This window comes from Cellulosimicrobium sp. 22598, from assembly GCF_052044445.1.
In the GTDB taxonomy this organism is placed as follows: Bacteria; Actinomycetota; Actinomycetes; order Actinomycetales; family Cellulomonadaceae; genus Cellulosimicrobium; species Cellulosimicrobium cellulans_G.
Window position 1 is genome coordinate 1 of record NZ_JBQEMZ010000015.1, and the last position, 115343, is coordinate 115343.

At 73.6% G+C, this 115343-nt stretch carries 73 protein-coding genes (1 of these 73 running past the window's edge); 26 read left to right on the top strand and 47 right to left on the bottom strand.

Translation table 11 applies throughout. The annotated features are described in order from the left end of the window. Positions 1–473: 473 nt before the first annotated feature. Both ACTJIY_RS15680 and ACTJIY_RS15685 read right to left on the bottom strand, forming a co-directional pair. Entirely contained in the window at positions 474–2129 is a 1656-nt protein-coding gene (locus tag ACTJIY_RS15680; RefSeq protein ID WP_440674609.1) for a 5-oxoprolinase/urea amidolyase family protein, read from the bottom strand. After that, positions 2126–2920 carry a LamB/YcsF family protein gene (locus tag ACTJIY_RS15685; RefSeq protein ID WP_353708815.1) on the bottom strand — a complete coding sequence of 265 codons (795 nt, stop codon included), beginning with the start codon at positions 2918–2920 and terminating at the stop codon, positions 2126–2128. Before ACTJIY_RS15685 ends, ACTJIY_RS15680 begins: the two co-directional genes overlap by 4 nt. 81 nt (positions 2921–3001) lie before the next feature. Between ACTJIY_RS15685 and ACTJIY_RS15690 the strand changes: the two genes are divergently transcribed. Next, positions 3002–3607, top strand: a complete 606-nt coding sequence (locus ACTJIY_RS15690; RefSeq protein ID WP_440674610.1) for a GNAT family N-acetyltransferase — start codon at positions 3002–3004, stop codon at positions 3605–3607. Positions 3608–3688: 81 nt separating this feature from the next. Here the strand turns inward: ACTJIY_RS15690 and ACTJIY_RS15695 are convergent, their stop codons facing one another. From ACTJIY_RS15695 to ACTJIY_RS15770, 16 genes are all read right to left on the bottom strand, one after another. Next, a complete protein-coding gene (locus tag ACTJIY_RS15695) occupies positions 3689–8680 on the bottom strand; it encodes a ThuA domain-containing protein (RefSeq protein ID WP_440674611.1) in 4992 nt (1663 codons plus the stop codon). Between the two features lie 201 nt (positions 8681–8881). After that, complete coding sequence (locus tag ACTJIY_RS15700; RefSeq protein ID WP_440674612.1) at positions 8882–9772, bottom strand: hypothetical protein; 891 nt, start codon at positions 9770–9772, stop codon at positions 8882–8884. A gap of 111 nt (positions 9773–9883) precedes the next feature. Further along, entirely contained in the window at positions 9884–15466 is a 5583-nt protein-coding gene (locus ACTJIY_RS15705) for a ThuA domain-containing protein (RefSeq protein ID WP_440674613.1), read from the bottom strand. A gap of 105 nt (positions 15467–15571) precedes the next feature. Next, complete coding sequence (locus ACTJIY_RS15710) at positions 15572–16471, bottom strand: sugar phosphate isomerase/epimerase family protein (protein WP_253053583.1); 900 nt, start codon at positions 16469–16471, stop codon at positions 15572–15574. Between the two features lie 223 nt (positions 16472–16694). Continuing rightward, entirely contained in the window at positions 16695–17924 is a 1230-nt protein-coding gene (locus tag ACTJIY_RS15715) for a substrate-binding domain-containing protein (protein WP_440674614.1), read from the bottom strand. Between the two features lie 127 nt (positions 17925–18051). Continuing rightward, positions 18052–19134, bottom strand: a complete 1083-nt coding sequence (locus ACTJIY_RS15720; RefSeq protein ID WP_440674615.1) for an ABC transporter permease — start codon at positions 19132–19134, stop codon at positions 18052–18054. Next, positions 19131–20177 (bottom strand): ABC transporter permease, encoded by a 1047-nt coding sequence (locus tag ACTJIY_RS15725; protein WP_253053568.1) that lies wholly within the window; start codon positions 20175–20177, stop codon positions 19131–19133. Before ACTJIY_RS15725 ends, ACTJIY_RS15720 begins: the two co-directional genes overlap by 4 nt. Next, positions 20174–21847 (bottom strand): sugar ABC transporter ATP-binding protein, encoded by a 1674-nt coding sequence (locus tag ACTJIY_RS15730; RefSeq protein WP_253053557.1) that lies wholly within the window; start codon positions 21845–21847, stop codon positions 20174–20176. The genes ACTJIY_RS15725 and ACTJIY_RS15730 overlap by 4 nt, the downstream gene beginning before the upstream one ends. Then, positions 21844–23091, bottom strand: a complete 1248-nt coding sequence (locus tag ACTJIY_RS15735) for a Gfo/Idh/MocA family protein (RefSeq protein WP_253053555.1) — start codon at positions 23089–23091, stop codon at positions 21844–21846. The genes ACTJIY_RS15730 and ACTJIY_RS15735 overlap by 4 nt, the downstream gene beginning before the upstream one ends. Before the next feature lie 274 nt (positions 23092–23365). Further along, positions 23366–24367 (bottom strand): sugar phosphate isomerase/epimerase family protein, encoded by a 1002-nt coding sequence (locus ACTJIY_RS15740; protein ID WP_253053553.1) that lies wholly within the window; start codon positions 24365–24367, stop codon positions 23366–23368. A gap of 41 nt (positions 24368–24408) precedes the next feature. After that, entirely contained in the window at positions 24409–25137 is a 729-nt protein-coding gene (locus tag ACTJIY_RS15745) for a hypothetical protein (RefSeq protein WP_253053551.1), read from the bottom strand. 256 nt (positions 25138–25393) lie between these two features. Then, positions 25394–30376 carry a ThuA domain-containing protein gene (locus ACTJIY_RS15750; RefSeq protein ID WP_353708808.1) on the bottom strand — a complete coding sequence of 1661 codons (4983 nt, stop codon included), beginning with the start codon at positions 30374–30376 and terminating at the stop codon, positions 25394–25396. A 278-nt stretch (positions 30377–30654) separates the two neighbouring features. Beyond that, entirely contained in the window at positions 30655–31827 is a 1173-nt protein-coding gene (locus tag ACTJIY_RS15755; protein ID WP_253053547.1) for a Gfo/Idh/MocA family protein, read from the bottom strand. A gap of 135 nt (positions 31828–31962) precedes the next feature. Then, on the bottom strand, positions 31963–33030 hold the full coding sequence (locus tag ACTJIY_RS15760; protein WP_440674616.1) for a substrate-binding domain-containing protein: 1068 nt from the start codon (positions 33028–33030) through the stop codon (positions 31963–31965). A gap of 101 nt (positions 33031–33131) precedes the next feature. After that, positions 33132–34172 (bottom strand): ABC transporter permease, encoded by a 1041-nt coding sequence (locus tag ACTJIY_RS15765; protein ID WP_374615076.1) that lies wholly within the window; start codon positions 34170–34172, stop codon positions 33132–33134. Then, positions 34169–35689 (bottom strand): sugar ABC transporter ATP-binding protein, encoded by a 1521-nt coding sequence (locus ACTJIY_RS15770; RefSeq protein WP_253053543.1) that lies wholly within the window; start codon positions 35687–35689, stop codon positions 34169–34171. The genes ACTJIY_RS15765 and ACTJIY_RS15770 overlap by 4 nt, the downstream gene beginning before the upstream one ends. Positions 35690–36099: 410 nt before the next feature. Between ACTJIY_RS15770 and ACTJIY_RS15775 the strand changes: the two genes are divergently transcribed. From ACTJIY_RS15775 to ACTJIY_RS15785, 3 genes are all read left to right on the top strand, one after another. After that, the gene (locus tag ACTJIY_RS15775) at positions 36100–37281 is read left to right on the top strand and encodes an ROK family transcriptional regulator (RefSeq protein ID WP_253053541.1); all 1182 of its coding nucleotides are present in this window, start codon (positions 36100–36102) and stop codon (positions 37279–37281) included. Positions 37282–37351: 70 nt separating this feature from the next. Continuing rightward, positions 37352–38017 (top strand): ThuA domain-containing protein, encoded by a 666-nt coding sequence (locus ACTJIY_RS15780; protein ID WP_253053539.1) that lies wholly within the window; start codon positions 37352–37354, stop codon positions 38015–38017. Positions 38018–38052: 35 nt separating this feature from the next. Next, entirely contained in the window at positions 38053–38958 is a 906-nt protein-coding gene (locus ACTJIY_RS15785) for a dihydrodipicolinate synthase family protein (protein ID WP_440674617.1), read from the top strand. 34 nt (positions 38959–38992) lie between these two features. Here the strand turns inward: ACTJIY_RS15785 and ligA are convergent, their stop codons facing one another. After that, positions 38993–41458, bottom strand: coding sequence for an NAD-dependent DNA ligase LigA (ligA, locus tag ACTJIY_RS15790; protein WP_374615073.1), 2466 nt, complete (start codon positions 41456–41458; stop codon positions 38993–38995). Between the two features lie 149 nt (positions 41459–41607). Here ligA and ACTJIY_RS15795 point away from each other — a divergent pair, with 149 nt between their 5' ends. After that, positions 41608–41757 (top strand): alpha/beta fold hydrolase, encoded by a 150-nt coding sequence (locus ACTJIY_RS15795; protein WP_440674618.1) that lies wholly within the window; start codon positions 41608–41610, stop codon positions 41755–41757. A 17-nt stretch (positions 41758–41774) separates the two neighbouring features. On the opposite strand, the gene ACTJIY_RS15800 is transcribed toward ACTJIY_RS15795, so the two are convergent. Further along, positions 41775–42359, bottom strand: a complete 585-nt coding sequence (locus tag ACTJIY_RS15800) for a M15 family metallopeptidase (RefSeq protein WP_440674619.1) — start codon at positions 42357–42359, stop codon at positions 41775–41777. A 196-nt stretch (positions 42360–42555) separates the two neighbouring features. Between ACTJIY_RS15800 and ACTJIY_RS15805 the strand changes: the two genes are divergently transcribed. After that, entirely contained in the window at positions 42556–43779 is a 1224-nt protein-coding gene (locus ACTJIY_RS15805; protein ID WP_440674620.1) for a sensor histidine kinase, read from the top strand. Next, entirely contained in the window at positions 43776–44555 is a 780-nt protein-coding gene (locus ACTJIY_RS15810) for a response regulator (protein ID WP_440674621.1), read from the top strand. The genes ACTJIY_RS15805 and ACTJIY_RS15810 overlap by 4 nt, the downstream gene beginning before the upstream one ends. On the opposite strand, the gene ACTJIY_RS15815 is transcribed toward ACTJIY_RS15810, so the two are convergent. Both ACTJIY_RS15815 and adhE read right to left on the bottom strand, forming a co-directional pair. Continuing rightward, positions 44534–46762 carry a hypothetical protein gene (locus ACTJIY_RS15815; protein WP_440674622.1) on the bottom strand — a complete coding sequence of 743 codons (2229 nt, stop codon included), beginning with the start codon at positions 46760–46762 and terminating at the stop codon, positions 44534–44536. The two genes, ACTJIY_RS15810 and ACTJIY_RS15815, sit on opposite strands and share 22 nt — an antisense overlap. Before the next feature lie 207 nt (positions 46763–46969). Further along, complete coding sequence (gene adhE, locus ACTJIY_RS15820; RefSeq protein ID WP_440674623.1) at positions 46970–49714, bottom strand: bifunctional acetaldehyde-CoA/alcohol dehydrogenase; 2745 nt, start codon at positions 49712–49714, stop codon at positions 46970–46972. 209 nt (positions 49715–49923) lie between these two features. On the opposite strand from adhE, the gene ACTJIY_RS15825 reads away from it, so the two are divergent. Continuing rightward, positions 49924–52143, top strand: a complete 2220-nt coding sequence (locus ACTJIY_RS15825) for a prolyl oligopeptidase family serine peptidase (protein ID WP_253053527.1) — start codon at positions 49924–49926, stop codon at positions 52141–52143. Positions 52144–52150: 7 nt separating this feature from the next. On the opposite strand, the gene ACTJIY_RS15830 is transcribed toward ACTJIY_RS15825, so the two are convergent. The 4 genes from ACTJIY_RS15830 to ACTJIY_RS15845 all read right to left on the bottom strand — a co-directional run bounded on the left by ACTJIY_RS15830 (position 52151) and on the right by ACTJIY_RS15845 (position 57375). Continuing rightward, entirely contained in the window at positions 52151–52477 is a 327-nt protein-coding gene (locus tag ACTJIY_RS15830; protein WP_253053525.1) for a hypothetical protein, read from the bottom strand. A 425-nt stretch (positions 52478–52902) separates the two neighbouring features. After that, positions 52903–55380: a glycoside hydrolase family 65 protein gene (locus ACTJIY_RS15835; RefSeq protein WP_253053523.1), complete on the bottom strand. Its 2478-nt coding sequence runs from the start codon at positions 55378–55380 to the stop codon at positions 52903–52905. Continuing rightward, positions 55377–56156 carry an HAD family hydrolase gene (locus tag ACTJIY_RS15840; RefSeq protein ID WP_253053521.1) on the bottom strand — a complete coding sequence of 260 codons (780 nt, stop codon included), beginning with the start codon at positions 56154–56156 and terminating at the stop codon, positions 55377–55379. Before ACTJIY_RS15840 ends, ACTJIY_RS15835 begins: the two co-directional genes overlap by 4 nt. Before the next feature lie 169 nt (positions 56157–56325). After that, the gene (locus ACTJIY_RS15845; RefSeq protein WP_253053519.1) at positions 56326–57375 is read right to left on the bottom strand and encodes a hypothetical protein; all 1050 of its coding nucleotides are present in this window, start codon (positions 57373–57375) and stop codon (positions 56326–56328) included. 173 nt (positions 57376–57548) lie between these two features. Here ACTJIY_RS15845 and ACTJIY_RS15850 point away from each other — a divergent pair, with 173 nt between their 5' ends. Continuing rightward, a complete protein-coding gene (locus ACTJIY_RS15850) occupies positions 57549–57977 on the top strand; it encodes an ester cyclase (protein ID WP_253053517.1) in 429 nt (142 codons plus the stop codon). Here the strand turns inward: ACTJIY_RS15850 and mnmA are convergent. Further along, positions 57950–59128 (bottom strand): tRNA 2-thiouridine(34) synthase MnmA, encoded by a 1179-nt coding sequence (gene mnmA, locus ACTJIY_RS15855; protein WP_253053515.1) that lies wholly within the window; start codon positions 59126–59128, stop codon positions 57950–57952. The two genes, ACTJIY_RS15850 and mnmA, sit on opposite strands and share 28 nt — an antisense overlap. Then, positions 59125–60408, bottom strand: coding sequence for a cysteine desulfurase family protein (locus ACTJIY_RS15860; RefSeq protein ID WP_440674624.1), 1284 nt, complete (start codon positions 60406–60408; stop codon positions 59125–59127). The genes mnmA and ACTJIY_RS15860 overlap by 4 nt, the downstream gene beginning before the upstream one ends. A 220-nt stretch (positions 60409–60628) precedes the next feature. Between ACTJIY_RS15860 and ACTJIY_RS15865 the strand changes: the two genes are divergently transcribed. Beyond that, a complete protein-coding gene (locus ACTJIY_RS15865) occupies positions 60629–61675 on the top strand; it encodes a phosphotransferase family protein (RefSeq protein WP_439157766.1) in 1047 nt (348 codons plus the stop codon). Positions 61676–61771: 96 nt separating this feature from the next. Here the strand turns inward: ACTJIY_RS15865 and ACTJIY_RS15870 are convergent, their stop codons facing one another. The 3 genes from ACTJIY_RS15870 to ACTJIY_RS15880 form a co-directional block, all read right to left on the bottom strand. Then, positions 61772–63907: a PhoX family protein gene (locus tag ACTJIY_RS15870; RefSeq protein ID WP_439157765.1), complete on the bottom strand. Its 2136-nt coding sequence runs from the start codon at positions 63905–63907 to the stop codon at positions 61772–61774. A 144-nt stretch (positions 63908–64051) separates the two neighbouring features. Continuing rightward, a complete protein-coding gene (locus ACTJIY_RS15875; RefSeq protein ID WP_353708789.1) occupies positions 64052–65059 on the bottom strand; it encodes an electron transfer flavoprotein subunit alpha/FixB family protein in 1008 nt (335 codons plus the stop codon). A 13-nt stretch (positions 65060–65072) separates the two neighbouring features. After that, positions 65073–65888, bottom strand: a complete 816-nt coding sequence (locus ACTJIY_RS15880; protein WP_253053505.1) for an electron transfer flavoprotein subunit beta/FixA family protein — start codon at positions 65886–65888, stop codon at positions 65073–65075. 204 nt (positions 65889–66092) lie between these two features. Between ACTJIY_RS15880 and glgX the strand changes: the two genes are divergently transcribed. The 5 genes from glgX to ACTJIY_RS15905 all read left to right on the top strand — a co-directional run bounded on the left by glgX (position 66093) and on the right by ACTJIY_RS15905 (position 73837). After that, positions 66093–68363: a glycogen debranching protein GlgX gene (glgX, locus tag ACTJIY_RS15885; RefSeq protein WP_440674646.1), complete on the top strand. Its 2271-nt coding sequence runs from the start codon at positions 66093–66095 to the stop codon at positions 68361–68363. An 84-nt stretch (positions 68364–68447) separates the two neighbouring features. Continuing rightward, the gene (locus ACTJIY_RS15890) at positions 68448–70202 is read left to right on the top strand and encodes an FAD-binding dehydrogenase (RefSeq protein ID WP_440674626.1); all 1755 of its coding nucleotides are present in this window, start codon (positions 68448–68450) and stop codon (positions 70200–70202) included. A gap of 58 nt (positions 70203–70260) precedes the next feature. After that, positions 70261–71430: a hypothetical protein gene (locus tag ACTJIY_RS15895; protein WP_253053493.1), complete on the top strand. Its 1170-nt coding sequence runs from the start codon at positions 70261–70263 to the stop codon at positions 71428–71430. A 152-nt stretch (positions 71431–71582) separates the two neighbouring features. Further along, positions 71583–72461 carry an HAD-IIA family hydrolase gene (locus tag ACTJIY_RS15900; RefSeq protein ID WP_253053491.1) on the top strand — a complete coding sequence of 293 codons (879 nt, stop codon included), beginning with the start codon at positions 71583–71585 and terminating at the stop codon, positions 72459–72461. After that, on the top strand, positions 72458–73837 hold the full coding sequence (locus tag ACTJIY_RS15905) for an iron-containing alcohol dehydrogenase (RefSeq protein ID WP_253053481.1): 1380 nt from the start codon (positions 72458–72460) through the stop codon (positions 73835–73837). The genes ACTJIY_RS15900 and ACTJIY_RS15905 overlap by 4 nt, the downstream gene beginning before the upstream one ends. A 163-nt stretch (positions 73838–74000) precedes the next feature. Here the strand turns inward: ACTJIY_RS15905 and ACTJIY_RS15910 are convergent, their stop codons facing one another. Both ACTJIY_RS15910 and ACTJIY_RS15915 read right to left on the bottom strand, forming a co-directional pair. Then, positions 74001–75425 (bottom strand): dihydrolipoamide acetyltransferase family protein, encoded by a 1425-nt coding sequence (locus tag ACTJIY_RS15910; protein ID WP_440674627.1) that lies wholly within the window; start codon positions 75423–75425, stop codon positions 74001–74003. A 20-nt stretch (positions 75426–75445) separates the two neighbouring features. Then, positions 75446–77617 (bottom strand): alpha-ketoacid dehydrogenase subunit alpha/beta, encoded by a 2172-nt coding sequence (locus ACTJIY_RS15915; protein WP_353708785.1) that lies wholly within the window; start codon positions 77615–77617, stop codon positions 75446–75448. A gap of 318 nt (positions 77618–77935) precedes the next feature. On the opposite strand from ACTJIY_RS15915, the gene ACTJIY_RS15920 reads away from it, so the two are divergent. Beyond that, a complete protein-coding gene (locus tag ACTJIY_RS15920; protein WP_253053475.1) occupies positions 77936–78670 on the top strand; it encodes a GntR family transcriptional regulator in 735 nt (244 codons plus the stop codon). A 65-nt stretch (positions 78671–78735) separates the two neighbouring features. On the opposite strand, the gene ACTJIY_RS15925 is transcribed toward ACTJIY_RS15920, so the two are convergent. The 3 genes from ACTJIY_RS15925 to ACTJIY_RS15935 all read right to left on the bottom strand — a co-directional run bounded on the left by ACTJIY_RS15925 (position 78736) and on the right by ACTJIY_RS15935 (position 81271). Then, positions 78736–79494 carry an HAD-IA family hydrolase gene (locus tag ACTJIY_RS15925; RefSeq protein WP_440674628.1) on the bottom strand — a complete coding sequence of 253 codons (759 nt, stop codon included), beginning with the start codon at positions 79492–79494 and terminating at the stop codon, positions 78736–78738. Beyond that, on the bottom strand, positions 79491–80363 hold the full coding sequence (locus ACTJIY_RS15930; protein WP_115942919.1) for a class II fructose-bisphosphate aldolase: 873 nt from the start codon (positions 80361–80363) through the stop codon (positions 79491–79493). Before ACTJIY_RS15930 ends, ACTJIY_RS15925 begins: the two co-directional genes overlap by 4 nt. 134 nt (positions 80364–80497) lie before the next feature. Then, a complete protein-coding gene (locus tag ACTJIY_RS15935) occupies positions 80498–81271 on the bottom strand; it encodes a triose-phosphate isomerase family protein (protein ID WP_440674629.1) in 774 nt (257 codons plus the stop codon). Positions 81272–81472: 201 nt separating this feature from the next. On the opposite strand from ACTJIY_RS15935, the gene ACTJIY_RS15940 reads away from it, so the two are divergent. After that, on the top strand, positions 81473–83149 hold the full coding sequence (locus ACTJIY_RS15940; RefSeq protein WP_253053469.1) for a glycerol-3-phosphate dehydrogenase/oxidase: 1677 nt from the start codon (positions 81473–81475) through the stop codon (positions 83147–83149). A 62-nt stretch (positions 83150–83211) separates the two neighbouring features. Here the strand turns inward: ACTJIY_RS15940 and ACTJIY_RS15945 are convergent, their stop codons facing one another. Then, positions 83212–84717: an FGGY family carbohydrate kinase gene (locus ACTJIY_RS15945; protein ID WP_253053467.1), complete on the bottom strand. Its 1506-nt coding sequence runs from the start codon at positions 84715–84717 to the stop codon at positions 83212–83214. 246 nt (positions 84718–84963) lie between these two features. On the opposite strand from ACTJIY_RS15945, the gene ACTJIY_RS15950 reads away from it, so the two are divergent. From ACTJIY_RS15950 to ACTJIY_RS15960, 3 genes are all read left to right on the top strand, one after another. Further along, entirely contained in the window at positions 84964–85896 is a 933-nt protein-coding gene (locus ACTJIY_RS15950; RefSeq protein WP_253053465.1) for a hypothetical protein, read from the top strand. A gap of 79 nt (positions 85897–85975) precedes the next feature. After that, on the top strand, positions 85976–86827 hold the full coding sequence (locus ACTJIY_RS15955; RefSeq protein ID WP_440674630.1) for an HAD family hydrolase: 852 nt from the start codon (positions 85976–85978) through the stop codon (positions 86825–86827). Continuing rightward, entirely contained in the window at positions 86824–88098 is a 1275-nt protein-coding gene (locus ACTJIY_RS15960; protein WP_253053460.1) for a RuBisCO large subunit C-terminal-like domain-containing protein, read from the top strand. The genes ACTJIY_RS15955 and ACTJIY_RS15960 overlap by 4 nt, the downstream gene beginning before the upstream one ends. Before the next feature lie 63 nt (positions 88099–88161). Here the strand turns inward: ACTJIY_RS15960 and ACTJIY_RS15965 are convergent, their stop codons facing one another. Further along, positions 88162–89721, bottom strand: coding sequence for an FGGY-family carbohydrate kinase (locus tag ACTJIY_RS15965; protein WP_353708779.1), 1560 nt, complete (start codon positions 89719–89721; stop codon positions 88162–88164). 112 nt (positions 89722–89833) lie between these two features. On the opposite strand from ACTJIY_RS15965, the gene ACTJIY_RS15970 reads away from it, so the two are divergent. Next, entirely contained in the window at positions 89834–90886 is a 1053-nt protein-coding gene (locus tag ACTJIY_RS15970; protein ID WP_440674631.1) for a zinc-binding dehydrogenase, read from the top strand. 54 nt (positions 90887–90940) lie between these two features. On the opposite strand, the gene glgP is transcribed toward ACTJIY_RS15970, so the two are convergent. Continuing rightward, positions 90941–93538: an alpha-glucan family phosphorylase gene (gene glgP, locus ACTJIY_RS15975; RefSeq protein ID WP_253053453.1), complete on the bottom strand. Its 2598-nt coding sequence runs from the start codon at positions 93536–93538 to the stop codon at positions 90941–90943. A gap of 170 nt (positions 93539–93708) precedes the next feature. Here glgP and ACTJIY_RS15980 point away from each other — a divergent pair, with 170 nt between their 5' ends. The 3 genes from ACTJIY_RS15980 (at position 93709) to ACTJIY_RS15990 (ending at position 99251) form a co-directional block, all read left to right on the top strand. Further along, positions 93709–95814 (top strand): alpha-1,4-glucan--maltose-1-phosphate maltosyltransferase, encoded by a 2106-nt coding sequence (locus ACTJIY_RS15980; protein ID WP_374615064.1) that lies wholly within the window; start codon positions 93709–93711, stop codon positions 95812–95814. After that, entirely contained in the window at positions 95811–97604 is a 1794-nt protein-coding gene (gene treS / locus ACTJIY_RS15985) for a maltose alpha-D-glucosyltransferase (protein ID WP_440674632.1), read from the top strand. The genes ACTJIY_RS15980 and treS overlap by 4 nt, the downstream gene beginning before the upstream one ends. Positions 97605–97685: 81 nt before the next feature. Further along, a complete protein-coding gene (locus tag ACTJIY_RS15990) occupies positions 97686–99251 on the top strand; it encodes an aminoglycoside phosphotransferase (protein ID WP_440674633.1) in 1566 nt (521 codons plus the stop codon). Positions 99252–99308: 57 nt separating this feature from the next. On the opposite strand, the gene ACTJIY_RS15995 is transcribed toward ACTJIY_RS15990, so the two are convergent. The 5 genes from ACTJIY_RS15995 to ACTJIY_RS16015 form a co-directional block, all read right to left on the bottom strand. Next, positions 99309–101957: a glycosyl hydrolase 2 galactose-binding domain-containing protein gene (locus tag ACTJIY_RS15995; protein ID WP_440674634.1), complete on the bottom strand. Its 2649-nt coding sequence runs from the start codon at positions 101955–101957 to the stop codon at positions 99309–99311. Continuing rightward, positions 101954–102958 (bottom strand): carbohydrate ABC transporter permease, encoded by a 1005-nt coding sequence (locus ACTJIY_RS16000; protein ID WP_440674635.1) that lies wholly within the window; start codon positions 102956–102958, stop codon positions 101954–101956. The genes ACTJIY_RS15995 and ACTJIY_RS16000 overlap by 4 nt, the downstream gene beginning before the upstream one ends. Continuing rightward, positions 102955–103914 (bottom strand): carbohydrate ABC transporter permease, encoded by a 960-nt coding sequence (locus ACTJIY_RS16005; protein WP_440674636.1) that lies wholly within the window; start codon positions 103912–103914, stop codon positions 102955–102957. Before ACTJIY_RS16005 ends, ACTJIY_RS16000 begins: the two co-directional genes overlap by 4 nt. Before the next feature lie 127 nt (positions 103915–104041). Further along, the gene (locus ACTJIY_RS16010) at positions 104042–105352 is read right to left on the bottom strand and encodes an ABC transporter substrate-binding protein (RefSeq protein WP_440674637.1); all 1311 of its coding nucleotides are present in this window, start codon (positions 105350–105352) and stop codon (positions 104042–104044) included. 247 nt (positions 105353–105599) lie between these two features. Continuing rightward, the gene (locus ACTJIY_RS16015) at positions 105600–106619 is read right to left on the bottom strand and encodes a LacI family DNA-binding transcriptional regulator (protein WP_440674638.1); all 1020 of its coding nucleotides are present in this window, start codon (positions 106617–106619) and stop codon (positions 105600–105602) included. 165 nt (positions 106620–106784) lie between these two features. Between ACTJIY_RS16015 and ACTJIY_RS16020 the strand changes: the two genes are divergently transcribed. Together ACTJIY_RS16020 and ACTJIY_RS16025 are read left to right on the top strand one after the other, a co-directional pair. Beyond that, positions 106785–107801: a LacI family DNA-binding transcriptional regulator gene (locus ACTJIY_RS16020; RefSeq protein ID WP_440674639.1), complete on the top strand. Its 1017-nt coding sequence runs from the start codon at positions 106785–106787 to the stop codon at positions 107799–107801. Positions 107802–108080: 279 nt separating this feature from the next. Further along, on the top strand, positions 108081–111629 hold the full coding sequence (locus tag ACTJIY_RS16025) for a glycosyl hydrolase (RefSeq protein ID WP_440674640.1): 3549 nt from the start codon (positions 108081–108083) through the stop codon (positions 111627–111629). A gap of 212 nt (positions 111630–111841) precedes the next feature. On the opposite strand, the gene ACTJIY_RS16030 is transcribed toward ACTJIY_RS16025, so the two are convergent. From ACTJIY_RS16030 to ACTJIY_RS16040, 3 genes are all read right to left on the bottom strand, one after another. Further along, positions 111842–112471 (bottom strand): hypothetical protein, encoded by a 630-nt coding sequence (locus ACTJIY_RS16030; protein ID WP_440674641.1) that lies wholly within the window; start codon positions 112469–112471, stop codon positions 111842–111844. Between the two features lie 155 nt (positions 112472–112626). Beyond that, positions 112627–113250: a LysE family transporter gene (locus ACTJIY_RS16035; RefSeq protein ID WP_440674642.1), complete on the bottom strand. Its 624-nt coding sequence runs from the start codon at positions 113248–113250 to the stop codon at positions 112627–112629. 163 nt (positions 113251–113413) lie between these two features. Continuing rightward, positions 113414–115343, bottom strand: partial view of a cellulase family glycosylhydrolase gene (locus ACTJIY_RS16040; protein WP_440674643.1) — the 3' portion only. The gene runs 1514 nt beyond the window's last position; only the last 1930 of its 3444 coding nucleotides appear in the window; its start codon lies off the right edge, out of view; its stop codon occupies positions 113414–113416.

Genomic DNA, 115343 nt, shown 5'->3' on the forward strand with positions numbered 1-115343 from the left:
ACACTGTTGAGTTCTCAAACAACCGACACACACCAACTCAGCACCACCCGACCGGGCAGAACCTCGCTTGGGGCAACCCTTCAACCTTACCAGGTCCTCCCCGACTCCTCAACCCCGGCTGTTCGCCGTGGTCCAGTCGTCCTGGGACTTCCTCGCTGCGGGCAGGAGAACATCCTACGCCATGCGGTGGAAGGGTTTCGACCCCGGGACCAGCCACCCTCGATCGTTCGAGGCGGTGTCTGTTCCTCCCTGTCGGGCCGACATCCAGAACATTACGCGGCCCGTCGCGCCAGGGTCAAGCCGGGTCCGGGTGACCCGGCACACACGCCGCGCACCCGTTCGTCGGTCCTGGTCCAGGTCAGCGCCTCGGCCCTCGCCCGCGCGCCGCCGGCACCTCCGTTCGCGCGCCGCCCACCCGGCGCTGCGCACCAGGTCGTGCGCACCCGTCGTGCGCGCGTGGGCGTGCGTCCTCGTCAGTACCCCCGTGTCCCCCGGAGCACGACCCGGTCGCCCGGACGGAGCTGCGCCGCGCGGTCGACGTCCTCCTCGCGCAGCACCCCGATGACGGGGTACCCGCCGGTGACGGGACGGTCCGCCAGGAACACGACCGGCCGGCCGTCGGGCGGGATCTGCACCGCCCCGCGGACGAGGCCTTCGGACGGGAGCTCGCCCGCCCGCCGCGGGACCGCCTGCCCGCCGAGGCGGATCGCGACGCGGTCGCTGTCCGCGCTTACGGTCCGCAGCGCCCGCAGCGCCTGCCACGCCCCGGGGAGGAACCAGTCGCCTCGCGGGCCGGGGAGCACCTCGAGCACGGCGCCCACCCGCTCCCCCGGGCGCAGGACGCCCGGGGCGTGCCGCACCGGCGCTACGTCGACCGGCAGCCACGAGCCCGGGGGCGGTGCTCCGACTCGCAGCACGTCCCCCGGGGCGAGCGGGTCCGGTCCGAGCCCGGACAGGACGTCGCGGGACCGCGAGCCGAGCACCGCGTCCGCGACGATCCCGCCCCGGACCGCGACGTAGGTCCGTAGCCCTCGCGCGGCCTGGCCGAGCCGCAGCACCGCCCCGTCGTTCACCCGCACGGGCGCGTTCATGCCCACGGGAACCCCGGCGACCGTGGCCGGGACCGCCGCCCCGGAGAGCGCGACGACCGCGCGGCCCCGGAACCGGAGCGCGAGCCCGCCGAGCGTGACCTCGAGGGCCGCGGCGCCCTGAGGGTTGCCGACGAGGCGGTTGGCGAGCCCGTGGGAGGTCCGGTCCGCCGCCCCCGACGGTCCGACGCCGACCGCGGCGAGGCCGGGCCGGCCGTCGTCCTCGACCAGGACGAGGGGACCCGTCGCGAGCACCTCGACGCCCGCCCCCGCTCGGCTCGCTCCGTGCGGCGCGACCACCCGGTCCTCCCCCGCGGCCGCGGTCGCCGGCTCACCCCGCGTCTCGACCGGTGGCGCCGTGGGGACGGCGGGCGGCGGCTCGCCGTTCGGCCCTGGGCGTCGGGGCGTGGCGCCTCCCCGCACGGGCACGAACCGGACGCGCGCTCCGGGTGCGACGAGCGCGGGCGGGTCACGGTCGACGTCGAACATCCGTGCGGCGGTGCGGCCGAGCAGGCGCCACCCGCCCGGGGACTCGCCGGGATAGACGGCCGTGAGGTCGCCGGCGAGCGCGACGGAACCCGCGGGGACGCGCGTGCGCGGCGTCGCGAGGCGCGGCGCCGCGATGACGGGATCGACGCCCACGAGGTACGTGAAGCCTGGCGCGAAGCCGCCGAACGCGGCCTCGTACTCGCGCCCGGAGTGCCGGGCGACGACCTCCTCGGCGCTCACCCCCGCCCAGCGGGCGACGTCGTCCAGGTCGGGGCCGTCGTAGCGCACCGGGATCTCCACCACGGGACCGGCGGCCGGAGGCTCGTCGTCCGACGACGCGCGGAGCAGCGCCTCCAAGACCCAGGCGCGGGCACGGGCGACGTCACCGCGCGCCGCGCACCGGACCAGGACGGTCCGCGCGGCCGGGACCACGTCCACGACCCCGGGCGGCACGTCGGCCGCGAGCGCCCGGTGCAGCGACCGCACGGCCGCCAGGTCGGGCAGGTCGACGAGCAGCGCGGCCTCACCGAACCCGTGGACGGTGCCCGTCACGGCGCGGTGCCCTCGCCCGCACCCGGCCGGGCGTCGGCGAAGGGCCGCAGCTCGACGCCCGCACCCTGGAGGGCGGCGCGGACGGCGCCCAGGAGCCCGACGGCGCCCGGCGTGTCGGAGTGGACGCACACCGAGTCGGCCTCCACGCGCAGGGGCGAGCCGTCCGCGGCGAGCACCGTGCCCGACGTGGCGAGCTCGACGACGCGCCGGGCGACCTGCTCGGCGTCGTGCACGACGGCGCCCGGCAGGCCGCGCGGGACCAGCTCGCCCGTGGGGAGGTAGGCCCGGTCGGCGAACGCCTCGCGCACCGTGGGGAGCCCGGCCGCGTCGGCGAGGCGCAGCACCGCGGAGCCGGGGAGGCCGACCACGGGGAGGGCGGGGTCGTAGGCGCGGACGGCGTCGACGACCGCGCGCGCCTGCGCCTCGTGGTGGACGATCGCGTTGTAGAGCGCCCCGTGCGGCTTGACGTAGCGCACCCGGTCCCCCGCGAGCCGCGCGAAGCCGTCGAGCGCGGCGAGCTGGTAGAGGACGTCGTCGGCGAGCTCGGCCGGGCCGACCTCCATGAAGCGCCGCCCGAAGCCCGCGAGGTCGCGGTAGCTCACGTGCGCGCCGACGCGCACGCCGCGCGCGACGGCGTCCCGCGTCACGCTCCGCATCGTCGCCGGGTCGCCCGCGTGGAACCCGCAGGCGACGTTCGCGCTGGTCACGAGGCCGAGCAGGGCCTGGTCGTCGGCGAGGGTCCAGCGGCCGAAGCCCTCGCCGAGGTCGGCGTTGAGGTCGATGCGCGTCACGCGTCCATCATGCCCGGAGGCGCCGCCGCGCGGGCGGGTGCGGGACCCGCCCGCCCGGCTCGCGGGCGTAGATTCGCAGGCATGCCCGACGACCTGACCACCGCCCCGGCCGCCGTCCGCGTGCGCCGCGCGACGACCGCCGACGCACCCGCGCTCGCCGGGCTCGCCGCCCTGACCTTCCCGCTCGCGTGCCCGCCCGGTACGTCGCCCGAGGCGATCGCCGAGCACGTCGCGACCCAGCTCTCGCCCGAGCGGTTCCGCGGGTGGGCCGCGAGCGCCGCGCACGCGCTCCTCCTCGTCGAGCCGGTGCCCGACGACGTCACGGACGACGTCCCCGACGCGCACGACGACCCGGGCCTCCTCGGGTACGCGCTCCTCGTCCGCGGCGAGCCGGACGACCCGGACGTCGCGGCGGCCGTCGGGCCCGGCGAGGCGGTCGAGCTGTCGAAGATCTACGTGCACCCCGGCGCCCAGGGCACGGGCGTGGCGAGCGTGCTCATGACCGCGGCGACCGACGCGGCCGCTCGGCTCGGTCCCGGCCTGCGCGTCTGGCTCGGCACGAACGGTCTCAACGCCCGGGCGCAGGCGTTCTACCGCAAGCACCGCTTCGACGTCGTCGGCGGGCGCACCTATGTGGTCGGCGGCGAGACGCACACCGACGTGGTCATGGCGCTCCCCCGCGCCTGACGCGGCGCGACGTCCCGCGCGACCGAGGGCCGGTCGGGGACGTCCCCGACCGGCCCTCGGCCTGCTGCGCGAGCTGCCGCGTCAGCCGCAGCTCGTGGCGTCGTACGCGACGTCGGCCGCGAACGTGCGGCCGTCGCCCGTCGCCGCGACGCCCACGACGCCCGCCTCGACGGACGTCGCCCGGGCGGCGAACGACTGGTACGCCGAGGCGCCCGGCCGGACGGCGGTGAACGCCTTGGTGCCGAACGGCGTCGTCAGCGTGACGTCGATCGGGACGCCGTCGGCGTTCGTCGCGCGCACCGCGACGTACGCCTTGCCGGCGAGGCACCGGACCTGGACCTCGGTCGTGACGTCGAGCGGCTGCTCGACCACCTCGCCCACGAGGACGAAGTCCTCGAACGCGACGACCGTGGGCTGGGTCTGGTTCTTGCCGAGCGCGAACGGCCCGACCCCGATCCCGTCGAGCTGGTCGTTCGTCACGGCCGCGAGCTCGGTCCACTGCTCGCCGTCGAGCGACCACGAGCCGACGAACGTGTCGCCGGACCGGGCAAGACGCACGTGGTACGTCCCGTCCGCCTCGCGCGGCAGCGAGCCGACGCCGGGCTGCGGCTGCAGCACGACGTCGCCCTTCTCGCTGCGGACCTCGAAGCCGACCGTCCCGGCGGTGCCGCCGTTGTGGATCACGCCGACCTTCACGTAGTTGGCCTGGTCCTTGTAGACCATGAGGCCGCCCTGGTGGTAGTTCTGCGTGAGGTCGGCGCGCACCGTCGTCTCGACGGTCCACTCGTCGCCCGTCACGACCTTCGAGCGGACGATGTTGGGCACGGTGGAGTTCGTCGCGCCGTACACGTCGTCGTCGGTCGTGGTGAGCTGCAGCGCGCCGTCCGCGACGGCGAGCCGCGACGGGTCGGCGTCGACGACGTACCAGCGGCACGGGTCGAGGCCGAGGCCGGACCCGCTGCCGTCGAACGTGTCGCTCGCGGTGACGTCCTCGCACACGGGGACGCCGCTGCCGTCGACCTCGCGCACGTGGTCGAACGCGACGTCGATCTGGTTCGCGCCCGCGCTCTTGCCGAGCGCGAACACGCCGACGCCCGCGTCGCCGAGCCCCGCGTGCGTGACCGCGCGCGTGGTCGGGACCCAGGTCTGCCCGTTGTCGAGCGAGAACGACCCGGTGAACGAGTCGCCGTCGCGCGACAGGCGCAGCAGGTACTCGCCGTAGACGGGCTTCGCGACGTCGAGGACGTCGCCGTTCGTGGACTGCACGACGTCGCCGATCTCGCTGCGGAGCTCGACGCGCAGGCCACCGGGGTGCTGGACCACGGCGAGCTTGACGTAGTCGGACTCCGACGCGCGGACGATGAGGCCGCCCTGCTGGTACTGGTTCGCGAACGCGGCCGTCATCTTCGTCTCGACCGTCCAGGAGTCGCCCGGCTGGTCGGTCGTGATGATGTTCGGCACGCGCTGGTTCCCGGTGCCGGCGAAGTCGGCGTCGGTCGTGCGCACGACCCACTTCCCGTCGCGCACCTGGGCGAGGTCCGGGCGGAGGTCCACGACGTCCCAGCGGCAGCCGTCGAGCGCCTCGCCCTCGAACTCGTCCGCGGGCCCGCGCTGCGGGTCCGGCTCGGTGCACTCGAGCGTGCCGTACACGGAGACCGCGACGGTCCCGGTCGCGCGTGCGCCCGACGGGTCGCTCACGGTGACCGTGGCCGTGTAGCTCCCGGCCTCGGCGTAGGTGTGCTGCGCCGTCGCGCCCGTCGCCGTGCCGCCGTCGCCGAACTCCCACGCGTACGTGAGCGCGTCGCCGTCGGCGTCGGTGGCCTGCGCGGCGAACGCGACGTCGAGCGGCGCGTCGCCCGTGGCGGGCGTCGCCGTCACGGAGCCGACCACCGGGGCCACGTTGTTCGCCGCGCCCCGGCCCGTGAAGGTGACGGAGTCGACGTCGAACATGTCGCCCGTCGCCCCCGTCGTCGAGCGCGCGACGAAGTAGAGCGTGCGCGTGCCGCCCGGGTCGGTGACCGGGACCGCCTGCGTGCGCGCCGGCGTCTCCCAGCTCCCGGTCGGCGACAGCGTGAGCGTCGCGAGGAGCGGGCCGTCCACGGCACCGTCCCGCACGTCGAGCACGCCGCCGGAGCCGCCCGAGCTGTACCGCGCGGAGATCGCGTCGATGCCCGCGAGGTTCATCCGGTCGAACGCGAACCAGTCGCCGGCCGCGATGTAGCCGAGCTGCTTGCCGCCCTCGGAGACGTCCTTCGCGACGACCTGGACGCCCTGGCTGTCGGTGAAGTACTCGGCCTGCTTGGTGCGCGTGTGCAGGACGGCCTCGTCGTCGGACGCGAGCGCGGGCACGCCGTCGGCGCCCCCGCCGTCGGTGTACGTCGCGTTGACGACGCCGAAGATGTTCGCGTCGAGGCCGTGCCCCTCGTCCTTGGCGGTCGTGAGGACGCCCTCGCAGCCCGTGGCGCTGGACAGCGGGTGGCCGTGGTTGTCGTGGCCGAGGATGTACTCGACGACGACCCGGCTGCAGTCGACCTGCGCGCCGTCCTCGGCGTCGGTGACCGTGACCCGGAACGGGACCTGGTCGCCGAAGTCGAAGAACTGGCCGTCGGCCGGGAGCTCGAGCGTCACCTCGGGCGCGGTGTTGCCCACGGTGATGGTCGTGGTCGCCACGCCCTGCTTGCCGTCGGCGTCGGTGACGGTGAGCCGCACCTCGTGCTGGCCGTTCTCCGTGAGCGTCCGCGAGACCTGGGCGTCGGTGGCGTCGGTCTCGCCGTCACCGTCGAGGTCCCAGGCGTACGTGAACTCCTTGCCGTCCGGGTGCGAGGACCCGGTGCCGTCGAACGACACGACGAGCGGCGCCTGGCCGTTCGTCGGCGTCGCGTCGATCTGCGCGACCGGCGAGCGGCCGCCGCGCACGTAGTCGATCCGGTAGACGGCCGAGAGGGCGTCGCCCCCGAAGTAGCCGCCGCCGTAGTCGAGCACGTAGAGCGAGCCGTCCGGGCCGAACTCGAGGTTCATCGGCCGGCGCAGGTCCATGAACTCCAGCGCCGGCACGAAGCCCGCGGGGCTGCCGTCGTCGTTCCGGATCGCCTCCTTGATCCACGCGCGGTCCCACTCGTAGAGCAGCGGCTTGCCGTCGTAGTACGCGGGGAACTTGGTCTCGGACTCGAGCGCGGGGTCGTAGTCGTAGACGACGGCGCCCATCGGGGACTCGCCGCCCGTCCCGAACGCGGGCACGGACCCGCCGTCGTACGGCTGCCACGCCGGCACGGCGGGCGGGAGGTCGACGAGGCCCGTGTTGTGCGGGCTCGTGTTCTTGGGTGCCGCGCAGTCGAACTTCGGCCCGGAGACCTTCGTCTCGAAGTCGTAGTCGTTGTACGCGAGGTTGTCGCCGATGCAGTACGGCCAGCCGTAGTTGCCCGCCTCGGAGATGACGTTGAACTCGACCGTCCCGCCAGGGCCGCGGTTCGCGTTCGCGCCGCCCGCGTCGGGGCCGTAGTCGCCGAGGTGGACCTCGCCGGTCGCCTTGTCGACCGCGAAGCGGAACGGGTTGCGGAAGCCCATCGCGTAGATCTCCGGCCGGGTCTTGCCGGCCTCGTACTCGCCCTCGGGGAAGAGGTTGCCCTCGGGGACCGTGTACGACCCGTCCTCGGCGACGGTGATGCGCAGGAGCTTGCCCCGCAGGTCGTTCGTGTTGCCCGAGCTGCGGCGGGCGTCGAACGCCGGGTTGCGGGTCGCCCGCTCGTCGATCGGCGCGTAGCCGTCCGACGCGAACGGGTTCGTGTCGTCACCGGTCGACAGGTAGAGGTTGCCCTCGGCGTCGAAGTCGATCTCGCCGCCCGCGTGGCAGCACAGCCCGCGGTCGGCCGGGACCTCGAGGATCTTCTGCTCGCTCGCGAGGTCCAGCAGGTTCTGCTCCGTGAGCCGGAACCGCGAGAGCTGGTTGTACCCCTCGAACGCCTCGAACGCGGCCGGGTCGGCCGACGTCTCGGGCGCGTCGCCCGGCGGCGTGTCGAGCTTGGGCGCGTAGTAGAGGTAGACCCAGCGGTTCTCGGCGAAGCCCGGGTCGATCGCGACGCCCTGGAGGCCGTCCTCGTCGTGCGTGTACACGGGGACGGTGCCCGCGAGCGCCGTCGTCGCGTCCGCCGTCGTGTACCAGACGCGCCCGTCGCGCGAGGTGTGCAGGACGTCGCCGTCCGGCAGGACGGCCATGGCGATCGGCTCGCCCGTCTTGGCCGCGCCCTTGGCGAGCGTCACCTGCTCGAACGAGGCGTCGACCGTCGCGCCGCAGTCGGCGTCGACGGCCCCCGCGGCGGTCTGGATGCCGCCGAGCAGGTGCTGGACGAACGCCGGGTCGGTGTACGACTCGTCGGTGTGGCCGCCGCCCGTGTACCAGGACCGGCCGCCGCCGTACTCCTGGCACCACGCGATCGGGTGGTCGGCGCCCATGGCGCCCGACCCCGGCGAGTACGAGGACTCGTCGAGGCTCGCGAGCACGTGGACCTGGCCGCGCGGGTTCTCGCGGTAGTTGTACCACTCGTCGTACCGGTCCCAGGCCGCCGGGAGGTGGGCGGTCGAGGGGTGCTCGTCGTCGGCGACGACGACCGTCGCGTCCTGGTTCTGGGGGTGGCTGTTGAAGTACGCCCCGACGAGCTCGCCGTACCAGGGCCAGTCGTACTCGGTGTCGGACGCCGCGTGGACGCCGGCGTACCCGCCGCCGGCGGCGATGTACCGCTCGAACGCGCCCTGCTGCTCGTCGTTCAGGACGTCGCCCGTGGTGGACAGCCAGACGACGGCGTCGTACTGGGCGAGGTTCGCGTCCGTGAAGGCTCCCGCGTCCTCGGTCGGGGTCACGGCGAAGTGGTGCTCGGTGCCGAGCTGCTGGATCGCCGCGATGCCCGCGGGGATCGAGCCGTGCCGGAACGCTGCGGTCTTGCTGAAGACCATGACGGAGAACTCGTCGTGCGCGGCGGCGGGGGCCGCCGTCGCGAGGGTGAGCGCCGGCGCGACGAGGGCCGCGGCGGTGACCGCCGCGACCCCCTGGCGCCGACCCCTCGAAGGTCGTGCTGTCACTTCTCCTCCTTGAGAACTGATCGGTGCGGCTCGGCGACGTCGCCGTGCCGCTGGTCGTGCTCCCCTTCCTCGTGGTGCGTCGTGCTCCGCGCGTCGTCGTGCGGAGCGCTGGGGTCAGGTCCCGGTCGGGCTCGGCCTGCACCCCGGAGGGCGCCCGACCGGGAGGTCGGTGGGGCGGCCCGTCCGTGGGGCCGCCGTGGGTCAGTGGTCGTGGTCCTCGTGCGCGTCCTCGTCCGCGGAACCGCCCTCGTGCCCGAGGTCCATGCCGCCGTCGAGCGAGTCGTCCGGGTGCACGGGCAGGAACACGTGGACGTGCCCCTGTCCCCCGGCGGTCGAGCGGAGGTCGAGCTGGATCGCGGCGAGGCCCCACGCGTCGACGGCGCGGGTGCGCAGCTCGCCGGCGAGGGTGTAGAGGTCCGCGGCGGTGGTCGGGTCGCTCGCGTCCGCGGCGGCCGCGAGGCCGACCGCGTCGAGCGTGTCGCCGACGAGCCGGAGCGAGGTGAGCATCCCGTTGCGGACGATGTTGTGCTCGGAGGAGCCGCTCTGGAGCGACTCGGTCTCGGCCACGAGGCCGTCGACGGTCGCTCGCCAGTCCGCGATCTCGGCGGGGTCCGCGGGGACGGCGGTCGAGCCGTCGACGGGGAGCACTGCGTGCAGCCCGTGCAGGACGGGGACGAGCTCGGTCTGCACGTGCTCGGCGTGCTCGATCGACGCGACGAGGTTCTCGGCGTCGCGCTCCTCCTCGGCGGCCTCGAGCTCGGCGACGCGCGCGGGGTCGACGGCGAAGCCCTCGTCGGTCGCGGCCGGCGCCTGACGAGTCAGCACCACGACGAGTGCGATCACCACCGCGACGACGGCGAGCGCGGCGAGCACCAGGAGCACCCGGCGCCAGGGGTCGAGACCCGCGAACCACCGGCGCGCGCGGACGCGCGCCGGCGGCCGGGGCTCGGGGCGGCCGGCACCGCCCCGGTCGGCGGGACGGGAGCGGGCGGGCGTCGTCGTCGGGCCACCCGTGCGGCCGGAGCCCGTGCGGGCGTCCCTCGCCGCCGGCGTCCGGGTCGCGGACGTCCGTCCTGCGGTGCGCTGTGCCACCTGTCGCTCCTGTCCCTGGGTCGTCCCGCTCGGTGTGCGCCGACCCGGCCGCGGGGCCGGGCCGGCGCGGTGGCCGGTGACGGGAGCGGGTCGCCCGTCACCGGCCCGCCGTCAGCCGCAGCTCACGGCGTCGTACGGCACCTCGATCTCGGTCGTGACGTCGCCGAGCGTCGCCGTGACCGTGGCCGTGCCCGCGTCGAACGACGTCGCACGCGACGCGAACGACTGGTAGGCGTTGCCGCCCACCTCGACCGCGCCGAACTCCTTGGAGCCGAACGGCGTGGTCAGGGTGATCGCGACGGGCGCCTCGTCGACGTTCGTCGCCCGGATCGCGAGGTACGCCTTGCCCGCGAGGCAGCGGGCCGAGGCGGTGACCTCGACGTCGACCGTGGGCTCGGGCTCGGAGTCCGTCGTGAGACGGAACCAGTCGAAGGCCACCGTGACCGGCGTCTCCTGCTCCGGGCCGATCGCCATGAGACCGACCTTCGTCAGCGCCGCGTCGTTGGTGACCGGGGCGCCCAGCGGCGTCCACGTCACCCCGCCGTCGCTGACCCAGCCCTGGTAGGTGCTGCCCACCTTCTCGAGCCGCAGGTACCAGTAGCCCGACTCGGTCGAGTCGGCGAGCTCGAGCTGGCGGTTGCCGCCGTTGCCGAACTGGCCGCCCTTCTCCGAGACGAGCTCGGCGCCGAGGTTGAGCGCCGCACCCGGTGCGTTCTTCGCGAGCACGTCGGCCTTGACGTAGTTGTCGTCGTCGCCGTACGCGATGAGGCCCGCGAGCTGCCACCGGTGCACGAGCGGCGCCTTGAACCGCGTCTCGACGACCCAGTCACCCTCCGGAGCGGTCTGGAGGACGAAGTTGCGCGGGTCGCCGTTGTTCCCGGCGTTGATGTCGCCCGGCTGGGTCGTGATGCGCAGCTCGCCGTCGGCGACGGCGACCTTCGACCCGTCGTAGCGCACGATCGCGTCCCAGCGGCAGCCGTCGAGGGCGTCGCCCTCGAACTCGTCGCTCGGCTCGCGCACGCCGTCGTCCGGCTCGGCGCCGGTGACGTGGACGTAGTCGACCTTCGCGACCGTGTCGGCGGTCGCCGTGTCGCCGCCCGCCATGACGCCGAACGTGGCGCCGGGCTTGACGGGCGCGGAGCCCGCGAGCGCCGTCCACGCCTGGCCGTCCGCCGAGTACGCCGCCGTGATCGCGGACCCGTCCGAGACGAGGCGCAGGTGGATCGACGACGGGAAGTCCGTCGCCACGTCCGTCTGGCCGTGCCACGTCCGGGCACCACCGGTCTCGGTCTGGAACTCGAGGAAGCGGGCGCCGCTCTGGTTCTTGGTGAACGCGAGCTTGGTGTACTCGTCGTCGTTCACGTGGACCAGGAGGCCGGCGTGCTGCCAGTGCCGGGCGAGCGGGACGTCGAGCTTGGTCTCGAGCGTCCACGCCCCGGCGGGCGCGGGCTGACCGAGATAGCTGATCGGCCCGGTCTGCGCCTCGTTGATGTCGCCCTGCACGACCGGCAGGACGGCGTGGCCGTCGGCGACGGTGATCGGCTTGCCGTCGGCCTGGCGGACGACCGTCCACCGCGGGTCGAGCGCGTCGCCGTCGAACTCGTCGGACGAGTCCGCGAGGCACTGCGGCGGGTTCCCGCCGCCGGGCTCCTCGGTCTGCGGGTCGTCGTCGAACACGAAGTCCTGGAACTCGACCGCGCTCGTCGCCGTCGTGCTGTGCGCCGTGACGAAGAGACCCACGTCCTGGACGGACGCCGCACCCGGCAGGGCCTGCGGCTCGCCGATCTGCGTGAAGTTCTCGCCGTCCTTGCTCCAGGAGGCCGTGTACAGGTCGCCGTCGCGCACGATCCGCACCCACGCGGGGTAGCTCGTCGTGCTCGCGCCGGTCGACGCCGTGAGCTGCCCGCTGGAGTTGCCGCGCAGCCACTCGAAGCCCCCGCTCGGGCGCATGCCCAGGGCCGCGTAGCCCTGCGAGTTCGCCGTCTGCGTGACGTCGTTGCGGACGATGATCCCGGCCTTGGCGGACCCGTTCGAGTTGCCCTGGCTGTTGATCTTCACCGTCGCCGACCAGTTCTCGTCGGCGCCCTGCTCGCGGTAGATGGTCGAGTACTCGTTGGTGCCCTGCCACATGTTCGCGCCGCCCGACGTGATGAGGTACTTGCCCTCGGCGAGCTGCTCGAACGTCCCGTTCGCGTTGGTGAAGGTCTTCATCCCCGCGAAGAGGTCGCCGACCTGGGCGAGCACCACGCGCGAGCGCGTGTACAGACCCTTGTCGTTCGTGGCGACGGCGGTCAGCTCGTAGTAGTTGTCCGCCGTCGGGTTCCACGTGGCCTCGTACGGAGCCGTGTCGTCGACGCCGATCGACTCGCCGTCGACGAAGAACTCGACCTGGGTCACCGTGTTCTCGGTGTCGTCCGCCTCCGCGGTGACCGCCATCTCGCCCTGCTCGAGGCGGACGCCCGCCTCGGGGGACGTGATGCGGACCTTGGGACGGGTGGTGTCCGAGACGCCCTTGCCGTCGGCCTCGATGAAGTTGAGACGACGCTCGCCCTCACCGGGGAAGACCACGTAGAGCGTGAACGGCTCCATGGGGTCGGTGACCTCGACGGTCACGTCCGTGAACGTGCCGAGCCCGGTCTGCGGGATCTCGGCCGTGCCGAGGAGCTCGCCGTCGGCCGCGTCGCGACGCAGCTCGATCGTGCCCTCGGCCGCCGCCGCGACGCGCAGGTTCAGCGCCTGCACGCCGTAGAGGCTCACGGGGTCGTACGACGCCCAGGAACCGTTCGACCCGGTGATGACGGAGCCGCCGGCCTCGACGTCCCGGCTCGGGATCGTCGTGGTGCCGTCGGAGGCCGTGTGGAACTCCGCCTCGCGCTTCTTCGGGAAGATCAGCGTCGTGTCCGACCCGGTCAGCGCGGGCACGTCGCCCTCGCCGCCGCGGTCGGTGTAGCGCGCGTCGATCACGTAGAAGACGTTCATGTCCTCGCCGTGGCCGCCGCCGAGGCTCGTCGCCACGGTGCCCGTGCGGCCGTGCAGCGGCTCGGCGGGGTGCGCGTGCGCGTCGTGCCCGAGCGCGGGCTGGATGATGACCTGCTCGTCGTCGATCTCGTCGCCCTCGGGCGAGTCCTCCGCGTCGGTCACCGACACGTCCCACGTGATGTCGTCGCCGAAGGTGAAGAAGGACCCGGTGGGCGGGAGGCCGAAGTCGACCTCGGGCCGCGTGTTGCCCACCGTGATCGGCACGGTCGCCGTGCCCACCTTGCCGGCGGGGTCGGTCACCGTGAGGCGGGCGTCGTAGACGCCGTTCTCGGTGTAGGTGTGGCTGGGCGCGGCGGACGTCGAGTCCGTCGTGCCGTCACCGTCGAAGTCCCACGCGTAGGTGAGCTCCTCGCCCTCGGGGTCGGTGCTCCCCGTGCCGTCGAACGTCACCTCGAGCGGCGCGATGCCGGAGTCCGGCGTCGCGACCGGCTTCGACACCGGCGAGCGCGAGCCCGACAGGTAGTCGATGCGATGCAGACCCGAGTTCGGGTTGTCGCGGCCGAAGCCGCCACCCCAGTCGAGCACGTACATCGCGCCGTCGGGGCCGAACTTGGAGTCGATCGGCGCGAGGAACTGCTCCTGCGGGAGGAACGGGTTGACCTTCTCGACGTCGGTCGCGCCGGGCGCGGCCTCGGGGTCCTTGAGGTCGATCGTGTACATCTTGTTGCGGGCCCACTCGTAGAAGAAGGCCTTGCCGTCGTACGACGCCGGGAACTTCGTGTCGGAGTCGAGCTCCGGGTCGAACTGGTAGAACGGGCCGCCCATGGGCGCGAGACCGCCGCCGGCGTTGATCACGCCGGGGACGGACGAGCGCTGGTAGCCGTACCAGAGGTCCGCCGGCTGCGCGGGGGGCAGCTCGGTGAGGCCCGTGTTCTTCACGGAGTCGTTGACGGGGTTGTCGCAGTCGAAGAAGTCGCCCACGGTGACGGGGTTCGTCCGGTAGTCGACGTCGCGGAACGGCTCGTTGTTGCCCATGCACAGGGGCCAGCCGTAGAAGCCGGGCTCCTTGATGAGGTTCCACTCGGCGATGCCGGCCGGGCCGCGGTTGGCGAGGTTGTCCGACCCGTTGTCGGGCGAGTAGTCGGCGACGCCGAGGTTGCCCGTCTTCGCGTCGATCGTGAACCGGAACGGGTTGCGGAAGCCCATCGCGTAGATCTCGGGCAGCGTCTTCTCGGTGCCCGGGGCGAACAGGTTCCCCTCGGGGATCGAGTAGGTGCCGTCGGCCTCGGGGTGGATGCGCAGGACCTTGCCGCGCAGGTCGTTCGTGTTCGCGGACGTCGCGCGCGCGTCGTGGAACGTGCCGTCACGCTCCGAGATCGGCGCGTAGCCGCCCGACGGCTCGGAGTGCGGGTTCACGTCGTCGCCGACGCCGATGTACAGGTCACCGGTCTCGTGGTCGACGAGGAGGCCGCCGCCCGTGTGACCCGGCTCGTCGGGCAGGCGCCCGGCCGGGATCTCGATGAGCACCTTCTCGGACGCCGGGTCGATCACCGTGGAGCCGGGCCCCTCGGAGGAGACCGTGAACCGCGAGACGCGGCTGAAGAAGTTCGCCGGGTCGGAGTCGTTCGAGCTCGCCGGCGCGTAGTACTGGTACAGGTACCCGTTCTCCGCGAAGTCCTTGTCGAGCGCGATGCCGAGCAGGCCGTCCTCGCCGCCGGAGTACACCGGGATGGTGATGGCGGTCGTGGTGTTCTGCGTCCGGGGGTCGTACACGCGGATCTGCCCGCGCACGAGCTCGGTGTAGAACACGCGGCCGTCGGGCGCGACGTCCATGCCGAAGGGCGCGCTCGTGTTGGTGTCGAGCGCGATCTTCTCGAACGAGCCCCAGTCGGTGCCGCCGCAGTCGCCCTCGACGAGGCCCGCGGCCCACTGGACGCCGCCGACGATGTGCTGCACGAGGTCGGGCTCGTCGGTGTAGTGCGCCCCGAAGTGGCCCATGCCGGTCATCCAGGCGCGACCGCCGTCGTAGGGCTTGCACCACGAGATCGGGTGGTCGTAGCCCATCTTGTTGCTGCCCGCGTCGTACGTGGACTCGTCCATCGTGGCGAGCACGTGCGCGCTGCCGCGGACGTTGGCCGAGTAGTTGTACCACTCGTCCGCGCGCGTCCAGCGCTGGGACAGGTGCTCGGTGGACGGGTGCGTGCGGTCCTCCACGCGGACCGTGCCCGGCAGGCCGGGGCTGGTGCCGGTGGCGGCGTGACCGGGCATGAGCGCCCCGATCATGTCGTCCCACCAGCCGTAGCTGCCGCGCATGTCCGTGGCGTTGTGGATCGCGACGATGCCGCCGCCCGCCTGCTGGTAGCGCTCGAGCGCCGCCTTCTCGTCGGCGTTCCACGGGTCGCCCGACGTCTGGAACATGACCAGGGCGTCGTACTGCGCGAGGGTCTCGTCGTTGAAGACGGTCGAGTCCTCCGTGTGGTCGGACGCGATGCCGACCTCGGCGAACGCCGCCTCGAGCACCGGGGTGCCCTGCGTGATCGCCTCGCTGTGCCGGAACTGGGTCGTCTTGGTGAAGATGAGCACCTTGTGCTCTTCGTCCGCGGGGACGGGGTCGTCGGCGGCGCTGGCCATCGTGACGGGCGCGAGCGTGAACGCGAGCGCTCCGATGGTCAGTGCCGCGACGGACCTCGCCCTGCGTGGGCGTCGTGCGGTCATCGTGCTGCCTCCAGGGGCATGACGTGCGGACCCGGACGTCGTCGTCCGGGAAGGGTGGTCGTCATCCCGCGGCGTGCCGGCGCTGCGGTCGTGGATCGACTACGGCTACGGGTGCTCCGGCGTGGGCATCAGTCCCTTCAGGTGGGCCAGGCCATCGACGGCGATGGCGTCCTGGGTCGGCGCCAGCGGCCGCCAGATGGAGGCGGCCGTGGCGATCGTCGCGTTGTCGGCCGTGAAGGACTCGATGACGAGGGGTCCGTCGTAGCCGGTCGCGTCGAGCGCGGCGAGGAGGGCGCGCCAGTCCAGGTGGTCGTTGCCGGGTGCGCCCCGGTCGTTGCCGCACACCTGGACGTGCGCGATGCGCTCGCCCGCGCGCGCCACCGCGGCGGGCAGGTCCGTCTCCTCGATGTTCATGTGGTAGACGTCGAGCATGAGGCCGATGCCGGCCGCGGGCAGCCGCCGCACGACCTCCAGCCCCTGGTCGACGGTGTTGACGAGGCTCGTCTCGTAGCGGTTCAGCGGCTCGAGCCCGACGACGACGCCGGCCGCGATCGCGTGCTCGACGACGGGTGCCAGGTTCTCGGCGAGCTCGGAGTACGCCGCCTCGCGCTCCGCGGGGGTCAGGCGCCACGTGCGCCCGACCGACGCGTACGCGGGTCCGCCGATCACAGGGGCGCCGACCGTGCGCGCGACGTCGACGACGTGCCGCAGGTAGTCCTGCGTGGCGCGCACCGTCGCGGCGTCCGCGGCGACGAGCTCGCGGCCCTCGCCCATGACGAGCGAGACGCTCGCGCCGAGGCCGTGGTCGGCGAGGACCGTCGCGGCGGTCGCCGGGTCCCAGTCGCCGGGGTTCTCCACGGGCAGCTCGAGCACGTCGAAACCCCACCCCGCGACGCGGGGCGCGAGGTCGCGCAGCGCGTCGTCGGTGAGCGGGGAGGTCCAGACCCACGTGTTGACGCCGAGCGCACGGCGGCGCAGCGGCAGGGCCGGGGTAGGAAGAGCCACGTCGCTCTCTCTCGTCGGGTCCGAGCTCTCGGCCGTCCCGCCCGCGTGCCCGACGCCGCGGGGCACCTCCGCACGGGAGGTGCGCCGCGTCGTCGGGCGGGCGGGGCGCCCGGCCGGTCGGACGGCGACCGGGCGGCCCCTGGGTGGTCCGACCGCGAGGGTCGGACCGGGTGGTTCTGCGGGACCTGTCAGGTCCCGTGCGGACGACCGGTCAGCGGTCCGGTCAGCGGTCGGTCCATGCCTGGGGGAAGCCCGGCAGGTCCTCTCCGCCGAACTTCGCGTAGTGCAGCGACGGCATGTCCTTGTTCGCCTCGAGGTACGCGTCCAGCTCCTCGGCCTCGATCGGCGCCTGCGGCAGGACCCACTCCGACGGGACCTGCTCGCCGGCCCAGATCATCTGCGCCGCGAGGATCGGGGTGCGCCACTGGAAGTTCGAGTACACGGCGCCGAGGGCGGTCATGTCCGTGTCCTTCCACTTGCGCAGGAAGCTCATCTCGTCCTCGCCCATGAAGACCGGGTAGGGCTTGCCGGCGTCCTCGAACGCCTCGACCGCCGCGACGGCGCCGTCGCCCGCGTCCATCCAGATGCCGTCCACGTCCCCGCGCTGCAGGTACTGCGTGACGATGTCCTTGATCTTCGCGCCGTCACCGCCGGTGAACTCCGCGCCCACGACCTCGAGCTCGGACTCCGAGAAGATCTTGTCGGCCGCGGCCCAGCGGTTCTCCAGCACGTCCACGCCGGGCAGGATGCGCAGCGCGAGCACCTTCGAGCCCGGCTCCAGGTTCTCGACGAGGAACTCGGCGCCGTCGGCACCGTAGGCGTAGCCGCCGATCGGGTGGATGAACGTGACCATGCAGTCGGTGTTCACGCCACGGTCGAACACGATGACGGGCTTGCCCGACTCGCACGCGGCCTCGACCGCGGGCGTGAGGGTCGCCGTCGTGGACGGGGAGATGACGATCGCGTCGCAGTCGCCCGCCTCGACGAACGCCTGGATGTCGGAGATCTGCTTGTTGTCGTCGTCCGCCGCGTCCGAGACGCGGAACTCGCCGATGACGCCCTCGGACTTCAGCACGTCGACCTGCTGCTGCATCGTGATCCAGCCGGTCACGCGCCACGGGTTGGACACCGAGGCGTTCGAGAAGCACAGCGTCTTGCCGCCACCCTCGCTCGCGTACTCGGCCGTGTCCACGTACTCGGGCTCGATCGCCTGCAGCCACGGCTGGTCGGCCGGGCCCTCGGGCACGACCTCGCGCTGGGCGAGCTGACGGTCGTAGTCCGCCTGGACGAACCACTCGGAGTCGGCGCCGCCGGACTCCTCGCTCGCGGGGCTCTCCTCGGCCGAGGTCTCGCCACCCTCGCCGGTGTCGGTGGGGGTGTCGGTCGTGCAGGCGGCCGTGAGGAACAGCGTGGCCACCGCCGCGCCGGCCAGGAGTGCTCGTGTACGTCGCATGTCCTTCTCTCCTTGGGGGTGAGACGTCGTCGTCCCGCAGCGTGCGGGGGAAGGGGTACAGCTCGGAAGGGGGTCTTTCGGGCGTGGTCGGGGTCGCGCGGGCGGGAGTCCGCCGGGGCGCCGGTGCTCAGGCGTTCGCGGGGGCGGGCTCCTTCGGTGCGGGGGTCGGGCCCGCGGCAGGCGGGGCGTCGGGGGTGGACGAGCGGCGCCGCGACCGGCGCGGCAGCGCGGCGTAGGCGACGGCCGCGATGATGATCACGCCCTGCACGGCGGGCCGGATCGTCGACGGGAGGCTGAGCTGGTTGAACAGCGTGAACAGCGCCTCGAGGGTGAGCGCGCCGGCCATCGCGGCGATCACGGTGCCCCGCCCGCCGCCGAGCACGACGCCCCCGAGCACGACGGCCGTGATGGCCATGAACTCCAGGCCCTGCCCGACCTGCGCGGTGACGCCCGCGTAGCCACCGATGAGGATGGCGGCGACCGTGGCCATGAAGCCCGAGAGGAGGAAGGCGCGCGTGCGCACCCACCACACGGAGCCCCCGGCGTAGCCGGCCGCGACGTCGTTGTCGCCGGTGGCGACGAGCGTGCGGCCGAACGGGCGGCGCATGAGCAGGGCGGCGAGGACGCCGAGCACCACGACGACCAGGAGCGCGTACGGCACCTGGAACTGGCCGGGCGTGTCGGGGATGCCCCCGCGTCCCCACTGCCGGAAGCCGTCGGTCAGCGCGCCCGTGGGGGCGCCGCCCGTCCAGAGCCGGATCGCGCCGTAGAGCACGAGCATCATGCCGAGCGTCGTGATGAACGACGGCACCTTGAGCAGCGTCGTCACGAGGCCGTTGACGAGGCCGACCGCGAGACCGAAGACGATCATGAGGGCCATGACGGGCCACGTCATCGAGTCCTCGCCGTCCATGAGCTTCGCCGCGATGACGACCTGGGCTCCGACGAGCGACCCGACCGAGAGGTCGAACTCGCCCGAGACGATGACGAAGTACTGTCCGATCGCGAGGATGACCAGCGGCGCCGCCTTCTTGACGAAGGCCATGAGCGACATGGGCTCGCCGAACGACGGGTTCATCACGAGGATGACCGCGAAGACGAGCACGAGCAGCGCGAACACGGTCCAGCTCCCGCCCGCGGTGAGGCGCTCGAGCCAGCCGGCCCGCGGCGCGCGCGCGGGGATCGTCCGGCGCGTGGTGTCGGTGGTCATGCGGACGCACCTCCGGTGCGGGTCGGGCGGAAGCGGGCCCGGCTGCTCGCCGGGTCGATCTGGCGCCGGGCGTACAGCGCGACGGCGGCGATGATGATGACGCCGCGCAGGACGTCCTTGAAGAACGGGTCGACGTCGAGGACGTTGAACACCGTGTCGAGCACCGCGAGGATGAGGACGCCGCCCACGGTCCCGACGATCGAGCCGCGCCCGCCCATGAGGAGCGTGCCGCCCAGCACGACGGCCGCGATCGAGTCGAGGTCGAGCCCGTAGGAGTACACGAGCGCGTTGCCGGTGCCGAAGCGCGCGGCGATCAGGAGCCCCGCGACGCCCGCGCAGACCGAGCACAGCACGTGCGCGAGGACCAGCGTCCGGTCGGTCCGGATGCCCGAGAGCCGCGCGACGTCGGTGTTCCCGCCGACCGCGAACATGTGGTAACCCGGCCGGGTGCGCGTGAGGAGCACGACGCCGACGGCCGCGACGAGCAGCATGACGATCGTCGAGATCGGCACCGGGCCGACGCGCGTGTACCCGAACATCTGGAACGAGGCCGGCACCTCGCCCGCCGGGCCCTTGAACTGCGTGTCGAGGTAGCCCTTGATGATGAGGCCCACGCCGAGCGTCGCGATGAACGCGTTGACGCGGAGCTTCGCGATGACGAGCCCGTTGACCAGGCCGACGACCGCCGCGACGCCCACCGCCGCGAGGACGCCGAGCCAGACGCGCGAGGGGTCGCCCGCCATGGTCGTCGCGCCGACGATCGAGCTGAGCGCCACGACGTAGCCGACCGACAGGTCGAGCGACTTGCAGAGTATCGCGAACGTCTGCCCGATCGCGACGAAACCGAGGAGGCTCGTCTGCGTGAGCATGTACGCCGTGTTCGCGGTGCTGAACAGGTTGCCGCCGCCGACGGCGACGAGGACGCCGGCGATCACGAGGATCCCGACGAGGGCGAGGTAGACGATCTCCGTCGACCCCAGGCGGCGCCGACGCGCGGGGGCGCGGCGCGCGGTGGGGGCGGCGGTCGCGACCGCGGTGCTCATCGGTCCTCCTGCGGGCCGTCGGTGGGGTGCTGGGCGGACGCGGGCGGTCCGTCCGGCGCGGTGGCGGGCTCGGCGCCCGGAAGGTCGTCGGCGCCGGCGAGAGCGTCGAGGTCGACCTGGACGTGCTCGCCGGAGGTGTCCTCCCCCGCGCCCGTGGCGAGTGCCATGACGGTCTCCTCGTCGCTGCCGGCGGGGAGCTCGCCCGCGAGGCGGCCGTCGCGCATGACGAGCACGCGGTCCGCCATCGCGACGACCTCGGGGAGCTCGGAGGAGATGAACAGGACGGCGACTCCGCTCGCGGTGAGCTCGCGCATGAGGTCGTAGACCGCGCGCTTGGCGCCGACGTCGATGCCGCGGGTCGGCTCGTCGAGCACGATGACCTGCGGGTCGGTGACCAGCCACTTCGCGAGGACGACCTTCTGCTGGTTGCCGCCCGACAGGTACTGGACCTCGGCCTCCTGCGAGCTCGCGACGAGCTCCAGGGAGGAGAGGATGCCGGGGATGCGCTTCGCGCGCCGGTCCGCCTGGCCGGGCACGACGGCGTCGAGCACGAGCCGCGCGTTCGCGAGGATCGACTGGCCGAGCGCGAGGCCCTCCGCCTTGCGGTCCTCGGTCACGAGCGCGAGCCCGGCCCGCACCGCCTGGCGCGGCGAGCGCACGTCGACCGGCGTGCCGCCGACGAGCACGCGCCCGCGGGTGAAGCCCGCGATCCCGAAGATGCCGTGCGCGATCTCCGTGCGTCCCGAGCCCTGGAGGCCGGCGAGCGCGACGATCTCCCCCGCGCGCACCTCGAGCGAGACGTCGTCGACCTGCGTGTTGCCCACGCCCTCGAGCGCGAGGCGCACCTCGCCCGGGACCGTCGAGGGGTCCTTGTCCGGGAAGTACCCGGCGAAGTCGCGGCCGACCATGGTGCGCACGAGACGGTCGGGGTCGATGTCGGCCGTCGGCGTCGTCAGGACGTGGTTGCCGTCCTTGAGCACCGTGATGGTGTCGCAGAGGTCGAAGATCTCCTTGAGGCGGTGCGACACGTAGAGGATCGCGACGCCGCGCTCCTTGAGCCGGTGGACGAGCTCGTAGAGCAGCTCGACCTCCTGGTCGGCCAGCGCTGCCGTCGGCTCGTCCATCGAGATGATGCGCGCGTCGTAGGACACGGCCTTGACGATCTCGACGATCTGCTGCTGCGCGACCGAGAGCGAGCCGACGCGCGTCCACGAGGCGAGGCCGGTGAGGCCGAGGTCGGCGAGGAGCGCCGTGGTGTCGGCGTGCATGCGGCGGCGGTCGACGAGACCCGCGCGGCGCGGCTCGCGACCGAGGTAGACGTTCTCGGCGACGGACCGCTCGGGCAGGAGGTTGAACTCCTGGAACACCGTCGACACGCCCGCGTGCTGCGCGGCGAGCGGCGACGCGAAGGTGGTGTCCGCGCCGTCGAGCTCGATCGTGCCCGCGTCAGGGCGGTGCACGCCCGCGATGATCTTCATGAGCGTCGACTTGCCGGCGCCGTTCTCGCCGACGAGCGCGTGCACCTCGCCCGGCCGCACGTCGAGGTCGATGCCGCGCAGCACGGAGTTGCCGAAGAACTCCTTGCCGATGCCGCGCAGCCGCAGGATCGGCCCGTCGCCGCCCTCCCCCGCCGTCGGCGGCCGAGGCTCGCGCGTGGTCGTCGCGGTCATGCCGGCACCTCCACCCAGCCGCCCGAGCGCACCGACTCGCCCACGGCGGCGGCGAGGCGGGCGGCGCGCAGACCGTCGTCGAACGTGGGCAGCCCGTCCGGGACCTCGCCGCGGATCGCCGCCGCCGTGTCGCCGACGAGCGCGTCGAAGCAGTCCTGGTAGCCCTGGGGGTGCCCGGCGGGCAGGCGCGAGTAGCGCGCGGCGGCCGGGGAGAGCGCCTCGGGGTCGCGGACGAGGAGGCGCGAGACGTCGCGGCGGCCCTCCCACAGCGTCTCGGGCTGCTCCTGGTCGAACGACAGCGTCGACTCCGAGCCGGAGATCTCGAGGTAGAGACGGTTCTTGCGGCCCGCCGACACCTGGGAGATGACCGCGGTCCCGAGCGCCCCGCCGTCCGTCGCGTACTGGAGCGTGACGGCGTCCTCGGTCGCCACCTCGTGCACGACGCCGTCCGCGCCCCGGCGGTGCGGGTTGACGGTGGCCGACTGCGCGACGAGCCGGACGATGCGCTGCCCGGTGGTGAACTCGAGCAGGTCGCAGAAGTGGGAGCCGATGTCCCCGAAGGCCCGGCTCGCGCCGCCGAGCGCGGGGTCGACGCGCCAGTTGTCGTCCGACTCCCGCAGGAGCCAGTCCTGCAGGTACGAGCCGTGCACGAGCGAGATGGTGCCGACCTCGCCGCGGCGCACGCGCTCGCGCGCCTCGCGCACCATCGCGTGGAACCGGTACGTGAACGGCACGACGGCGACCCGGCCGTCCGCCGCGCGGGCCTCGGCGGCCAGGCCGGCGAGCTCGACCGCGCCCTCGACGTCGGTCGCGAGCGGCTTCTCGCACACCACGTGCTTGCCCGCCGCGAGCGCGGCGCGGGCGAGGGGCACGTGCAGGTGGTTGGGCGTGCACACGTGCACGACGTCGACCTCGGGGTCGGCGAGCAGCTCCTCCGCGGTGGCGACGGCGCGCTCCGCCCCGAGCCCCGGCGCGGCCGCGCGGGCGATGTCGAGGTCGGCGGCCGCGACGCTGACGACCCGGCCGCCGCCGGTGCGCACGGCCCGCGCGTGGACGCCCCCCATGAACCCGGCGCCGAGGATCCCCGCGCGATAGCCGGAGGCCGGCAGACCGCCCGCGTCGGGGGCGCTGGCGGGGAAGGTCGTACGGGCGGCAGGGGCCCCTGTCGTGGTCGCTCCGGGGAGGTGGGCACCCGGGTCCAGCACCGGGGTACGCACGTCCTGCGCGACGTCGTCGGCTCGCATGGATGACAACGTAGAGCCACTTCTGTCGAGCGTCAAGCAAAAGCCGAACATTGATCGTCACGGTTAGATAACCCAAGCCACGAAACAAATGTGAAGGATCACATGGCCGCAGCCAGCGACGACGCGGAGGGCGACGCGCGACGGGACGACGGACGAGACCCGGACGCGGGCACGCCACCGCCCCCGGCCGTCGAGGGGCCGGGGGCGGTGGCGTGTCGGACTGTTCTCCCCCACCCGCCGGCCGGCAGAGCCGGCCGGCGGGAGACTGTGCGTGCTACTTGGTCGAGAACGCGGCGTCGAAGGCCGCGTCCGGAGCGTCGAAGGCGTACTTCTTGACGAACGCGAGCGCCTCGGGCGCGCCGACCAGGCGGTCCATGCCGGCGTCCTCCCACTCGACGGAGATCGGGCCCTCGTAGCCGATCGTGTTGAGCATGCGGAACGCGTCCTCCCACGGCACGTCGCCGTGGCCCGTCGAGATGAAGTCCCAGCCGCGGCGCGGGTCCGCCCAGGCGAGGTGCGAGCCCATCCGGCCGTTGCGGCCGTTGTGCATCCGCTTCTTCGTGTCCTTGCAGTCCACGTGGTAGATGCGGTCCTTGAAGTCCCACAGGAAGCTCACCGGGTCGAGGTCCTGCCACACCATGTGGCTCGGGTCCCAGTTGAGGCCGAACGCCTCGCGGTGCCCGATCGCCTCGAGCGTGCGGACGGTCGTCCAGTAGTCGTACGCGATCTCGCTCGGGTGCACCTCGTGGGCGAACTTCACGCCGACCTCGTCGAAGACGTCGAGGATCGGGTTCCAGCGGTCGGCGAAGTCCTGGTAGCCGGCGTCGATCGCCTCCTGCGAGACGGGCGGGAACATCGCGACGTACTTCCAGATCGCCGAGCCCGTGAAGCCCACGACGGTCTTCACGCCCAGCTTCGCCGCGAGGCGCGCGGTGTGCTTCATCTCCTCGGCGGCACGCTGGCGCACGCCCTCGGGGTCGCCGTCGCCCCACACGACGTCGGGGAGGATGTCGCGGTGGCGCTGGTCGATCGGGTCGTCGCAGACGGCCTGGCCCTTGAGGTGGTTCGAGATCGCGTAGACCTTGAGGTCGTACTTGGCCAGCAGGTCGAGCTTGCCCTGGACGTACTCGTCGTCGTCCCAGCGCCACGGGTCGAGGTGGTCTCCCCAGCAGGCGATCTCCAGGCCGTCGTAGCCCCAGCCGGACGCGAGCCGCGCCACCTCCTCGAACGGCAGGTCGGCCCACTGCCCGGTGAAGAGGGTGATCGGTCGTGCCATGGTCGTGTCTCCTTCGGTCGTTCTCGGTATCGCGCCCGGGGTCACCGGGCGGACGTGCTGGACAGGGATCGGGGCTTGCCGTCCGACGCCTCGGCGGCGGCAGCGCGCGCACGGCGGCGGACGACGACGTACCCGCCGACGAGGAGGAGCGCGGCGACCACGGCGACGGCGATCCACACGCCCGCGCCGCTCCCGCTCGACTCGTCGTCCGCGGTACCGGACGCGTCCGCCGCGGCGTCGGCGTCCTCGTCGGCCCCGTCCGCGGCGCCGCCCTCGGCGTCGGCCGCGGCCTCGTCGGCCGCATCCGGAGCGAGCTCGGGCAGCGGCACGACGTCGACCTGCGCGGTGGCGGTCGCCTCGGCCGGGTGGGTGATCGTGGCGGTGAGGGTCCAGTTGCCCTCGGCGAGGACGCCGGGCTCGGACGTGTACCAGCCGACGCCCTCCGACGCCGAGGAGAGCGTGAGCGGTCCGACGGTCTCGCCGTCGGCGGACTCCGCGGTCACGGAGACGTCGGCAGACTCCTCGACCGGGTGCCCGTCGATCTTGTAGGTGAGGTTGGCGGAGATGCCGCCCTCCCCGTCGGTGCCGAGGGAGATCACGACGTCGCCGCCGTGCGCGGCCGCGGGGGCCGCGACGCCCAGCAGCGCGACGACGGCGCCGAGCAGCACGCCGAGCGCCGCGGTGAGAAGAGCGCGCACCCCGACGCGGGGTCGGGTGCGGGTGCTGGTGCCGCTGCGGGTGCCGCTGGGCTGCGCAGACGTTCGGGACATCGGGTCATCACCTCGTCGTGGTCTGTGGGTGGCTCCGGGGCCGACGGCGGTCGTCGGACCCCGGGGGTGCCCCGGCGCCGGGTCGGAGCGCCCGTTCCCGGGCGCCGGGGCCGGAGACCCGGAGGTCCCCGTCGTGCTCGTCGTGCGGGCAGCGTACGGTCGGCCCGGCCGATGGGCCGCCCGTCCGCCGAGCGCCCGCACGCCGAGCGCGGTGCCCGGCGGGCCGGTGCTCAGAGCACCGGCCCGCCGGAACCTGTCAGGAGCAGGCCCGGGCGGCGTAGTCCGCCGTCCCGGAGAACGTCCTCCCCTCGGCGTCGGTCGCGGTCACCGTCACGGTGCCGGCGTCGATCCCCGTGGCACGCGACGCGAACGACTGGTAGGCGTTCGCACCCGGCGCCACGTCCGCGAACTCCTTCGACCCGTACGGGGTCTCGAGAGTGATCGCGACCGGGACCGCGTCGTCGTTCGTCGCGCGGACCGCGACGAACACCTTGCCGGCCATGCAGCGCGTCTCCGCGGTGATGGTCACCGCGATCGGCTCGACCTCGTCGCCGACCACCCGGAAGTAGTCGAACGACGCCGCCGCACCGGTGTCGGCCGACGCACCGAGCGCGAAGAGACCGACCTGGGCGTCCGCCGCGGCCGTGTTCGCCACGGTCTGGTCGAACGTGGTCCAGGTCTCGCCGTCCGCGCTGTACGCACCGGTGAACGTGTCACCGGAGCGGGTCAGGCGCAGGTGCCAGACCGACTCGGCGAGGCTCGCCGTCTGCGGCTGCGGGTTCTGGACCACGCCGCCGACCTCGCTGCGCAGCTCGATCCGGGCGTTCTTGGCCTGACCCGCCTGGTTGTCGACCACGTAGTCGAGCTTGACGTAGTTGTCGTCGTCGGCGTAGGCGATCAGACCACCCTGCTGGTACTGGCGGTCGAACGCCGAGCCGTCGACGACGGTCTCGATCGTCCACTCGTCACCCGGCTGCTCCTGGAGCATGATGTTCGGCACGTCCGTGTTGCCCGTCCCGTAGATGTCGGTCGGGGTCGTGTCGATCTGGAGCGAGCCGTCCGCCACGCGGTAGCCGGTCGGGTCCTCGCGGACGATCGACCAGCGGCACGCGTCGAGGGCGGTGCCGTCGAACTCGTCGTCCGGCCCGGGGGCGGACGCCGTGTCGTCGGGCGTGATCGAGAACCAGTCGAACTCGGCGTCGATCACCGGGGACGTGGTGTTGTTCCCCTTGAGCGACACGAGGCCGATCTTCGCGTTCTCCAGGTCGGCGATCGACTTGGTCTCCGACATCGTCGTGAAGTCGACGCCGTCGGCCGAGTACGCCGCCTGGAGGTTCTCGCCGTTGCTGACGAACCGGACGTAGACCGTGTCCGGGTAGTCCGCGCCGAGGTTCGCCGTGTTGGACGCGCTGACCTCGTTCGGCTGGGCGTTCTCCTCACGGATGAACTGGAAGATCCGGGTCGCCGGGTCCGCGGACTGCGAACGACCCTGGAGAACCATCTTGGCGTAGTTGTCCTGGTCCTCCCAGATCACCAGACCGGCCTGCTGGTACTGCTGGCGAGCCGGCAGCGTGAGCTTGGCCGTGGCCGTGAACGGCCCGTCCGGCAGGTCCTGGAGCACGACGTTCGGCACCGTCGTGTTGCCCGTGCTGTAGAAGTCGGTCGCCGTCGTCGGGATGACGAGCTTGCCGTCCCGGACGACCAGGTTCTGGTCACGGTTGAGCACCGACCAGCGGTTCTCGTCCAGGTCCGTCCCGAGGAAGTCGTCCGAGCGGCCCGAGAAGCACATCCCCGGCCCGGTCTGCGGCGCCTTCACCGTCACGGTCGTGTACTCCACCGAGTACGCGCCGCGCTCGTCGGAGGCACGCACCTGGAGCCGGTACGTGCCCGGCTGGTCGTACGTGACCTCGAACGAGTCGGTCCCGTCGGCGAAGCCGTCACCGAGACCCGCGTCCCACGCGAAGGTGATCGCGTCGTCCTCGGGGTCGGAGGCGGTCGCCGTCGCGGTCACCGTCAGCGGGGCGGTGCCCGTCGTCGGGGTGACCTCGAACGAGTCGATGGTCGGGCGCTCGTTGTCCGTGACGCCGCGGCCGTCGAACTCGAGCCAGTTGACGTTGGCCTGGCCGGACGTCAGGACGAAGTAGAGCGTCCCCGTGCCCGCGGGCACGTCGGTCAGGGTGCCGGAGACGTTCTGGTAGACCTGCCAGTCCCCGGTGCCGGGCACCTGCACGGTCCCGATCTCGGGCCCGTCGGCAGCGTTCCAGCGGATGGAGATCGTGGCGTTGCTCGGCGACGCCGCGCGCAGCGCGATCGAGTCGACGCCGTAGAGCGAGATCGGGTCGTAGGCCCACCAGTCGCCCGGCTCGATGTAGCCGATGTTCTGGCCACCGCCGGCCGTGTCGCCCGTCGTCTCGCGCTGCACGCCCGGGTCACCCGTGCTCGTGGAGCTCGCGAGGCGACCGGTGGAGGTGAAGAACTCCGCCTGGAGCAGCTTGGGCTGGAGCACCTGGAGGTCGTTCGCGGTGAGCGGGGCACCGGCGGCGCCACCGTCGTCCGTGTACGACGCCTCGATCACCCAGAAGATGTTCGACTCGATGCCGTGGCCCTCGTCGCGCGCCGTCTGGAAGACGCCCTCGCAGCCGCCGAGCACGTCCATCGGGTGGGCGTGCGAGTCGTGACCGAGCGACGTCGAGAGCTCGACCTGGCTGCAGTCGACCTCACCGTCGGGGTCGTCGACCGCGATCTCGTACCGGACCTGGTCGCCCCACTGGAAGAACCCGCCGTTGTCGGGGAACGTGATGGAGATCGTCGGCGCGTCGTTGCCGACGACGACCGACACGTTCGCGACCCCCGTCTGGCCCTGGGAGTCCGTCGCCACGAGCTGAGCCGTGTACGAGCCGTTCTCCGTGTAGGTGTGGACCGGGTTGGCCTCGGTCGACGGCTCCGAGCCGTCGCCGAACGTCCACTGGAGTGCCAGCGCGTCTCCGGACGGGTGGCGCGTGCCCTCCGAGGAGAACTGCACCGTCAGCGGCGCGTGACCGCTCGTCACGTCGGCGCTCGCCCGCGCGATCGGCGACGGGTTGCCCTTGACGTAGTTGACCTTGTAGATCCCGCTCGAGTCGTTGTCGCCGCCGAAGCCCGAGCCCCAGTCGACGACGTAGAGCGCGCCGTCGGGACCGAAGTCGAAGTCCATCGCACGGTCGAACCCGGCGCTCGGGTCGAAGATCTTGGGCAGGACGCGGTTGACGTCGACGATGTCGTCGCGGTTCTCCCCGTCGAGCTGGACCGAGTACAGCTTGCCCTGGTTCCACTCGCCCAGGAACGCCTTGCCGTCCCAGTACTCGGGCCACTGGACGTCGGAGTCGAGCTCGGGGTCGAACTGGTAGACGGGGCCGCCCATGGGCGCACCGCCGCCGCCGATCTCCGGGAAGTCCGGGTTGCCGGCGTAGTTGTACCAGATCTCGGCCTCGATGGCCGGGGGCAGCTGGGTCAGGCCCGTGTTGTTCGGGGACTGGTTGACCGGGCCGGCGTCGCAGTTGAACGCCGCGCCGGACTGGCCGGTCGCGAAGTTGTACTTGAGGTAGTCCGCGTTCGCGCCCGTGCAGTACGGCCAGCCGTAGAAGCCGGGCTCGCTGACGACGTTCCACTCCACCGTGTTGCCCGGGCCACGCGTCGGGCTCGCGCTACCGGCGTCGGGGCCGTAGTCACCCACGAGGATGTTGCCCGAGTAGGGGTCCACCCCGATGCGGAACGGGTTGCGGAAGCCCATGGCGAAGATCTCGGGACGCGTCTTCTCGGTGCCGGGGGCGAAGAGGTTGCCCTCGGGGATCGTGTACGTCCCGTCGGCCTCCGGGTGGATGCGCAGGACCTTGCCGCGCAGGTCGTTGGTGTTGGCCGACGACCGCTGGGCGTCGTAGTCCTGACGACCGGCGCGCTCGTCGTGGGGCGAGTAGCCGCCCGACTCGAACGGGTTGGTGTTGTCGCCCGTCGCGAGGATCAGGTTGCCGTCCTCGTCGAAGACCATGTCACCGCCGGCGTGGCAGCACGTGTTGCGCTGCGTCGTGACGGTGAGGACCTTCTTCTCCGTGGCCTGGTCGATCGTGCCCGTGGCCGGGTCGAAGTCGAACCGCGAGATCCGGTTGTGCGGGCCGTCGGAGCCGACGTTCGACGGAGCCCAGTAGGTGTAGACCCACCCGTTCTCCGAGAAGGCCGGGTCGAGCACGAGCCCGAGCAGACCGTCCTCGTTGGCGGTGGTCACCGGGAGGGTGGTCGCGGTGTGCGTCGTGTTGGTCGACGGGTCGATGACCTGCACACGGCCGTCGCGCTCGGCGTAGAACACCGTGCCGTCGTCCGCGACGTCCAGGACCATCGGGTTGCGCGTCTCCTCGTCGAGCGCGATCTGCTCGTAGCTCGCGGACTGCGTCGCCGCGCAGTCCGACGCCACGGCGCCCGCGGCCGTCTGGATGCCGCCCAGCAGGTGCTGGAGGAAGGCCGGGTCGGCGTACGACTCGTCGGTGTGGCCACCGCCGGTGTACCAGGAGCGGCCGCCGTCGTAGACCTGGCACCACGCCGTCGGGTGCTCGGCGCCCATCGCGCCGCTGCCCGCGTTGTACGTGGTCTCGTCGAGGCTCGCGAGCACGTGCACCGTGTCACGCGGGTTCGTGCGGAAGTTGTACCACTCGTCGAACCGCTCCCACCGCGAGGGCAGGTGCGCCGTCGACTCGTGGACGTGGTCCTCGACCTTGACGGTCGCGGTCTGGTTCTGGGGGTGAGCGCTGAAGTACGCGCCGACCAGCCCGCCGTACCAGGGCCAGTCGTACTCGGTGTCGGACGCCGCGTGGATGCCCGCGTACCCGCCCCCGTTCTGGATGTACCGCTCGAACGCGGCCTGCTGGTCGTCGTTGAGCACGTCACCGGTCGTGGACAGCCACACGACGGCGTCGTACTGCGCGAGGTTCGCGTCCGTGAACGCGCCCGCGTCCTCGGTCGCGGTGACCTCGAAGTTGTTCTCGGTACCGAGCTTCTGGATCGCTGCGATACCCGCCGGGATCGACCCGTGGCGGAAGCCACCGGTCTTGCTGAAGACGAGCACGTCGAACGGTTCGGTGTCCGCGGCCGTGACGACGGGCGCCGCCGCGACGCCCGTGGGCACCGGTGCGGCCGTCGCCGACGTCGCCGCCGCCATGGTCAGAGGGAGAGCGACCGCTGCCGCGGCGGCTGCCGCGACCGTCCGCCTCATGGCGAGCGATCCTCCTAGCACGTTTCTCACAAGGTCTCCTCGTCGAGATGGGGAATCAGTGCTGCGCTCCGCCGGGTGCCGCCATCGGCCGGCCGCCGTCCCGGGATATTCGACCGACAATTTTGATTGCCCGTCGTACTAAATGCGCGCCGTCGCGGCGCGTCCAGCCTCCTTTCTCCAAGCCGGTTCCGGCCGGCCGTGCTGCGCTGCAACGGCCGGCACCGTCGGGCCGGTGTCCGGGTCGACCCTCCGCCCCGCGGGCCGACCCGGACTCGATACTACGGTTGGACCCAGCCGCCCGACGCCGCGCTCCGCTCGACCGCGTCGAGCACGCGCTGCACCACGAGGCCGTCCGCGAAGGTCGGCGCCGGGTGCGTCCCGGAGGCGATCCCCTCGACGAGGTCGACCGCCTGGTGCGTGAAGGCGTGCTCGTACCCGAGCCCGTGACCCGCGGGCCACCAGTGCGCGACGTACGCGTGCTCCGGCTCCGTGACGACGATGCGCCGGAAGCCGGCGACGACCGCGTCGTCCGCGGCGTCGAAGAAGTGCAGGACGTTCATGTCCTCGAAGTCGAACGCGACCGACCCCTTCGAGCCGTTGATCTCGAGGCGGATCGCGTTCTTGCGGCCGTACGCGAAGCGCGTGGCCTCGAAGGTCCCGATGCCCCCGCCGGACAGCCGGGCGAGGAACACCGCCGCGTCGTCCACGGTGACGGGCCCGCGCTCGGTGCCGCCCTGGCCGGACAGCCCCGCGAACTCCGTCGCGACCGGACGCTCCGTCACGAAGGTCTCGAGCAGTCCCGAGACGCTCGTGATCTTCTCGCCGGTGATGAACTGCGCGAGGTCGATCACGTGGGCGCCGATGTCGCCGAGCGCCCCGCTGCCGGCCTTCGACTTGTCGAGCCGCCACGACAGCGGCGCGTTCTCGTCCGCGATCCAGTCCTGGAGGTACTGCGCGCGGACGTGGCGCACGGTCCCGATCCGCCCGTCGACGACGAGCTGGCGCGCGAGCTGGATGGCCGGCACGCGGCGGTAGGTGAAGCCCACCATCGCGACCTGGCCGCGCGCGGCCGCGGCCTCGGCCACCTCGACCATCTTCTCCGCCTCGGCGACCGTGTTGGCGAGCGGCTTCTCGCACAGCACGTGCTTGCCGGCCTCGAGCGCCGCGATCGCGATCTCGGCGTGCGTGTCGCCGGGCGTGCACACGTCGACGAGGTCGACGTCGTCCCGCGCGACGAGCGCCTGCCAGCTCGTCTCGGTGGACTCCCAGCCGAGCCGCTGGGCGGCGGCGGCCAGCGCCTCCGGGTTGCGGCCGCCGAGCACCCGCATGCGCGGGTCGAGAGGGAGGTCGAAGAACCGGGGGGCAGTCCGCCAGGCCTGCGAGTGCGCTGCCCCCATGAACGAGTACCCGACCATGCCGACGCCGAGCTGCGCGCCGTCGTTTCCTGCCATGACGTTCCTTCCGTGCGCATGTTCCTGCGCGTGACGTGAGCACGCCCACGGTCCGGCCGGGGTCGTCCCGGGCGGACCGTGGGCGTGGTCCGCGTGCTTTCGTGCTGCGTGCTGACGACGGGCGTCAGCGGCCCGTCAGGACTGGAACGCCGTGGGCAGGTACTGGTCGACGTTGTCCTTCGTCACGACCGGCGCGAAGAGCTGGATCGTGCGCGGGACGCCGGACGACGCGAGGTCGCTCATGCTGCGCTCGTGCGCGACGAGGCGGGCGAGCTTGATGCCGTCCGCGGCCTGGGTCGACGGGTAGACGACGGTCGCCTGGAGGACGGAGTCGCCGGCCTTGATGTGCTCCATGACCTGCTTCGAGCCGGCGCCGCCGACCATGAAGAACTCGTCGCGGCCCGCGTTCTCGATCGCGGAGAGCACGCCGACGCCCTGGTCGTCGTCGTGGTTCCAGATGGCGTCGATCTGCGGCGCGGCCTGGAGCAGGTTCGCCGTCGCGGCCTCGCCGCCCTGGACGGTGAAGTCGGCCGCGACGCGGTTGTCGACGTCGAGGCCGCAGTCGGACAGCGCGTCCTCGAAGCCCTGGCTGCGGTCCTGCGTGAGCGGGAGCGAGTCGATGCCCGCGATCTCCGCGACGACCGCGTCGGGGTTGTCCCCGAGCTGCTCGCAGATGTACTGGCCGGCGCTCACGCCCATGCCGTAGTTGTCGCCGAGGACGGTGGCCCGGGCCGCGAACGGGCTCGAGAACTCGCGGTCGACGTTGATGACCGGGATCCCGGCGTTCATCGCCTTGGTCGCGACCTCGGTGAGCGCGGCGCCGTCGAACGGCAGGAGCACGATCGCGTCCACGCCGTCGTTGATGAAGCCCTCGATCTGGCTGATCTGGACGTTGACGTCGTTCGTCCCGTCCGCGACGCGGAGCTCGACGTCCTCGTACTCCGCGGCCTCGGCCTCGGCCGCGGTCGTGATGGCGCCCATCCAGCCGTGGTCGGCAGCGGGGGCCGAGAAGCCGATGACGATCGGGTCGCCCGGGGCGTCGTTGTCGGAGACGGCCTCGTTGCTGCTGCCGCCTCCGTCGCCGTCCGCGGTGTCCTCGGTGGTCGGGGTGTTGGACGTGCAGGCCGTGGCGATCAGCGCGATCGAGGCGGCCGAGACCGTCGCGATCATGAAGCGGCGGCGCAGGGTGGTGCGTGCGGACATGGGATCTCCTTCGATGCTGTCCTGCGGGAGGAACTCTGCGGAACTTGTGGGGGTGAGTGGTGTCGTGGGTCGTACGAGGAATGGCTGGGGAGTGCGACGGGCTAGGTGGTCCGCCGGGCGATGCGCTGCTGGAGCAGGACCGCGCCGACGATGATCGCGCCCTTGGCGATCTGCTGGACCGAGCTGTCGACGTTGTTGATGATGAAGACGTTGGTGAGCGTCGTGAAGATGAGCACGCCCAGGACGGTGCCGACGATCGATCCGCGTCCGCCTGCCAGGAGCGTGCCGCCGACGACGACCGCGGCGATCACGTCGAGCTCGAGGAGCAGACCGTTGGTCGAGGAGCCGGCGCTCGTGCGAGCGAGGATCATGACCCCGGCGATGCCGGCGGTGAGGCCCGAGAGCGCGTACACGTACATGAGGTGCCGCTTGACCTTGATGCCCGCGAGGCGCGCGGCCTCGGGGTTGCCGCCGACCGCGACCGTCCGGCGTCCGAACGTCGTGCGGTTGAACAGGAACCAGCCGAGCACGGCGACGATCGCGAAGATCCAGACGATCTTCGGGACCCCGAGGAGGTTGCCCCGGAAGATGTCGTTGAACTCCTGGACGCTGACGATCTGCGTGCGCTTCTGGGCGATGAGCTCGGCGAGGCCGCGCGCCGCGACGAGCATCGCGAGCGTCGCGATGAACGCCACGACGCGCCCGTAGGCGATGATCAGGCCGTTGAGGAACCCGGCGCCGAGGCCGACCGCGAGCGCACAGATGACCATGACGACCCAGCCGTACGACTGGGTGGCGAGCGTCGTCGCCCACACGGAGGAGAGCCCGAGCACGGAGCCGACCGACAGGTCGATGCCGCCCGTCGTGATGACGAACGTCATGCCGATGGCCAGGACGCCGGTGACCGAGCCGAGGCTGAGGATGGTCATCAGGTTGCTGACGCTCGCGAACCGCTCACCCGCCGTCGCGAAGCCCAGGACGCACAGGAGGATCAGCGCGAGGACCAGGCCGATGTTCCGACCTGCCGCCCCGGACATGAATCCTGCCCGGCGGCGCTCGCTCGCGGCCTTCTCGACCCGGGCCGACTCGTCGGCGTCCGGCTTGTCCGTCGGCATCGAGGCCGACACCTGCTGCTCGCTCACGCGACACTTCCTTCCATGACCATGTCGAGCACCTGGTGCTCGTCGATGGAGCTCGAGGGCCCCTCGTGGACGACGCGACCCTCGGAGACGACGAGTACGCGGTCGGCGAGGCCGAGGACTTCGGGGATCTCGCTGGACACGACGACGACGGCGGCACCCTCGTCGGCGAGCCTGCGGATGAGGGCGTAGATCTCGGCGCGCGCCCCGACGTCGACACCGCGCGTCGGCTCGTCGAGGAGCAGCACGCGGCAGCCGTGGACCAGCCAGCGGGCGAGCATCGCCTTCTGCTGGTTGCCACCCGAGAGCGTGCGGATCGCGCGGTCGACGCCGGCGGGCCGCAGCTCGAGCGAGTCGGCCTGCTCCTTGGCCGCCTTGCGCTCCGCGCCCTCGTCGAGGAAGCCGCCGCGCGCGAAGCGGGCGAACGTCGAGAGGGTGACGTTGCGGTAGACGGGCTCGTCGAGGAGCAGACCCTGGCTCTTGCGCTCCTCCGGCGCGAGCCCGATCCCGGCGTCCACGGCGGAGGCCACGGAGCCGGCGCGAAGCCGCTTCGAGTCCACCCGGACCGTGCCCGCCGTCGCGCGCCGAGCCCCGTAGATCGTCTCGATGATCTCCGAGCGCCCGGCGCCCACCAGGCCCGCCAGGCCGACGATCTCCCCGGCGCGCACCTGGAGCGACACGTCCTCGAACGTGCCCCGCAGGGACAGGCCCTCGACGTCGAGCACGACGGGTGCGTCGGCGGCGAGCTCCTGGGAGTCGGGGAAGACGTACTCGACCGAGCGCCCGGTCATGAGGGTGATGAGCTTCGCCGTCGGGGTCTCGGAGACCGGGAGGTTCTGCGCGACGGTCCGGCCGTCCTTGAGCACCGTGATGCGGTCGCCGATCTCGCGGATCTCCTCGAGACGGTGCGAGATGTAGACGACGGCGACCCCGGCCTTGGTCAGCTCCTTGACCACGCGGAAGAGGTTGCCGACCTCCTCGGAGTCGAGCACCGCGGACGGCTCGTCCATGATGATGACGCGCGCGTCGTGCGACAGCGCCCGCGCCATGGAGACGATCTGCTTGCCCGCGGCCGACAGCCGCTCGACCTCCTGGTTCGGGGAGATCTCGCTGTGGCCGAGCCGCTTGAGGATGGCCCGCGTCTGGCGCACGGCCTCGCGGCGCTGGGAGAACCCGAGCGTCGCGAGCTCGTGCCCGAGGTACACGTTCTCCGCGACGGTCAGGCCGTCGACGACGTCGAGCTCCTGGTACATGGTCGCGACGCCGTGCTTCAGCGCGGCGACGGGGTCGGAGATGGTGATGGGCTCGCCGTCGAGGAGGATCTGACCCTCGGTGGGCTGGTGGGCACCGGCGAGCACCTTGATGAGGGTGGACTTGCCGGCGCCGTTCTGCCCGAGGAGGCAGTGGACCTCTCCGGGGAGGATCTCGAGATCGACGCCGTCGAGCGCTCGAGCCCCGGGGAAGACCTTGACGATGCCCTGCATCTGCAGGAGCGGCTGGGGAGGGTCTGCGGTGACCATGCGGTGAACCTAGCCGACCTTTTGACGACGGTCAATCATAAGATCGCAGCCTTTTGCTGCCGTTACAACTTCGTTACCAGCAAAAGTGGACAAGCGCTGTCAGGGCGAGGGAACGCTCCCATGCTGCGGGCGGACGGTGCTCGACGCGTCAGGTCGACGGGTGGCACGACGGCCGGCTGACGAGCCGAACCACCGAGAAAGTCGGCTGGGGGTCGGGGTCTGCACGAGCAGGTGGAGCGGGGGTTCGCCCGGACGGGAGACCCTTCCTCGGGTCTCCACAACTTCCGACGACGTCCGTGTCGCCTTGGGAGGGGACAGTAGGGTACCTTTTGGCGATCGTCAAGCAAAAGCCGATGACTCGTCCGGCACGTACGGACGACCGACGAGAGGCTCCGTGATTCACTGTGCCCATGGAGGAACTGCTGAAGTTCGCGCCGCGCCCGACCGGCGCCGGCGACATGTTCCAGCTGCTCCGGGACGGTCAGCCGCGCACGCGCGCGGACCTCGCAGCGATCACGGGGCAGGCGCGATCCACCATCGCCGCCCGGATCGACCTCCTGATGTCGGCGGGCCTCATCGCCCCCGCGGGAGAGGCGAGCTCGACCGGCGGGCGACCGCCCGTGACCTTCGCCTTCAGCCCTGAGGCGCGCATCGTGCTCGCCGTCGACCTCGGTGCGACGCACGCCCGCCTGGCCGTGACGGACCTCGCGTCCAACGTGCTCGCCGAGACCGACGCCGCGCTCGCGATCGCGGACGGCCCCGACGTGGTGCTGTCGTGGGTCGCGGACACGGGCGAGAAGCTCGTCGCGACGACCGGGCGGAGCCTCGACGACCTCGTGAGCGTCGGCGTCGGCCTGCCCGGGCCCGTCGAGCACTCGTCCGGTCGGCCTATCAACCCGCCGATCATGCCCGCGTGGGACGACGTCGACGTCGCCGGCATCCTGCAGAAGCGGTTCAACGCGTCGGTCCTCGTGGACAACGACGTGAACATCATGGCGCTCGGCGAGCACCGCACCGCCTGGCCCGCCGTGACCGACATGCTGTTCGTCAAGGTCGCCACCGGCATCGGGTCCGGCATCATCGCCGACGGCGAGCTGCGGCGCGGCGCGCAGGGCGCCGCCGGGGACATCGGCCACGTCGCCGTCCCGAGCGCGGCCGACGTCCCGTGCCGCTGCGGGAACGTCGGGTGCCTCGAGGCCGTCGCGAGCGGACAGGCGGTCGCCGCCGCGCTCGCCGCCGCGGGCCTCGACGCGACGAACAGCGCCGACGTCGTCACCCTCGTCCGTGGCGGGGACCTCACCGCGAGCCAGGCCGTCCGCCAGGCGGGACGCGACATCGGCTCGGTGCTCGCGGCGTGCGTGAGCCTCCTCAACCCGTCGCTCATCGTCATCGGCGGCATCGTCGCCGAGGCCGGCGAGCACCTGATCGCGGGCATCCGCGAGATCGTGTACCAGCGGTCGCTCCCCCTCGCGACGCAGCACCTGCGTATCGTCACGTCGCAGGCGCGTGGCCAGGCCGGCGTGCTCGGTGCGAGCGCCATGGCCGTGGATCACGTACTCTCGCCCGCAGCGATCGACGCGCTCATCGCCTGAGCGCGGTCGCCGGGGGCCGCTGCCCGCGACATGCGGGCGCGACGAGTGTGACGAGGCACGAGGAGGAGTCATGACCGAGCGGGACCGTCGAGCGCTCGTGGTCCGGGGCGGTTGGCCCGGGCACGCACCCGAGGAGGCGGCGGAGCTGTTCGTCCCGTTCCTGGAGGCGTCCGGGTACGACGTGACGCTCGAGGGATCGTTGGAGTCGTACGCCGACGAGGAGTTCATGGCGAGCCTGGACCTCGTCGTGCAGTGCTGGACGATGGGCGAGATCCTGCCCGACGAGATGCGCGGGCTGCGCACCGCGATCGCGAACGGTACCGGGTTCGCCGGCTGGCACGGCGGGATCGTGGACTCGTTCCGCCTCGCGACCGACTACCTGCAGATGGTGGGCGGGCAGTTCGCCGCGCACGCGCACGACCTCATCGACCACACGATCGACATCGCGCCGGAGCACGCGGACCACCCGATCGTCGCGGGCATCGACTCGATCTCGCTGCACTCCGAGCAGTACTGGGTGCTCGCCGACTCGTACAACGAGGTCCTCGCGACGACGACCATCGTCCCGCGCGACGGCGACCCGTGGCACGAGCCGGTCGTCTCCCCCGCCGTGTGGACGCGCCGCTGGGGTGCCGGCCGCATCTTCGTGTGCGCAGCCGGCCACCAGCTCGCCGACCTCGAGGTCCCGCCCGTCCGCACCATCGTGGAGCGCGGCATCCTCTGGGCGAGCCGCTGACGCTCGACGCGCGCCCCGGTCCCCCCACCCAGCACGTGACCTCGTTCTGCGGGCTCCTCGCCTACCCGATCACCCCGCTCACCCCCTCGGACGCGCCCGACCCCCACGCGCTCGCCGCCCTCGTGGACGGTGCGGCGCGGGCAGGGGTCGACGGCGTCGTCGTCCTCGCATCGTCGGGCGCGGGCGTGACCTTCACGCCCGACGAGCGCGACGCCGTCGTGCGCGCCGCCGTCGCGGCGGGCTCGGCGCCCGGCGCGCCGCGCGTCCCCGTGCACGTCGCCGTGAGCGGCGCGTCCACGCGCGAGGTCCTGGAGCGTGCCCGCGCGGCGCGTGACTGCGGGGCGGACGGGCTCGTGCTCGCGCCGTTCTCCTACCTGCCGCTCGACGAGCACGAGGTCGTGGCGGTGTTCGAGGCCGTGGCGGGGACCGTCGACCTGCCGGTCTGCTACTACAACCGGAGCGTCCAGACGGCGTACGACCTCACGCCCGAGGCGCTCGCCCACCTCGCGCGCACCACGACCGTCGCGGCCGTCAAGGACCCGGCGTCCACGCCGGCGCGGCCGAGCGGCCGGGTCGCGGCGCTGCGCGCGGCGACGGCGGGGCTCGGCCTGAGCGTCGGGCTCAGCGGCGACCCCGCGATCGTCGGCGGCGCCGAGGCGGCCGACGCCTGGCACACGGGTCTCGCCGCGCTCGTGCCCGCCGAGTACGTCGCGCTGCGGCGCGCCCGGGCCGGGGGCACCGCGCCCGACGCCCAGGTCGTGGACTGGCTGCGCGACCTCACGGACGTCCTGGCCTCGCTGCGCCCGGTGAGCGGGTTCCACGCGCTCGCGACCCTGCTCGGCGTGCCGACCGCTCCCCCGCGCGGCCCGTCGCTGCCCGTCCCGCCCGACGGCGTCGCGCGGCTGCAGGAGGTCGTGGCCCGACGCCCGTCGACGCCCTGATCCACCCCCATGACATCGTGGCGCGTCGGACTCCTCAGCCGTCCGCGCCGGAACCTGCCTCGTCGCCCGCGCCGGACGCGTCGCCTCCGACGCGGTCGGCGACGGCGTCCGGCCCGCCGGCGAGCAGCGCGACGAAGCCCTCCTCGTCGAGGATCGGCAGGCCGAGGTCGCGGGCCTTGGTCTCCTTCGAGCCCGCGTTCGCACCGACGACGACGTAGTCGGTCTTCTTCGAGACCGACCCTGACGACTTGCCGCCCGCCGCGATCACCGCCTCCTTGGCGCCGTCGCGGCTGAAGCCCTCGAGCGACCCCGTGACGACGACGGTGAGTCCCGCGAGCGGTCCGGTGGGTGCCTGCCGGGCGCCCGGACCGGGATGCCCCGGGATGGAGAACCGCACCCCGTCCCGCTTCCACTGGTCGACGATCTCCTGGTGCCAACCGACCTCGAGCCACGCGATCACCTCGTCGGCGATGACGGGCCCCACGCCCTCGACCGCCGCGAGCGCCTCGCGGCCCCCGTCGCGGATCGCCTCCTCGATGGCGTCCAGGGACCCGAACCAGTCCGCGAGAGCGCGCGCCGCGACGGGGCCGACGTGCCGGATGTTGAGGCTCACGAGGATGCGCCACAGGTCCTTGGTCCTCGCGAGCCGCAGCTCGTCGACGAGGGTCTGCGCCGTGCTCGACGGCCCGTACACCGGGTAGTCCTTGCGGACGCCCGCAGCCCGGCGCTCGGCGGGCGTCGCGTCCTCGAACCCCGGCGGGTAGGTGCGCGCGGCGACCTTCTGGAAGGGTCGGACGACCTTGGCGAGCAGCACCGAGCCGTCGGACATCGGGACCTCTCCCGACTCCCCCACGCCCTCGTACGGCCGGGGCAGGCCGGTCTCCGGGTCGCGCACGACGACCTTGATCGGCGCGAGCTGCTCGACCGTGAGGCCGAAGAGGTTCTTCTCGGTGCGCAGCGGGGGCTCGGCCGGCTCGTAGGGCTGGGTGAGCGCGGCGGCGGTGACCTCGCCGAGCGCCTCGACGTCGAGGCCGCCGCGCGAGCCGATGTGCTCGACGCGGCCTCGCACCTGGGCAGGGCACGACTCGGCGTTGGGGCAGCGCAGGTCGACGTCGCCCTCCTTCATGGGGCGCAGCGGCGTGCCGCACTCCGGGCAGTCGGCGGGCATGACGAAGTCCTCGCGCGGGTAGCCGTCGTCCGCGAGCGCCGCGACGGGACCGAGGATCTCCGGGATGACGTCGCCGGCCTTGCGCAGCACGACCATGTCGCCGATGCGCACGCCCTTGGCCCGGACGACGTCCTGGTTGTGGAGGGTCGCCTGGCGCACGGTGCTGCCGGCGACCTTCACCGGCTCCATGACCGCGTAGGGGGTCGCACGGCCCGTGCGGCCTACGCCGACCTGGATCGCGAGCAGGCGCGTGTTGACCTCCTCGGGCGGGTACTTGTAGGCGATGGCCCACCGGGGCGCGCGGCTCGTGGCGCCGAGCCGGCGCTGGAGGGCGAGCTCGTCGACCTTGACGACGATCCCGTCGAGCTCGTGCTCGATGTCGTGGCGGTGCTCCCCGAAGTACGCGATGCGCTCCATCACCTCGTCGAGCCCGTGCACCACCCGGTTGTGCGGCGAGACGGGCACGCCCCACTGCGCGAACAGCGCGTACGCGTCGGACTGGCGCGCGAGCTCGGCGTGCTCGCCCGCCTCCCACTGCAGGGCGCCCACCCCGTGCGCGTACATCCGCAGGTTGCGGCTCGCCGTGACGGCAGGGTCCTTCTGCCGCAGCGACCCGGCCGCGGTGTTGCGCGGGTTGGCGTACGGGTCCTGCCCGGCGGCGACGAGCTTCTCGTTGAGCGCGGCGAAGTCCGCGACGCCCATGAAGACCTCGCCGCGGATCTCGATGACGTCGGGGTGGGTCGCCGGGTCGCCGCCGAGGCGCTGCGGGATGCTCTCGATCGTCCGCACGTTGGCGGACACGTCCTCGCCCGTGCGCCCGTCCCCGCGCGTGGCCGCCCGGACGAGCCGGCCCTTCTCGTAGAGCAGCGCGATGGCGAGGCCGTCGATCTTCACCTCGCACAGGTAGTCGACCGCCGCGTCCTCCGCGACGCCGAGGTCGCGGTGCACGCGCGCCGCCCACGCGGCGAGGTCCTCCTCGCTGAACGCGTTGTCGAGCGACAGCATCGGCTCGAGGTGCTGGACCGTCGCGAAGCCCGCCGCGGCGCGGCCCCCGACGCGCTGGGTGGGCGACTCGGGCGACTGGAGGGCGGGGTGCGCGGCCTCGAGCGCCTGGAGCTCGTGCATCCGGGCGTCGTACTCGGCGTCCGAGGAGACGGGCTGGTCCTCCTCGTAGTACGCGCGCTGGTCGGCCTCGACCTGCGCGACGAGCTCGGCCCAGCGTCGCTGCGCGGCGGCCTCGTCGAGCTCGGCGGCGGACGTGGCCGTGGGGACCTCCTCGTCCGTCACGGTCGGGGTGGTCGGGGCGGACGTCGCGGGGGTGCTCTCGCTCACCCGCACATCATCGCGCGGACCGCCGACATCCGCCGCCCTCGTCGGCGGTGCGGGTCCGCTCCCGCGAGGTCGTCGCGCGCTCAGCGTGGGTGCGAGGGGACGAGGTGGGCGGCGAGGCGGTCGACGGCGCGGGCGCACGGGACACGGTCATGAGTGCGCCGAACCTCGAGGCGTTCGTCCCGCACGTCGAGGTCGTGGAGCTGGACTGCGGCCACCGGATCCAGCAGGAGCTCCCGGAGGAGACCACCCGCCTGATCGTGGCGTGGCTCCAGCGGCAGGAGGCCGCGCTCGGGTCGTGACCCCGGGTGGCGGGCGGTCACCCCCAACCGTGGGACGCGTCGTCGTGCATCGGCGGGCACGTGCCGCCGGGCTCGGTCGCGGCCTCGAAGTGCCACAGCTCGTTCGCGTACGTGCGGCACAGCCCGAACTCGGCCCCGTGCTGCTCGAGCCACAGCGCGCCGTCCGTCGGCCCGACGTCGATCGCGAGCCCCGCGACGTGCTCGGACGACTCGGGCGGCAGCACCCAGCGGTGCGCCTCCTCGGCCGAGCCGTAGCGCTCCAGCGCCGCGTCCACGAGCTCCTGCTGCTCGGCCGCCGTGCGCCACCCGGACGTCAGGGTGAGCTCGACGCCGTCGGCGTCCGCGGCGGCGCGTGCCGCGTCGAAGCGGCGCTCCAGCTCCGGGTCGAGCCCGGTCGCGGCCTGCGGGCGCAGCGACGGCGAGGGGTCGGCCACGGCGGCGCCACCGCCGTCGCACGTCACGGTGAGGTACGTGAGCGCCCCCGCCGCACCGAGCGCCCCGACGGCGAGGACGCCGGCCACGGTGCGGGCGACGCGACGGGGACCGGGACGGACGGGGACGTGGCGGGCGGGACGGGCGGGGCGAAGCGGTGTCGTGGTCATGCCTCGAGGCTCGCCCGCGGCGGTCCCTCGCCACATCGACCCGTCGGCGGCACCTCGACCCCCGCCGTCCGGCGCACCCGCGCGTCCCGGGTCCGCCCCCGGCCCGACGCGGCTCCGCCCTGGGGCTGAGCCCAGGTCGCCCGACCTCGGTCCCCGGGCGGTGCCGTCCGTACGGGCACCCGGCTACCGTGGACGGGTGCACCGGCTCACCCGTCTGCCCGTGTGGGCGCAGGACCTCGGGACCGCGCTCGCCGCGGGCCTCGTGTGGTTCGGTGTCATCACCGTGATGGAGAACGGGGACTACTGGTACCCCCGCCACCCCGAGTCGTACCGCGTGGCGGGGCTGTGGATCGTCCTGACCCTCGCCCTGCGCCGGGTCGTGCCGGGGCCGCTCTTCTGGGCGACGGCGATGCTCTATCCCCTCGCCCTGCCGTGGCCGATGCAGACGCCGTTCGAGCTCCTCCCGCTCCTCGTCGCGGGGTTCGCCGCGACCCGCTCGGGCGCCGTCCCGTGGGCGCTCGCCGGCCTCGCGGGCGGGCTCTCCGCCTACGCGACGCAGCTCTGGGATCGCCCCCACCTGACCTTCCCCCCGGTGCCCTTCTCCCCACGATGGATCGGGCTCGCCCAGTCGCCGTCGGACGTGCTGCTCGCCCTCGCGCTCGTCCTGGGCGCGGTCGCGGCCGGCTACTTCTTCCGTCGTCTCGCGCTGACGTCCGAGCGGCTGCGCGAGCGCAACGCCGAGCTCCAGGCTCTCCAGGCGGAGCTCGCCGAGCGCGCCGTGCTCGCCGAGCGCACGCGCATCGCGCGCGAGCTGCACGACGTCGTCGCGCACCACATGTCCGCGATCGTGGTCCGGGCGCAGGCCGCCGACCGCGTCGCGGCCAACAGACCCGAGGCCCCGGCCGAGGCGGTGCGCTGGATCAGCGACGAGGGCAAGCAGGCGCTGACCGCGATGCGCTCGGTCGTGCAGGTGCTGCGCCGCGGCACCGAGACCGACGGCGGGACGGCGGCCCTCGCACCGACGCCGGACGGCGCCCGCGCGCCCGACGAGCTCCGCGCGGCCGCCAGACGGCTGCGCGACGCGGGCCGCGACGTCGACCTCACGCTCCCCCGCCCGTGGCCGACGACGAGCGCCGAGTCCGGGCTCGCCGTCGTCCGCATCGTCCAGGAGGCCCTGACCAACGTGCTGCTCCACTCGCTCGCCCCCGAGGTCGCCGTGGCCGTGACCGGCGACGGCGCCGACCTGCGCCTGCGCGTCCACGACCCGGGTCCGCCCCTCCCGAGCACCGCGGGACGCCAGGGGCACGGCCTGACCTCCATGCGCGAGCGCGCGCTCGCGGCCGGGGGCGCGCTGGCCGCCGGCCCGGACGGGCGCGGCGGCTGGACCGTCGAGGCACGCATCCCCCGGGAGCCGGCGTGACCGCCCCGGTGCCGGGCGCCGACGGGAGCGGGGCCGCCACGCTCCCGCCGGTCCGCGTCGTCGTCGTCGACGACCAGTCCACGATCCGCCTGGGCCTGCGCATGATCCTCGACAACGAGCCCGACGTGACCGTCGTCGGCGAGGCCGGGGACGGCGAGACCGGGGTGACGATGGCACGCGCGCTGCGACCCGACGTCGTGCTCATGGACGTGCGCATGCCGCGGCTCGACGGCATCGAGGCGACCGCGCGGATCGTCGCCGACCCCGACCTCGCCGACGTGCGCACGCTCGTCCTGACGACCTTCGACGACGACGAGTACGTGTACGGCGCGCTGCGCGCCGGGGCGTCCGGGTTCCTCCTGAAGGATGCGGACCCGCAGACGCTCGTCGACGCCGTGCACCGCGTCCGCGCGGGCGACTCGCTGCTCGACCCGGCCGTCACCGGACGCATCATCTCGACGTACGTCGAGCTCGCGCGGCTCGCGCCGCTCGGGCACGACGCCGACGGGAACGGCGCCGACGGGAACGGCGAGCCCGGCACCGGGCTGGGCGCGGCCACCCCGCGCGAGCGCGAGGTGCTGCTCGCCGTCGCGCGCGGGCTGTCGAACCGCGAGATCGGCGCCGAGCTGCACCTCACCGAGGCGACGGTGAAGAGCCACGTGCGCTCGCTGCTCACGAAGGTCGGCCTGACCAACCGCGTGCAGCTCGTCATCCTCGCCTACGAGGCAGGCATCGTCCGTCCGGGACGCGACGGTCATCCCGCGTCGACGAGCTGAGCGACGTCGCCCACGCGCCAGGCCCGGACGCCGCCCTCTCCGGCGAGCGTCACGACGGCGTCCGACCCGTCCGGGTGGACCGTCCCCTCACCTCCCGGCTCGGGCGTCGGCAGCACGAGCTGCTGCCACTCCTCCGCGTCGGCGGACAACCACAGGACCGACCGTTCCACGCCCGACGCGACGACCGTGCCGACCGCGGCATACCCCTCGGCGACCCGGACGACGCGACCGAACGTCTCGCCTCGACCCGTCGCGCCGACGAGCTCGAAGCTCCTGCCGTCCGTGGTCCCGCGCAGCTCGGAGCGCCCGTCGACCTGCACCTGGAGCAGGGGACGAGCGTCGCCGTCACCCTCGACGCACCCCTCGACCTCGAACGCCTCCTCCGCGTCGATCACCGCGCGCTCCCAGCCGGTGCTCTCGCCGACCCAGGACGCGTCGACCTCCCGGTCGCCGTCGACGACCGTGCCCAGCACCCACGGACGACCGTCGGCGAGGAGGCACACGTGCCGCGCGGAGGACCGACCGTCACCGCCCTCGAACCCCTCGTCGAGGGTCCAGACGAGGCCGTCCTCGGACCGCCAGGCCGCGGCGTGCCGCACGCTCGCGCCCTCCGGGCTGTCGGCTCGCACCCCGACCGCGACCCACCCCCCGTCGACCGCACGGACGCCGTGGATCTCCGCGTGCCCGGAGGACGGCCAGCCGGAGCCCTCCGTCCACCCACCGCCCGCGGGACGGAACCACGACCGCACCGTGACGGCGTTCTCGCCCTCCTCCCAGCCGAACGTGACCGTCACCTCGCTCCCGTCCGTGGCCACGGACCGGACCAGGGCGAGGTCCTCCCCGGTCCAGGGGACGTCCGCCGACGTCTCGACCAGGGCACGACCATCGACGGTGTACACCGCCGACGAGACCCACCTCCGCCAGCCGTCGCCCGCGGTCGAGACCTCCGCGCGACGCGCCACGAGCGCCCCGTCGCCCGCGTCGACCTCCGTCGGCCGGAACCAGCGCCGAGGCATCGCGAGGGTCGCGAGGCGACGCCACCGTCCGTCGCGGAGCTCGGTCACGTACGCGCCGCCGTCCCCGGCGAGGACGGCCCGCACCGCACGCTCGTCCGGGTCCCAGGCGGACGGACCGCCGAAGCCGATCCCTCCGTTGTCGTCGGACATGCCCTGGGACGCGATGTGTCCCGGCTCCACCTCGACCACCAGACTGCTCGCGCTGAGCTCGTCGCCCCAGTAGACGGCCGCGAGATCGTCGCCGCCCACGGCAGGCGCCGACAGCCCGGTCGACTGGTCGTCGGTGCCGGCGTCGTCGCGGCGGAAGTCCAGGTACTCCCAGGCGTCACCGTCGCCCGGTTCCCAGAACCACGCCGCCGCGTCCGTGACGGGACCGCCGAGCCCTGCCTCCCGGACCGAGCCCGTCAGGACGAACCCGGTCGCGGTCGTCGCCGCACCCGCGACGCGCGGCGCGTCACCGGGCAGGTCGGACGTCGTCCAGGTGGTCCCCGAGTCCGCGGAGCGATAGGTGACGACCACGTCGTCCCCCACCTCGTCGTCCCAGGAGACCACGGCGACCCACGTCTCTCCGCGTCCTGCCACTCCCTCGACCGTCGGCTCTCCCGCACCGTCCGGCAGGACCAGCGGAACGGGGTCGCCGGACGTCGGGACGAGCACTCCTCGGACGGCCCGCGCGTCCGCGTCGACGCCGAGGGCGACGACCGTCCCGCCCGTCTCGGCGACGTGCGTCAACGGGACGTCCACGATCTCCGGAGGAAGCCGGACCGGTTCCCACGCCACGCGGTCCGCCGAGGTCAGCAGGAAGCCGGCCGTCCGCCCGTCCTCCCCCGTGCTCCCCGCGAGGACGGTGCGCGCCGCCCCGCCCGCGGCCGCGAGGTCGCGCACCACGCCCGGAAGGTCCAGGACCGCCGGCTCCCCGGCGACCGCGCCGCTCTCACCGAGGGTCCAGACCACGCCCTCCGGCACACCGCCCGGCGCCGTCCGCACACCGCTCACGATCCACGGCAGCCCGGACGCGGCGGGCACGATCCCGACCTGGTCGACGACGGCCTCCTGCGGGGCGAGCTCGGGTGGCACGTCGATCTCGGCGAACACCGCGGGGTCGCGCCGCTCCGGCTCCGCGTCCGGCGTGCACGCCGCGAGCGTCACCCCGAGCGCTCCCGCCAGCACCGCGGCGAAGACCCTCGCCACGCGTCGTCCTCGTCCGTGCACCATGCGGCCCCCTGCCGTCGTCATGACCCGCGCCGTCGCGCGCCGCGGGACCGACGTCCCGCGAGCGGAGAACCTACCGAGGCTCCGACGCCCCTCGAGGGTTTTCCACAGGCCACGCACGACGGAGCCCGACGGCGGAAGGGGACTCGCGCCGTCGGGCTCCGGGTTTCGTGGGGCCGGGAAGGGTCAGCCGGCCGCCACGGTCTCGGCAGGCGGGGTCGCCGCCTGCCCGTCCTCGGTGCTCGCGCCCTCGTGGGCCGCGAGACGCTCTGCCCGCACGACCTCGCGGCTGCTGCCGCGGTAGGCCGCGACGAGGATGTCGCGCATGTCCTCCAGGACCGGCATCCGCGGGTTCGCCGGGGCGCACTGGTCCTCGAACGACCGGAGGGCGAGGTCGTCGAGGCGACTGAGGAACGCCGCCTCGTCGACGCCCTGCGCCGCGAACGTCGGCTCGATGCCGACCTTGGCGCGCAGCTCCTCGACCGCCTTCGCGTACGACTCGACGCCCTCCTCCGGGGTGGAGGCCGGCAGCCCGAGGTGCTTCGCGATCTCCTGGAACCGCTCCGGGGCCACGTAGCGCTCGTACTTGGGCCAGCTCGTGAGCTTGGTGGGCACCTGGCCGTTGTAGCGGATCACGTGCGGCAGGAGCACCGCGTTGGTGCGCCCGTGCACGAGGTGGAAGGTCGAGCCCACGGTGTGCGCCATGGCGTGCACGATGCCGAGCATCGCCGAGCCGAACGCCATGCCCGCGATGGTCGCCGCGTTGTGCATCTTCTCGCGCGCCTTCGGGGCCGCCGCACCCTGCGTGACCGAGTCCTCGATGTGCTCGAAGACCATCTTGATCGCCTGGAGGCACAGCCCGTCGGTGAAGTCGTTCGCGTAGACGGAGACGAACGCCTCGGTCGCGTGCGTGAGGGCGTCGAAGCCCGAGTCGGCCGCGAGCTTGGCGGGCATGGTGTCCGTGAGCACGGGGTCGACGATCGCGACGGTCGGGGTGAGCGCGTAGTCCGCGAGCGGGTACTTGAAGCCCGTCTCCGGGTCGGTGATGACCGCGAACGGCGTCACCTCCGCGCCGGTGCCCGACGACGTCGGGATGCACACGAGCTTCGCCTTGCCCCCGAGCTCGGGGAACTTGTACGCGCGCTTGCGCACGTCGAAGAACTTCTCGCGCATGTCGGAGAACTCGATCTCCGGGTGCTCGTACCGCAGCCACATGACCTTGGCCGCGTCCATGGGCGAGCCGCCGCCGATCGCGATGATCGTGTCCGGCTCGAAGTCGCGCATGGACTCGGCGCCGCGGTTCACGGTGCCGACGCTCGGCTCCGGCTCGACCGCGTCGATGATCTGGATCGCGACCTTCTCCTCGCGGCGTGCGAGGACGTCGAGCACGCGGTCGACGACGCCGATGCGGCTCATGACCTTGTCGGTGACGATCGTGACGCGGTGCACGTCGCGCATCTGCGCGAGGTACTGGATCGAGTTCGGCTCGAAGTACGTCTTCGCGGGCACCTTGAACCACTGCATGTTGTTGTTGCGCCGCCCGATCCGCTTGACGTTGATGAGGTTGACCGCCGACACGTTGTTCGACACCGAGTTCGCGCCGTAGCTGCCGCAGCCGAGCGTGAGCGACGGGAGCAGCGCGTTGTAGATGTCGCCGATGCCGCCGAGCGACGTCGGGCTGTTCCACAGCACGCGCACGGCCTTGACCCGCGCGCCGTAGCGCTCGACGAGCTCCTGGTCCGCCGTGTGGATCGCCGCCGAGTGGCCCAGGCCGTCGAGCTCGACCATGCGCTCCGCGAGGCGGACGCCGTGCTCGGTGTCGCGCGCACGCAGCACCGCGAGGACCGGGGTGAGCTTCTCGCGGCTCAACGGCTCCTGCGGGCCCACGTCGTCGATCTCCGCGAGGATGATCGACGTGTCGTCGGGGACCTCGAAGCCGGCCTCGCGCGCGATCCACACGGGCGACTTGCCCACGACCTTCGGGTTGAGCTTCGCGCCGGCGCAGTTGGTGCCGCTCGCCTCGACGCCGAAGATGAGGCGCTCGAGCATCGCCTTCTCGGCGGGCGTCGTGCGGTAGGCGTGCAGCCGGGCCAGCTCGCGCATCGCGTCGTCGTAGACGACGTTGTCGAGGATGAGCGCCTGCTCCGACGCGCAGACCATGCCGTTGTCGAACGCCTTCGACATGACCACGTCGTTGATCGCGCGGCCGAGGTCGGCGCTCTTCTCGACGTACGCGGGGACGTTGCCCGCGCCGACGCCGAGCGCCGGCTTGCCGGCCGAGTAGGCCGCGCGGACCATGCCGTTGCCGCCCGTCGCGAGGATGAGCGCGACGCCCGGGTGGTGCATGAGGGTGTTGGTCGCCTCGATCGAGGGGTGCTCGACCCACTGGATGCAGTCGTCGGGCGCACCGGCGGCCACGGCGGCGTCCCGCACGATGCGGGCCGCCTCGACCGACGAGCGCTGCGCGCTCGGGTGGAAGGCGAACACGACGGGGTTGCGCGTCTTGAGCGCGATGAGCGACTTGAAGATGGTGGTCGACGTCGGGTTGGTCACCGGCGTCACGGCGCACACCACGCCGACCGGCTCGGCGATCTCGACGACGCCCGTCAGCTCGTCGCGGCCGATGATGCCGACCGTCTTGAGGTTCGCCATCGAGTTGGGCACGTGCTCGCACGCGAAGATGTTCTTCGTCGCCTTGTCCTCGAACACGCCGCGCCCGGTCTCGGCGACGGCCAGCTGCGCGAGGTGACCGTGCTGGTGCAGGCCCGCGACCGAGGCCTTGAGGACGATCCGGTCGACGTCCTCCTGCGTGAGGCTCATGTACTGGTCGAGCGCCTTGCGGGCTCGCTCGACGAGGACGTCGATCTCGTGCGCGGTGCGCGTGTCCTCGGTGCGGGTCTCGACCTTCGTGCCGGCGCTCTTCGCGCTCATGCGTCCCCTCCGGTGCCCGGCCGGGCCGGGCGTCGGGCCGCGGGTGCTGCCGGGGCCGGATTGCCCCGGCTCCTTCAGCGGTCTCTCTACTTGTGAATGTTTTCACAAGCCCCTGGGCGCGGCAAGGCCCCGCGGCCGTTCGGGGCCCAAGGTCCCGGCACCCTCGTGACCTCCGCACCACCGCCCCCGCCGCCGTAGGGTGGGGGACCATGACCGCCGAGCAGACGACGAGCCCCTCGCTCTCGCCCGAGAGCCCCACCGAGACCCCGCTCCCCGACGACGGCGCGCCCCACGACCCGTACCTGTGGCTCGAGGACGTCGAGGGGGACGAGGCCCTGACCTGGGTCCGTGCACGCAACGCCGAGGTCGCCGACACGCTCGAGACCGCCGACGAGTTCGCCACGACCGAGCGCGCGATCCGCGAGGTGCTCGACTCGGACGCGAAGATCCCCGAGGTCTCGAAGATCGGCGACCGGTACTACAACTTCTGGCGCGACGCGCAGCACGAGCGCGGGCTCTGGCGCCGCACGACGCTCGAGTCCTACCGCACCGACGACCCGGAGTGGGAGACCGTGCTCGACCTCGACGCGCTCGCCGCGGCCGAGGGCGAGTCGTGGGTCTGGCACGGCGCGAGCGTCCTGCGCCCGACGCCGGAGCAGCTTGCCGCAGGCGAGCCGTGGCGGCACGCGCTCGTCGAGCTCTCCCCCGGCGGCTCCGACGCCGACGTCACGCGCGAGTTCGACCTCGTCGAGAAGCGGTTCGTCGCGCCCGAGGACGGCGGCTTCCACCGCGCCGAGGCCAAGGGCTCGCTCGGCTGGATCGACGCCGACACCGTGTACGTCTTCACCGACTTCGGCGAGGGCACGCTCACGCCGTCGGGGTACCCGCGCGTGGTCAAGCGCTGGACGCGCGGCACCCCGCTCGACGAGGCCGTGACGGTCTACGAGGGCACCGACGAGGACATGTACATCTCCGCCTGGCGGTCGCACACGCCCGGGTTCGAGCGCGACTTCGTGCACCGCTCCAAGGCGTTCTACGCCGACGAGCTCTACCTCGCCGAGCGCACCGGCACGCCCGAGCAGCGCCTGACGAAGATCGACGTGCCCGACTCCGCCGAGGTCGGCGTCCGGCGCGAGTGGATGCTCGTGGAGCTCCGCGACGACTGGGCCGTCGGAGGCGCGACGCACCGCGCGGGCTCGCTCCTCGTCGCGCGGTTCGACGACTTCCTCGCGGGCGACCGCGGCTTCACCGTGCTCTTCGAGCCCACGGCGACGACGTCGCTCGCCGGCGCCACGTGGACGCGCCACCACCTCGTCGTCAACGTGCTCGACGACGTGAAGAACCGCCTGCACGTGCTGACGCCGCCGGACGCCGCCGGCCCCGGGGGCGCCGTCGGGCAGGAGGCCGCGGACGCGCCGTGGGTGCGGTCGGAGATCCCCGGCCTGCCGGAGCTCGGCACGGTCGCCGTCGGAGCCGTCGACCCCGTCGACTCCGACGACCTGTGGCTCGTCACGACCGACTACCTCACGCCCACGACGCTCTCGCTCCTGTCGCTCGGCGAGCGGCCGGGCGACGCGGGTGCACCGGAGGTCGTCAAGTCCAACCCCGCGTTCTTCGACGCCGACGGCATGACCGTCGCCCAGCACTTCGCCACGTCCGACGACGGCACGCGCGTGCCGTACTTCGTCGTCGGCCGCGCGGACCTCGTCGCGGGCGCGGGCGACGGCGGCACGGGAGCCGCGCCGACGCTGCTGTACGGGTACGGCGGCTTCGAGATCTCGCTCACGCCCGCGTACTCGGGCGCGCTCGGCCGCGCCTGGCTCGCGCGGGGCGGCGTCTACGTCGTCGCGAACATCCGCGGCGGCGGCGAGTACGGGCCCGCCTGGCACCAGGCCGCGCTCAAGGCGAACCGCCACCGCGCCTACGAGGACTTCGCCGCCGTCGCGCGCGACCTCGTGGCCCGCGGGATCACGACGCACGAGCACCTCGGCATGGAGGGCCGCTCCAACGGCGGCCTGCTCGCGGGCAACATGCTCACGCAGTACCCCGAGCTCTTCGGCGCCGTGATCGTCGGCGTCCCGCTGCTCGACATGCGCCGGTACACGAAGCTGCTCGCCGGGGCGTCGTGGGCGGCGGAGTACGGCGACCCGGACGACCCCGAGCAGTGGGAGTTCATCCGCACGTTCTCGCCGTACCACCTGTTCGACGCCGAGCGCGAGTACCCGCCCGTGCTGTTCACGACGTCGACCAAGGACGACCGCGTCCACCCGGGCCACGCGCGCAAGCTCGCCGCGAAGATGCTCGGCGAGGGCAAGGACGTCACCTACTACGAGAACATCGAGGGCGGCCACGGCGGCGCCGCCAACAACGCCCAGGCCGCCCACATGGCCGCGGTCCACTACCGCTTCCTCGCCGAGCGTCTCGGCTGACGCCTCGTCAGGAGTCGTCCGCGGCGACGGGGACCAGCACCACCTCGTCGTCGCGGACCACGATCTTCTCGTCCGGGCACACCGGCCCGTCGACGACCTCCTCGGCGCCCGACGCCCGCACGACCGTCACGTCACCCGGCGTGCAGCCGTAGTCGAGGAGCACGACGCCGCCGTCGGCGGTCACCTCGGCCTCCTCGTCCCCCGTACGGACGACCACGTCACCCCGGCTGTCGTTGGCGACCTCCAGGTCCCCACCGCCGTCGCACGCCGACAGCACCGCCCCCACGACGACCGCGACTGCAACGGTCCACGCGCGCACGTACCGACGACCCATCTCTTCCCCCCGCGCCCGACCCACTCTCGTCGGCAACCTACCGCCGTCGGCGCATCGCGACCTGGGACGACACGAGGAGGTTCCGGGCAGTTTCCCGCGAGCGTACCCGGCGCGTTGCCAGGTCCGGTGCCGGCGTGATCGGGCCGCGGCGTGCGCTCGCTCGCAGCCCGCAGACCGGGTCCGCGGCGAGCGTGGTCCCGGGGCGAGACCGACACCGCGGGCGGTCGCCCGGGTGTGCGACGACCAGGGCAAGACGGAGCAGGGCGGGGTGGGTGGTGGTGCCGCGTCGTGGCGGGCCTGGCGGGAGCCGCGAGGAACGAGCGGCGGATGGTAGGCGCGGCACCACCACCCACCCCGACCACCCCACCCGACCACACGCCGTCGAACACAAGAACCACGGCTCTACCTCGGCGAGACGCGAGTGCTCAGGAGTGCGGAACCGTCGCGGTGATGAGGGTGCCGTCGTCGCGGCGGTTGCCCGAGAGCGCGCGCAGGCTCGGGCGGCCGGGACGTACCGGGCCCTGGCCGTCGAGCGCGACGCGCGTGACCTCGCCCGGGACGACCTTGACGCGCTCGCCGCGCACGCTGACCTGGGCGCCGTCGCCGGTCTCGGCGTCGAGCTCGATCGCGTCGGGGAGCACGGTGACGCGCAGGCGCGAGCCGTGCCACTGGACGCGGAACGTCAGGGACTCCCACTCCTGCGGCAGCCGCGGGTCGAAGGTCAGGTCGCCGTCGGAGTCGCGCATGCCGCCGAACCCGCACGCGAGCGCGGACCAGGTGCCGCCCGCGGAGGCGACGTGCACGCCGTCGGCCGCGTTGGCGTGGAGGTTCGCGAGGTCGACGAACAGCGACGACACGAAGTACTCGAGCGCGAGCTCGTGGTACCCGACCTCGGCCGCGACGATCGACTGCACGACGCCGGACAGCGTCGAGTCGCCCGTGGTCAACGGGTCGTAGTACTCGAAGTCGGCGAGCTTCTCCTCCGCCGTGAAGTGCTGGCCCTGCAGGAACAGGGCGAGCACGACGTCGGCCTGCTTGAGCACCTGGTAGCGGTAGATGACGAGCGGGTGGTAGTGCAGCAGCAGCGGTCGCTTGTCCGCGGGCGTGTGCGCGAGGTCCCAGATCTCGCGCTCGAGGAAGTGCGAGTCCTGCGGGTGGATCCCGATGCTCTCGGCGTACGGGATCGACATGTGGTCCGCCGCGCGGACCCACTCCGCCGCCTCGTAGGCGCCGAGCCCGAGCCGGTCCACGAGGAGCGCGTAGTCCTCGGGGTGCTCGGCCTTCATGCGCTCGACGACGATCGCGGCCGCGCGCAGGTTGAACCGTGCCATGACGTTGGTGAAGAGGTTGTCGTTGACGACGGTCGTGTACTCGTCGGGGCCGGTCACGCCGTGGATGTGGAAGTTGTCGTCGCCGTTGGCGCGCCAGAAGCCCAGGTCCTCCCACATGCGGGCGGTCTCGACGAGGATGTCGACGCCCTCGCGGCGCAGGAAGTCGACGTCCCCCGTGGCGCGCACGTACTGCACGAGGGCATAGCTGACGTCGGCGTCGATGTGGTACTGCGCGGTACCGGCGGCGTAGTAGGCGGACGCCTCCTCGCCGTTGATGGTGCGCCAGGGGAAGAGAGCGCCCTTCTGCGACAGCTCGCCGGCACGACGGCGGGCGGCGTCGAGCATCTGGTAGCGGAACCGCAGCGCGTTGCGCGCGTACCGGGGGCTCGTGTACGTGAGGAACGGCAGGACGTAGATCTCGGTGTCCCAGAAGTAGTGCCCGCTGTACCCGGAGCCCGTGAGGCCCTTGGCGGGGACGCCGTTGCCCTCGGCCCGCGCCGTGGCCTGGGCGAGCTGGAACAGGTTCCAGCGCACGGCCTGCTGGATGCCGGGCTGGCCGGGGACCTCGACGTCGGAGCGTGCCCAGAAGTCGTCGAGCCATTCGCGCTGGAGCGAGAGCTGGCCGTCGACGCCGGTCTCCCGCGCGCGGTCGAGCGTGCGGCGGCAGCGGTCGACGAGCTCGCGCGACGGCACGCCGCGCGACGTGTGGTACGCGACGAGCTTGGTGAGCCGGATGGGGCGGCCGGGCTCGGCGTGGACGCGGAACACGTGCTTGGCGAGGTCCTCGTCGACCTGCGTGCGGACGTCCCACTCGTTCTCGGTCTCGAGCAGGTCGTCCGCCGCGACGGCGAGCGTCATGCCCGAGTTCGTGGCGCGGTAGGAGAGGACGAGCCGCTCGTCGTCGCCCCACTGGGACTGCGGCTGGAGCACCCGACCGGAGAACTGGTCGGTCTTGCGCGGGTCGAACCCCTCGCCGAGCGAGGCGGAGCGCACGTGGTACTCGTCCTGCCCGTCCTGGCGGTTGAGGATCTGCGACGAGATCGCGACGGGCGCCGCGGCGTCGAGCAGCGTGACCTCGAACGTCATGATCGCCAGGTGCCGCTCGACGAACGACACCATGCGCTCCGAGCGGACCTGCACGCGCTTGCCCGACGGCGTCCGCCACAGCAGCTCGCGGCGCAGGACGCCGTCGCGCAGGTCGAGCGACCGCTCGTAGTCGACCAGGTCGGCGACGGGCAGCAGGAGCGGCTCGTCGTCCACGTAGAGCCGGATGACCTTCGCGTCGGGGACGTTGACGATGGTCTGCCCGACGCGCGCGAACCCGTACGCCTCCTCGGCGTGCCGGATCGACCAGGTCTCGTGGAAGCCGTTGACGAACGTGCCGTGCGAGTGGGACTCCCGCCCCTCCTCGACGTTGCCGCGCATGCCGAGGTAGCCGTTCGCGACGGCGAAGAGGGTCTCGGTCACGCCGAGGTCCTCGGCCGAGAACTGCGACTCGACGAGCCGCCACGGCTCGGCCGGGAAGCGCAGGCGGTCGACGGTGCTCTGCTCGTCGGCGGTCTTGCGGATCACGCGCCCGCCTCCTCGCCGGCCGGTGCGGCGTCGGCCTGCGCGGCCACGGCGGCGCGCGGGCGGTCGAGGACCGTCGCGTCCAGCTCGCCCAGGTCGCTCACGACGACGTCGGCCCCGTGCGCGCGCAGCGCGTCGGTGCCCACGCCGCGGTCGACGCCGAGCACGAGCCCGAAGTCCCCGGCGGCACCGGCCTGGACGCCCGAGAGCGCGTCCTCCACGACGACCGCCTCCGCGGCCGGGACGCCGAGCAGCTCGGCCGCGCGCAGGTAGGTGTCCGGAGCGGGCTTGCCCGCGATGTGCTCGCGCGCGGCGACGTTCCCGTCGACGACGACGTCGAACCGGTCCGCCAGCCCCGCGGCGGCGAGGACCGCGGGCGTGTTCCGCGACGACGACACGACCGCGACGGCGGCGCCCGCCCCGGTCACGGCGTCGAGGAAGCGCACGGAGCCCGGGTAGGGCGTGATGCCCTCGTCCGCGAACATGCGGTTGACGATCTCGTCCTTGCGGTTGCCCAGCGCGCTCACCGTGCCCTCGCCGGGCGCGTCCGTGACCTCGCCGCGCGGCAGCTCGACGCCGCGCGACGCGAGGAACGTCGCGACGCCGTCGTACCGGGGCTTGCCGTCGATCGACGCGAAGTAGTCCGCGGCGGTGTACGGGGCGAGGCCGTGCGCGGCGCAGTACGGCGCGAACAGCCGTTCCCAGGCGCGCATGTGGAGCTCGGCGGTCGGCGTGAGCACGCCGTCGAGGTCGAACAGCACGGCTCGCAGGACGGGCATGGGGGTCCTTCGCGGTGGGGGGACGGGTCGGCGCGGAGGACACGTCCGTGCCGTCCGGAGAGCCGGGGCACGGCCGTCCGCACGTCGCCGTCGTGACCGCCGCGCGGGGTCAAGCGTACGCACGACGGGCGGTGTGCGGGAAGCCGCCGAGCCGACGCCCAGGCGGCGCTCAGGCGTGGGCGCGCTCCGCCAGCACGTCGGCGACGCGGCCCAGGTTCGCGAGCAGGGCGCGGTGCTCGTCGGGGGTGCCCGCGACGCCGCGACCGGGCCCTCCCCCGGCACCCCGGGGGGCGCCCAGGAGCGTGACGTCGTCGAGCGCGGGCAGCGGGAGCCCGATCCGGCGCCACGGCACGCTCACCAGGTCGGCGAGCTCGCCCAGCGCGGGGCCGGCGCACTGCGACACCTGTGCGGGCGGGAGCGCGGCCCACAGGCCGACGCCCCGCTCGACCGCGCGCGCGACGGTCTCCCACGTCTTCTCGTCCCACGGCCCGAGCGCGAGACCGACGGCGTCGGCGCCTGCGAGCACGACGGGCGCCACGCCCACCCAGGCGCCTCCCACGTGGACGACCGTCGACGCCGACGCGGCGCGTGCGGCGTCGAGCACGGGCCGCAGCCCGTCCACGATGTCCGGGCCGGGCACCGCGCGCAGGCGCGAGTAGCCCGAGAACGACGGGAGCACGCCCGCCCCGACCTGGGCGAGCAGCGGCTCGTCGACCTGCACGACGACGTCCGCCCCGGGGACCTGCCGGCGCACCTGCGCGACGTGGTCGCCCACGGCCACCGCGAGCGCCTCGACGACCTCGCGCACGGCGCCCCGGTCGGACAGCACGCGGTCGCCCCGGGCGAGGTAGACGTCCGCGGCGAGCGTCCACGGCCCGGTGACGGTCACGGCGAGCCTGCCCGAGTACCCCGCCCCCGCGATGGCGAGCGCCTCCAGGTCCTCGCGCAGGAACGCCTCGGCCCGCCGCCGGTCCGCGCCGCCGTGGTCGGCGAGCTTCCAGCCGTGCGGACCCAGCTCGACGGGCAGCTCCGGCAGCAGCGCGGCGGTGCGCCCGGTCGCGTCCGCGCCGGGTCCGCGCCCCGGGAGCTGGACGAGGAACGGCACCCCGCGCACGCCCGTCGGGACCTCGGCGAGGTCGCCGAGCACCGTGAGCTGCGCCTCCAGCACGTCCGCTCCCTCGCCGCCGGGCCACGGGCCGAGCCCGCTCACCGCGGTCATGCCGCACCCCCGTGCGAGCGCTCGCCCCGGGCGTCGCCCGGCCTCTCGTCACGAACCACGTGCCGTCCACCTCTCTCCAGGAGCACACTGGGAAACCGAGCCGTGCCGCGACCCCGCCGGGGTCCGGGGGCCGCGCGGCCACCGAGCACGAGGGTGTGCGGAAGGGCTCCGACATGGGCACGCACGAGAACAAGGCCACGGCGGTCGCCGTGCACACGCGGGCGATCCCCGGCAACCACGGCGACGCGCTCGCGACGCTGCTCGGGCCCGGGTTCCGCAACCACGACACCTCGCCGGGCTGCGAGGGCGGCGTCGACGCCCTCCTCGCGATGATGCACTGGTACGACGAGGCGTTCGAGGACCAGCGCGTCGAGGTCCTGCACGCCGTCGCGGAGGGCGACCTCGTCGCGCTGCACGTCGAGCTCAGCGCGCGTCACACCGGGTTCTTCCGCGGCGTCGCGCCGACGGGGCGGCGCTTCCGGGTGCGCGAGATGCATGTGCTGCGCTTCGCCGAGGGCCAGGAGGTCGAGCACTGGTGCGTGCGCGACGAGTCGGCTCTCGTGCGCGCGCTCGCTCACCCCGCGCCCGTCGGCGTCGGCTGACCGGCCGACCGGTCTGCCGACCGTGCCGCCGCGCGGTAGGCACGGTCCACCGTGGCCTGGCCGAGCACGCGCGGCCCGTCGTAGACGACGAGCGACTGCCCGGCCGCGACCCCGCGGAGCGTCGTGCCCGTGAGCTCGACCTCCATCGCGTCGCCGGCGGCCCGGACCCGGGCCGCGACCGGCGCACCGTGCGCGCGGACCTGCACCTCGACGTCGGCGCGCTCCCCCGGCGCCGGGCGCGCGCCGTCGAACCAGACCGCCGCGCCGGCCTCGATGCGGTCGACGCTCAGCAGCTCGGCCGGGCCGACGACCACACGGTTGCTCGCGGGCTGCACGTCGAGCACGTACCGCGGGCGACCGTCCGGCGCGGGGCGGTCGATGCCGAGGCCCTTGCGCTGGCCGACGGTGTACGCGTAGGCGCCGTCGTGCTCGCCGAGCACCGTCCCCTCCGCGTCGACGATCTCGCCCGGGCGCGCGCCCAGGCGGTCGCGGAGGAAGCCCTGCGTGTCGCCGTCGGCGACGAAGCAGATGTCGTACGAGTCGGGCTTCGCGGACACCGACAGCCCGCGCCGCGCCGCCTCGGCGCGCACCTCGTCCTTCGACGCGAAGTCCCCGAGCGGGAACATCGCGCGCGCGAGGCGCTCCGGCCCCATGACGGCGAGCACGTAGGACTGGTCCTTCGCCTCGTTCGGGGAGCGGTGCAGCTCCCGCACGCTGCGCACCCCGCCCGAGGCGGACGCGTCGGGCACGTCGCGCGTCACGACGCGCGCGTAGTGGCCCGTCGCGACGGCGTCGAAGCCGAGCGCCGTCGCCTTGTCGAGCAGCGCCTCGAACTTGATGTGCTCGTTGCACCGCACGCACGGGTTGGGCGTGCGCCCGGCCTCGTACTCGGCGAGGAAGTCGGCGACGACCGTGTCCTCGAACCGCTCCGAGAGGTCCCACACGTAGTACGGGATGCCGAGCACGTCGGCTGCGCGCCGCGCGTCCCCCGCGTCCTCGATCGAGCAGCACCCGCGCGACCCGGTGCGGAACTGGTCGCGGTTGCGCGACAGCGCCATGTGGACGCCCACGACCTCGTGCCCCGCCTCGACCGCGAGCGCCGCGGCGACGGCCGAGTCGACGCCGCCCGACATGGCGGCGAGGACCCTCACGCGGCACCGCCCGCGCGGGTCGGGACCGCGGTGCGGGTCGGAGCAGCGGCACGCGTCGGGCCGGACGCGAGACCCGCCGCCCGCGCTCGCTCGACGGCGGCGGGCAGCGCGTCGAGGAGGCGCGCGACGTCGTCGGGCGTGGACGTGACGCCGAGCGAGAACCGCAGCGCGCCGCGCGCGTCCTGCTCCGGCACGCCCATCGCGAGGAGCACGTGCGACGGCTGCGGCACGCCGGCCTGGCAGGCCGAGCCGGTCGACGCCTGCACGCCCGCGGAGTCGAGCAGGTAGAGGAGCGAGTCGCCCTCGGCCCCGGGGAACGTGAAGTGCGCGTTGCCCGGCAGGCGGGCGGCGTCGCGTCCGCCGGCCCCCGGCTCGGGGCCGCTGAGGACGGCGTCCGGGACCCGCCCGCGGACCCCCGCCACGAGCGCGTCGCGCAGCGCCGCGAGGTGCGCCGCGCGCTCGTCGCGGTGCGCGACGGCCTCGGCGACGGCGACGCCGAACGCGCGGATCGCGGGCGCGTCGAGCGTGCCGGAGCGCACGCCGCGCTCCTGGCCTCCGCCGTGCAGGACCGGGGTGAGGGGCGCGTCGCGCCGCGTGACGAGCGCGCCGACGCCGACGGGCCCGCCGAGCTTGTGGCCGGACACGGTCATCGCGTCCAGACCGCTCGCCGCGAAGTCGACCGGGACCTGACCGACGGCCTGGACCGCGTCGGAGTGCACCGGGATGCCGTGCGGACGCGCGAGCTGGACGACCTCCTGGACGGGCTGCAGCGTCCCGACCTCGTTGTTGGCCCACATGACGGAGATCAGCGCGATCTCCTCGGCGTGCTCGGCGACCTCGGCACGCAGCGCGGCGAGGTCCACGCGGCCCGCGCCGTCGACGGGCAGCAGGACGATCTCGGCGCCCGCGTGCTCGGCCATCCAGAACGCGGGGTCGAGCACCGCGTGGTGCTCGACCGCCGAGACGACGATCCGCCGACGGCGCGGGTCGGTCGTGCGGCGGCCCCAGAACAGGCCCTTGATCGCGAGGTTGTCCGCCTCGGTGCCCCCCGCGGTGAACACGACCTCGCTCGGGCGCGCGCCGAGCGCCGCGGCGATCGACTCGCGCGCCTCCTCGACCGTGCGGCGGGCGGCGCGCCCCGCGGCGTGCAGCGACGACGGGTTGCCGGTGCGCGACAGCTCGTCGACGAGGGCCTCGCGCGCCGCCACGGACAGCGGCGTCGTGGCGGCGTGGTCGAGGTAGGCCGCCGGCGCGGGGACGGGGCCGGAAGGGTGGGTCACGATCACCCAGTCTACGGAGCACCCGGGCACGTCCGGTCCGAGGAGTGAGCGGCGCTGGACATCGCGGCGAGAAGCGCTAGGTTGTCAGAGGTCTGCGCCCGGCCGTCGCCGGGCGCTCGTCCCGGTCGCAGGACCGCCGTCGCGCGCCACACGTCGCCGCGGGACGGGAGCGCGCCGACGACGAGACCGTCCAGCCACCGACAGGGGAAGTGGCATCTCGATGCCCGACGACGCCGCACCGCCCGCCGTCGAGGCCGCCGGAGACGTCCCGGTCGCCTCGGGCGGTGGCCGCCTGCTCTGGAGAGACCTGCCGCTCGGGCTGCGCGACGAGCTCGAGGCGGTCGCCGGCGGCCGGGTCGTGCAGGAGCGCTCCGTCTCGGCCGGGTTCAGCCCCGGGCTCGCGTCCGTCCTCACGTTCGACGACGGCTCCCGCCTCTTCGTCAAGGCGGCGCGGACCGCGGACGAGCCCGTGGCGGCCAACCTCCACCGCGCCGAGGCGAAGGTCGCGACACGGCTGCCGCGCGAGGTCCCCGCCCCGCGCTTCGCGTGGGGCCACGGTGACGGCGACTGGATCGCGCTGGCGTTCGCCGTCGTCGACGGGCACGTGCCCGCCACGCCCTGGGACCCCGACGAGCTCGACCGGGTCCTGGCCACCCTCGTCCGCCTCGCGTCGGTCCCGGGGGCCCGCGCGATGCGGCTGCCGCCGACCGGGCCCGACTTCGCCGACATGGCGACCGGGTGGCGTGCGCTGCGCGACGACCCCGACCCGCGACTGGCCGCCGTCGCGCCGTGGGCGGCCGCGCACCTCGACGCGCTCGCGGAGGCCGAGCGCGGGGCGCTCGTGGCGTGCGAGGGCGAGTCGTTCGTGCACGGCGACCTGCGCGCCGACAACGTCCTCCTCACGCCGGAGAGGGTCTACGTCGTCGACTGGCCGCACGCGTCGCGCGGCGCGGCGTGGCTCGACCTCGCGATGTTCCTGCCGAGCGTCGTGATGCAGGGCGTGGTGGACGTCTGCGAACCGGTCACGGTGAGCGCCGACCCGGCGCGCCGCGCGCGCGGCGGCGCGTGGGCGGCGTCGACCTTCGCGGCGCACCCGCTCGGGGGCGACGTGCACCCCGCCGACCTGCGGTCGGTCGTCGCCGGGATCGCCGGGTACTTCCTGCACTCCGCGCGCAAGCCCGCCGTCCCGACGATCCCCCGCCTGCGCGCGTTCCAGCGCGCCCAGGGCGTCGCCGCCCTCGCGTGGCTGGAGCACCTGGGCCTCTGAGGCTCCCGGACGGGACGGGTCTCCCGGAGGTGCGGCGGACGACGAGGGGTCCGGCGCCGCCGCGACGCCGGACCCCTCGGCCGTGCGGGAGGCGCGTCAGTCGCGCCACACCTGGACGACGGAGGGCCGCGGGCCGGCGAACGCGCCCGTCGGGACCGGGGTGCCCGGCGTCAGGTAGTCGGGGAAGTACGACGCCTGCGCGTCGAACGACCCGTCCTCGCCCGGGTGCTGGACCGCCACGTAGACCATGCGGTCCGCCGAGTCGACGAGCGGCCCGCACGTCTCGGCGCCGCGCGGCACCGAGAGGAACTGCTCGACGCGACCGCGCTCGCGGCCGTCGAGCGTGACCTTGAACAGGCCGTCGCACTTCTGGATCGTGCTGGGCTGCCCGTCGGTGGAGATCCACAGGTTGCCCTCGGCGTCGAACGCGAGGTTGTCCGGGCAGGAGATCGGGGAGACCTTCTCCTTCGGGTAGCCCGAGAAGTAGGTCGAGGCGTTCGTCGCCGGGTCGCCCGCGACGAGCAGCAGGTTCCACCGGAACGTCAGGGCGGCGGCGTCGTCGCCGTCCTCGACGATCTCCACGACGTGGCCGTCGCGGTTGGTGTTGCGGGGGTTCGGCTCGGTCGCGGCCTCGACCGCCGCGGGCCCGCGCGAGGTGTTGTTGGTGCACGCGACGTAGACGCGGCCCGTGACCGGGTTGGGCTCGACGTCCTCGGGGCGATCCATCTTCGTGGCCCCGACCTGGTCCGCCGCGACGCGCGTGTAGACGAGCACCTCCTCGAGGCTCATGCCGGGGACCTGGCTCCGCCCGTCCAGGACGAGCGGGACCCACTCGCCCCGGCCGTCGAACGCGCCGTCGGACGGCACCGCGCCCGACCCGTCGATCTCGGACGCGGGCGAGTCGCCGCGGAACCTCGCGACGTACAGCGAGCCCTCGGTGAGCAGCGTCTTGTTGTGGCGACGGGCGCCGTCGCTGTTGCCGGGACGCATGGTGCGCGAGGAGACGAACTTGTAGACGTAGTCGAAGCGCTCGTCGTCGCCCATGTACGCGACCGCGTTCCCGCGGCGCGAGAGGATCACGTTGGCGCCCTCGTGCTTGAACCGGCCCAGCGCGGTGTGCTTCACCGGCGGCTCGTCCGGCGCGTACGGGTCGATCTCGACGATCCAGCCGAAGCGGTTCGGCTCGTTCTCGTAGCCGGGGTTGCGGGCGTCGAACCGCGGTTCGTCGAGCTCCCAGCCGTACCCCGTCGCGGCGTCGCGCAGGCCGTAGCGCGCGTCGTGGCCCGTGCCCGACGTCCGGAAGTAGCCGTTGTAGTTCTCCTCGCCCGACAGCACGGTGCCCCACGGGGTCGTGCCGCCCGCGCAGTTGTTGAGCGTGCCCAGCACGCGCGTCCCCGACGGGTCCGCGACGGTCTTGACGAGGTCCGAGCCGGCCGCCGGACCGGTCAGGCGGAACTCGGTCGCCAGGTGCACGCGGCGGTTGTACCGGCTGTCCGCGACGTAGTCCCACGGGGTTCCCGTGCGGCGGCGGCTCACCTCGACGACGGACATGCCGTGCGCGGCGCGCTCGATGGCCCGCCGCGTCGGGGCGTCGTACGAGGCGTCGAACATGATCGCCGGGTTGGTGTACTCGTGGTTCGCGACCAGCAGGCCGCGCGTGCCCCGGCCGGGGCCCTTGCCCTTGCCCTGGGCGCCCGCGAGGGCGTGCTGGCGCTCGAACGGCAGGATGTCGAGGTAGTCGTTGTTGTAGCCGAACTGTCCCGCCTGGGCCTCGGGCGTCTGGCGAGCGACGTCGAACGGCTGGGCGCCGCGCAGGATCGGGTCGCCCCAGCGGATCACGGGCCGCCACCGGTAGCCCTCGGGGACGACGAACGCGTCGCGCGCCGCGGGCTGGGGCGAGATCGCGCCGAAGGCGAGCCCCTTCTGCGGGCGCCCACCGCCGTGGCCGCCACCGTGGCCGGGCAGCCCCTGGGCGGCGGCGGGCGCGGCGCCGACGGTCTGCGCGCCGAGCACGACGGCGGCGGCACCGACCGCGAGGCCGCCGAGCAGCGCACGGCGCGACATCGCGCCGGCGACGACGTCGCGGAACGTCTCGTTGGCGCTCTCGTTGGGGACCGGGTGCGAGCACGCGTCCGCGCACTTCAGCCGGCAGGTGACGGGGCTGCGCTTGCCGCGCGCGTGCGGCGCGACGGAGAGCAGGGGGCGATGCTCAGGGGCAGGCGTGATCGTCATCGGTCGTCTCCACGGGTCGGGGGGCCTCCCCGTCACCGGGGAGTCGGCCCGACGCTAGGAACGATCGGTGACCAGCGGGCCACCGCCCGGAGGACGCCGGGTGAACTCTCGGCACCGGCTGGTCGCCCGCTGGGCGGCGACCGGCTACCCCTGCGACGCGCGGTGCTCGCGCAGCACCTCGGCCGCCTGGGGCAGCACGTCCGCGAGGTCGCCCACGACCGCGAAGTCCGAGATCTCGAACAGCGGGCACTCCGGGTCGTTGTTCACCGCGACGATCACCTGCGAGGCCTGCATGCCGCCGCGGTGGTGAGGGGCGCCGGAGATGCCCGCGCCGATGTACAGGCGCGGGGCGACGGTGACGCCCGTCTGGCCGACGAACTGGTCGTGCCAGCCCTCGTAGACGGCGTCGCGCGTCGCGCCCACGGCCGCGCCGAGCGCGTCGGCGAGCTCGGTGACGGGGCCGAAGTCGCCGTTGGTGCCACGACCCCCGGCGACGACGATCGCCGCCTCGCCGAGCGCCGGGCGACCTGCGCCGGCCGACTCGTCGACCGTGCGGGACACGACGCGCGCCGCGGTCGCAGCGGGCGAGAGCTCGACGCGCAGCGCCTCGACGTCGGTCGCGACGGCCGCGTCCGCGGGCTGCGGGACGACGGAGTTGGCGCGCAGCGTGAGCACCGCGGGGTCGGTGAGGATCTCGCTGCGCACGTCCCACGACCCCGCGAAGACGCGCTTGTCCGCGACGAGGTGCGTGCCGCCGTCGGTCAGCGCGGACGCGTCGACGACAAGGCCGGCCTCGGTGAGGAACGCGAGGCGCGCCGCCGCCTCCTTGTTCGGGAAGGACGACGTGAGCAGGACGGCGTCGGCGTGGGACGCGCGCGCCGCGGCGGCGAGGACCTCGGCCACGACGGGCGTCAGGTGCAGCGCGTCACCGGTCACGACCTCCCCGCCCGACGACGGCTCGGCCTGGCGCACGAGCGCGACGCCGTGGGCGCCGAGCTGGGCGAGGACGTCGACGCTCGGCGCCTCCAGCGCGACGGCCTCGACGCGCCCGAGCGAGCGGCCGACGGTGATCAGCTCCAGCACGGGCGAGCGCAGCTCGGTGCCGGCGGAGTCGAGGAGGACGAGGACGGTACGGGTCCCGGGGGTGCTCATGGGCGGACGCCTCTCAGACCAGGTCGTTGCGGATGAGGAACTCGGCCAGGGCGCGTCCGCCCTCGCCCTTGTCGACGACGATCTCGGCGTCGGGACGCGGTGGGCGGGGCGACGCGTCGGTCACGCGCGTGCGCGCGCCGGCGTCGCCGACGAGCGCCGGGTCGACGCCGAGGTCGGCGAGGGTCCACGCCTCCACCGGGCGCGTGCGCGCCGCCATGATGAGCTTGAAGTTGGGCATGCGCGGGTCGTTCGCGTGGTCGGTCACGGACACCACGGCGGGGAGCGGCGCCTCGAGGACCTCCTCGACGCCGTCGAGCTCGCGCGTCACGCGCGCGCTGCGTGCGCCCGGCTCCCCCTCGACCTCGAGCTTCCCGGCGAGCGTGAGCTGCGGCAGCCCGAGCTCCGCCGACAGGAGCGCCGGGACGACCGAGCCGAGCCCGTCGAGCGCCGCCATGCCGGTCACGACGACGTCCACCGGCGCCTCGTCCGCGAGGCGGCGCACCGCGGCGGCGAGCACGCGCGCGGTGCCGAAGTAGTCGGAGCCCGCGATCGCGTCGTCGCTCACGCGCACGCCGCGGTCCGCGCCGAGCTGGTAGGAGCGGCGCACGGCGCCGTCGGCGTCCGGCCCGGCCACCGTGAGGACGATCACCTCGCTGGTCTCGCGCTCGGCCTCGGGCAGCGCCTCCTTGAGGCGCAGCGCGGCCTCGACCGCGTTCTCGTCGAGCTCGTTGAGCGTCCCCTCGTCGGCCCGGCGCACGACGCGCCCGCCCTCGAAGCCCCGGTCGGCGTGGATGTCCGGGACGTACTTCACGGCGACGACGATCCGCATCGGCTGCTCTCCCTGTGCGCTGGGCGGTCGGCCGGAGAGGTTCCCGGCCCGCTCGGGGAAGCCTACCGGCGGGCGGCGGGAGGAGCCGGTGACACCCGCCACAATGGACGGGTGCACGTGCCCCCCGACCCGAGCCCCCTCCCCCCGGCCACCGGCGAGCCCGCGCTCCCGGCCGCGCCGGGACGCGTCGACCGGCACGCCCTCGTGCCGCCGCTCGGCGTCCGCGTGGTGGGCGACGGCGTCGACGTCGCCGTCCTCGCGTCGCACGCGACCGCCGTCGAGCTGTGCCTCGTCGACGTCGTCGACGACGCGCTGCCCGCGCACGACCCCGCCCGCTACCGCGAGCGCCGCGTCCCGCTCGCCGGGCCGGCGTACGGCGTCTGGCACGCCCACGTCCCGGGCGTCCGCGCCGGGCAGCGCTACGGGTTCCGCGTCCACGGGCCCTGGGACCCCGCCGCCGGGCTGCGGCACAACCCCGCGAAGCTGCTCGTCGACCCGTACGCGCGAGGCCTCGTGGGAGAGCTCGTCGACGACCCCGCGATCCACGGGCAGGTCGGCGACGACCCGTACGGCCCGGCCGACGCGCGCGACTCGCTGCCGTTCGTCCCGCACGCGGTGGTCGTGGCCGAGCCCGCGGGCGCGCTGGCGCCCCGACCGCGCGTCCCCTGGCGCGACACCGTGGTCTACGAGGCGCACGTGCGCGGCCTCACGCAGCGGCTCGAGGCCCTGCCCGAGCACCTGCGCGGCACGTACGCGGGCGTCGCGCACCCGGCGACGATCGAGCACCTGCGGTCGCTCGGCGTGACGACGGTCGAGCTGCTCCCGGTGCACGCGAACGTGCCCGAGCCGCACCTGCTCGCGAGCGGGCGCACCAACTACTGGGGCTACTCGACCCTCGGGTTCTTCGCGCCCCACGCCGCGTACGCGACGCGCGCCGCCCAGGAGGCCGGGCCGGGCGCCGTCCTCGACGAGGTGCGCGGCATGGTCCACCTGCTGCACGAGGCGGGGATCGAGGTGCTGCTCGACGTCGTGCACAACCACACGTGCGAGGGCGGCGCGGACGGCTACCACCTGTCGTGGCGCGGGCTGGACAACGCCGGGTACTACCTGCACGACGGCGGCTCGCCCGCACGCCTCGCCGACGTCACCGGGACGGGCAACTCGCTCGACTTCCGGCGACCCGCCGTGGTGCGGGCCGCCCTGGACTCGCTGCGGTACTGGGCCGAGGTCGTGGGGGTCGACGGGTTCCGGTTCGACCTCGCGGTCACGCTCGGGCGCGGAGCATCCGGGTTCGACCCCGACCACCCGTTCCTCGTCGCCCTCCAGACGGACCCGGTGCTGTGCGGGCTCAAGCTCGTCGCGGAGCCGTGGGACGTGGGACCGGGCGGCTGGCGGACCGGGCAGTTCCCGCCGCCGCTCGCCGAGTGGAACGACCGGTTCCGCGACGCGGCGCGCCAGTTCTGGCTCGCCGACGCGCGCGAGGCGTCCCACGGGCGTCCCGGCCACGGCGTGCGCGACCTCGCGACCCGGCTCGCGGGCTCGGCCGACCTGTTCGGCCACTCCGACCCGCCGCTGCTGCGCGGACCCGTCGCGTCGGTGAGCTACGTGACCGCGCACGACGGGTTCACGCTCGCCGACCTGGTCGCGTACGACCACAAGCACAACCTCGCGAACGGCGAGGACAACCGCGACGGGACGGACGACAACCGGTCGTGGAACCACGGCCTCGAGGGCCCGGTCGTGGCCACGGACGCACGGGCGGGCGGTGGCGCCGGGCTCGACGCGCTCGGGCTCGGCGTGGAGATCGCGCCCCTGCGCCGCCGGTCGATCCGCAACCTCCTCGCGACGCTCGTCCTCGCCGCGGGCACCCCCATGCTCACCGCGGGCGACGAGATGGGCCGGACGCAGCGCGGCAACAACAACGCCTACGTGCAGGACGACGAGACGTCCTGGGTCTCGTGGGACCTCTCGCCGTGGCGCGAGGACCTGCTCGCGACGGCGCGGTACCTCCTCGCCCTGCGGCGCGCGCACCCCGCGCTGCGGCCCGACACGTTCTTCACCGGACGGCCCCGTGCCACGGGGGCCACGACGGACGCCGCGACGCGGCACGGGGCGGACGGCGTCGGCGTGCCCGACCTCGTGTGGTTCGACGCCGACGGCGAGCTCCTGGACCACGCGGCGTGGCACGACCCCGCCGTCCGGACGCTCCAGATGCTGCGGACCGCGCCCGAGCCCGGCGACGCCGACGTGCTGGTCGTCCTCGCCGGCGCCCTCGACCCCGTGGACGTCACGCTCCCGGGCGTGCGCGCGGCGGCCGGCGCCGACCCCGAGCGCTGGGACCTCGCGTGGGACTCCGACTGGGAGCACCCCGACGACCGGGACCGCGCGAACGGCGACGGCAGCGCCCGCGCGGGCGACGTCGTCGGGCTCGAGGCCCTGAGCCTGCGCGTCTACGTCTCCACCCCGCCGAGGTAGAGGCGTGGTCGCGCGAGGTAGAGGCGTGGTCGCACGCGCCCACCGGGCCCGCCCAGGTCTGGACACGTGCTCTACTCTTCCCGCATGAGTGACAGCGCGGTCGACTCCCCCGTCAGCTCCCCCAGGATCGAGGACCCCGAGGTCGTCGTCGTGGGGGCCGGCCTCGCCGGCCTCGTCGCGGCGGCCGAGCTCACCGCGGCGGGGCGCCGCGTCGTCCTGCTCGACCAGGAGCCGGCCGCGAGCCTCGGCGGCCAGGCGTGGTGGTCGTTCGGCGGCCTGTTCCTCGTCGGCTCGCCCGAGCAGCGGCGCATGGGCGTCACGGACTCCGCCGAGCTCGCGTTCGACGACTGGCTCGGGTCCGCGCGGTTCGCGCCCGGCGCGGACCGCGGCGAGGGCCCCGACCGCCACGGGTACGCCTGGGCGCGCGGGTTCGTCGACTTCGCGGCCGGGAAGATGCGCGGCTGGCTGCACGACAAGGGCGTGCGGTGGTTCCCGCTCGTGCAGTGGGCCGAGCGCGGCGGGTACCCGGTGCGCTCGGGCGCCGAGGGGTCCGCGGCCGGCGCCCACGGCAACTCCGTCCCCCGGTTCCACGTCACCTGGGGCACCGGGCCGGGCATCCTCGAGCCGTTCGTCCGCGCCGCGCTCGACGCCCGGGCCGCGGGCCTGCTCGACCTGCGGTTCCGGCACCGGGTCACGTCGCTCGTCGTGACCGACGGCGCGGTGACGGGCGTGCGCGCGGAGGTCCTCGCGCCGTCGGACGTCGAGCGCGGCGCGCCGTCGTCGCGCGAGGTCGTCGGCGAGGTCGAGATCGCGGCGAGCGCCGTCGTCGTGACGTCGGGCGGCATCGGCGCGAACCACGAGCTCGTGCGTTCCCGCTGGCCGCAGGCGGCGGGCCGGCTGCCCGCCCGCATGCTGTCCGGCGTCCCCGACTCGACCGACGGGCTCATGATCGGCGTCGCCGCCGACGCGGGCGCGGCCCTGGTGCACGAGGACCGCATGTGGCACTACCCGGAGGGGATCGCGAACCACTCGCCGGTGTGGACGGACCACGGGATCCGCATCCTGCCGGGGCCGAGCTCGCTGTGGCTCGACGCCGACGGCAACCGGCTGCCCGCCCCGCTGTTCCCCGGGTTCGACGCGCTCGGCGCGCTCCAGCACGTCACCGAGCGCGGCGACGACCACTCCTGGTTCGTGCTCAACAAGGCGATCATGGAGACCGAGTTCGCGCTGTCGGGCTCCGAGCAGAACCCCGACCTCACCGGCAAGGACGTCCGGCTGCTCGCGCAGCGCGTGCTGCCGGGCGCCGTGGGGCCGGTGGCACGCTTCGCGGAACAGTCGCCCGAGTTCGTGTGGGCCGACACGCCCGAGGAGCTCGCGGCCGGGATGAACGCGCTCGTGGACGCGACCCCGGGCTCGCGCGGCCACGTCGACGCCGACGCCCTCGCGCGCATCGTCCATCTGCGCGACGAGCAGGTCCGCACCGGCCTCGGCAAGGATCCGCAGGTCGTCGCGACGGCGATGGCGCGCCGCTACCGCGTCGACCGGCTCATCCGCGTCTCGCCCCCGCGCCCGCTCACGACGCCGAAGGACGGCCCGCTGCTCGCCGTGCGCCTGTCCGTGCTCACGCGCAAGACGCTCGGCGGGCTGTGGACCGACACGTCCGCGCGCGTGCTGCGCGCCGACGGCTCCGTGCTGCCCGGCCTGTGGGCCGCGGGCGAGGCGGCGGGCTTCGGCGGCGGCGGGGTGCACGGGCACCGCGCGCTGGAGGGCACGTTCCTCGGCGGGTGCCTGTACTCCGGCCGCGTCGCCGGCCGCAGCCTCGCGGCCGAGCTCGGCTGAGGCGAGGCGCGGCGGGCCTGCGCCGGGCGCGGGTGCCCGGCCGCTAGGGTCGGCGACCATGACCGTGCCCGACGACGCGTCCCCCACTGCGGCACCCGGCGCACCCGCCGCGGTCGACCACCTCGACGCCCGTGCGTGCGAGCGCGTCTTCCGCCGCAACGGGCTCCCGCTCCTCGTGGAGGGCCACTCGCTCGACCGCGACGTGTTCGGGCGCTCGGCGCCGTTCCTGCTCGTCGTGCTGCTCGCCGAGCTGAGCGGCGCGATCCGGTCCGGCTGGCCCGCCTGGGCGAACGCGCTCGCGCTCGTCGGCGGCGCCGCGATCCTCGCCGCGGCGTACGCGGGCCTCAACGTGCTGCGCGGGCGCCCGTGGTCGACCCTGCCGCAGTCCGTCGGGGTCCCCGAGCTCGCGTTCTTCGTGCTCGTGCCCGCGCTGCTGCCGGTCGTCTTCGGGGGCCAGTGGGGCGACGCGCTGCTCACGGCCGTCGGGAACCTCGTGCTGCTGGGCGTGGTGCGCGTCGTCGTCGGGTACGGCGTGCTGTCGTCGCTGTGGTGGGGGCTCGCGCGCGTGACCGACGAGCTCGGCGCCGCGCTCCTGCGGCTCGTGCGGCTCCTGCCCCTGCTGCTCGTGTTCTCGCTCGTGCTGTTCTACAACGCCGAGGTCTGGCAGGTGTTCGACCGCACGCACGGCGTCGCCGACGTCGCCCTCGGCGCGTTCTTCGCGCTGCTCGTCGTGCTGTTCGTCGGCCTGCGTTCCCCGGCCGAGGCCCGCGCGGCGCTCGCCGGGTCGGCGGGGGACGTGCCCGGGCGCGAGCGGGCGGCCCGGTTCAGCCGCGGGCAGACGGCGAACCTCGCGACGATGATCGCCACGAGCCAGCTCCTGCAGGTCCTCGTGGTGAGCCTCGGCATGGGCGTGTTCTTCATGGCCCTCGGGACGCTCACCGTCACGCCCGAGGTCATGGCCCTGTGGGACGTCGACGGCGGCACGTGGCGGCGGACGCTCTCGCTCGCCGGCGGGGGCGGTGTCGGGGGCGCGGACCTCGTGGTCACGCAGACGCTCGTGCGCGTCTCGGTCGCGATCGCGACGTTCACCGGCCTGTACTACGCCATCTCCGTCCAGGTCGACGCCGTGTACCGCGAGGAGTTCGTGGACGGCATCGAGACGCAGCTGCGTGACGTGCTCGCGGTCCGGGCCCGCTACCTCGACCTGCTCGCGGCCGACCGCCGCTGACCCGCACCGCACCCGCGACGGACCCGCGACGACCCCGGCTGCTTGACAGGGGGCATCCCTCGGGCGAAGGTTGTACAGACACGTCTGTACACACCCTACGCGGTATGGAGCGGTGCAGTGCTGCCCGCCCGACCGGCTCGACGAGGAGCACCATGCCTCTGACCTCCACGACACGCGAGGCGCCAGGACGCGCGGCGCACCGGCACTTCGACACCTACCTGTTCGACCTCGACGGCACGATCTACCTCGGCACCGACCTCCTGCCCGGCGCCGCGGAGCTCGTCTCGACCCTCCGCGCGCAGGGCGCGCGCGTGCTCTTCGTGAGCAACAACCCCACGCGCAGCCCGCAGGACTACGCCGACAAGCTCACGCGACTCGGCATCCCCACGGGCCACGAGGACGTCTACACGAGCCTCGTCGCGACCGTGGCGTGGGTGCGCGCGCACGCCCCCGGCGCCACGGTCTTCCCGATCTCCGAGCAGCCGCTCGTCGACGCGCTCCTCGCCGAGGGCTGCACGATCAGCGACGACCCCGAGAAGATCGACCTCGTCGTCGCGTCGTACGACCGCTCGTTCGACTACCGCAAGCTCCAGGTCGCGTTCGACACGCTGTTCGTCCACGGCCGCGCGCGCTTCGTCGCGACGAACCCCGACCGGTTCTGCCCGTTCCCGGGCGGCCGCGGCGAGCCCGACTGCGCGTCGGTCGTCGCCGCGATCACCGCCGCGACCGGCGTCGCGTGCGAGGCGGTCTTCGGCAAGCCCGACCCGGCGTTCCTGGAGATCATCGCGGCCGAGACCGGGCTGGACCCCGCGACGACCGTCATGGTGGGCGACCGCCTCAGCACGGACGTCGCGTTCGCCCACGCGACGGGCATGACGTCCGCGCTCGTCCTGACCGGCGAGACCGACCGTGCGACCGCGCTGCGCACGCCCGCGGCGCAGGCACCGACGCTCCTGCTCGAGCGCGTCGACGACCTGCTCCAGCCCGCGGGCCACCTGTGGGACGTGGCCCGGCGGGAGGTGCGGGCATGACGACGACGCCGAGCGAGGCCACCGCGCTGCCGGCCGCCTTCCGCGCGCTCCCCCTGCAGGACGTCGTCTCCGCGCCCGGCGCGCTCGACGCGCTGCCCGACGTCCTGCGCCGGCTCGACGCGCGCCGCGTCACGGTGCTCCACGACGGCGCGCGGATCGTGCACGACGGGAGGGACGTGGTCGCGACCGTGCTCCGGCTCGCGTCGTCCCCGCGGGCCGGGACGACGTTCGTCGACGACACCCTTGTCCGCCGCACGGCGCACGGCGTCGTGCTCGACGAGGACACCGTCGACGCCGCGACGATCGGCTGCCAGGGCTACGACGTCGTCGTCGCGACGGGCGGCGGCACGGTCACCGACCTCGCGAAGGCGGTCGTCGCCGCGACCGGGGCGCGCCTCGTGGTCGTCCAGTGCGCGGCGTCCGTCAACGGCTACTCCGACGCGCTGTCCGTGCTCGTGCGCAACGGCGCCAAGCGGACCGCCCCGACGGCCTGGCCCGCCGCGCTGCTCGTCGACCACGACGTGCTCGCCGCCGCGCCCCCGCACCTCACGCGCTCCGGCGTCGGCGACGCGGCCGCGACCTGGACCGCGCCCGCCGACTGGTACCTGGCCGGCGCGTTCGGCATGGACGCCGGGTACGACCCCGAGGTGTTCCGGCCCGTGCAGGAGGCGGTCGCCCGGCTGCGCGCCCACCCGGCCGGGTCCGCCGAGGCGCTCTCCGCGCTCGTCGACGCGCTCACCGTGGGTGGCCTGTCGATCGGGATCTGCGGCACGACCGCGCCCCTCTCGGGCTCCGAGCACCTCATGAGCCACCTCCTCGACATGGCGGCCATGGCGCGCGACGAGCCGCACGATCTCCACGGCGCCCAGGTCGGCGTCGCGACGGTCGTCGCGGCGAGCCTGTGGCAGCTGGCGCTCGACCGGCTCGACCGCGCCGCGCTGGAGACCGCGGTGCTCTCCCCGCCGACCGACCTGCGCGGGCGCGTCGCGGCCACGTGGGCCGTCGTCGACCCGAGCGGACGCGTGGGCGCCGAGTGCTGGACCGCCGTGGAGCGCAAGCTCGCGCTCTGGGCCGAGCGGCAGGACGCGGCGCGGGCCGCCGTCGACGCCTGGGACGAGCACCGCGCGACCCTGCGCGGGCTCACGGCCGACCCGGCCGTCCCGGCGGACGTGCTGCGGGCCTGGGGCGCGCCGACGCGGTTCTCCGAGCTCACGCCCACCGTGGGCGAGGACGAGGTGCGCTGGGTCCTGCGCTCGCTGCCCCTGATGCGGGACCGCTTCACGCTCCCCGACCTGCTCCTGCTCGCCGGCCTGTGGGACGACGCCCTGCTCGACGAGGTGCTGGCGCTCGCCGCACGCCACGGCGGCGGCCTCTGAGAGTCCCCTCCTCCACGGCGAAGGGCCGCACCCGGCGGGTGCGGCCCTTCGTCGTCCCGCGGCGACCGGGTGCGCGGCCCCCGGCGCGCGTCGTGCGACGCCGCGGGAGACGACGACGGCCCGCACCCCGGTCGGGGTGCGGGCCGTCGCGGCACGGTCGCCGTCAGACGAGCGCCTGCAACGGGTTCTCCACGATCTCCGTGAGACGGGCGAGGAAGCGGGCCGCCACCACGCCGTCGACCGGGCGGTGGTCGACCGACAGCGTCAGGTGCGCGACCGTCGCGACCTGGACCTCGCCGTCCACGACGACCGGCTCCGCGACCGCCGCCCCCACCGCGAGGATGCCCACCTGCGGAGGGTTGATGATCGCGTCGAACTCCCGGACGCCGTACATGCCGAGGTTCGTCACGGTCAGCGCACCGCCCTCGAGCTCGTCCTGCTGCAGACGGCCCTCACCGGCGCGCGCGACGAGGTCCTTGACGGCCGTCGAGAGCGCACCGAGCGAGAGCGAGTCCGCCCCGCGCACCACCGGCGTCACGAGCCCGCGCTCGGAGGCCACCGCCACCGAGACGTCGGCGCGCTCGAAGCGCAGCACGGCGTCGGGCGTCCACACGACGTTCATCTCGGGCACGTCGACGAGGGCGCGCGCCGCCGCCCGGACGAAGAAGTCGTTGACCGAGACGCGCACGGGCGACGAGGCGTTGACGGTCGCGCGCAGCGCGAGCAACTCGTCGACCCGGACCCGCGCGCGCAGGTAGAAGTGCGGCGCCTCCTGCTTGCTCGCCTGCAGCCGCGAGGCCACGAGACGACGCAGCTTCGAGTGCGGGACCTCCTCGTACGGCCCGTACGCCGACGTCCGCACGGCGGGTGCGCCCGTCGCCGCGGTCGCCGCCACGGGCGGCTCGGCGGGGGCGCTCGCGACCCGGGTCGCGCACGTCGTCGCAGGTCGCGGCGCCTCGGGCGCCTCTGCCGGGGCCGCGGTCGCCGCCGCCGGCGACTGCGCGGCGGCGATCGCGCGCAGGACGTCGTCGCGCACGATGCGACCGCCGGGGCCGGTGCCGTCGAGCTGGTCGAGCCCGAGCCCCGCGTCGCGAGCCATCCGGCGCGCGAGCGGGCTCGCGAAGATCCGCCCGCCGTTCGCGCCCGGCCCGGCCGGTGCGGCCGGTGCGGCCGGGGCGTCGGCCGCGGGCGCCGCCGGCGCGGGCTCCGTCGGGGCGGGTGCGACCGGAGCAGGCTCCTGCGCAGCCGGGACAGCGGGCGGCGCCGGCTCCGGCGCGGGCTCCGCCGCGTCGGACGCCGGGCCGAGGCCGAGCTCCGCGAGGAGCGCGTCGCCGGCGGCCGGGTCCTCGTCCGGCGCGAGGAGCACCGCGATGGGGTCGCCCACGGGGACGAGCGTCCCCGCCTCGACGACGAGGGCGTGCACGACGCCGTCCTGGTCGCACTCGATGTCGACGACCGCCTTCTCGGTCTCGACGGTCGCCACGACGTCGCCCGCGGCGATCTTCTGCCCGGCCTCCACGGACCAGCCCTCGAGCGCCGCCTCGTCGGAGTCGGCGGACACGCCGGGCAGTCTCAGGTAGGTTGCCATCTCTCGTCCTCCAGGTCGGGTCAGAGCGCGCGCAGCGCAGCGGCGACGTCGGCGGTGCTCGCGAGCGCCGCCTGCTCCAGCACCTTGGAGATGCTGGGCGACGACTCGGAGCCGTGCACGCGGGTCACCGGGGCGTCGAGCCAGTCGAAGTACCTCCGCTGGATCTCGTCCGCGAGCCACCCGCCGTACGACGTGCCGGCCGAGCCCTGCTCGACGACGAGCACCTTGTTGGTCTTGCGGATCGACTCGCCGAGCGTGTCCCAGTCGACGCTCGCGCGGTCGAGCCAGCGCAGGTCCACGACCTCCGCGTCGACGCCCGCCTCGTCCGCGGCGTCGACGCAGCGCTGGACCATCGACAGGTAGGAGACGACGGTCGCGGCGCTGCCGGACCGGCGGATCGCGGCCTTGCCGACGGGCAGGCAGAAGTCGAGGTCCTTCGGCGCGTCCATGACGGCCTTGTACAGGTCGGCGTCGTGCTCGAGCACCGCGACGGGGTCCTTGAGCCGCATCGCCGCGTTGACCAGCCCGACGTAGTCGAGCGGGGTGGACGGGGCGACGATGCGCCACCCGACGGAGGTCGCGAGGATGCCCGCGGGGTCCATCGAGTGCTGCGAGCCGTAGCCGGTGCCCGTGCCGATCTTGATGCGCAGCAGCAGCGGCATGTCGTGGTCGCCGCCGAACATGTGCCGTGCCTTGCCGATCTGGTTGAAGAGCTGGTCGGCGGCGACCCAGATGAAGTCGGCGTACATGAGCTCGACGACCGGGTAGTAGCGCCCGTCGAGCGCGAGGCCGCCCCCCAGGCCGCTGAACGCGGCCTCGGCGATGGGCGTGCCGAGCGTGCGGTCGGGGAAGTCCGTCCCGAGCCCCTTGGTCGCGCCGCGCGACCCGCCGTTGAGCTTGTGGACGTCCTCGCCCATGACGACGACCCGCTCGTCCGCCGACATGCGGCGGTGCATCACGTCGGCGACGACGTCGACGAACTTGCGCTGCTCGAGCTCCTCGGAACCGAAGTCCGCGACGTCGCGGACGTCCGCGCCGTCGAGCCCGGACAGGTCGCCGCGGATGCCGACGTCGATGAAGTCGGTGTCGGGCCACAGCGCGGGACGGATCTGCTGCTGGCCAGGCTTGCCGCCGGGCACCGGCTCGAGCAGCGAGGCGGAGATCTCCTTCATCGCGGCCTTGGCCCGCGCGCGCACCTGCGCGCACTCGTCCGGGGTGAGGAGCCCGCGCTCCACGACGCGTGCCTCGACGGTCCGGATCGGCTCACGGTCGCGCCACGCCTGCTCCTCCTCCTTGGCGCGGTAGCCGAACGCGCTGCCGGGGAACGGCCCGTTCTGGTGGAAGTAGCGGTACGTGTCCGCCTCGACGATCGTCGGGCCGCCGCCCGCGCGCATGTGCTCGACGGCCTGCTGCATGGCGAGGTAGACGGCGAGCGTGTCCTGCCCGTCGACGCGCCAGCTCTTGATGCCGAAGCCGAGCCCGCGCGCGGACAGGCGCGGGTCGCCGGTCGCCTCCTCGACCGTCGTCGAGACGGCGTACTGGTTGTTCTCGATGAAGAAGCAGACCGGCAGGTCCCAGGCGGCGGCGAGGTTGAAGCTCTCCAGCACCGAGCCGATGTTCACCGCACCGTCCCCGAAGTAGGTGACGGCGACGTTGTCGGTGCCGGAGTGCTTGTCCGCCCAGGCGAAGCCGGTCGCGAAGGGGACGGCGCCGCCCACGATCGCGTTCGTGCCCATGGCCCCGGCCTCCTTCCACTGCAGGTGCATCGACCCGCCGCGGCCGCGGCAGTAGCCGTCGGCGAGGCCCGCGATCTCGGACAGGGACCGGTAGAGGACGGTGCGCACGTCGTCGCCGAGCTCGGCGCGCGCGTCGAAGCCGTCCGGCTGGACGTAGCCGAGCGCCTTGGCGAGGAACTGGTGGTGGCCGCGGTGGGAGCCGTTGATCTGGTCCGCCGCGACGAGAGGCAGGACCGAGCCCACGGCGCCGCCCTCCTGGCCGATCGAGGAGTGGGCCGGACCGTTGATGAGCTTCTGCCCGGCGAGCTCGAGGACCTCCTCCTCGAACGCGCGCACGAGGTGGAGCTGGACGAGCATGGTCTCGAGGAGCCGCGGGTCGGCGGCCTTCCAGTCCGCGGTCGTGGTGCTGAGCTCGACCCATGTGGCGGCCGGCTTGAGTGCCTTGGTCTTCGGCATAGGATCGCCTTCCTCGGGCGTGTCGTCCGTCGCGTGACGGGGTGCTGTCCGGCCGAGCCGGCACGAACGGCCCGGACGAGGCGACCCGTGGGCACCGGTGCCCACGCCGTCTCCTCGTCGAGGTCGCTCGTCGCGGGCGTCACCGCCGGCTCGGAGCATGTCGCTGCGCCCGACCATACAGCTACATACATGTATAGTCCAGCCTGGACGTGAATACGGGGGACCTGGCATGACATGTCCGGTTCCGCTAGCGTGGATCGTCTACGGCGCGCCTGACGACGGACGCGACCTTTCGGACCTCGACCCCGACGGAACACGATGCCCCAGACACTCGACCGCGACGGTTCGACACCGCTGTACATCCAACTCGCGAACATCCTGCGCGAGAAGATCGAGGGCGGCGAGTGGGCGGTGAACCACAAGATCCCGTCCGAGAACGAGCTCAACCAGACCTACGGGATCAGCCGCATGACGGCGCGCCAGGTCCTCGCGCAGCTCGCGAACGAAGGACTCATCTTCCGCGTCCAGGGCAAGGGCACGTTCGTGGCCCCGCGCAAGATCAGCACGCGCTCCCCCGCGTACAAGGGCATCCGCGAGCAGCTCGAGCAGATGGGGTACGCCACCTCGACGCAGCTGCTCGGCATGGAGCTCGGCACGCCGCCGAGCAACGTCGCGCGCACGCTCGGGCTGCCGTCGGGAGCCCATGCCTACACCGTGCGCCGCCTGCGCCTCGTCGAGGACGAGCCGATCAGCCTCCACACGTCCTACATCCCGCAGGCGCTCGCCGAGGACCTCGACCGCCACGACCCCGCCGAGCGTCAGCTGTGCGCGATCCTCGAGGACGCGTACGGCCTGCGCATGGACCACGTCGTCGAGACGCTCGAGACGACGACCCCCTCGGCCGCCGACGCGCGCGTCCTGGGCGTCGGCCGCACCGCGCCGCTCCTGCTGCTCACGCAGCAGATCTCCACCGCGACGGGCACGCCCTTCGAGCACTCGCGCATCCTCTTCCGGGGCGACAAGATCCGCCTCGAGTTCCACTACGACCTCTGACCGGCGCGCACCGCACGGGGCCCGGGGACCGACGGTCCCCGGGCCCCGCCGCGTCGGGTGCGTCGTCAGCGCAGGAGCGCCTCCAGCGCGGCCACGTCGACGAGCTTGTCGCTCAGCACGTCCGGACCGGCCAGCACCGTCGCCGGCAGGTCCGGCTCGCCGAGGTGGTCGACCACGAGCGAGGCGTCCGGGAACTCGTCCTCGGTCGTGAACGTGCTCACGGTCACGAGGTGCCGCAGCCCGGCGCGGCTCGCGGCCGTCGCGCCCGCGGCGGAGTCCTCGACCACGACGACCTCCTCGGGCGACCGGCCGAGCCGGTCGATCGCGAGCAGGTAGATGTCCGGGGCGGGCTTCTTGGCAGGCACGACGTCCCCCGCGAACACCCCGGCGACGCGCGCGTAGTCCTCCTCGCCGACGACGGACCGCAGGACGGCCTCGACGCTGCGCTGCGCGGACGTCGACGCCACGGCGACCTGCCACCCGGCGTCGAGCACCTCGTGCACGAGTCGGCGCACGCCGGGGCGCCCCGGCAGCGCGCCCTGCTCGACGAGCTCGACGTAGATCTCGCTCTTGCGCAGGTGCGCCGCTCGCACGGCCTCGTCGAGGTCGCCGCCGCGCGCGAGGTCGACCTCGGGGTGCTCGGCCAGGTACGCCTTGAGGCGCTCCTTGCCGCCGCCGACGCGCAGGAGCGCGGCGTACTCCGTCGCCGACCACTCGATCGGGTGCCCGAGCTCCGCGAACGCCCGGTTGAACGCGACGAGGTGGCCGTCGCGCTCGGTGTCCGCGAGGACGCCGTCGCAGTCCAGGACCAGTGCGCGCGTCATGCGGCCGCCCCCGCCGCGTCCCGGGACGACCCGAAGACCTCGATGTGCGTCGCGATCTCGTCGCGGACGGCGACCAGCACGGCGTCGAACATCTTCACGGGCTCCCACCGGCCGGTGCGCTCGCACTCGTCGAGGTGCTGCTTTGCGGTCCGCATGTAGGCGAGCTTCAGGGCGGTGGAGATGTTGATCTTGGACACGCCGGCCGCGATGAACGCCCGGAAGTCCTCGTCGCGCAGACCCGTGCCGCCGTGCAGCACGACGGGCAGGTCGCTCAGCGCGCGCAGGCTCTCCACGCGGTCGACCCGCAGCACGGGATCGGCCGTGTAGAGGCCGTGCGCGGTGCCGAGGGCGGGAGCGAGCAGGTCCGTGCCGGTGTCGCGCGCGACCTCGACGAGCTGTTCGACGCTGTAGGAGTGCAGGGCCTCGTCGGACCCGACGCCGTCCTCGACCCCCACGATGTTCTCGATCTCCGACTCGACGGCGGCCCCCGCGGCGTGCGCCTCGCGCACGACCTCGGCGGTCTCGCGCCACGCGACGTCGAGGGGTCGGTCGGACGCGTCGAAGAGGACGGACGACCACCCTTCGGCGAGCACCTCGGTGATGACGGCCCGGTCGGGGCAGTGGTCGAGGTGCAGGGCGACCGGGACGGTCGCCTCCTCGGCCGCGGAGTGCACGAGGCGCGACAGGTGCCGGGCGCCGATGCTCCTCACCGTCTTGACGGACGTCTGCAGGATCACGGGCGACCGCGCGCCCTCGGCGGCCGCGATGACGGCTCGCGCGGAGAGGTCGTCCGCGATGTTGACCGCGGGTACGGCATATCCGCGACGCTGCGCCTCGTCGACGAGGGCCAGGGTCGGGGCGATGGGCATGGATGTCCTCCTCGTGGTGCGACGACGGGGCCTCCGTTGGCCGACCGCCGTCGGTCGTCCGTGCGCGGCCGCTCACCGGCCACGCACTCGATAACTAGATCGTACTTGTCCAGACTCCTCTATACAAGTATTCCCTAGACGACCGCACCCACGGCGGCGCGGACCTCGGCCACCGTCGCGAGGAACGCGTCCGGGTCCAGGCCTCCGCGACCGAGGAACACGCCGTCCGGCACGTCGCGCGGGTCCCCGCCGGCGCCGGCTCGCGCGATCGCGGCGAACGTCCCCGGCCCGGCCGACCCGCCGTAGAGCACGCGCGAGCGCGCGACTCGCCCGTCGACGAGCGTGCGGAGCACGCCCACCGTCCGCAGCACGTGGTCCGCCGGCGCCGGCTCGGCCGCGCCGATGGCCCACGTGGGCTCGTACGCGACGACGACCTCCGCGTCGTCGGGCAGGCCGCCGAACGCCGCGTCCAGCTGGGCGCGCAGGACCGGCTCGGGCTCCGCGCTCCGCTCCGGCTCGCCCACGACGAGGATCGGGACGAGGCCGTGCCCGACGGCGGCCCGGACCTTGCGACCGAAGAGCTCGGGCGTCTCGCCGACGTGCCGCACGCGCTCCGGGTGTCCGACCATGACGTACCGCACGCCGAGCTCGGCGAGCAGCTCCGCGCTCACCTCGCCGGTGTAGGGGCCCCTGGGGTGCGGGGAGACGTCCTGCACCCCCACGTCGGCGCCGGTCCCGGCGAGCCCTTCGGAGAGCACCGTGACGAGCGGGTGGGGGACGCACGCGTAGACCCCGTCACCGCCCCCGCGCGCCGCGAGCCCGCTCGCGACGCGCTCGGCCCAGGACCGCGTCTCCGCGAGCCCGAGATAGCCCTTGGTGCTGCACCCGACGAGCGTCCTGGGAAGCATGGTTCCCCTCTCCGCGCCGCCGGCCCGACGACGCTGTCCGTGTCCGTCCGGACATTGTGGCCGCAACCGCCATACGTGTGCAACCATGTACACACAAGTTGGTGGTCGCGCGGACGACGACCTGCACCCGGCCCGGCGCGCACAGGAGCGCAGCCGCCGAGGCGTCGAGACGCACCGCCGCGTGAGGAGGACGGCACACGAATGGGTGGTACACCGCGAGCCGACGCACCACGGCTCGACAGCAAGACCTACGACATGGTGATCGTCGGCGCCGGGATCAACGGCGCCGCGATCGCGCGCGACGCCGCGCTCCGCGGGCTCGACGTCGCGCTCGTCGAGCGCGGCGACTACGGCGGCGAGACGTCGTCGTGGAACAGCCGCCTGATCCACGGCGGCCTGCGCTACCTCGAGCACGGCGAGCTCCGCCTCGTCCACGAGTCGCTGCACGACCGCGAGCACCTGTGGCACGTCGCACCGCACCTCGTCACCCCGCTCCCCTTCGTGGTGCCGCTCTACCGGCACAACCACGTCCCGGGGTGGATGCTCCGCGTCGGCATGGTGCTCTACGACGGCCTGTCGCTGCGCAAGTCGGTGCCGCGCCACCGCGCCATGACGCGCGACGCGACCCATCTCGAGCTCCCGGGCCTCGGGCTCGACGGGCTCGACGGCGCGGTGCGGTACTACGACGGTCAGGTGGTCTACCCCGAGCGGCTCGTGCTCGAGACCGTCCTCGACGCGTGCCGGCACGGCGCCGACGTGCTCAACCACGCCGAGGTCACCGAGATCCTCGTCGAGGACGGCGCGGCCCGCGGCGTCCGTGTGCACGACGCCGAGAGCGGCGAGGAGCTCGTCGTGCGGGGCCGGTGCGTCGTCAACGCCGCGGGCCCCTGGGTCGACCACCTCGCCCACGGCCTGCCCCTGCCCCGGCAGATCGGCGGGACGAAGGGCACGCACCTCGTCGTCGACCCCTTCCCCGGGGCCCCGGACGCGGCGATCTACTTCGAGGCGCGCAGCGACAACCGGGCGATCCTCGTCATCCCGTGGAACGGCCGCTACCTCATCGGGACGACCGACGACCGCTACGACGGCGACCCCGGTGCCGCGCGCGGGACCCGGGAGGAGGTCGACTACCTGCTGGCGGAGACGAACGCCCTCGTGCCGTCCGCCGGGCTGACGGTCGACGACGTGCTCCTCACCTACTCCGGCGTCCGGCCGCTCCCCCACCGCCCCGGCGCGAAGCCCGGCGCGATCCCGCGCAGCCACCTCGTCGAGACCCACGTCGAGGTGCCGCGGCTCGTGTCCGTCGTCGGCGGCAAGCTCACCCCGCACCTGAGCCTCGGTCGCGAGGTCGTCGACAAGGTCGCCCGCCTCCTCAGCCTCGACGTCCTCGCCTCCACCGCGGCCGACACCCCGCTCCCCGGCGCCCCGAGCACGGGGTCGTGGGAGGACGAGCGCGGGCGCGTGCTCGCGGACCTGCCGTTCCCGGCCGAGGTCGCCGAGCGCCTCGTCCGCGTCTACGGCGCCGTGGCCCGCGAGATCGGCGAGAGCGCACGGCGCGACCCGCGGCTCGTGCAGGTCCTGGGCGAGGGCCGGGGCGCGGTGACGCTCGCAGAGCTCGCGCACGTCGTCGAGCGCGAGCACGCGACGACGCTGACGGACGTCCTGCAGCGCCGCACGATGGTCGGCATCGAGCCCGGGCTCGGCCTGGACGTCGCCGAGGACGTCGCCGACGTGCTCGGCGACATGCTCGGGTGGGACGCCGAGCGTCGGGACGCGGAGGTCGCGGCCCACCGCACCTACGTCCGACGTCTGCTCGGCGGCACCGCGGCCGACGACGACGCCGACGAGACCCCGGCCTCCGCGGCGCACGCCGCGTGAGCGCAGCACGACGGGGCGGCACCCACCGGGTGCCGCCCCGTCGTCGTGACCGGTGCGTCGCGTCAGGCCGCGGCGCCCGGCACCTTGCGCGCCCAGCCCTTGGTCAGCTCGCGCGCCTCGCGCCACCCGGCGTACAGCGTGTCCGCCTGGTCACGGCTCATCGCCGGCTCGAACACGCGGTCCTGCTGCCAGCGGCTCGACACCTCGTCGAGCGAGCCGTAGACGCCCGTCGCGATGCCGGCCATGAGCATGGCCCCGTAGATCGTCGCCTCCTGCACGCGCGGCCGGATCACCGGGATGCCCGTGATGTCCGCGGTCATCTGGCACAGCAGGTTGTTCTTCACCGCCCCGCCGTCGACGCGGATCTCCGGGATGGTGATGTCGGACTGGTCGAGCGCGGCCTGCACGAGGTCGCGCGTCTGGTAGACCATCGACTCCACGCCCGCGCGGATGATGTGCAGGCGGTTCGTCGCGTTGGAGATGCCGACGATCGCGGCGCGCGCGTAGGAGTCCCAGTCGGGCGCCCCGAGGCCGGTGAACGCCGGGACGAGGTAGACGCCCTCCGTGCTCGCGACCTGACCCGCGTACCACTCGCTGTCCGGCGCGGCGTGGATGAGCTTCATGTCGTCGCGCAGCCACTGCATGGTCTTGCCCATGGCGTACACGACGCCCTCGATCTCGTACGCGATGTCGCCGCCCACGCCCCACGCCGCGGTCGTCGTGAGACCGGGCACGTACGCCGTCGAGCTGCCGGCGTTGATGTTGAGGACGCCCGCGGTGCCGTACGTCATCTTCGCCTGGCCGGGCTTGAACGCGGCCTGGCCGAAGAGCCCGGCCTGCTGGTCGCCCATGTTCGCCGCGATCGGGACCGGGGCCCCGAACGACGGCGCCGCGTCGCCGACGACGGTGTCGGACGGGACGATGCGCGGCAGCATGACGCGCGGGATGCCGTAGATCGAGAGCAGCTCGTCGTCCCAGTCGAGCGTCTCGAGGTTCATCATCATGGTCTCGGCGCCGTTGGAGTAGTCCGTGACGAACGCCTCCCGGCCCGTGAGGTTCCAGACGAGCCACGTGTCGATCGTGCCCGCGAGCAGCTCGCCCTTCTCGGCACGCTCCTGCGCCCCGGGGACCGCGTCGAGGATCCAGCGGATCTTCGACGCGGAGTAGAAGGCGTCCGGCGTGCGGCCGGTCTTGCTGCGGATGGTCTCGCCGTGCCCCTCCGCGACCCACTGCTCGACGATGTCGACCGAGTGGCGCGAGGCCCACACGATCGCGTTGTAGATGGGCCGCCCGGTGTCCTTCTCCCAGACGAGGGCCGTCTGCCGCTGGTTGGTCAGGCCGATCGCGCTGAGGTCAGCGGGCTGGATGCCCGCCTGGCGCATCGCGGCGCGCATCGTCTCGTACTGGGTCGTGACGATCTCCTGCGGGTCGTGCTCGATCCAGCCGGACCGGGGGTAGTGCTGCGTGAGCTCGGCCTGGCCGAGTCCGAGGACCGTTCCCTCCTCGTCGATCACGAACGTCCGGGCGCTCGTGGTTCCCTCGTCGATTCCGAGGATGTACTTCGTCATGTGCCACACCTCATTGTTGACAGTTCCGAGTGCTGACGCGGGGGTCGTCCCCGTCCGGCCTGGCTCCGAGGCGTCGGTGCCCCGGGGGCCGGAGATACGTGCCCGACGTCCGCACGCTAGTAGCCAGTACACGTCTAGTCAACTAGTTGTCCGAACCTGTATGTGGTCGTACTATCGACACGACCGCGGGGTGGCCGGCGACGGTGCCGGCTCCAGACAACGACGTGCGCTTCGCGAAAGGTACTCATGGACATCGATCTCTTCTCCCTCCTGCTCTCGCTCGGCGGAGGGTTCGTGGGCGCGGCCCTCGGCGCGCTCCTCGCATTCGTCTTCACCGGCCTGGCCGTGGTGCTCGGCGTCGTGGCCCTCGCCGCGGGTGGTGGCTCGGGCATGCTCGACACCGTCGCGTTCGGGCCGTTCTTCGGCCCGCACGTCGCGTTCGCCGGCGGTGTCGCCGCCGCGGGCTACGCGGCACGGCGCGGCGGCTTCGACGGCAAGGACATCGTCACACCTCTCGCGAGCATCCGACGCCCCGACGTGCTGCTCGTCGGCGCGCTGTTCGGCGCGCTGGGCTACGTGGTGCAGGTCGCGGTCGCCGCGACGCCGTGGTTCGGGAGCCACACGGACACCGTGGCCGTCACGGTGTTCCTCTCGGGCGTCGCCGCCCGGCTCGTGTTCGGCCGCACCGGCCTGCTCGGGGCGGTGCCGCGCACGCCGCAGGGCTGGAAGCGCTTCGCGCCCACGCCCGAGAACCAGTGGATCCCGGGCCAGCAGCGCTTCCGCGACAACACGGTGCTCGGCGCGTTCGCCGGCCTGTTCGCGGCCGGCACGACCGTGCTCCTCGCCGAGAGCTTCCCCGACCTCCAGGGCAGCGCCCACGTGTTCGCGTTCGGCGTCTCCGCGTTCTCGCTCGCGTTCCTCGCGGTCGGGATGCCGGTCCCCGTGACGCACCACATCACGGTCGTCGGCGGTCTCGCCGCCGCCACGTTCCTTCCCGTCGTGGGCAGCACGTTCGCGGCCGTGCTCGTCGGCGCCGCGTTCGCGGTCGTCGCCGCGTGGGGCGCGGAGCTGTTCGCGCGCCTCCTGCACATCCACGGCGACACCCACATCGACCCCCCGGCCGCGACGATCTGGCCCACGAGCCTGCTCGTCCTCGGCCTGGGCAGCGCCCTCGTCTGAGCGCACCCGGCGCGGGCGGGTCCGGTGGTGCCACCACCGGGCCCGCCCGCGCGTCATGACACCCGACCTCAGGAGAAGCATGTCGTCCTCGACCGTCACCCTCCCCTCGCTCGCCGACGTCGGCGCCCTCGCCCTCGACGTCGACGGGACGCTCGCCGGCGCCGACCACGCCGTCTCGCCGCGCACCGCGGCCGCGGTCGCCCGCGTCCGCGACGCCGGCGTCCCCGTCCTGCTCGTCACCGGGAGGTCACGGGCCAACACCCTCGATCTCGCGGGCTCGATCGGACTCGACCTGCCCGTGGTCTGCTGCAACGGGGCCGTCGTGGTCGACCCGCGCACGGACGAGGACCTGCGCGTCGAGACCCTGGCCCCGGAGGAGATCCGGACGATGGCCGAGCTCGCGGACGAGCTCGGCCTCACCTGCACGTGGTGGACGTCGCGCGACATCTTCATCTCCGAGCCGGGCTTCGGTCGCGACCTCCTCATGGCGCTCAACGAGCAGGACGTGCGCGTCGCCGACCTCCGGGACACCGACCCGCGCGCGATCGTCAAGATCATGGTCGTCGGCCGCGGGGACCGCCTGGACGAGGTCGCCCCCACGGTCTCGCGCGTCCCCCGGATCGCCCGCGCGATGGACGAGTTCTTCGAGCTCTCGCCCGAGCGGGGCGCGAAGTGGGAGGGCCTGTCCTTCGTGCTGGACCGCCTCGGCGTGACCGCGGACCGCACGCTCGGGTTCGGCGACGGCGGCAACGACGTACCGTGGCTGTCCCGCATCGGCTACGGGTTCGCGATGGGCAACGCGCGCCCCGAGGTCAAGGCCGTCACGCTCGCGAGCATCGGCAACCACGCCGAGGACGGGCTGGCCGCCTTCCTCGAGCACGCCCTCGACCACCTGGGCCTCGGCGCCCCCCGGACCGGAGACCTCGTATGACGACCGCTTCCCTCTTCCGCCTCCCCGAGGACGTCCGCGGCGACGACTACGTGCTCGCGACGTACCACCTGCGCCTGCCCGCAGGCACGGACGTCATGGCCAAGGCCACGACGTTCGCCGTCGGGCAGACGACCGGCACCTGGGTCGAGGTGCCGGGCCTGACGCCCGAGCTGCGCGCGCGGCACGAGGGACGCGTCGTGCGCGTCCTCGAGGCACCGCCCGTCGAGGTCGGGGGCGACGACGACGAGGTGCACGACTTCCTCGTCCAGATCGCCGTCCCGACGGTCAACGTGGGGCCGCAGCTCCCGATGCTGCTCACGACGCTGCTCGGCAACGACGCGTCGACGTCCGTGCAGGCGAAGCTCGTCGACCTCGAGCTCCCGGACGCCTACGCGCGCGATCTCGGCGGTCCCCGGTTCGGGGTCGCCGGCGTGCGCGAGCTCGTCGGGGTCACGGACCGGCCGCTCGTGCTCAACATGATCAAGCCGTGCACCGGGCTGAGCCCGCAGGAGGGCGCGCGGATCTTCAAGGAGACCGCGCTCGGGGGCGTGGACCTCGTGAAGGACGACGAGCTGCTCGGCGACACGTCGTTCTCGCCCGTCGTCGAGCGCGTGCGCGAGTTCGGTCGCGCCGCGCGCGAGGTGCTCGAGGAGACGGGCAAGGACGTGGTCTACGTCCCGAACGTCACCGACCGGCCGGACCGCATGCTCGACACCGCGCGCCGGGCGGTCGACGCAGGGGCCCGCGCGCTCATGATCACCTACGCGACCGTCGGGTACGGCGGCCTGCAGGCGCTGCGCGACGCGGTGGACGTCCCCCTGCTCGGCCACTTCGCCGGCACCGGCCCGTACTTCGAGGGGCCCGCGTCCGGGATGAGCGCCCCGATCGCGGCCGGCATGCTCCCGCGTCTCGCGGGGGCCGACCTCGTGCTCACGACGACCCCGTACGGGGGGTACCCGGTCCGCCGCCTGCCGTACCTGCGCACGCTGCAGCAGCTCGCGCTGCCGCGCCCGCACGTCGCCCCCGCGCTGCCCGTGATCGGCGGCGGGGTGCACCCCGGCGTGGTCGCGCGGTACGTGCGGGACGCGGGCACCGACGTGGTCCTCGGCGCGGGAGGCGCGGTCCAGGGGCACCCGCAGGGGCCCGCCGCGGGCGTGCGCGCCATGCGCCAGGCGATCGACGCCGCGGTCGCCGGCCGCGACGTGCGCGACGCGGCGCGCGAGCACCCCGAGCTCGCCGCGGCGCTGGAGCGCTTCGGCGTGCTGGACTGACGCGTCGACGCACGACGAGAGGGGCGGGTGGTCGTCACCACCCGCCCCTCTCTCGCGTGCGGGTCAGGCGGCGAGCATCGCCTCGGTGCGCCGGCCCGCCGCGTGCAGGAGGTCCCACGTGGCGGCGACGTGCTCGCGGATCTGACGGTAGACGCCGAAGTACTCGTCGTACACGCGCGTCGCGTGCGCCGACGGCTCGTACGAGCGCTCCACGTCGACCGTCTCCGCGACGGCCTCGTCGAGCGTCGACCACGCCCCCACGCCGACCCCGGCGACGAGCGCGGCGCCCTTCGCGCCGAACTCGCTGCCCGCCGGGACGACGACGCGGCGGCCGAGGACGTCGGCGAACACCTGGCTCCACACGGGGCTCGACGCGCCGCCGCCCGCGAGGCGCACCGTGCCCACCTCGGTGGGGATGGAGTCTAGGCAGTCGCGGATCCCGTAGGCGACGCCCTCGTACACCGCGCGCAGCATGTGGTCGCGCGAGTGCCCGGCGGTGAGCCCGCTGAACGACCCGCGCGCGCTGGGCTTGACGAAGGGCGCGCGCTCGCCGCCGGGCGCCGTGTACCCGTGGAAGACGACGCCGCCCGCGCCCGGCGGGACGCTCGCGACGGTCGCGTCGAGGTGCTCGAAGAGCGACACCGCGCGGGCGCGCGCGTCCTCGTGGAACCCGTGGCCGAGCTCGCGCAGGAACCAGTCGACGTTCGGCGTGCACGAGTTCATGCCCATCGCGCGGACCCACGTGTCCGGGCCGTGCGGGATGACCCACCCGACGTCGGCCGGTGCGAAGCCGGCCGAGAGGTCGTCGGTCGCGACGGTGACGATCCCCGCGGTGCCGATGACCGCCATGCAGTCCCCCGGGGCGATGACGCCCACGCCGAGGGACGACGCGGCGATGTCGACCTGTCCCTTGACGACGGGCGTCCCGGCCCGCAGGCCTGTGAGCGCGGCGGCCTCGGGGGTCACGGTGCCGCACACGTCGGTCGGCGCGAGGAGGCGCGGCAGCACGTGGCGCGCCGCTCCGAGACCCCACGCGTCGAGGACCTCGTCCGACCACGTGCGCGAGCGCACGTCGATGCCCGCGAGGCTCGCGTCCGACGGGTCGCCCGAGAGCTCGCCCGTGAGGCGGTACTCGACCCAGTCCTTGCACCACAGCGCGGTGACCCCCTCGCGCAGCGACTCCGGCTCGTTCTCCAGGCGCCAGCGCAGGAGGGCGCTCGTCGTCCCCGCGTACGGCCCGGTGCCCGAGACGGGGAACTGCCGGCTCACCGTGCCGTCGGCGTACCACCCGTCGATGAGCTCGCCCGCGCGGCCGTCGGTCCACAGGTAGGCGGGGCCGACCGGCCTGCCGTCGGGCCCGACGAGCCAGCTGCCGTCGCCCTGGCCCGTGGCACCGACCGCGAGGATCTCCTCCGGGGCGACGCCCGACGCGGCGACCGCCTCCTGGATCGCCTCGTGCGCGGCGGTCCAGACCTGCTCCATGTCCTCCTCGGCCAGGTGCGGGGCCGGGTTGGTGACCGGGACGCTGCGCCCGGCGCGGGTCAGCTCCGTCCCGTCGAGGTCGAAGACGGCCGCCTTGACGACCGACGTGCCGGCGTCGATGCCGACGAGGTACCTGCTCATGCGTCGTGCTCCTCTTCGTCGAGGTGAGGCGCGCGTGCTGCGCGCGTGCTGCCCTAGACATACACGGTCTGGCATACTCCTGTCTATACATGCAAGAAGGCAAGGAGGCCTTGTGCGCGCCCTCGTGAAGCACTCGCCCGGTCCCGGCAACGTCGCGCTGCTCGACGTCCCCGCCCCGGTCCCCCGCGACGACCAGGTGCTCGTCGACGTCGCCGCGTGCGCGATCTGCGGCACCGACCGCTCCGCCGTCGAGTCCGGCCAGGGCTTCGACGGCCGCCGCGTCCTCGGCCACGAGATCGCCGGCGTCGTGCGGTGGGTCGGCCCGGCGGCCGACCGCCCCGACCTGCGGCCCGGGGACCGCGTGTGCGTCGAGACCGACGCCTCGCTGTGCCTGCGGTGCGCCTACTGCCGCACCGAGCAGTACAACCGCTGCCCCCACCGCACCGGCATCGGCACCACCACCGACGGCGGCCTCGCCGACCAGCTCGCCGTCCCGGGGCGCGCCGTGCACCGCCTGCCCGACGACGTCACGCTCCTGGAGGGCGCGCTCGTCGAGCCGCTCGCCGTCGCCGTGCACGCCGTCGTCGAGCGCAGCCCGGCGCTCGCCGGCGAGGTGGTCGTCGTCACCGGGCCCGGCGCCGTGGGGCTCCTCGTCGCCCAGGTCGCCGTCGCGTGCGGCGCGACCGTCGTGCTCGTCGGGCGCTCGCGGCACGCCGTGCGCCTCGCGACCGCCCGCGCCCTCGGCGTGCAGCACGTCGTGGACGCCGACGCCGAGGACGTCGGCGAGGTCGTCGGCCGCCTCACCGACGGGTACGGCGCCCACTCGCTGTTCGAGTGCTCGGGCTCGACCGCCGTCCTCGCCGACGGTCTCACGCACCTGCGCAAGGGCGGGCGGGCCGTGCTCGTCGCCTTCTACCACGAGCACCCGTCGACGGACCTCGACCTCGTCGTCAACCGCGAGCTCGAGGTCGTCGGCTCGCGCGGCAAGCGGCCGTCGTCGTTCCGCACCGCGATCCGGCTCCTCGGGTCCGGCCACGTGCGGCTCGGCCCCGTCATCGGCGCCGTCGTCCCGCTCGACCGCTGGGAGGAGGCCGTCGAGCGCATGACGCGCGGAGAGAAGGTCGTCGTGCAGGTGGCCGCCGACCTCGACGCCCCCGCAGCATGACGGAGCCCGCGCGCGCCGGGGCGGCGCGCGCGGGCTCTCCCCCGCCGGTGCGGGTCAGGCGTTGGCGACGAGGCCGAGCTCGGCGACGCTGGGGAGGCCGGTGTGCGTCGGGACGACGCGGACCGTGTAGCCGAACGGGCCGGACGCGTCGAGCACGACGTCGCCGGCGAACGCGTAGCGGCCGGCCTCGTACGTCTCGGCGAGCGCGAGCGGCTCGGCCGTGAACTCCTCGATGACGTCGGCCTCGCTGACGCGGCCGTGCACGACCTGCACCTGCACGTCCTCGGGGCGCAGGTCGCCGAGCGACACGTACGCGCGCACGGTGAGCCGGTCCCCGACCTGCGGCACCTCGCCGATGCCGGAGGAGTCGACGTGGTCGACGCGCACGCGCGACCACCCGGACCGCACGGACTCCTTCCAGTGCGCGAGCTCGCGCGCGGGGGCGAGGCCGTCGGCCGCGAGCGCTCGCCCCGCCGCCGCAGCGGGCGCGTACAGCCGCGTCACGTACTCGCCGACCATGCGCGTCGCCTGGACCTTCGGGCCGAGCGTCGCGAGCGTGTGCCGCACCATCTCGAGCCACCGGCCGGGCACGCCGGACGTGTCGCGGTCGTAGAAGCGCGGCGCGACCTGCTGCTCGACGAGGTCGTACAGGGCTGCGGCCTCGAGGTCGTCCCGGCGGTCGGGGTCCTCGACGCCGTCGGCGGTGGGGATGGCCCAGCCGTTCTCGCCGTCGAACCACTCGTCCCACCACCCGTCGAGGATGGACAGGTTGAGGCCGCCGTTGAGCGCCGACTTCATACCCGACGTCCCGGATGCCTCGAGCGGGCGCAGCGGGTTGTTGAGCCAGACGTCGCAGCCCGGGTAGAGGGACTGCGCCATGGCGATGTCGTAGTTGGGCAGGAAGACGATGCGGTGGCGCACCTCGGGGTCGTCGGTGAAGCGCACGAGCTGCTGGATGAGCCGCTTGCCCTGGTCGTCGGCGGGGTGCGACTTGCCCGCGACGACGAGCTGCACGGGGCGCTCGGGGTGCAGCAGCAGCGCCTTGAGGCGCTCCGGGTCGCGGAGCATGAGCGTGAGCCGCTTGTACGTGGGCACGCGCCGCGCGAAGCCGATGGTGAGCACGTCGGGCGACAGGACGTCGTCGACCCAGCCCAGCTCGGCCGGGGTCGCACCGCGCTCGCGCCACGACTTGCGCACGCGGCGGCGGGCCTCGTCGACCAGGCGGCCGCGCATCTCGCGGCGGACCGCCCACAGCTCGCCGTCGCTCACGCCGCCGTCCCCGTCGCCGCGCAGCCAGCCCGACGACGCGGCGTCGGCCGTGAGCTCGTCGAGCCCGAGCCGGTCGGCCTCGAGGGCCGCGAACGCCGGGTCCACCCACGTGGGCGAGTGCACGCCGTTCGTCACGGACGTGATGGGGACCTCGCGCGCGTCGAAGCCCGGCCACAGGCCCTCGAACATGCCGCGCGACACCTCGCCGTGCAGGAGGGAGACGCCGTTCGCCCGCCCGCCGAGGCGCAGGCCCATGACGGCCATGTTGAACACGGTCGGGTCGCCGCCGTCGTAGTCCTCCGCGCCGAGCGCGAGGACGCGCTCCACGGGCAGCCCGTCGACGGCCATGTCGCCGCCGAAGTACTGCGTGACGAGGTCGCGCCCGAACCGGTCGATGCCGGCCGGGACGGGCGTGTGCGTCGTGAAGACCGTCGCGGCGCGCACGGCCTCCAGGGCCTCGTCGAACGTGAGGCCCTGCTCGACGAGCTCGCGGATGCGCTCGACGCCGAGGAACCCGGCGTGCCCCTCGTTGGTGTGGTAGACCTCCGGGGCCGGCGCACCGGTGAGGCGCGACCACAGGCGCAGCGCGCGCACGCCGCCCACGCCGAGCAGCAGCTCCTGCTGGAGGCGGTGCTCGCCGCCGCCGCCGTAGAGGCGGTCGGTGACCTTGCGCGCGGCCTCGTCGTTGCCGGGCACGTTGGAGTCGAGGAGCAGCAAGGGCACGCGGCCCACGGCAGCGACCCACACGTGCGCGTGCAGCGTCCGACCGCCCGGGAGGGCGAGCGACACCCGCGCGGGCGTGCCGTCGTCGTCGCGCAGGAGGGTCAGCGGCAGGCCGTCCGGGTCGAGCAGCGGGTAGGTCTCGACCTGCCAGCCGTCGCGCGTGAGGGACTGCTTGAAGTACCCGGCGCCGTACAGGAGCCCGACGCCGACGATCGGCACGCCGAGGTCGCTCGCGCTCTTGAGGTGGTCGCCCGCGAGGATGCCGAGGCCGCCGGAGTACTGCGGCAGCACCGACGTGATGCCGAACTCGGGCGAGAAGTAGGCGATCGCGGCCGGGAGCGAGCCGTCCTCGTCGGAGGCGGCCCGCTGCTGGTACCACAGCGCGTCGTCGAGGTAGTGGCGCAGGTCGGCCGCCGCCGCGCGCACGCGCTCGACGAACGCGCCGTCCGCGGCGAGCTCCGCGAGCCGTTCCGGGCCGAGCGCGCCCAGCAGCGCGACGGGGTCGCCGTGCACGGACGCCCACGCCTCGGGGTCGATACCGGCGAACAGGTCGCGCGTCGGGGCGTGCCAGGACCAGCGCAGGTTGTGGGCCAGCTCGTCCAGGTCGCGCAGCTCGGCGGGCAGCAGGGTGCGGACGGTGAACCGTCGGATCGCTCTCACGGGGACGAGACTACGCAGGCCGAGGCCGGTGCACACCCTCGCGGTGTCACACGCACGTCACGCTTGCGTGAACTTTCACCCCGGCGCCACGCCCGACACCGCACCTCGTCGACGCCTGCCGAGCCCGCTCCCAGGTGCCTGCCCCCCGCGGGCCTCGATACGTTGTGCGTGTGACGTCGACCTCTCCGGCCCCCGCGCCGCACCGCACCCCCGCGACCGCCCCCCGTCCTGCCCCGCCCGCCCCGATCGGCCGCATCCCCGTGCTGGACGTCTCGCCCGTCGTCGAGGGCGGGCGGTGGCCCGCGAAGGCCGTCGTGGGCGAGATGGTGCCGGTCGAGGCGACCGTGTTCCGCGAGGGGCACGACGCCGTCGCCGCGACCGCCGTCCTCGTCGCCCCCGACGGCGCCGAGCGCACCGCGCGCATGGTGGACGTGGCGCCCGGCCTCGACCGGTTCCGCGCCACGCTGCACCCCGACGCGATCGGCGACTGGTCGTTGCGGGTCGAGGCGTGGAGCGACCCCTACGGCACGTGGGCGCACGACGCGACCGTGAAGATCGCCGCGGGCGTCGACGTCGACCTCATGCTCGCCGAGGGTGTCCGGCTCTTCGAGCGCGTCCTGGCCGACGCGGTCCCCCTCCCGGGCGCCGACGGCACCCCGGGCACCCGGTCGCCGCAGGACGCGCGCACGCTCGCCGACGCGGCAGCCGCCCTCGCCGACGCGAGCCGCCCCGCCGAGGCCCGCCTCGCCGCGGCGACGTCGCCCGAGGTGCGCGACGTCCTGGACCGCGCGCCCCTGCGCGACCACGTGACGGCGTCGGCCACCTACGACCTGCGGGTCGAACGACCGCTGGCGCTCGCGGGTGCGTGGTACGAGATGTTCCCGCGCTCCGAGGGTGCGCGCCGGATGAAGGACGGCCGCTGGCGCTCCGGGACGTTCACCGCGGCGGCCCGGCGCCTGCCGGCGATCGCCGCGATGGGGTTCGACGTCGTCTACCTCACGCCCGTCCACCCCATCGGCACGACCCACCGCAAGGGCCGCAACAACTCCCTCACGGCGCTCCCCGGCGACCCGGGCAGCCCGTACGCGATCGGCTCGAAGGACGGCGGCCACGACGCGATCCACCCCGAGCTCGGGAGCGACCGCACGTTCCGCGCGTTCGTCAAGGAGGCGCGGCGCAACGGGCTCGAGGTCGCGATCGACCTCGCGCTGCAGTGCTCGCCCGACCACCCGTGGGTGACCGAGCACCCCGAGTGGTTCACGACCCGCGTCGACGGCTCGATCGCGTACGCCGAGAACCCGCCCAAGAAGTACCAGGACATCTATCCCCTGAACTTCGACAACGACCCCGCGGGCATCTACGCCGAGGTGCTGCGCGTGGTCCGCGTGTGGATCGACCGGGGCGTCACCGCGTTCCGCGTCGACAACCCGCACACCAAGCCGCTCGACTTCTGGGAGTGGCTGCTCGCCGAGGTGCGCGCGACGAACCCCGAGGTCGTGTTCCTCTCCGAGGCGTTCACCAAGCCCGCGATGATGCACACGCTCGCGCGGATCGGGTTCCACCAGTCGTACACGTACTTCACGTGGCGCAACACCCGCGACGAGCTCGCCGAGTACCTCACCGAGGTGTCGGGCGAGGCCGGCGCGTACATGCGGCCCAGCTTCTGGCCGACGACGCACGACATCCTCCCGCCCTACCTCCAGCACGGCGGGGTGGCCGGGTTCGCGGTGCGCGCGGTGCTCGCCGCGACCGGGTCGCCCACGTGGGGGATCTACTCCGGGTACGAGCTCGTGGAGAACGTGCCGCGGCCAGGAGTCGAGGAGCAGATCGACAACGAGAAGTACGAGTACAAGCCGCGCGACTGGGCGCTCGCGGAGGAGATCGGGATCTCGACGCTGCTCACGCGGCTCAACGAGGTCCGGCGCGACCACCCCGCGCTGCGCCAGCTCCGCAACCTCACCGTCCACCCGACGACGAACGACCAGGTGCTCGCGTTCTCCCGGCACCTGCCCGCCGAGCACTCGCCGACCGGCGAGGCCGACACGGTCGTCGTCGTCGTGAACCTCGACCCCCACTCCCCGCAGGAGTCGAACGTGCACCTCGACCTCGCGGCCCTCGGGCTGCCTCCTCTCGCGGACGGCCAGGACCCGTGGGCGCCGTCCTTCGTCGCGCACGACGAGCTGTCCGGCGAGAGCTACGGCTGGGGCCAGGACGTCTACGTGCGGCTCGAGCCGATGCGCCAGGTCGCGCACGTCGTGCACGTGAGGCCTGCATGACGTTCCCTCGCGACGCTGCACCGGTCCCCGTGCGCGGTCCCGCTGCCGGCCCCGCCCCCGTGCCGCCCATCACCGCGCCGGTCCCCGTCGCGGCGCTCCCGCCGCGGCGCCAGCCGACGGCGCCCGTCGACGCGCGCCCCGGGCTGTCCGACGACCCGGACTGGTACCGCACGGCGGTGTTCTACGAGGTGATCGTCCGCGCGTTCTCCGACTCCGACGGCAGCGGGACGGGCGACCTGCGGGGCCTCATCGACCGCCTCGACTACCTCCAGTGGCTCGGCATCGACGCGCTGTGGCTGCCGCCGTTCTACCCGTCGCCCCTGCGCGACGGCGGCTACGACGTGTCCGACTACACCGCGATCGCGCCGCAGTACGGCTCGACGTCGGACTTCGCCGAGCTCGTCAGCGAGGCGCACGCGCGCGGGATGCGCGTCGTCATCGACCTCGTGATGAACCACACGAGCGACCAGCACCCCTGGTTCCAGGCGTCGCGCGCCGACCCCGAGGGCCCGTACGGCGACTTCTACGTGTGGAGCGACGACGACACGCGCTACCAGGACGCGCGCATCATCTTCGTCGACACCGAGACGTCCAACTGGACGTTCGATCCCGTGCGCCGCCAGTTCTTCTGGCACCGGTTCTTCTCCCACCAGCCCGACCTCAACTTCGAGAACCCGCGCGTCGCCGACGCGATGCTCGACGTCGCGCGGTTCTGGCTGCAGATGGGCGTCGACGGGTTCCGCCTCGACGCCGTGCCGTACCTCTACGAGGCCGAGGGCACCAACTGCGAGAACCTGCCCCAGACGCACGAGTTCCTGCGGCGCGTGCGGCGCATGGTCGACGCCGAGTTCCCGGGACGCATCCTGCTCGCCGAGGCGAACCAGTGGCCGCGCGAGGTCGTGGACTACTTCGGCACCGAGGACGAGCCCGAGTGCCACATGTGCTTCCACTTCCCCGTGATGCCCCGCATCTACTACGCGATCCGCGACCAGCGCGCGAACCAGGTCCTCGAGATCCTCGCCGACACGCCCGACATCCCGCCCGGCGCGCAGTGGAGCACGTTCCTGCGCAACCACGACGAGCTCACCCTGGAGATGGTGTCCACCGAGGAGCGCGCGTCGATGTACGGGTGGTACGCGCCCGACCCGCGCATGCGCGCGAACGTCGGCATCCGCCGTCGGCTCGCTCCCCTGCTCGACAACTCGCGCAAGGAGGTCGAGCTCGCCCACGCGCTCCTGCTCTCCCTGCCGGGCAGCCCGTGCCTCTACTACGGCGACGAGATCGGGATGGGAGACAACATCTGGCTGCCGGACCGCGACTCGGTGCGCACCCCCATGCAGTGGACGCCCGACCGCAACGCCGGGTTCTCGACCGCCGACCCCGGCAAGGTGTACCTGCCGCTCGTGCAGTCGCTCGTGCACCACTACGGCTACGTCAACGTCGAGGCGCAGCTCGAGCAGTCGACGTCCCTGCTGCACTGGGTGCACGGCATGCTCAAGGTCCGGCGCCGCCACAAGGCGTTCGGCACGGGCGACTTCGTCGCGCTCGAGTGCGACAACGAGTCGATCCTCGCGTTCCTGCGCCGGACCGACGCCGAGACGATCCTGTGCGTCGCGAACCTCTCCGCGACCGCCCGCTCGGCCGCGGTGCACCTGCCCGACCACCCCGGGGCGACGCTCACCGACGTGTTCGGCGGCGCGCACTTCCCGGCCGTCGACGACGACGGGCGCGTCGTCATGACGTGGGGGTCGCGCGACTTCTACTGGCTCGTGGTGCACGACCCGGCGTGAGCACGGTCCCTCCCGTTCCTCGTGCGGCGGGCTCGTCGCGCGCGTGATGGCATGAAGGCGACCTGACCGGAGGAGGCACGCGTGACGGTACGGCGGACGGACCCGCCCTCGACGGAGCTCATGGGGCTCCTGGACGCCTGGCTGCCGGCGCGCCGCTGGTACCCCGTGAAGGGGGTCGCCGTGCGCCACGTGCCCTGGCTGTCCTTCGCGCTCGACGCCCCGCCGCCCGCCGCGACGCCCGGCCGACCCGACACGGGGAGGGTCGTGCGGGTCGAGCTCCACCTGCTGCGGCTCGTCGGGGACGGCGTGGACCTCGTCGTGCAGGTGCCCCTCGTGCTCGAGCCGGTGTCTCGGCCGACCGGCGCGACGCCTGGCGTCGAGAGCCAGAGCAGCGCGACGCCGGGCGGGGCGGCGCCGATCGGGACGCTCGCCCCGGGCGGCACCGACGACGCCGCGTGGGTCGTGCACGACGGCGCCGCGCACCCCGCGTGCTGGGCGGCCCTCCTGGCCGTGGCGCAGTGGGAGGACCCAGGCACAGCACCGGACGGGGCGAGTCCCCGGGACGGGGGCCGCGACGCCGACACCGACCTCACCGGTGGACGCGCGCTGAGCGTCGAGCAGTCGAACAGCTCGGTGCTGCTGCCGCGGGTCGCCGGAGGGAGCATGCTCAAGGTCCTGCGCGCCATCGCGATCGGCCCCAACCCCGACGTCACCATCCCCCGCGCGCTGGCGGCCCAGGGCTGGGCCGGGGTTCCCCGGCCGCTCGCATGGCTCGAGGTGACGTGGGACGCGGAGGACGACCCAGCTGCCGTCGACCCGGGCGTGGACCACCGACCGGGCGAGCCGACCGCGGGAGGCGGGGCACCGGCGTCGGGCACCGCTCCGGGCCAGGAGGCTCCCCGCTCCGCGCACCTGGCCATCCTCAGCGAGTTCGTCGAGGGCGCGCGCGACGGGTTCGACCTCGCGTGCTCCTACGCCGGGCAGGGCGCGTCGTTCGCCGACCTGGCGGCCGACCTGGGGCGCGTGCTCGCCGACCTCCACGCCGCGCTCCGGCGGGCGTTCGGCGTCGGGTCGCCGGTCGACGCGCGCTGGCTCGTCGCCGACCTGCGGCGGCGCGCGGACGAGGCCGTCGCGTCGTCGCGCGCGCTGGGGCGGCGCGCGGACGACGTCGCCGCCTTCTGGGACCGCACGTCCGCGCGCCTCGCGAACGTGACGCGCGTCCCCGACGCGCTCCCCCGGCTGCAGACCGTCCACGGCGACCTGCACCTCGGCCAGGTGCTGCACGCCCGCCGCTTCGGCTGGAAGGTCCTCGACTTCGAGGGCGAGCCCCTGCGCCCGGTCGCCGAGCGCACGCGCCCCGACCTCGCGCTGCGCGACGTCGCCGGGATCGTGCGCTCGTTCGACTACGCCGCCGCCGTCGGACGCGCGCCCGACGCCGCGTGGGCCGTCCAGGCGCGCACCGCGTTCCTCGACGCGTACGACCGGGCCGACACGGCCGGCGTCGACCGCGCGACGTCCGAGGCGCTCGTCCGGGCGCTCACGCTCGACAAGGCGCTCTACGAGGTCGTCTACGAGTCGCGCAACCGCCCCGACTGGGAACCCATCCCGCTCGCCGCGGTGGACCGCCTGCTCGCGGGGAACGCCTGAGCCAGGAGCCCTGGAGAGAGGAACCCGGTCGGTCACCGAGTCCCTCCCTCCGGAGGGTCAGCGCCGACCGCGGCCGGTGACGAGCTGGTTCGTCGAGCGCAGCACGCGCGGGGCGACGAGGCCCCCGGGCTCGACGCCTGCGAGCGCCGCGTCGGGCCCGGTGACGTGGAACGTCACGGACTCGCCGGGCAGGAGCGTGACGAGCATGTCGTCCGCGCGCAGGCCCGGGTGGAGCTTGTCGGCCAGTAGCGCGACGTCGCGCACGAGGTTCTCCGCCGTCACGCGCACGGCCCAGCCCGCGGGTTCGCGGTGCACCTCGGTGACGAGCCGCGGCGGCGTGAGCGACGCGTCGCGCGGCTCGGCGAACCACCACAGCGCGCGGGCGCCGCCGAGCGTCGCAACGAGCAGCTCGGCCGCCGCCTCGTCGGGCGTCGCGACGTCGCGCGGCATCTCGACGCTGCTGGTCCCGCGCGCGTCGACCCGGGTCGGGACCGTCGTCGCCCGGCGCACCGTGCCGTCGAACGACACGCGTCGCACCACGAGGTCGCCCGACCACGCCTCGTCCGTGTCGTTGGCCACGACCACGACGAGCCGGTCGGTCTCGTCGCCGGCCGCGACGCCGCCGTCCGCCGACCGGGGCTGGACGGTGAGGAGGCGGTCGGCGTGCGCGTGCGCGAGCGCGTGCAGGAGCGGCTTGGCGCGGCCGTCACCGTCGACGGCGGCCCACGAGGTCACGGGCCAGCAGTCGTTGAGCTGCCACACCACGGAGCCCATCGTGCGGGGCGCCCACGAGCGCAGGTGCTCGACCGCGACCTGCACGGCGACCGCCTGGTTCCAGGACATCGCCCAGTGCCAGTCCTCCATGTCGTCCGGCAGCGGCACGTGCCGCACGAGGCCGTCGGTGAGCTTGTCGTTGCCCTGCGCGGCCTTCTGGTGCACCAGCATGCCGGGCGACTCGGGCGTGAGCGGGTCGTCGCTGATCGCGCGCGTGAGCGTCGACCACGTGGGCGGGCCCTGCCAGCCGAACTCCGCCATGAAACGCGGCACGTCGTCGCGGTAGCGCGGCCAGTCCTGCCGGTTCCACAGCTCCCACGAGTGCATCGAGCCGTGGTCGGGATCGTTGGGGTGCACGTCGAGGCTCCCGGACCACGGGCTCGACGGCGTGTACGGACGCGTGCCGTCGAGCTCGGCCAGCACGCCCGGCAGGAGCTCCGTGTAGTAGCCGAGGCCCCACGACTTGCCCTCGAGCCGCAGCTCCCAGCCCCAGGCCCCGAAGCCCCAGATGTTCTCGTTGCTGCCGTTCCACACGACGAGGCTCGGGTGCGGGGTCAGGCGCGTCACGTTGTCCCGCGCTTCTGCCTCGACCTCCGACCGCAGCGGCTCGTCCTCGGAGTACGCCGCGCACGCGAACGCGAAGTCCTGCCACGTGAGGATGCCGCGCTCGTCGCACAGGTCGTAGAAGTCGTCGGCCTCGTAGATCCCGCCGCCCCACACGCGCAGGAGGTTCAGGTTCGCGAGCTCCGCCTGGTCGAGCCGCACGGCGTAGCGCTCGCGCGTCACCCGGTGCACGAACACGTCGTCGGGGATCCAGTTCGCGCCCTTGACCCACACCGCGCGCCCGTTCACCACGACGGTGAACGACGTCCCGTGCTCGTCCGGCGTGAGGTCGAGCCGCGCGTCGCGGAAGCCCGTGCGCCGGGCCCACGCGTCGAGCGCGGCGTCGCCCGCGGCGAGCTCCACCTCGACGTCGTACAGCGGCTGCTCCCCGTACCCGCGCGGCCACCACAGCGCCGCGTCCGGGACGTCCACCGGTACGACGGCGGTCGTCGCGCCGGCGGGGAGCGCCACCTCGGCGTCGTGGCGGCCCGAGGGGCCGCGGAGCGAGACCCGCACGGCGAGCGGCCGGTCGCCGCCGGAACCGGGGGCGTCCGGGTCGAGCGGTGCGCGCTCGACGTCGACGTGCACCGCGACCCGGCCCGGCGCCGTGGCGAGGTGACCCGCCCGGGAGGACGCGTCGTCGGGCAGGTCCACCGAGACGAGCGGACGGACGGATGCGAGCCGCGCCGCCGACCACGACTCGAGGCGGACGGGCTTCCACAGCCCGACGGACGGTGCGTCGATCCCCCAGTCCCACCCGAAGCTGCACGCGGACTTGCGGATCGCGTTGTACGGGTGCTTGTTGACCTGCGGGCGGTAGCCCAGCGCGAGGGACTCCCGGTCGGCGTACCGCACGGGGGACGCGAACCGCACGACGAGCTCGTTCTCGCCCTCGCGCAGCAGGTCCGCCACGGCGACCCGGAACGTGCGGAACTGGTTGCGCGCGCTCAGCACGCGCGTGCCGTTGAGCGAGACCGTCGCGACGGTGTCGAGCCCGTCGAACGCGAGGTCGTGCCGGTCCAGGCCGGGCGTGTCGGTCGCGGACCACGCGAACGTCGTCCGGTACTCCCAGTCGCAGCGCCCGACCCACGCGACGAGGTTCTCGTGGTCGTCGAGGTACGGGTCGGGGATCAGGCCGGCCGCGAGCAGGTCGGTGTGGACGCTCCCGGGCACCGAGGCGGGGACCGTGACGCCCGCGACATGAGCCGGGACCGGGCCGCCGACGGCTCGCGCGCTCCAGCCCTCGTGCAGCTCACGGCACACGAGCCGTGCGGGGGCGGTGGCCGGCACGGCGGGTGCGGTCGGCGTCGGTGCGGTCGTGCTCGTCACTTGGTGGCTCCTGAGGTCAGTCCGTTGTAGATGTAGCGCTGCAGCAGCAGGAACGCGACCAGCGTCGGGACGATGACGAGCACGGTCCCGGCGGAGATCACCTCCCACTGTGCGCCGAAGGGGCCCTTGAAGCGGAACAGGGACGTCGAGATGACGCCGAGGTCCCGCTTGGGCATGTACAGCCAGGGCAGGTAGAACTCGTTGTAGATCGCGATGCCCTTGATGATGATCACCGTGGCGATCGCGGGCTTGAGCAGCGGGAAGACGATCCGCGCGTAGATGGTCAGGCGGTTGGCGCCGTCGAGCATGGCCGCCTCGTCGAGGGAGCGCGGGATCGACTTCATGAACTGCAGGAAGATGTAGATCGAGATGATGTCCGTGCCCATGAAGAGGACGATCGCGGCCCAGCGGGTGTTGAACAGGCCGAGCCCGCTGACGATCTGGAACGTCGCGACCTGCGTCGTGACACCGGGCACGAGCGTCGCGAGCAGGAACGCCCCGACGACGAGCCGCTGGCCGCGGAACGTGAAGCGGTCGATCGCGTAGGCGGCCATCGTCCCGATGATGATCGTCCCGGTGAGGGCCACCACGAGGATGATCGTCGTGTTGACGAAGCCCTGGAGCATGCCGCCGCGCGTGAAGGCCGTGACGAAGTTGTCGAGGTTGGTCCAGCTCGACGGCGGGTCGAGCGGCCCGGTCTCGCGGAACTCGGCCTGTGTCTTGAACGACGCCATGAAGATCGTCACGAGCGGCACGACCGCGACGAGGCACGCGACGACCAGCGACGCGTACTTGAGCGTGGTGCCGACGGGACCGAGGACCGGGCTCGCCCCGCGCGTCCAGCGGGCCCAGCCGGCTCGGACGCGGTCGGTGGCCGACGGCGCGGGGAGCGACGGGGCGGCCGCGTCGCGCGGACCTGGGGTGGTCCGGGGTGCCGGGGCGTCCTCCGTCCGGGAGGCGCCGTCCTGCGCGGCGGACGTGCGCAGCGGTGCGGCGCTCATGCGAGGTCACCTCTCTCGTCGGGGACGACGCGTCGCTGCACCCACGAGACGAGCAGGACGATGATCAGCAGGACGACCGCCATCGCGGAGGCGAGCCCCACCTTCGAGAACGTGAAGGCCGTGTTGACGGTCTGGATGACGAACGTCTCGGACCCGTTCGCGCCGCCCGTCATGATGAACGGCATCTCGAACACGGACAGCGCGCCGGACACCGCGAGGATGACCGACAGCCCGATGATCTGGCGGATCCCGGGCGCGATGATGAAGCGGAACTTCTGCCACGCGTTCGCGCCGTCGAGGTCGGCGGCCTCGTACAGCTCGTTCGGGATCGACTGGATCGCCCCGAGGAAGAGCACGAAGTTCAGGCCCATGTAGCGCCACACGCTCGTCGCGGCGAGCGAGACGTTGACGAGCGACGGGTCGCCCAGCCACAGCGGCGGCTCCGTGAACCCGAACGCGGCGAGGAACGCGTCGAGCGTCCCGCCGGGCCGGAAGAAGTAGAGGAAGACGAGCCCGATCGCGACCCCGTTGATGAGGTAGGGGAAGAAGATGATCCCCTTGAACCAGTTCCGGAACCGCGTGCTGAAGCTGAGGATCGTCGCGAAGTACAGCGCGAGGACGAGCTGCACCGCGGCGCCCACGAGGTAGTACAGGCTCACGAGGAACACGCGGAAGATCTCCGGCCGCGTGAAGATCTCGACGTAGTTCTTCCAGCCCACGGGCTCCTTGACGGGGTCGAGCCCGTCCCAGGACGTGAAGCTGTACCACACCATGTTCGCCACGGGGACGTAGGTGAACAGCAGCAGCATGCCCACGGGGACGAGCAGGAAGAGCCACGGTGTGATCCGCCACCCGCCCTTGGTCGCTCCCCCGCCCGGGACGGGACGACGGCGTCCCCTCGGGCGTGCCGGGCGCGTCGCTCCGAGCGCACCGGCCGGTCCGGTGACCGCGGCCATCGCAGTCGCCTCCTTCGTTCGTGCTCGCTGGGTCGTCGCTCGCCGGGTCCGGCGAGGCTCGCGCCCGGGGCGGTCGCGCCCCGGGCAGGGCGGCCACGTGCCGTCGGGCACGTGGCCGCCCGGCTCGTCAGCCGACGACCTCGGCGCGGGCCTTCGCCCAGCGGTCGTTGAGGTCGGCGAAGAACGACGCCTTGTCCCCGGAGGCGGCGCCACGGGCGACGTCGACGTACTGCCGACGGAACTGGTCGCCGTTGAGGTCGATCTCCGCGGTGTTGTAGATGTCCGCGAGCAGGTTCTCCTCGCCCTGGGGCGCCGGGGCGATCTCGACCTCCTCGACCCCGAACGTCTCGAAGTCGGCGAGGATCTCCGGCGCCTCACCGTCGACCTGCGGGGCCAGGCCGCCCTGGCTCGCGGCGAAGCCGGACTCGTCGAGGAACCAGTACAGCCATGCCTCGGCAGCCTCCTTGTTCTCCGAGTGCTTGGAGACCGCGATCTTGTAGTCCGCGCCGACGGTCGAGTGGAACGCGCCGTCCGTCTGCCACGGCATCGGCCAGAAGCCGATGTCCTCGCGCGGGTTCCCGGCCGCCTCGGCGGCGTCCTGCATCTGCGTCACGGCCCACGAGCCGAGCACCATGCTCGCGACCTGACCGGTCCCGATGAGGTTCTTCGACTCCTCCCAGTTCGTCGTGGTCGGGTCGGGCTCGGAGAGCCCGGCCTCGACGACGTCGTACAGGAGCGAGTCGATCGCGTACTGCTCCTCGCCCTCCGTCCACGGCGCGTCCTGCTCGGTGCGCAGGTTCACCGCCTCCGGGCCGTCGATCGACCCCTGGTTGGACTGCCACTGCGTGAGCGGCCAGCCGTCCGCGTAGTTGGTGTAGTACGGGATCGTGTCGGGCGAGCTGTCCTTGATCGCCTGCAGAGCGTCGAGGAACTCCTCGGGCGTCGCCGGCGGCTCGGTGATCCCCGCCTTCTCCCACACCGGCTTGTTGAGCACGTAGCCCATCGCGGTCCCGAAGGTCGCGAGGCCGTAGACCTGGCCGTCGTACGCCTTCTCGTGGATGAAGCGGTACCTGGAGCCGAGCTCGTCGACCGACCCGAGCGGCTCGAAGAACGTGGAGAGCTGGTCCGCGTCGACCGTGTTGGGGATGAGCAGCACGTCGCCGTAGTCACCGGAGTTCAGGCGGATCGAGACGTCGCCCTCGTAGTCCGTCACCGCCTCGAACTCGACGTCGACGTCCGGGTAGGTCTTCTGGAACTCGGTCACGTAGTCCTGGAGCACGGTGTCGACGATGTCCGTACGGTTGGTCAGGACGGTGATCGTCCCCGACGGGCCGTCGCCGTCCCCATCGCCCCCGCCGGTGGAGCCACCGGAGCAGGCCCCCAGCACGAGCACCACGGCCGCAGCCGTGCTCGCGGCAAGGATGCGCCTCTTCGCCATCTCGATCTCTCATTCTCGTCGTCGTTGACAGTGCGCGCCGCCCCGATGCGGATACAGCGCTTAAGCCGTTCGGCCGTCTGGTGCACCGGATGATCAGCTCCGATGTCGATGAGGACGAGTGAAGCGATTAAGTTGCTGTAAGTCAACGACCGTCGGTCACGGTTGGGTCACGACGACGAGAGCCTGGACCCCGGGCACGCCGGGGCCTCGGACGGACCCGCGCGCGGCGGGGGCGCCCGGACCGGTGTCAGCCCTCGTCGCGGCGCGCGGTGGTACCCCGGGGACGCAGCGTCGGCGTCGAGTCCAGGAAGCTCCCGCCCGTCCGGCCGTCGATGCGGTCGAACAACCGCCTCGCGACGTGGGCGCCGAAGCTCGTCACGTCGTGGCTCAGGGCCGACAGCCGGGGGTACGTCGCCTGGCACAGCGGCGAGTCGTCCCAGGCGATGAGCGACAGGTCCGACGGCACGCGGACACCCAGCTCGCTCGCCACCCCGAGACCCGCGAGGGCCATGACGTCGTTGTCGTAGATGATCGCCGTCGGCCGCTCCGGCCCCGTGAGGAGCGTGCGCGTGGCGCTCGCCCCCTGGTCGGCGGTGTAGTCGGTCCGCCCGATCTCCCCGCGCACACCGAGGCGCGCCACCTCGTCGCGGAACGCCTCGTCGCGGATGTGCGTGTGACCGAAGCTCGTGACGCCCGCGACGCGCGCGATCCGCCGATGGCCCACCGCGTGCAGGTAGCGGACCGACTCGCGCATCGCCGAGGCGTCGTCGGTCCAGACGTTCGTCAGGTCCCCGGCGAGCGCCGGGTCGCCCACCACGACGGCGGGGATCGCGTCCGGCTCGGACAGCCAGGCCACGCGCGGGTCGTCGAGGCGCAGGTCGACCGTCACGACGCCGTCGACCCGGCGCGCGGCCCGCCACTTGCGGTAGGCGCGCAGCTCGGCGTCGAGGTCCGGGACCACCTGGAGCAGCAGGCCGTACGAGCGCGCGGCGAGCTCGGACTCGATGCCCGCGATGAACTGCATGTAGAACGACTCGAAGCCGAGCGTGCTGGGGTCGCGCGCGAGCACCAGGCCCACGGTCTCCGTGCGCGCGCCCGAGAGCGAGCGCGCGGCCGAGCTCGGCTCCCAGCCCAGCTCGGCGGCGACACCGAGGATGCGCGACCGCGTCTCGGCCGACACCCCCGGCCGGTTGTTCAACGCGTACGACACCGCACCCGTCGACACGCCTGCCCGCCGGGCGATGTCCGCGATCGTGATCCGGGCCATGGTGCGCTCTCCTCGTCGTCGAGACGGCCCCCGTGCCGTCGCCCACACGCTGCACTGAAGCGCTTCACCTGTCAACTGCCGAGCCTTCGGATCACGGCCGCAACGACCGGCCGGACGCCGCAGCGCCCGGCCACCCGCCCCCGTCCCCGCTGCTAGGGTCGGCCCGTGCAGAAGCCGCAGCAACGAGCCACTCTGGCCGACGTCGCGCGGCTCGCCGGGGTGAGCGCCAAGACCGTCTCCCGGGTCTACGACGGCAGCGCGAACGTCTCCCCCGACACCCGACGGCGCATCGAGGAGGCCGCTGCACGTCTCAGCTTCCGACCCAACCTCCTCGCGCGCGACCTCCGCCACGGCGGGGTCTCGTCCGCCGTCGGCTTCGTGCTCGGCGACCTCACCAACCCGTTCTACTTCCAGGTCGCCGCCGGCATGGAGCGCGAGCTCGCGCAGCACGGTCTGACGATGGTCCTCACGGCGACCGAGGACGACCCCGCCGAGGAGGAGCGCGTCGCCGGGACGCTGCTCGCCCAGCGCGTCCGCGCGCTCGTCCTCGTCCCGATCGCCCGGGACCAGTCCTACCTCGAGGGCGAGCGCCGGCTCGGTACGCCCGTCGTGACGATCGACCGCCCCGCGCACAACCTCCTCGCCGACTCGGTCGTCCTCGACAACCGGGAGGGGACCGCGGAGGCGGTCCGGGCGCTGACGCGGCTCGGCCACCGCCGCATCGCGTTCGTGTGCAGCCCGGGGGACCTGTACACCCACGCGGAACGGCTCGCGGGGTACCGGGACGCCCTGCGCGAGGTGGGCGTCACGGACCCGTCGCCGTGGGAGCGCCTCGACGACGTCGGCGGTCGGACCACCGAGGCCGCGGTGCTGGACGTCCTCGAGCAGCCGGACCCCCCGACAGCGATCGTCACCGGCAACAACCGCGCGAGCGCGGCGCTCGTCCGCGCGCTCGGTCCCGCGCGCGACGACCTCGCGTACGTCGGGTTCGACGACTTCGACCTCGCCGACGCCTTCGGGTTCAGCGTCGTCGCCTACGACACCCGCGAGATCGGCCGCGCCGCCGCACGCCGCGTCCTCGAACGGCTCGCCGACCCGCAGGGCGCACCGGTCCACGTCCGCATCCCCACCCGCCTCGTCGCCCGCGGCTCCGGCGAGCGTCCGCCCGCTCGGTCGAGCTAGAGGCCCGGACACCCGAGATCACGGGGCCCAGGAGACTGCTCACCGGGTCAGGCCCACGGTCGCGAGGTGAGAACCTCGGGAGCGCCACCTCACGTCCGCACACCCTCCTTGCGTCTGGGTACAGCATGCCAACGATGACATCCGTGCACGCCGGCCATTCGGTGCCCTCCGACAAATATGAACTTCCTTGCTCGTCGAGCCGATGTCAACGTTGACATTCGACGAGCTCGGGCCCTAGCGTCCGCTGGGTCAGCACACCCCTCGGACGAAGGAGTCCTCATGTCCCGACGCTCACGTCGGAGCACCACCGCCGCCGCAGCGGCGCTGTCGCTCCTCACGGCGGTCACACTCGCGGCGACGCCCGCGTGGTCCTCTCCTGGTCCGGCAACGGGGTCCTCCGCCGCCGACCCGCCCGACGACGAGCCCGTCGTGGTGAGTCTCGACGACTTCGACGGCTACGGCGACGACGCGGCGCTGTCGTCGCTGTACCCCCGCAACACGAACGGCGGGACGAACACGGCGACGCTCGTCGACTCGCCGTTCGACGCCGAGGGCGAGGACCTCGGGAGCGCGATGCGGTTCGACTACGCGTTCACCAACGGCTACTCGGGTCGCTCGCGCGCGGTCGACGGCTACTGGCCCGGCCTGCAGGCGGTCGAGCTGTGGATCACGAACGGGACGCCCGGTCAGGACGTGCTGCTGCAGCTCTCCGACGGCGCGTCGTTCGAGGCGCACCTGAACGACGTCGCGGGGTTCGACCCGACGTCGACGGAGGCGCAGCGTGTGCGCGTCCCGATCGAGGACTTCCGCCCCAAGTCCGGGACCGGCACCCTGCGCACGAGCGGGATCACCTCGTTCGCGCTCTACGTCAACCAGGTCGGGGCGGGGACGGGAGGCACCATCGTGGTCGACGAGATCGATCTGCTGTTCGACGTCGCACCGCCGGTCCCGGAAGTGACGTTCCCCGTGACGGAGCTGCGCACCGACGGCGCCGGGAACCTCCTCACGCTGCTCGCCGAGCACGCCGTCGTCCCCGACGGCGCACGGGCCGTCCAGGCGACGTGGACGTCCGACGACCAGGCGGTCCTGCGCGACGCGACTCGGCCCGAACCCAAGGGCGACTTCCGCGCCGAGGGCCGGGTCGGCGTCGACCTCCACCAGGTACGCCTCTTCGTCCCGGCCGAGGACGGCGGCGCGGGCACGACGTTCGCCGTCGACGTCGACACGCACCTCGAGATCGAGGTGACCGACCTGCCCGTGCCGGTCGACGTCGTCGACTACCTCGACGCGATCACGGGCACCGGGATGCTCTCCGCGATGCACCACGACCAGTCGTACGCGAACCCCGCGGCGAACGACGTGCTGCACCAGCGCGTCGCGAACGAGTTCGGCGTCTACCCGGCGCTGTACAGCGCGGACTTCCTCACCGGCCAGACGGTCCCCTACCGCGAGAACATGGTCGACGAGGTGCGCCGTCAGTGGGACGCCGGGAACCTGGTGCAGATCATGTTCCACGTCTCGCCGCCGCAGTACACCGTGGCCCAGGAGGTGCAGGGCGGCTGGGGCGGCGACCAGGCGCACGAGACGCTCCCGAGCCCCAACCGGATCTACTCGTTCCTCTACGAGGACCAGTGGGACGAGCTGCTCACCGACGGCACGGCTCTCAACGAGAACTGGAAGCTGCGCCTGGACGAGTACGCGCGCCTGCTCCAGCCGCTCGAGGACGCGGGCGTGACGGTCATGCTGCGCCCGTTCCACGAGATGAACCAGCACGTGTTCTGGTGGGGCGGGCGGCCCGGGCTCGACGGCAGCGCCGGCCTGTACCGCATGGTCCACGACTACCTCGAGCAGGAGAAGGGGCTGTCGAACATCGTGTGGGTCTGGAACGTCCAGGACCTGCCCGACGACTACGGCTTCGCCGACGGCGATCCCAAGTTCGACCGCTACGAGGGCCTCGAGGGCGGGCTGCCCGAGTACGACGCCAACGACTGGTCGAGCTTCAGCCCTGGCGCGGACTACTACGACGTGCTGTCCGTCGACTTCTACGACGTCGAGGGCTACGCGCCGCGGCACTACGAGCAGGCGCAGCGCATCGCGCAGCGCGACGGCAAGCCGATGATCGTCGGCGAGACGTTCGTCTTCCCGACGCAGGACGAGATCGCCGCCCAGCCGGACTGGTCGCTCGCCATGCCGTGGGGTGTGCGGACATGGAACTACAACACGCCGCAGGCCATGGCGACGTTCTACGGGCACAGCATCGGCGCCGCGGGGCTGCCCCGGTTCACGACGCGTGACAACACGGCGACACCGACGGCCACGGACGCGCGCGTCGTCGGCGTCGTGAACCCCCACGGGTACGAGGTCGCCGCGCTCGCGGTGCGCTACTCCGCGCCCCTGCCCGCGGGCGAGCTCGACCCGGCGGCGTTCGCCGTGCGGGCCGATCTCGACGGCCCGACGCCGGAGACCTCGTCGGACGGCCCGCGCACCGTGGTCCGAGCCTTCACGGCAGCAGGGCCCGACGGCGCCGTCTCGCCCGGGCAGGGGCCCGCACCCGGCGAGTGGGTGGTCCTCGAGCTCGACACGTCCGACGCCAACGCGGCCGGGACGTTCTACTCCGGGACGACGCAGACCTACGGCCTGGCCGCCGCGTACTCGGTGACGCAGGTCGCCGACGTGAGCGTCGGCGGGACGACCGTGCCCGCATCCGTCGGCCCGGTCGAGGCGTCGGGGGTCGACACGCCCGTCGTCGACGAGTACGAGGCCGGGGTGTGGGACGGACCGGGCGACGCGTTCCGGTACCGGCTCTTCACGCCGCACGCGTACCGCGAGGCGCCGGACGACGACACGCTCTACCCGCTCGTGCTCACGCTCCACGGCACGGGCGAGACCGGCACCGACAACGCCGTCCAGCTCCTCGGCAACCAGCTCTCCGTCGCGTTCGCCGCGCCCGAGCGCCAGGCGAGCGACCCGGCCTTCGTCCTGTCGCCCCAGCGCGCTCCCGACCAGGACTGGCTCACGCCCAGCGGGCGCGAGGCGCTCGTGGGGATGGTCGAGGACCTGGTCGACCGCTACCCGGTCGACCCCGACCGCGTGTACCTCACGGGGCTCTCGCGCGGCTCGCGCGCGAGCTGGCCGCTGCTCGCCGAGGACGGCGATCTCTTCGCGGCAGCTCTGCTCGTCGCGGGCGGCGAGTCGGCCGACCTCACGGCGCGGATCACCGACCTGCCGGTCTGGGTGCACCACGCGATCGACGACCCGACGGCGCCGTACGGCCTCACCCTCACCGCCCTCGAGGGCCTCGAGCGCGCAGGGGCGGTCGTCACGCGCGACGAGTGGGCGGGCAACCTCCCGCGCGACGCGGCCGCGGCACAGGCACAGGCGCTGTGGGACGAGGCCCGCGCGGCCGGGAGCGACGTGCTTCACACCGCGTACTCGCCCGGCACGACGGGCACGCCGGACCGGCTGGCGTACCCGCACTCGTCGTGGATCCCGACCTACGCGAACCCGGTCGTCCTCGACTGGCTCTTCGCGCAGTCGCGCGACGCCGCCTCGGCGGTCTCCGTCGAGGCCTCGGCGCGCTGCCTCGCCGGGAAGGCGTACGTCGCGGTCCGGGCGACGAACGACGGCGTCGGACCGGTGGGTATCACCCTCACGACGCCGTACGGCGCCAGGACGTTCTCGGCCGTGACGCCCGGCTCGAGCGCCTACCAGTCGTTCGCGTCGCGGGCGACGGCGCTCCCGGCGGGGTCCGCGTCCGTCACTGTCACCGCGGGAGACGGTGACGTCACGACGATCGACGCTCCGTACGACGCCACGACCTGCGGGTAGCGTCCGACCTTCCCGCACGTCGTCCACCGACGCACGACGCCCCCGCCACCCACTCGGGTGGCGGGGGCGTGGTCATGCCCAGCACCGCCCTGCGCCCGCACACGTGGGCCAGCGTGGGCGCACCCTGCTGCGCAGCCTCAGCCTCAGCCTCAGCCTCGATGGCAGTGGACAGGGATGGTGCTCTCGACCGCCCCGCACCGCGCGAGTCGCCGTTACTTCGCTTCTGGGGTGCTGTCCTTCTTGGCGGCCGACGGCGGGTCCTTCTCACTCCACTCGAAGCCGTTGGGTCCGACGTAGATCGTCTGGCCCTTGATGTTCTTCCCGAACTTCACGCTCGTGTATGCAGAGTCCACGCTCTTCGACCACTCCGCGAGGATCTGAAGCACCTCCTCGGTGCTCAAAGGCTTGCGCGTCTCCTGTCCCACGTCGTGTCGCTCGAGCATCCCGTGCATCAGTCGCGACGCGAGGTATCGCTTCTCGAAACGCGTGCTCTGATCGAACGCCGCACGCCCGAGGTTGAAGAGCCCGTACACCACAGCGCCGGCGAAGGCAGCCAGTGCAGTCGCCCGCACGGACATGTAGAAGACGAGGGCCGAGACACCGAAGGTGTCTGTCTGCGCGTTCAGGTGTCTCTCGATCGTGGCGATGGAACTGTTCGTGGACAGGTAGAGCAGCGAGACCACCAGCACGCTCAGTACAGCGGCGATCGCCAACAGCCATCTCCCTGTGTTGCGCGAGTCCCTGACGACCTTCCGCAGACTCTTGAACACCTTGCGGAAGGCCTGGTCCTCGACGGCCTCCCCCGACGGTTCCGAGCTCTTCTGCTCATGCTGCGCCATCACGCGCCCTTCTGTCGGTACGACCCCGTCTGGCTCGACGTTCCCGTAGAGAACCGTCGCGGAAGAGATCGGCTGCTCGCTAGCCCCCGGGCGGGCGAAATCCGCTCCGTCGACAGGAGGAAGCGACCGGCTGGGCTCTGGCCCATCGGTCCCGAGGTTCAGTGGACGGCGGCGAGCAGGACGCCGACCCCGACGAAGAGTCCGCCGAAGAGCCGGTTGACGGTGCGCTGCCCGCGGTCGCTGCGGGTCAGTCGTCGCAGCCCCGTCGCCGCGGTGGCGAAGAAGAACCACATGACGAGGACGTCGATCACGACCACCGTCACCCCGAGCACGACGTACTGCGGCAGCAGCGGGCGGTCCGCCCGGACGAACTGCGGGATGAACGCGAGGAAGAAGACGATCGCCTTCGGGTTCGTGAGGTTGACGAGGAGCCCGCGCCGGACCATGGACCACCGCGACTCCGGGCCGCGAACGACGGCGTCGCCGTCGTCGCCGCTCGGACGCGACCGCCACTGCCGGATCCCGAGGTAGACGAGGTAGGCGGCGCCGCCGTAGCGGACGACGTCGAACAGGACGGGCGAGCCTGCGACGAGCACGCCGACTCCGGCCGCCACGATCGCGACGTGCGCGACGAGGGCGAGCTGCTGGCCGAGGATCCCCCAGATGGACCGCGCCCACCCGACGCCGATCGAGTTGGCCATCGTGTTGACCGCTCCCGCGCCCGGCGTGAGGGAGATGAGCACCCCGGCGGCCGCCAGGGTCGTCCAGACCGACCACGCCATGGCGGACAGGATAGGCGCCCGCCGACGGTCGCCGAGCACCCGAGCGCGCCGCGTGCCCGGAGCAGCGTGCACCCAGAGCGGTGTGCCCCGGGCACGACGACGGCCCGCGCGGCCCGTCCGGGTCGCGCGGGCCGTCGTCCGGTCCGGTGTTCGGTCCGACCGCTCAGCCGCAGGCGAGCGCCGCGTACGGCGCGTCGACCTCGACCGCCTCGCCGCCCGACCCGACGGTGACGACGGCCGACCCGGCGGCCACGGACGTCGCGCGCACGGCGAACGACTGGTACGCGTTGGCCCCCGGCGCGACGGTCGCGAAGGCCTTGCTCTCGTACGGCGTGCCGAGCGACACGGCGACGGGTGCGTCGCCGTCGTTCGTCGCCCGGACGGCGACGTACGCCTTGCCGGCGAGGCACCGCGAGGACGCCTCGACGGTCACGGGCACGCCCGGTCCCGCGACGGCGGTCCGCACGTCGTCGACGACGAGCACCGCCGTCCCGCCGCCCCCGAGGTAGAACGAGATCTCCGTGACCGACTGCAGGTCCGGGCGACCACCGCCGCCCGCCCACGGCGGGAGCGCGAGGTCCGCGAACGGCACGTGCACGACCCCCGCGGGCCGCGGGCCGACCTCGGGCAGCACGGTCTCCCAGAACTGGCCGCCCGCGACGACCTGTACGGTGACGCTCTGCCCCGCTCCGAGGCCGGAGCGGTCGAGCCACAGGTCGAGGCCCTCGTAGCCCCACCACGACTGCGGCGCGTCGAAGGTCCGGGTCACGCCCGCGTACCCGGACGACGCGAGCGTCGTCGCGAGGCGCATGGCCTGACCGCCGTCGGCGCCGGGGACGAGCGTCGACGTGATCGGGTCTCCCCCGCTGTTCGCGCGGTGCGCGGCGGTGAGCGCGGCGTCGTCGGCGAAGCCCTCGTAGTCCTCGACGACGATCGGCTCGGTCGGCAGCGCGTCGGTCGCGAAGGTCCGCGGCCCGCCCGTCATGCCCGTGCTCCCGGCCCCGTTCACGGCCTCGACGTGCCACGCGTACGACGTCGCGGGCTCGAGCTCCACGGCCGGCGCGAGGCTCGTGCCGCGCACCTCCGCAGACACGATCGGCGTGCCGGGCGCGTCGGTCCGGGCGAGCGTCACGCGGTAGGTCGCGGCCTGCCCGGCCGGCTCCCACCGCAGGGTCGGCGTGCCGCGCAAGGCGAGCGCGCCGTCGTCGGGAGCGAGGGCGGCGAACGCGCCGGGTGCGGCGAGCTCGCCTCCGCTGCCGAACAGGCGCACGTGGCCGAGCTGCTGCGCCCACTCGGGTGCTACGTCCGTGGGCCAGACGACGCGCACGGCGTCGGCCCCCGCAGGCAGGGACGCGGTGTACGCGAAGCGACCCCACGCGCCACCCACGGTCCCGGGCGCGCCGACGACCGCGACGTCGAGGCCCTGCCACGCGCCGTCGACCCGCGCCTCGAACGCGAGGTGGGCCGGCTCGGCGTCGGGCCAGTACCACCCCGTCGCCTCGAGGCGCGTGAGGCCCTCGCGCTCCCACGCGAGCGCCGCCGCGCCGGGCGCGTCGCGCTTCGCCCGCCCGGCGTCCCCGCCGAACAGGTCCGGGTTGCCGGTGTCGACGCCGACCGACCCCTCGGCGCTCGCGCGCGTCAGGTCGTCGAGCGCGTCGTCGACCACGGGCAGGTCGGCAGCGCCGCGCAGCGTGACGCGCTCGAGCCGTGCCGACGCGCCCGCGGGCCACGTGACGCGAAGGCGCTCGCCCTGCGCCGCGGACACGGCGACGCGGAAGCGCCCGTCCCCGTCCGGCCCGACGGCGGTGCTCGCCGGGGCCCACGTCTCGCCGTCGGCGCTGGTCTCCACGGCGAGCGCCGCGACGTCGGCGGGGTTCGTCGAACGCACGCGCAGCTCCGCCCCGGTCAGGCCGTCATGGGTCCACGTCGCGTGCGCGGCGCCGTCGGCGGCCGGGCCGAGGAGCGCGGCGTCGCCGTCGGGCGTGACCCGCAGCCCGGCGTGGTCGACGAGCGGTCGCTGCGTCTCGAGCGGGTCGACGAGGACCCGCTCTCCCGCGGCCACGACGACCGGCTCCGAGGCCGGGCCGTCCGCG

Coding starts and splice junctions, on each gene's coding strand:
- ACTJIY_RS15705 (WP_440674613.1), bottom strand. CDS start 15,466: ATGACCGCACGACGCCCACGCAGGGCGAGGTCCGTCGCGGCACTGACC.
- ACTJIY_RS15865 (WP_439157766.1), top strand. CDS start 60,629: ATGCCCGACGACGCCGCACCGCCCGCCGTCGAGGCCGCCGGAGACGTC.
- ACTJIY_RS15950 (WP_253053465.1), top strand. CDS start 84,964: ATGGACATCGATCTCTTCTCCCTCCTGCTCTCGCTCGGCGGAGGGTTC.
- ACTJIY_RS15880 (WP_253053505.1), bottom strand. CDS start 65,888: ATGCGGATCGTCGTCGCCGTGAAGTACGTCCCGGACATCCACGCCGAC.
- ACTJIY_RS16025 (WP_440674640.1), top strand. CDS start 108,081: ATGTCCCGACGCTCACGTCGGAGCACCACCGCCGCCGCAGCGGCGCTG.
- ACTJIY_RS15875 (WP_353708789.1), bottom strand. CDS start 65,059: ATGAGCACCCCCGGGACCCGTACCGTCCTCGTCCTCCTCGACTCCGCC.
- ACTJIY_RS15720 (WP_440674615.1), bottom strand. CDS start 19,134: ATGACCACCGACACCACGCGCCGGACGATCCCCGCGCGCGCGCCGCGG.
- ACTJIY_RS15890 (WP_440674626.1), top strand. CDS start 68,448: ATGAGTGACAGCGCGGTCGACTCCCCCGTCAGCTCCCCCAGGATCGAG.
- ACTJIY_RS15830 (WP_253053525.1), bottom strand. CDS start 52,477: ATGGGTCGTCGGTACGTGCGCGCGTGGACCGTTGCAGTCGCGGTCGTC.
- ACTJIY_RS15910 (WP_440674627.1), bottom strand. CDS start 75,425: ATGGCAACCTACCTGAGACTGCCCGGCGTGTCCGCCGACTCCGACGAG.
- ACTJIY_RS15760 (WP_440674616.1), bottom strand. CDS start 33,030: ATGTCCGCACGCACCACCCTGCGCCGCCGCTTCATGATCGCGACGGTC.
- ACTJIY_RS15730 (WP_253053557.1), bottom strand. CDS start 21,847: ATGACCGCGACGACCACGCGCGAGCCTCGGCCGCCGACGGCGGGGGAG.
- ACTJIY_RS15745 (WP_253053551.1), bottom strand. CDS start 25,137: ATGTCCCGAACGTCTGCGCAGCCCAGCGGCACCCGCAGCGGCACCAGC.
- ACTJIY_RS16015 (WP_440674638.1), bottom strand. CDS start 106,619: ATGGCCCGGATCACGATCGCGGACATCGCCCGGCGGGCAGGCGTGTCG.
- ACTJIY_RS16035 (WP_440674642.1), bottom strand. CDS start 113,250: ATGGCGTGGTCGGTCTGGACGACCCTGGCGGCCGCCGGGGTGCTCATC.
- ACTJIY_RS15690 (WP_440674610.1), top strand. CDS start 3,002: ATGCCCGACGACCTGACCACCGCCCCGGCCGCCGTCCGCGTGCGCCGC.
- ACTJIY_RS15725 (WP_253053568.1), bottom strand. CDS start 20,177: ATGAGCACCGCGGTCGCGACCGCCGCCCCCACCGCGCGCCGCGCCCCC.
- ACTJIY_RS15740 (WP_253053553.1), bottom strand. CDS start 24,367: ATGGCACGACCGATCACCCTCTTCACCGGGCAGTGGGCCGACCTGCCG.
- ACTJIY_RS15715 (WP_440674614.1), bottom strand. CDS start 17,924: ATGCGACGTACACGAGCACTCCTGGCCGGCGCGGCGGTGGCCACGCTG.
- ACTJIY_RS15935 (WP_440674629.1), bottom strand. CDS start 81,271: ATGCTTCCCAGGACGCTCGTCGGGTGCAGCACCAAGGGCTATCTCGGG.
- ACTJIY_RS15850 (WP_253053517.1), top strand. CDS start 57,549: ATGGGCACGCACGAGAACAAGGCCACGGCGGTCGCCGTGCACACGCGG.
- ACTJIY_RS16000 (WP_440674635.1), bottom strand. CDS start 102,958: ATGAGCGCCGCACCGCTGCGCACGTCCGCCGCGCAGGACGGCGCCTCC.
- ACTJIY_RS15750 (WP_353708808.1), bottom strand. CDS start 30,376: ATGAGGCGGACGGTCGCGGCAGCCGCCGCGGCAGCGGTCGCTCTCCCT.
- ACTJIY_RS15965 (WP_353708779.1), bottom strand. CDS start 89,721: ATGAGCAGGTACCTCGTCGGCATCGACGCCGGCACGTCGGTCGTCAAG.
- ACTJIY_RS15905 (WP_253053481.1), top strand. CDS start 72,458: ATGACGACGACGCCGAGCGAGGCCACCGCGCTGCCGGCCGCCTTCCGC.
- ACTJIY_RS15960 (WP_253053460.1), top strand. CDS start 86,824: ATGACGACCGCTTCCCTCTTCCGCCTCCCCGAGGACGTCCGCGGCGAC.
- ACTJIY_RS15780 (WP_253053539.1), top strand. CDS start 37,352: ATGACCGAGCGGGACCGTCGAGCGCTCGTGGTCCGGGGCGGTTGGCCC.
- ACTJIY_RS15795 (WP_440674618.1), top strand. CDS start 41,608: ATGAGTGCGCCGAACCTCGAGGCGTTCGTCCCGCACGTCGAGGTCGTG.
- ACTJIY_RS16010 (WP_440674637.1), bottom strand. CDS start 105,352: ATGGCGAAGAGGCGCATCCTTGCCGCGAGCACGGCTGCGGCCGTGGTG.
- ACTJIY_RS15900 (WP_253053491.1), top strand. CDS start 71,583: ATGCCTCTGACCTCCACGACACGCGAGGCGCCAGGACGCGCGGCGCAC.
- treS (WP_440674632.1), top strand. CDS start 95,811: ATGACGTTCCCTCGCGACGCTGCACCGGTCCCCGTGCGCGGTCCCGCT.
- ACTJIY_RS15755 (WP_253053547.1), bottom strand. CDS start 31,827: ATGGCAGGAAACGACGGCGCGCAGCTCGGCGTCGGCATGGTCGGGTAC.
- ACTJIY_RS15800 (WP_440674619.1), bottom strand. CDS start 42,359: ATGACCACGACACCGCTTCGCCCCGCCCGTCCCGCCCGCCACGTCCCC.
- ACTJIY_RS15845 (WP_253053519.1), bottom strand. CDS start 57,375: ATGACCGCGGTGAGCGGGCTCGGCCCGTGGCCCGGCGGCGAGGGAGCG.
- ACTJIY_RS15895 (WP_253053493.1), top strand. CDS start 70,261: ATGACCGTGCCCGACGACGCGTCCCCCACTGCGGCACCCGGCGCACCC.
- ACTJIY_RS15840 (WP_253053521.1), bottom strand. CDS start 56,156: ATGCCCGTCCTGCGAGCCGTGCTGTTCGACCTCGACGGCGTGCTCACG.
- ACTJIY_RS15915 (WP_353708785.1), bottom strand. CDS start 77,617: ATGCCGAAGACCAAGGCACTCAAGCCGGCCGCCACATGGGTCGAGCTC.
- ACTJIY_RS15870 (WP_439157765.1), bottom strand. CDS start 63,907: ATGACGATCACGCCTGCCCCTGAGCATCGCCCCCTGCTCTCCGTCGCG.
- ACTJIY_RS16005 (WP_440674636.1), bottom strand. CDS start 103,914: ATGGCCGCGGTCACCGGACCGGCCGGTGCGCTCGGAGCGACGCGCCCG.
- ACTJIY_RS15945 (WP_253053467.1), bottom strand. CDS start 84,717: ATGACGAAGTACATCCTCGGAATCGACGAGGGAACCACGAGCGCCCGG.
- ACTJIY_RS15770 (WP_253053543.1), bottom strand. CDS start 35,689: ATGGTCACCGCAGACCCTCCCCAGCCGCTCCTGCAGATGCAGGGCATC.
- ACTJIY_RS15775 (WP_253053541.1), top strand. CDS start 36,100: ATGGAGGAACTGCTGAAGTTCGCGCCGCGCCCGACCGGCGCCGGCGAC.
- adhE (WP_440674623.1), bottom strand. CDS start 49,714: ATGAGCGCGAAGAGCGCCGGCACGAAGGTCGAGACCCGCACCGAGGAC.
- ACTJIY_RS15925 (WP_440674628.1), bottom strand. CDS start 79,494: ATGACGCGCGCACTGGTCCTGGACTGCGACGGCGTCCTCGCGGACACC.
- ACTJIY_RS15955 (WP_440674630.1), top strand. CDS start 85,976: ATGTCGTCCTCGACCGTCACCCTCCCCTCGCTCGCCGACGTCGGCGCC.
- ACTJIY_RS15940 (WP_253053469.1), top strand. CDS start 81,473: ATGGGTGGTACACCGCGAGCCGACGCACCACGGCTCGACAGCAAGACC.
- ACTJIY_RS15930 (WP_115942919.1), bottom strand. CDS start 80,363: ATGCCCATCGCCCCGACCCTGGCCCTCGTCGACGAGGCGCAGCGTCGC.
- ACTJIY_RS15920 (WP_253053475.1), top strand. CDS start 77,936: ATGCCCCAGACACTCGACCGCGACGGTTCGACACCGCTGTACATCCAA.
- ACTJIY_RS15825 (WP_253053527.1), top strand. CDS start 49,924: ATGACCGCCGAGCAGACGACGAGCCCCTCGCTCTCGCCCGAGAGCCCC.
- ACTJIY_RS15735 (WP_253053555.1), bottom strand. CDS start 23,091: ATGCGAGCCGACGACGTCGCGCAGGACGTGCGTACCCCGGTGCTGGAC.